Below are 115,343 nucleotides of genomic sequence, written 5' to 3'. Positions count from 1 at the left end.
GTGTCCTTGTCATCGAACAGGGCAACGAACAAATCACCTATCGGAACAAAGTGACGGGCGAACCAACGATCGCTTGCCGACAGTGCGCTTGGCAGCCAGTGCCCGGAGTAATACACGCTGTGAATCCGGTACTCATCGATCAGCACCGGCACACCGAAATCACTGGCCTGATTCAATGCATCCAGGGATCTGGCGAGTACCGTCTCGGTCGCTACATACTCGTTGCGCTCGTTGTGTTTGAGGATAAATCCGAGACCCGCCGCGACGGCCCGGTAGTCGGAACATGCCCTGGCATGTGCATCCAGAACGGCTAGCTCGGGCGTGGCAAACAGCGCGCCGAGCCTTGGCTGAAAAGTGTCGATGGCCGGTTTTTTTACCGGCAATTCATTACTGAAGAGACTGTCACGCACACCCCACGTGTCGTTACCGATCAGTACGCGCAACTCCCCTGTACCAGCGAACTCTGTGACCACATCATCGGGTTGCCGGGTATTGCTGGCCAGTTCCTGTGCAATGACGCTGGGGCTATTACCCTGTAATGCCACCCGCTCCTGCAATTGCCGGCGAGCCGTGGCTTTTCCTGCATCAGGCCGATAAGCCAGCAAGCTGTCCGCCGAGCCTGAGAGATACGCCACTGAAAGATGTGCCTGCTGGCTCAGAATCCACCGAATGTCTTCATCGGTGAACATTTGCGCGGCGGTAAGTTGTTCGGCTTCATCACGCCCCACCGTTCGGGCATCAGAAGTCCAGCGCGATGCGTAGACCCCGTACAGTGAATAACCTTCGGCCAGAATGATCGGTGTTCCGTTTGCCTCATATGGGCAAAACCAGCCCAAGGCGAACCTGGAGTTCGGCACCGGAGCGGGCCAGGTCGCGACATAGCGCTTATCGCGGTTTTGCAGGATCAACCCGGCGTAGGCCTGATCGCGCCGGCTGCCAATTTGCTCATGGGCAAACCGCGCTGCATCGTCGGCCAGCACAAATGTGGCGCTCAGGTGCCGCGACCTCGCATACGGCTGCCAATTGGCATCGGCACGACCGGTGACATCCCACAACCCACTGCTCTTCAGCACCGACAGCCCTCCGACGCCGGCCACACGCCGGACATAATCTGTGGGTGTGAGCGTACCGGCCCTCAAGTGCGCTTCGACATCGCTACCGTTCCTCAAAGGCTCTTCACTGACATGATGCTGAGGCTGGTATTGCAACACCGCACCTTCGTTGAGTAAGGCATAAACCTTTAGAAAGTCGGCGTATTCCTGCCGATACACATCCCCGGTAGAGAATTCGATGCCGGTGGCCAGGTCGGCCGGCGTGAAAAAACGCTCATACAGCCAGGGCTCGACAGTGCCCGTACCGTCGGCCGCACAGACGAAATACAAACCTTCGAGCCTGTAATCGAGGACCTCGATCAGCTTGCCCTTTCCATCAGTGGGGAAGGTTTCACGCAATGCGGTTTGCGGGTGACGCGCACTGACCCGGTAGGTGGCAACCCAGTCGTCGCTTGAAGCCGACTTGAGAACGAACCCGAGGAATCGGTCACCCTTTTGCAGAGCGACACCCCTGCCCGCCGCCAGAATCGCGTCGCTTGCCTGATCAGACACCGGACCGAAAAACGGCGGGGCCCGAAGCACTTCGGGTTTATGCACCGGCATCCCAAGCATCCAGTTCGCCGGCACGACACCCCTGACACCGCCCCACTGGTCATTGGCAACCAACACACTCAGGGTACCGATCTGCGCCAAGGTCTGGATCATCGTAAAAGTGACGCCGAACGTGCTCCCTCGTGTGATCCCGACTTCAATGAGTTTCCTTTCCCTGCCCGGTTGTATCGACTCGTATTTGATCAACGAACCATCCGGCCCCGACAAATAGTGTCTCTGTGCGTAAGACCCCTTTTCCTGCATGTGCAGCGCCATGTGTGCTTCGGAGTAGAAACCGAGATACAGCTTGATCTGCTCAGCCGACCAATTCGGGTATTGCTCCTGGAGCAAGGCATGATCCGCCGCATTGGAAAGGTAGTAGCCAGCGCCGGTAAAACCGTCAGGTTCAAATCGTTTCCGGGAAGGCCTTCCCATCCAGAGAAACTCATCAAAATCAAAATTCGTCCTACGGCCCTGAATCGGCAAGGTAGGCACAAACATGCCATCGCTGCGCTGAAGAATCACACCGCCATAGGACACGTCACGTTGCGTACCGATCTGCCGATGAACCCAGTACGCCGCGTCATCTGCACTGATGAAGGTTGGCCCCAGGGCAGGAAACGCATTTTTTGGTGTCACTGATGAAGGTGTTTCGGTTGGCGTCATGTCCATGATTCGTTCACTCGATTGAGAAAACCCGATGATCAGGACTTTGCGCGCACGACCTGCGGTACATAGTTATCGTCGGCATTGAGCACCAATGCCGCGCACGACCCCGCACCACGCCCCTCCCGCAGCCCTAACCTGGTGCGTCACCGAAACGTATCAACCGCTCTAATACGACATTTCCCTGCCTTTTCCCGACCGGGCACAGCCCTTGCTAAAGACCCTTCAGTAGTCCGCATCTGCCCACCAAGAAAATTCATAAGTTCATGGAGATCGCACAATGAAGCGTCGTAGCTTGATCAAAGCTTTCACACTCTCGGCAAGTATTGCCGCGATGGGCATGACCTGGACCGTCCAGGCCGCCGAGACCATTAAGGTCGGCATTCTGCATTCGTTGTCCGGCACCATGGCGATCTCCGAAACATCGCTCAAAGACATGGCGCTGATGACCATCGACGAGATCAACGCCAAGGGCGGTGTCAACGGCAAGATGCTGGAACCGGTGGTGGTCGACCCGGCATCCAACTGGCCGTTGTTTGCGGAAAAGGGCCGTCAATTGCTGACCCAGGACAAGGTCGCCGTGGTGTTCGGCTGCTGGACTTCGGTGTCGCGTAAATCGGTGCTTCCGGTGTTCGAAGAACTCAACGGCCTGCTGTTCTACCCGGTGCAATACGAAGGCGAAGAGATGTCGCCGAATGTGTTCTACACCGGCGCCGCGCCGAACCAGCAAGCGATCCCCGCTGTTGAATACCTGATGAGCGAAGAAGGCGGCAGCGCCAAGCGTTACTTCCTGCTCGGCACCGACTACGTCTACCCGCGCACCACCAACAAAATCCTGCGTTCGTTCCTGCACTCCAAAGGCGTGGCCGACAAAGACATCGAAGAGGTCTACACCCCGTTCGGCCATAGCGACTATCAAACCATCGTGGCCAACATCAAGAAGTTCTCGGCCGGAGGCAAGACGGCGGTCATCTCCACCGTCAACGGCGACTCCAACGTGCCGTTCTATAAAGAGCTGGCCAACCAGGGCCTGAAGGCCACCGACGTTCCGGTTGTGGCGTTCTCGGTGGGTGAAGAAGAACTGCGCGGTATCGACACCAAACCGCTGGTTGGCAACCTCGCGGCGTGGAACTACTTCGAGTCGGTGGATAACCCGGCGAACAAGAAATTCGTCGCCGACTGGAAAGCCTACGCCAAGAAACACAACCTGCCGGGCGCGGATAAAGCCGTGACCAACGACCCGATGGAAGCCACTTACGTCGGCATCCACATGTGGGCGCAGGCCGCTGAAAAAGCCAAGTCCACCGACGTCGACAAAGTCCGCGAAGCCCTCGCCGGCCAGACCTTTGCCGCACCGTCCGGCTACACCCTGACCATGGACAAGACCAACCATCACCTGCACAAGCCAGTGATGATCGGCGAGATCCAGGCCGACGGTCAGTTCAACGTTGTATGGCAAACCGAAGGGCCGATCCGCGCCCAACCGTGGAGCCCGTTCATTCAGGGTAACGACAAGAAGCCTGACTACGCGATGAAGAGCAACTAAGCCACCTGACTGCATTCACCCAAACCCTGTAGGAGCGAGGCTTGCCCGCGAAGCTTTTGGTGGCCTCACGGTCCTCTTCGCGGGCAAGCCTCGCTCCTACAGGGTCCATCGTCGCCTTTCAGGACGCTGCTATGTCCCTTTACCGACTGTTTCTTGCCATTGCATTTGTGTTGATGCCGATGGCCACCCACGCCGGCGACGCCGAAGACTTCGTCGCGGCCAACCCCGTGCAACAAGCAAAACTGCTGGAAACCTGGGCCGCGCAGCCCGATCCGGCCCGCATCGAGTTGATCAACGCCCTGCAACAAGGCGAGTTGACCGTCGACGGCCAGCCGAAAACCTTGCGCCTGAACAATCGCCTGCGGGGCCTGATCGACACCGCACTGGCCAGCCACCAATTGCTCGCCGCCGACGCCAAAATCCGCCTCGCCGCCGCGCAGCTATTGCAGAAAAGCGCCAAACCGGCGCAGCTGAAATTCCTCGACCAGCAACTGGCTGGCGAACAAGACCAGACTGTCCACGCCGCTTTGAGTCTGGCGCTGGCCAATCTGCAACTGGTCGATACCGACCCGGCCGTGCGCCTCGCCGCTGTGCGGTTGCTGGGCGAAACCGGTGATCCGCTGGCCCGCACCCGCCTCGAAGGGTTGCTCGAACCGGGCGTCGAAGCCGACGCCAGCGTACGCACCGCCGCTGAAACCAGCCTGGCGCAAGTGAAACGCAAACTGCTGGTTGGCGAGATCCTCGGCGAGGCTTTCAGCGGCATGTCGCTGGGGTCGATTCTGCTGCTGGCGGCGTTGGGTCTGGCGATCACCTTCGGTCTGCTCGGCGTGATCAACATGGCCCACGGCGAAATGTTGATGCTCGGTGCCTACTCGACTTACGTGGTGCAGTTGATGTTCCAGCGCTACGCGCCACAGGCCATCGAGTTCTATCCGCTGATCGCGTTGCCGGTGGCATTTTTCGTTACCGCCGCCATCGGTATGGCGCTGGAGCGCACGGTGATTCGTCACCTCTATGGCCGCCCACTGGAAACCCTGCTCGCTACCTGGGGCATCAGCCTGATGCTGATCCAGTTGGTGCGCCTGGTGTTCGGTGCGCAGAACGTCGAAGTGGCCAACCCGGCGTGGCTGTCGGGCGGGATTCAAGTGCTGCCCAATCTGGTGCTGCCTTACAACCGCATCGTCATCATCGCCTTCGCGTTGTTTGTGGTGGTGCTGACCTGGCTGCTGCTGAACAAAACGCGACTGGGCCTGAACGTGCGCGCCGTCACGCAGAACCGCAACATGGCCGCTTGCTGCGGCGTACCCACCGGGCGCGTCGACATGCTCGCCTTCGGCCTCGGCTCGGGCATCGCCGGCCTCGGTGGCGTGGCCCTGAGTCAGATCGGCAACGTCGGCCCGGACCTTGGCCAGAGCTACATCATCGATTCCTTCCTGGTGGTGGTGCTTGGCGGCGTAGGTCAGCTGGCCGGTAGCGTGCTCGCCGCGTTCGGCCTCGGCATTGCGAATAAGATTCTCGAGCCGCAAATCGGTGCTGTGCTCGGCAAGATCCTCATCCTCGCGCTGATCATTCTGTTCATCCAGAAACGTCCGCAAGGCCTCTTCGCACTGAAAGGACGGGTGATCGACTAATGAACCAGCCCCTGCTCGTTACCGCCACCCAAAAGGCTGGCCCCAAGCTCACGATGGCCGTTGGTGCAGTGATCCTCGCTTTACTGCTGGCGTTGCCGCTGCTGTCACTGTTGTCGCCGGACAACGCGTTTCACGTCTCGGCCTATACCCTGACGTTGGTGGGCAAAATCCTCTGCTACGCCATCGTCGCCCTGGCGCTGGATCTGGTCTGGGGTTACGCCGGTTTACTGTCCCTCGGCCACGGCCTGTTCTTCGCCCTCGGCGGTTATGCGATGGGCATGTACCTGATGCGCCAGGCCTCGGGCGATGGTTTGCCGGCGTTCATGACCTTCCTGTCGTGGACCGAACTGCCCTGGTTCTGGACCGGCACCAGCAGCTTTATCTGGACTCTGTGCCTGGTCGTTCTGGCACCTGGGTTGCTGGCGCTGGTGTTCGGTTTCTTCGCCTTCCGTTCGCGGATCAAGGGCGTGTATTTCTCGATCATGACCCAGGCCCTGACCTTCGCCGGGATGCTGCTGTTTTTCCGCAATGAAACCGGGTTCGGCGGCAACAACGGCTTCACCAATTTCCGCACTATTCTCGGTTTCGGTATCACCGAGCCAGGCACTCGCGCTGTGTTGTTTTTCGCCACGGTGGTGTTGCTGGTGGCGAGTCTGTTCATCGGTTGGCGTCTGGCGCAGAGCAAGTTCGGCCGCGTGCTGACGGCGCTGCGTGATGCGGAAAACCGCCTGATGTTCTGCGGCTACGACCCGCGTGGTTTCAAGCTGTTTGTCTGGGTGCTGAGCGCGGTGTTGTGCGGTCTGGCGGGCGCGTTGTATGTGCCGCAAGTGGGCATCATCAACCCGAGTGAAATGTCGCCGACCAACTCGATTGAAGCCGCGGTTTGGGTTGCCCTCGGTGGTCGCGGCACGCTGATCGGCCCGTTGCTCGGCGCCGGCGTGGTCAATGGCATGAAGAGCTGGTTCACCGTGGCGTTCCCCGAGTATTGGCTGTTTTTCCTCGGTGCATTGTTCATCGTCGTGACCCTGTACCTGCCTAAAGGCGTGATCGGTCTGCTGAAAAAGAGAGGTGAACAATGAGAGTCACTGCGACCGCCGAGTTCATGCTCGAACCGGCCTTTTTCCCGGTGGACCCGAACAAGGACGCCGGCACCAGCCGCGATTCGATCGGCCTTGGCCAACGCGCCGGCCCGGGCCTGAACACCCGCCACGGCACCATCCTGACCCTGGAAGACATCAGCGTCAGCTTCGATGGTTTCAAGGCGCTGAACGACCTGAACCTGTACATCGGCGTCGGCGAGTTGCGCTGCATCATCGGCCCCAACGGTGCGGGCAAAACCACGCTGATGGACGTGATCACCGGCAAGACCCGCCCCAGCCACGGCAAAGCCTGGTTCGGCGAAACCCTGGACCTGACGCAGATGAGCGAAGTGCAGATCGCCCAGGCCGGCATCGGCCGCAAGTTTCAGAAGCCGACGGTGTTCGAAGCCTTGAGCGTGTTCGAGAACCTCGAACTGGCGCAGAAAACCGACAAGTCGGTCTGGGCCAGCCTGCGGGCGCGGCTCAATGGCGAACAAAAAGATCGCATCGCCGAAGTGCTCGACACCATTCGCCTGACCACTTCGGTCAATCGCCCCGCCGGTTTGCTGTCTCACGGTCAGAAGCAGTTTCTGGAAATCGGCATGTTACTGATGCAAGACCCGCAACTGCTGTTGCTCGACGAACCGGTGGCAGGCATGACCGACGCCGAAACCGAATTCACCGCCGAGCTGTTCAAAAGCCTGGCCGGCAAACACTCACTGATGGTGGTGGAACACGACATGGGCTTCGTCGGCTCCATCGCCGACCACGTCACCGTGTTGCACCAGGGCAGCGTGCTGGCTGAAGGGTCGCTGGAACAAGTGCAGGACAACGAGCGGGTGATCGAGGTTTACCTCGGCCGATGACCGTTGCCCCTGTAGGAGCTGTCGAGTGCAACGAGGCTGCGATCTTTTGATCTTCAGCGATGCCGGCAAAGATCAAGATCAAAAGATCGCAGCCTCGTTGCACTCGACAGCTCCTGCATAAAGCCGTTCGGGTAGAACAGAAGGAATTTGAAGATGCTGCAAGTCGACAAGCTGCACCAATACTACGGCGGTAGCCACATCCTGCGCGGCCTGACGTTTGACGTGAAGGTCGGTGAAGTCACCTGCCTGCTCGGGCGTAACGGCGTGGGCAAGACCACCCTGCTCAAGTGCCTGATGGGCCTGCTGCCGGCCAAAGAAGGCGCGGTGAATTGGGAAGGCAAGCCGATCACCACGTTCAAGCCGCACCAACGGGTGCACGCCGGCATCGCCTATGTGCCACAGGGCCGGGAAATTTTCGGCCGCCTGACCGTGGAGGAAAACCTGCTCATGGGACTCTCGCGTTTTCCCGGTAGCGAAGCCAAGGAAGTCCCGGCGTTCATCTACGAGCTGTTTCCGGTGCTGCTGCAAATGAAGCAACGACGCGGCGGCGACCTGTCCGGCGGGCAACAACAGCAGCTCGCCATCGGCAGAGCGCTGGCCAGTCGTCCCCGCCTGCTGATCCTCGACGAACCCACCGAAGGCATCCAGCCGTCAGTGATCAAGGAAATCGGCGCGGTGATCAAGAAGCTCGCGGCGCGTGGTGACATGGCGATTTTGCTGGTGGAGCAGTTCTATGATTTTGCCGCTGAACTGGCGGATCAATACCTGGTGATGTCCCGGGGCGAGATCGTGCAGCAGGGTCGCGGAGAAAATATGGAAGCCGAAGGTGTGCGCGGTCTGGTAACGATCTAATCTGTAGCGTCCTAACGATAACTAAAACATATGAATTTACCTGCCTCCCTTTTGTTCACACCCAGCTGGCACGCCGAGCTCGAGTTGGGCTATGCCCGTTTCGGTGACAGCACGCGCCCGGTTCAGCGCCGCCACCTCGGCCCGCTGCGGGTGCAAAAGCATCTGTATGCCGAAGGGCCTGAAGTCTGCCAGCACATCATCGTCCACCCACCGGGCGGGATTGCCGGTGGCGACCGTCTGGACATCTCGGCCAGTGTCGGCCGCGATGCGTGGGCGCAGATCACCAGCCCCGGCGCGGCCAAGTGGTATCGCGCGGCCGGCCCCGCCTATCAGCAGCTGAAGTTGAAGGTGGCAGCCGGTGGGACACTGGAATGGTTGCCGCAGGAGACGATCGTCTTCAGCGCGGCCCAGGCGGAGCTCAGCACTGCCATCGACCTTGAAGGCGATGCGCGGCTGTTCTATTGGGACGTCGTGGCGCTTGGTCGACCGGCCAGTGGCGAGCGTTTTGATCTTGGGCATTACCAGTCGCAACTGGATATCCGTCGCGACGGCCAGTTGCTCTGGCATGAACGCCAGCGCATTGTCGGGGCTGACGGTTTGCTCGATTCACCGATTGGCCTGGATGGGCAACCGGTGTTTGCCACCCTGCTGGTGACCGGCGAAATCGATAGCGATTTGCTGGAGCGTTGCCGCTCGCTGCCCAATGACGTGCGCGGGGATTTGACGCAATTGCCGGGGTTGCTGGTTGCGCGCTGCCTGGCAAGTGAGGCCCTGTTGGCGCGTGGCTGGCTAATCGATTTGTGGAAGTTGCTACGCCCGGCCCTGCTCGGCCGAGAAGCCGTCCCGCCCAGAATATGGAACACCTGAACACACATTCCCTTGTAGGAGCTGTCGAGTGCAACGAGGCTGCGATCTTTTGATTTTTTTCACGACCGCCAAAAATCAGAGTCGAAATCAAGATCAAAAGATCGCAGCCTTCGGCAGCTCCTACATAATTATCTAACTGCCGAAACTGGATTTCTACGATGGACCTGACCCCACGCGAAAAAGACAAGCTGCTGATCTTCACCGCCGGCCTCGTGGCCGAACGGCGTTTGGCGCGCGGCGTGAAACTCAATTACCCGGAAGCCATGGCCTACATCTCGGCGGCATTGCTCGAAGGCGCCCGCGATGGCCAGACCGTCGCCGAGTTGATGCACTTCGGCACCACCCTGTTGACCCGCGAACACGTGATGGAAGGCATCCCGGAAATGATCCCGGAGATCCAGGTCGAAGCGACGTTTCCCGACGGCACCAAACTGGTCACCGTCCATCAACCGATCGCCTGAGGCCACGCCATGACTTATCAAATACGCGATGCGGTGCATGCCGACCTGCCGGCGATCCGCGACATCTACAACGACGCCGTGCTCAACACCACGGCGATCTGGAACGAACAGGCTGTGGACCTGGGCAACCGGCAAGCGTGGTTCAGTGCGAGGCAATCCCAGGCTTACCCGATCCTGGTGATCGTCAACGCTGACAACCACGTGCTGGGCTACGCTTCATTTGGTGACTGGCGGCCATTCGACGGCTTCCGCCACACCGTCGAGCACTCGGTTTACGTGCGCAGCGACCAGCGCGGCAATGGCCTCGGTCCGCGCTTGATGGACGTGCTGATCGAGCGTGCCAGGGGCTGCGGCAAACACGTGATGGTGGCCGCCATCGAAAGCGGTAACGCCGCCTCGATTCGCCTGCACGAGCGCATCGGTTTCGTGACCACCGGGCAGATGCCTCAGGTGGGCACCAAGTTCGGTCGCTGGCTCGACCTGACCTTTATGCAATTGACCCTCAATCCTGGCGCCCAACCGCCGAGCGCCAACCAGGAGTGATACCGGATGAACCCCGCCCAACTGCGACGCGTCAATGTTGAAAGCTTTGCGCACTATCGTCAGGGTTTGATTGATCTGTTGCTCGATGCCGTGGGTTATGGCGCCAGTGTCGGCTTCATGGCCAACCTCGATGCAACGCAGGCCCGTGCCTATTTCGACGAGGTTCAAGAGAACCTGAACAAAGGCAACGTGCTGCTGTGGGTGGTGGTCAAGGACGAACAAGTACAGGCCAGCGTGCAACTGACGCTGTGCCAGAAAGCCAACGGCCTGAACCGCGCCGAGGTGCAGAAACTGCTGGTGCGTGAACAGGCGCGGCGTCGCGGTTTGGGTCAACAGTTGATGACCGCACTGGAACAGGCCGCCCTGCAGCACAAGCGCGGCATGCTGTTCCTCGACACCGAAGCAGGCTCACCGGCTGAAGATTTCTACAAGGCGCTGGGGTACACCCGTGCCGGTGAAATTCCCGATTACGCTTGCGACCCGAGCGGTCGCTACAAGCCCACCGCCCTCTACTACAAAGTTCTCCAAGGAGCCCATTGATGATTCCCGGTGAATACCAGATCCAGCCCGGCGACATCGAATTCAACGTTGGCCGCCGCATCCTCAGCCTGAAAGTGGCCAACAGCGGCGACCGGCCAATCCAGGTCGGCTCGCACTACCACTTTTTTGAAACCAACGACGCCCTCACCTTCGACCGCGCCGCCAGTCGCGGCATGCGCCTGAACATCCCCGCCGGCACCGCCGTGCGCTTCGAGCCGGGGCAAAGCCGCGAGGTCGAGTTGGTGGACCTGGCCGGGCATCGCCGGGTGTTCGGATTTGCCGGGCGGATCATGGGTGACCTGTAAGTGATTCAGCGCCGGTGACGGCCCCTTCGCGGGCAAGCCTCGCTCCTACGGGCTTTGTGTCGTACGCAATTTTCGCGATCGACACAAAACCTGTAGGAGCGAGGCTTGCCCGCGAATGCGATCCCACATTCAATTAATTCCCAAGGCAAGCACATGAAAATTTCCCGTCAGGCCTACGCCGATATGTTCGGCCCCACCGTCGGTGACAAAGTCCGCCTGGCCGACACCGAGCTGTGGATCGAAGTGGAAAAAGACTTCACCACCTACGGCGAAGAAGTGAAGTTCGGTGGCGGCAAAGTCATCCGCGACGGTCAGGGCCAAAGCCAATTGCTGGCCGCCGAAGTGGTCGATACCGTCATCACCAACGCCCTGATCATTGATCACTGGGGCATCGTCAAAGCCGACGTCGGCCTCAAGGACGGGCGCATCGCCGGCATCGGCAAGGCCGGCAATCCAGACGTGCAACCCAACGTGAGCATCGCCATCGGCGCCAGCACCGAAGTCATCGCCGGTGAAGGCATGATCCTCACCGCCGGCGGCATCGACACCCACATTCACTTCATCTGCCCGCAGCAGATCGAAGAAGCGCTGATGAGCGGCGTCACCACCATGATCGGCGGCGGCACCGGCCCCGCCACCGGCACCAACGCCACCACCTGCACCTCCGGGCCGTGGCATCTGGCGCGCATGCTCCAGGCTGCCGACGCCTTCCCGATGAACATCGGCCTCACCGGCAAGGGCAATGCGAGCTTGCCGGAGCCGTTGATCGAACAGGTCAAGGCCGGCGCCATCGGCCTCAAGCTGCACGAAGACTGGGGCACCACCCCGTCGAGCATCGACAACTGCCTGAGCGTCGCCGATCAGTTCGACGTGCAGGTGGCGATCCACACCGACACCCTCAACGAATCCGGCTTCGTCGAAACCACCCTCGCCGCCTTCAAGGGCCGCACCATTCACACCTATCACACCGAGGGTGCGGGCGGCGGTCATGCGCCGGACATCATCAAGGCCTGCGGTTTTGCCAACGTGCTGCCGAGCTCCACCAACCCGACCCGACCGTTCACCCGCAACACCATCGACGAACACCTCGACATGCTCATGGTCTGCCACCACCTGGACCCGAGCATTGCCGAAGACGTGGCCTTCGCCGAAAGCCGCATCCGCCGCGAAACGATTGCCGCCGAAGACATCCTACATGACCTCGGCGCGTTCTCGATGATCAGCTCCGACAGCCAGGCCATGGGCCGTGTTGGCGAAGTCATCACCCGCACCTGGCAAACCGCCGACAAGATGAAAAAGCAGCGCGGCCCGCTGCCGCTGGACGGCGAAGGCAACGACAACTTCCGCGCCAAACGCTACATCGCCAAGTACACCATCAACCCGGCGATCACCCATGGCATCAGCCATGAAGTGGGTTCGGTGGAAGTGGGCAAATGGGCCGACCTGGTGCTCTGGCGCCCGGCGTTTTTCGGGGTCAAACCGACGTTGATTTTGAAAGGCGGGGCCATTGCCGCCAGTCTGATGGGCGACGCCAACGCCTCGATCCCGACGCCGCAACCGGTGCACTACCGGCCGATGTTCGCCAGCTATGGCGGCTCGCTGCACGCCACCAGCCTGACCTTCATCAGCCAGGCGGCGCTGGAGGCTGGCCTGCCTGAAGCGCTTGGGCTGAAGAAGAAAATCGCCGTGGTCAAAGGCTGCCGTGAGGTGCAGAAAACCGACCTGATCCACAACGACTATCTGCCGAGCATCGACGTCGATCCGCAGACTTATCAGGTCAAGGCCGACGGTGTATTGCTGTGGTGTGAGCCGGCGGACGTGTTGCCGATGGCGCAGCGGTATTTTCTGTTCTGAGTGTGGGTGGCATTTTTCAGATCAAAAGATCGCAGCCTGCGGCAGCTCCTACATGGGATCGCGTACACCCTGTAGGAGCTGCCGAAGGCTGCGATCTTTTGATCTTCTGTTTTGCGATTAGCTCATTCGGCTTTGTTGCCTGGCAACTATCGCCGCCATTTCCGGTTCATCCAGATGATCCAGCGCTTTATCCACCAACAAATGCACGCCGTCGGCCATGCGGCTCAATGCCAGGGCAACGGAGCGGCTTGAGCCTTGCACATGATCGGCGAGGTCGGCGGCGATGGCGCTGATGGACAGCAGGTCTTCCGAGGCGTTGGCCAGCAATGATTCAGTGTTGACGTCTGGGCAGACGCTGAAGAGTTGGCCGTTGCGTTTCGGTGGTTTCTTGTCGGCTGGCGGAAAGTGATGGTCGAGGGCGCGTTCGGCGGCCTCGTTGAGCTTGTTGGAGTCGGTGGATTCGTAGGGAGATGCGGGATCGGTGTCTGGCGGATTGGGTGTGACTTTGAACATAGTGAAACTCCGATGCGACTTAAAAGGAGCCATCACTCTCTCGCTACCAAACGGAGGGTGGTGACCATACGAAGGTTGGTAGACCGGGCATCGGAACCGGCGCCCCGAAGGGACCCTGCGCATGGCCACCATAAAACGGAACCCTGAAAAAGGGCCGTACAAGGTGACGCTATGCGTCGATGCATCAGGTCTACCAAACCCGATCACTGTTTTTTTCAGCGACCGGGAAACGATAAAGCCCAGGCACAAAGGCGCACAAGCCGGCGGATTCTGGCGTACCTGTAGGCAACGGCACAAGGTTTTGTAGCTTTCATCAAGTAACCCTGACAGCGCTTAAACAATCACTGTCGGGCAATGTTTAAAACCACAAATCCGCGATTACGTCCGGACAGCCGACCACCCTCTCGCCGTTGCATACCATCCCTGTAGGAGCTGCCGCAGGCTGCGATCTTTTGATTTTGCATTTGAAGATCAAAAGATCGCAGCCTTCGGCAGCTCCTACAGGGTTTTGTGGTGTTCGAAGTTTTAACCGGACTGCAAACGTCAGATATTTCAGAGTCTGTCGTAGGCGTGATCCGAATCGGTTCCGGGCCCCTCAGACAGTTCTGGATGACTGCTATACCCCTGTGAATACTTCGTTTTTGACGGGGGTAATTGGCAGGAGCATCAAGTGACGGCAGCTCAGGAGCGGGCTAATTCCGCTCTCAAAAAAGACTCAGGATCGCGTCTCGCGAAAGGGCAATCTTTTCGCTTACTGGCGCTAATCACACTGGCGCTTGTCTCTGGCGGCTGTGTTTTTGCACCGGCACAGAGCTTTACCTTGCAGGCCGATGTGCCGGCGGATTTCCGGGTAAAAGCCGACGCTTTTTATGTGCCGGCCACCGGCGAAACCTGTCAGGCCCCGCCGCGCAAACGCGGAGAGGTGGCACCCAATCGCAAGTTCTTCACCAGTGAATACCAGAACGTTGCGCGCACGGCCGAGTTTGAGGTGCCGCTGACGACGCGTGCCGGTGGTTGTCCGTTGGTGTTGAGCAGTTTGAAGCTGAACCTCGACGCGAAGTGGGGAACGCGTTGGTCTGACATCGGCGGTGACTTTGCCAGCCTGTCCTTTCGCGACGTTCTTGATACCGATTTTCCGGCGTTTCCCGTCTCTGGTGTTCAGGCGTTTCAGGGACAGTGCCAATGGTTGTTTCGCACGGTGGGACCCAAACGAGCGATCGTAAAAATCCTGCACTGTCGAGCTGTCGACTCAGATGGCCACATGGTGAAACGCATGGCCGGTGGGGTGTTGCAGCGCGATCAGTTGCCAGGCCAGACGGTGAGGATGGTGTTCAGGATGGCGGCCGAGGAACGGCCTTTTGGACGAGACACCTGGATCCGTTTTCCACAGGGTTGGAAACGTTGCCTGGGCGAAAGCCTTGAGGATCAAGACGCTTTTTGTCGCGGCAACACCACTGATTTCAAGTCTTTCAAAATGCCTGACGGTCGCGAATGCACCGTCTACCCCAACTGTACTGAATAAGGAAAATCAGACATGGAACTTAAGGCGTGTGACTACCCTTTCTTTAGCGATAGGATGCTGGCCTGCCCATTGCGAGGGCATTGGACGAGTTTCCGATTAGTGGACGAGCAAGGGGATGGCAAGCCCTATGGTGGTTTGCAGTACACCGTAACGGACAGCGTCGGTCAGGAATACACCGGGTGGTTGGATGATGAGGGATTTGCCAAAGTGGAGAACCACTACCGTGGGCCTGTCGCGCTCACGATGGACAAGCAGTACGAAGGACTCGAAGAACCATATGAACGCTTGATCAAACGAGAGTACTACCCTCTCCCAATCACCGATCTCCAGCACCGCGCCGAACAAACCCGCTTCTTCCACGCCGACGGATTTCGCCGCGAACACAACCCCGCCATGAAAGACGCCGGTTCCTTCATCCAGGTCGAGGTACGGGACCTGGTCAGTCAGGGCGCGCATTTGCCGCCAGTGGTCAAACGCTTCTACGAGCCGCATAACGCCCTGCTGCGGGCCATCTCCGAAGTGAGTTTCGGCCCCGAGATTTCATTTGGCGTCGCCCTGCTCCCCAACCGACTTCATGTGCTGGAAGTGCGACCCATGCGCGCGTTGCGGCCCATGCTGTCCACCGATGACCAATTCTGTGCGCTGAACCTCTATCAATTGGCCCTGATGGCGACGTTGAGTTACACCGACTTCGCTCAGGACCCGCGTGAAACGCCGCGGGATAACGTGCGCTTTCCCAAGGCGCCGAGCATTGGCAATCTGTTTGGCGAGGCGCTGGCCAATTATCGAGAAAACTGGCAAGTCGATAGCCAGCAGCGTCATCGGTTCTTTCCGTTGTACGAAGACGTGCCGTATTCAAAACGCCTGGAAATCCTGCCGTTCGACCCGACGCTGTATGAGCAGAACCACCCGGATAAAGGCAAAGACCAGGAGCACCCGGCCAACCAGCATTTTTTCGATGACCAGGAAGACGGCGGCGATACCCAGGCGTTCATTTGTCATCACGACGAAGTCATTCTGATTTCGGTGCGTGGTACGGCCAGCCTGAAAGATGCGTTACGAGATGTGGACGCGCTTCAAGTGACGTTCGAAGAGGGTGTCGGCAGAGTTCATCAAGGGTTTTACAGCGCGTTTCAGGCAATGAAAGCGTTCGTCTTGCGTTATCTGGATAAATTTCACGCGGGTCAAAAAATCATCATCTGCGGCCACAGCCTCGGCGGTGCCATCGCTTTGTTGCTGGCAGAAGCACTTCGTCGGCGTGCGAGTGTCACCTACAACATCCTCCTCTACACCTACGGCGCCCCACGCGCCGGCGACTCAACCTTCGTCGAAGGTGCTGCCGACCTCGTCCATCACCGCATGGTCAACCGGAACGACCCGGTGCCCGGCGTGCCGGCGCCCTGGATGGACGCCAACTGGAAGGTCTGGGTACCGGGTTTCGCAACAACGTTCTTATCCGGCCCCTATGGCCTGCTGCTGTTCGGTGCCGGCCTGATGCGGCTCAAGGGTGATCCCTATCACCATCACGGGCAACAGCAGCATTTCATGCTGGTGCGCTTCAATGACGATGAATGGTCGTCGGTATTGTGGGACCCGGATTGCGAGTCCATCGAAAACGCCGCGTGCACCGCCATGCTGGAGAAAAAAACAAAAAGCGATATGCCGGCCCGCGATGGTTTGCTGACGCAACTGGTCCAATACACCGATCACATGATGCTCGCCAGCTACATCCCTTACGCCTGGTCAACATTGCGCCGTTGGCAGCAAACGCTGGAAACCGGCTCAACCGTGATCAGCGAGCGCGAGTACCGCGTTGTCGATGACGCCATACAAGCGCTTGATCAGCGTCTTACCGTCTATTACCGCGCGGTGAGGTATGAGGAATTGCCGCGTGGTCTACCCGCCAATCAAGAGGCCGCCATGAGAGCCATGAGCCGAGAGAAGAGCCGTCTGCATACAACCCGCCAGCGCTTGGAAGCCTTGCGTTATCGAAGCCTCACGGAGGCTGATGTGTATGGCAGCGCTGCGCAGTCACCCGAGTTCGCCAGTGGCCTGGAGCGTTGGGCAAAACACGCTGAAAATCAGAGTGTGTTCCGCATGGCCATGGCACCAAGGCAACTGGATGATGGAGTCATGCTGGCCAGCCAGCGTCGGTACATCGAATAACTGAATGTCGCCCGCATGGAATGCCGACGGCACTCGATCTGTTTGCTCGCCTGAACTCCCTCAATCATCCGCATCGCTGTTTTTTGCTGTTTGCCGGGATCGCATGACACCCCTGAAAAAGGGTTTGAATAATCACCTGTTGAATGACCTGAATGCCACCACGCCGGTGCTCGCTAATGCCCACGCGCCGGCGATCGTGTATTTCTCGCCAAAGGGGCTACTATTCGAATCGCTGTCCTTCGATTCATGCCCAGGTAGCCGCCATGCGTCTTTCGGAATTCATCGTGCAACAGGTTGATCGCATCGTCGATGAGTGGGAGCAATTCGCCAAAACCATCACGCCGGCCGCCGAAGCCATGGACCGCAGCGCCCTGCGCGATCATGCGCGCGCGATTCTGCTGGCGGCCGCTCGGGATATGTCCAAGCCACAAACTCCCGGTGAGCAGGCCGCTAAGGCCAAGGGCGAAGGCCCGGAAAAAACCCCGAGCCTGGACCAGGCCGGTGCCAGCCACGGCGAATTGCGCCATACCGTGGGTTTCGATCTGGTGCAAATGACCAGCGAATTCCGCCATTTGCGCGCCTGCGTCATTCGCCTGTGGGTGGACAGCCTCGAATCCCCCGACATGGCCTATTTCCAGGACATGATCCGCTTCAATGAAGCCATCGACGAAGCGTTGGCCGAATCCACTGCAGCCTATGCCGAACAGGTGAATCGCTCGCGGGACATCTTTCTGGCAATCCTCGGCCACGACCTGCGCGTGCCCCTGCAAGCGGTGAGCATGTCCACCGAAATGCTCCTGCGCAAAACCAGGCTGGAAGGGGACGCCCTGAAATGCGCGACCCACATCAAGCGCGGGACGCGACATATGGCGGTGATGGTCAACGATTTGCTGGAACTGGTGCGCAGCCGCCTGGGTAAAAGCCTGCCGATCGAGCTGGCGCCCATGGACCTGGCAGAGGCCGCGCATGCAGCCATCGCCGATGCTTGCGCCGGTAACCCGGAGTGTGATCCGGCGCTGAAAATACTGGGCGACGTCAGCGGCAATTGGGATCCGGGGCGAATCGCTCAACTGCTGCAAAATCTGATCGGCAACGCCTTGCAGCATGGCTCGAACAAGCGCGACGTGACGGTGACCCTCAGAGGTGAGCAGGATGCGGTTCAACTCACGGTGCACAACTTCGGCATACCGATCCCAGCGGACGCCATCGCCACCATTTTCGACCCGTTGGTGCGCAGTGCCGATGAAGAATTGGGACAGCCCTCGACCAGCCTTGGCCTGGGCCTGTTTATCGTCAAGGAAGTGGTCGATGCGCATCAGGGGACGATTGAAGTCAGTTCCAGCGAAGCGGATGGCACATTGTTTACCGTGGTATTGCCACGCAGCGCCCCGTAGGAGCTGCCGAAGGCTGCGATCTTTTGATCTTGATCTTGATCTTGATCTTGATCTTGATCTTGATCTTGATCTTGATCTTGATCGTCATGGGGCTGTTGGGTGCCAGAGATCAAAGGCCAGATCAAAAGATCGCAGCCTCGTTTTACTCGACAGCTCCTACACAGCTCCTACACAGCTCCTACACAGCTCCTACAAACCTCCTGTAGGGGATTACTCGACTACCAAGCGTGCGAGGCGTTGCTTGAGCATCCGATTCTCTGCCCTCAGTTGCTGCACTTCTTCGAGCAGGTCCAGCGCCAGGGCGACGCCTTCCCATTCCAGCTCCAGATCGTGGCGCAGCTTGGCGGCACGTTTGGCCAGGGCCAGTTCGTAATCGGTGAAGCGCCAGTCCTTGGGCGCACTCCCCTGAGGTTCGAGGATGCCGTGTTCGACGATTTCGATCACGTAGACGTCCGACAGGTCGGTCGCCTCACAGAATTCTGCCATGTCCAGTTGAACGATCAGGGGGTTGCTCATGTTGGGCTACTCCGTGTCTGGGATCAGAAGTTTTCTCTTGGGTCGAAGGCAGCTTTTTTCGCCAGTTCCTGCCACAACGCTTTCACCTCTTCGCTTGAGGTTTTCGGCATGACTGCCTTGAGCTGCACGAACAGGTAACCTCGCTCACCGGCCTTGTTCAGCAGGCCGTGGCCCTTGGCGCGCATGCGCTGGCCATTCTGGCTGCCGGCCGGGACTTTGAGGTTGATCTTGCCGGTCAGGGTCGGCACAGCCACTTCGGTACCCAGCGCCAGCTCCCACGGTGCCAATGGCAACGTGATGATCAGGTTTTCGCCTTCGACATCGAATTTCGGGTGCGGCGCAAAGCGGATGGTCAGGTACAGGTCGCCATTGGCGCCGCCACCGACACCCGGTGCGCCCTGGCCTTTGAGGCGGATGCGCTCGCCGTCGGTCACGCCGGCGGGGATTTTCACGTTCAGGCTTTTCGGGGTGTTGCTGACGTGCTGGCCGGCAGGGTTGTACTGCGGCACCTGGAAGGTGACCTTCTTCGATTCGTTCGACAGGGTTTCTTCCAGAAACACGCCAAGTTCCATTTCCACGTCTTGCCCTCGACGCCCGCTGCTGCGACGCGACTCTGCACCCCCAAAACCAGGGCCACGGTTACCGAAGATCGAACTGAAGAAGTCCGAAAAGTCGCCAGTGTCCTGACCGCCACCACCGAAACCGCCACGGCTCTGCCAGCCCGGTGGCCCCTGGAACGGTTGGCCATGCTGGCCATAGCGGCGCAAGTCGTCGTACTCGGCGCGCTTGTCGGCGCTTTTCAGCGCTTCATAGGCTTCAGAGGCATCCTTGAACTTGGCCTCGGCGTCCTTTTCCTTGCTGACGTCGGGGTGGTATTTGCGCGCCAGCTTGCGATAGGCGGCTTTAATCGCCTTATCGTCTGCTGTCGGCTCCACACCGAGAATCTTGTAATAGTCTTTGAAGTCCATCGCGGGAATCACCATCCGTTATCAAAGTCGCGCCACCGCCACAGCATGCTCTTTTTTGCAGCACGGGGTTTGTCCGATCTCAGGGTTGTGACCGGGCAGCGCATCAGAAGTTTATCGGCAGCAGGCGGGGCTTCTTGCGCTTGCCCCACGGCTGTCCGGTTGATGCAGGGTAGTTTGGGGGTGATGCGGCGTCTTTCAAGACGTTGATCGGCAGAATTAGCAGATAGTCGGCCTTCGATTCTGCGGCGCACTGGCATACACTGCGCGGCCGTTTTTTAACCGGAACTCGAAAGACATGAAAAACGCATCTCCAGCCCGTGCCTGCGGCATCGACTTCGGCACGTCCAACTCCACCGTCGGCTGGCTGCGCCCCGGCATGGAAACGCTGATCGCGCTGGAGGACGACAAGATCACCCTGCCTTCGGTGGTGTTCTTCAACATGGAAGAACGCCGCCCGGTGTACGGCCGGCTGGCGCTGCACGAGTACCTGGAAGGCTACGAAGGTCGCCTGATGCGCTCGCTCAAGAGCCTGCTGGGCTCCAAGCTGATCAAGCACGACACCAGCGTCCTCGGCACGGCGATGCCGTTCAAGGACCTGCTCGGTCTGTTCATTGGTCAGCTGAAGAAGCGTGCCGAAGCCGCCGCCGGTCGGGAATTCGAAGAAGTGGTGCTGGGTCGTCCGGTGTTCTTCGTCGATGACGACGAAATGGCCGACCAGGAAGCGGAAAACACTCTGGTGGACGTGGCCCGCGCCATCGGTTTCAAAGACGTGTCGTTCCAGTACGAACCGATTGCCGCAGCCTTCGACTATGAGTCGACCATCGAGAAAGAAGAGCTGGTGCTGATTGTCGACATCGGCGGTGGTACGTCGGACTTCTCGCTGGTGCGCCTGTCACCGGAGCGCCGCGACCATGACAACCGCCACGACGACATCCTCGCCACCGGCGGCGTGCACATCGGCGGGACCGACTTCGACAAGCAACTGAGCCTGCAAGGCCTGATGCCGCTGTTCGGCTACGGCAGCCGCATGAAGAGCGGCGCCTACATGCCCACCAGCCACCACATGAACCTGGCGACCTGGCACACCATCAACTCGGTGTACTCGCAGAAGTCGACCCTGGCCCTGGGCAGCATGCGTTACGACATTGAAGACACTGGCGGCATCGATCGCCTGTTCAAGTTGATCGAACAGCGTGCCGGGCATTGGTTGGCCATGGAAGTGGAAGAAACCAAGATCCAGCTGACCCACGCCGACAGCCGCCACGTGCCGCTGGACCGCATCGAACCGGGCTTGAGCGTGGAGCTGAGCCGGGCACTGTTCGAATCGGCCATCGACAATTTGCTGGAGCGCGTGCGCAACAGCGTCACCCAGTTGCTGGCAGACGCCGATGTGCGGGTCGATCAGGTGGATACGGTGTTCTTCACCGGTGGTTCGAGCGGGATTCCGGCACTGCGCAATAGTGTTTCGGCGATGCTGCCGAATGCGCGGCATGTGGAAGGGAACATCTTCGGCAGTATCGGCAGTGGTTTGGCGATTGAGGCGGCCAAGCGCTACGGTTCGATGGGCTGATCTAATACCCTGTGGCGAGGGAGCTTGCTCCCTCGCCACAATTAGATCAAAAGCAAATCAAACCATCCCCACCTGCTTCAACTCGCTTTTCAGGTACGCGTAATAAATCGGCCCCGCCACTACCCCAGGCAGGCCGAACGCGGCCTCGAACACCAGCATCGCCAGCAGCAACTCCCACGACTTGGCACTGATCTGCCCGCCGACGATGCGCGCGTTGAGGAAGTATTCGAGCTTGTGGATAAAAATCAGGTAACCCAGCGCCGCCACGGCCACCCAGATCGACAGCGACAGGCCGACGATGGTGATCAAGGTGTTCGACATCAGGTTGCCGATCACCGGCAGCAGGCCGAGCAGGAAGGTCAGTACGATCAGGGTTTTGGTCAGTGGCAGCTTGATGCCGAACATCGGCAGAAGCACCGCCAGGAAAATCCCGGTGAAGAAGGTGTTGAGCAGGGAAATCTTGATCTGCGCGAACACGATATTGCGAAACGCCTGGACCAGCAGGTGCAGGCGATCAAACAGTGCGGCGGCCAGCGGCTTGCGCTTGGTCAGGTCCGGCACGCGCTGCAAGGCAATGATCGCGCCCAGCACCATGCCGATCAGCAGCGTCACGAACATGTGCGCCGCGTCCTTGCCGACCAGTTGCAGGTCGCTGAGGTGTTTGCTCATCCACTCGCCAATCGCCACGCGGAACTCGGCGGCGCTGGCCGGCAGGTAGGCGTCGATGAACGGCGGCAGTTGCCCGCGCGCGCGATCGACCACGTGCATGAATTTGTCGAGGGACGCTCCGGGGTTTTCCGCTTCGTGCAGCAGAAAGCTGATGGCGCCGGCGAAGATCAACGTCAACACACTGACGACTAAAGTCCCCAGCAACGCCACCGCCAGCCAGCGCGCCCGCCGACCTTCGATCAGCCGCTGCAATTGTGGGGTGAGCATGTTGACCAGCTCGAACACCAGCAGCCCGGCCAGCAGGCTGGGCAGCAACCGCAGCGGAATCACCAGCAGCAGTCCACCAAAAATGATGACCCAGCTGATGACCAGCAAAACATGACGCTGAGAAAACGTTGACATACAGCCTCAAAACGAACGGCGTAAAAGGATGGGCAGTCTGCCAGCGATCCGGTGGCGAAGCGAGCAGATGCCCACAAACGGTGTCGCGCCCAAAAAATCGCAGCCTGCGGCAGCGCCTACAGGGACCGCAACCGCATGTAGGAGCTGCCGCAGGCTGCGATCTTTTGATCTTTATTTTTTCTTCAGGCAATCACTCATGAACGCCTTGCGTGCATCGCCCTTCAAGGCTTTGGTAGCGGCATCGGCGTTGCAGGTTTTCATTTTCTCTTGCTGCGGGGTCAAGGCTTTACCGGCGTCGTTCGCTGCCGGGGCCGCCTTCAGGCAGGTACTCATGAATGTCTTGCGCTCATCGCCCTTGAGGCTTTTCGCGGTGGCATCGGCGTTGCAGGTGGTCATCTTGTTCTGCTGGTCAGTGGCGGCGAAGCTTTGGGAACAGAGCAGCAACCCGATCATCAACAAAGGGACACGCAACATCTTCATGGAGTTTTCTCCTTGTTGCCGCACCGAGAGATGCGGCCTCCCCGAGGAGTGTAGTCAAGCCTTGTTACACCTTCCTCCAGCCATAAACGATCATTGTGCCCGTGATGCAATAGCGGACTCTTCGTCCAGCAGGCTTTTGAATGCCTGGCAGTAGCCTTCCCAGGCGGACATCCGTTTTTCGATCACCGAAACGGGCAATCGCTCGAACGACACCCCGACTTCCCCAGGCAAACTGTACTGTGTTCCCAACGCCTTCAAGGACGTGAATTGGGCATAGGCCCCGGACTTGTACAGTTTGTTCATTTTTATCTGCCTGAAGGTGTTGTCCTGCGAAGCCTGCGGCAGCTCCGCCCGGCCCGCCGGCACATCGTTGACAAACATAAAGTCCGCGCTTGCGGGGCCTGGCTCAAGGGTTGCCAGGGGCGGCAGTTCGAACTCGAAATAGCCGTTGTCCGCCGTATGTGCGGCAGGGAACTCCGGCCAGGAATCGGCAACGACCAACTGCTTGAGATTGGTCAGATCATCGCCGATCACCACGTATTGATGATCCAAAGCCCTGGCTTTGACGAGGTGAACCCGGGAGGTTCTTGGTTGGCTGGCCAGAAGCGCGAAAGTAACCTTCGAGTTTTCCGAACAGTTTCCGCCTTTGATTCCGATCGCTTTGCGCGCATGTTCGGCGATTGTCATCCGCGCGGTGAAATCACCCTCCTGCAGATCCAGCCCTCGCAGCCCCTTGATTTTCGCGATCGCCGAACCGCCGTTTTCCCAGATGCTGGGCAACTGGTTGCCCGATAAAGGCAACAGCTCCTTGGCTCGATAGATGGCGCATTGTGCCTGTCGCAAATTGACCATGACCTGGGGTGTCACTTCGGTCGGCTGCGCTGCCGTCGATACGCCCGATACAAGCGCATCTGCATAGCTCTCCAACGCGACCCATCGCTCGCTGGACGGCGTGATGCTTTCACTCACTGCATGTTGCAGCGTCTGATATTCATCCAGACGCCCGGTTTGCTCGAGATTGCGCGCGCAGGCGCCCAGATTGCGCTCGGACTCCGTAAGCGCCACCAAACCATCCTCGGTGAACAGTCGATCAATCAAAGCATCGTACTGGTCGGACGGCATCAGCTTCTTCAGATCAGGCAATACTTCAATGCTTTGCACCGTTCGCAGATTGGCATCGGCACCCTCGCCGTTCGCCTTGGAAAGGCCCTGCCAAAGTGCGTCCCAGCAATCGAGGGACAAGTTTTCGTACATCAGCTTCAGGCCGCGCAGGAAGTTGTATCGCTCAAAATCAGGGACGCTCGGATGGAAAGCGCCGTTGACGAACTCCACGCAGTTTTGCTCGACGATTCGCAGCTGCGCAGCCTCCCCCGTTGAGGCGGGAGCGCCCCCACGCAGGCGCATGATCTGCGGATCGAATGTTGCACTTTTCAACTCCGGCAAATCGGAAAGGATGCTTAACAGCCTGTAGGGCTTCAGGGCATGGTCGCGCAATGCCGCTTTCAGGACCGGGCCCTGGCCGATATGCACCTGCAACGCATCACGCTCGGCATCGGGTAACGCCTGCAAGATCGAGGTAAACAAATCACTGCCTGAATGCAGGGCATTGCCTAGCTCGTCATAAGCCTGGAAAAACCCTCTGGCACTCTCCACAAGCGTACGTCGAATCGAGGCGTCCTCACGGCCGATGCTGTCCAGTTGCCGGCCGTCGAAACTGTAGTGTCGCAGATCGATTCTGACCTCCGCATTCCAGCCAGGCAGGTTTTCCAGCGAATGCAACGCCAGGGCGTCAAAGTCCGGATTGTTGACCGACTCCAGGTAAAAACCCTCGTACGCCCGGCTGATCCGTACGTCTCTGAGCGCCCAGTGCGCCAATTCTTCCAGGCGTGCGGGAAGCCTGCGCAGCTTGAGCGCTTGCAACTCCTCCGGGCGCGCTAGCGCCACCAGTTCTTGTGCGACGATACCGGGCACTCCGGGCACCTCGTCCTGGATGACCCTCGCTTCAGCGCTGATGGCTCGCTCGACGTTGCGGTAGCGCCTGTCGAACAATGAGGTTTTGCGCTGTTCTGCCAATTGCGCGAGTTCAATCCTCAAACGCTTGGCATTCTGCTTGCGACTGCGCAGCGGCGCATGTTGTTCATCACCTAGCAGTTGCCGGGTCTGGGCATCATCGAGATACAGCAGCAAGGTGTCGATCAGGTCGGTACCTGCCAATCCGTCGGCAGGGACAGACACAGGTTCTGCACCGGACCCGATGGTGTACAGCACTTGCCCGTCGGCCCCCTTGAGCTCAATCGCTTTCCCGGGCCACAAACCGTCCAGCAGTTGAAACTGCCAGAGCGGATCGGCCTGCAGATAGTCCTGCGCACGGTCGCTGCCGATGTTTCGGATGAAGGTGCGGATTTCCCGGTCGTAGCTGAACCGGGTGACCGTATCGCTCAGCAAAGGGATCGCCCGTTCGTTATTGGCGTACATGCGCACAAGTGCTCCAAGGTCGGCGCGGCTGACGGTGCGGATATCCGCGAGCATGTCCGTCACCCCCTCCACCGATGGACCGAGTCGCCTGATCAGCTTATCGGCGTCCCAGGTGTGGGGCGTCTCGCCCTCGATCACAAAAGCGCCCGTACCGTTACTCTCCGCCACCGGCTGATAGGCCTCGGGACGGGTCGGATGCTGAACCCGGTGTTTGCCGGTCCGCGAATCGACCTTGAGTTCGAAATGGTCATCGTCCAACGGCAGAATCCGCCTGCCCTTGTATTGATGCAGACCGTCAATGTCCGGTTTGGAGTCCGCCACCAGACGCAGGTTCTGTTGTACGTAGGGTTGCAGATTTTGCCCCCATAGCCGCTGGTTGCCGTTTTCCAGCGTGACTTTACGGGCACCTTCGAGCAATGAGGACAACCTGGGTTTCACCACCTGAGTGGCGATAGTCGCTCCAGCGGCAAAGGTGCCCAACTGAATCAGGTTTTCAGCAAAGCCGACCAGATGCTCCGCTGCCTCCACGTATTCGCCCTCGGCGAGCTCGACGACGCCTTCAACGACCCCGTCCACCAGTTGATAGACGATATATCCCATCATGACTTCGCCAAGTACCGGTACAAATGGGGTCATGACGAGCAAGGCAACGTCCATGATGTCTGAAAGCATTTTTTTCAGGTTTTCGACCCAGGCCCAGCGTGCCGTACTGTCCGCATCGGCGGTGGTGATGGCCAGCGCGCGGCCATCGGCAAGGATCTTGTCTACCTGCCGTTCATAGAGATAAATCCACGGATCGCCGTGATAGCGATTGGCGGTATCGCTTTCAAACGACTCGCTGGCAAACCGCAGATCAGGGCGCTCTACCGGTGTTTCGCGCCAGGCGGGCGTATTGGAGCCAGGTTGCGCGCCGTGATAGGTGAGTTCCCACAATTGAGCGTTGAGCGCGGCGAAGAAATGACCACGCTGACCATGACCCACGAATCGACTGAAAAACGTCTGATAGCTTCGCCGGGATGATGGGGACGCCTGAGCGTTGCCTCGTAGCCGGCGAGTCAGCTCAAGCGCGAAGTCGGCCGTCGAAGGGTACTCTTTCAACGGATGCTCAGGGTCGTGCGGTACATAGGCAATGACGCGCCGGATATCGGCACCGGGTGTGTCAAGATCGGCAGCGATAAGCACAATCCCGGTGAGGCGGGTGTCGAGCATGTTCAAGTGGTAAAAGCGTACGGAAGCGCCATCCAACACCAGGCCCTTTTTGCCCAGGACCATGTTCAATACCGTCAGGTACGCTGTAGGACTGATGTCTTTTTTCATCAACGCCAAATGTGCTGCGGCTTTCATCGCGCTTTTTTGACTGACCACAACGCGTTTCTGCATCACCGCCCGATCCATGACTTCTGCGGGAACCAGATATCTTTCCAAGTACTTTTTATACTGGGAGCCGATATCCAGAGTTCGGCAAAGCGTTTGGAACTGCTCGATCGTTATACCCGGTTTCTTTATTTCAAATCGCCCAATCTCATCGGGCCTGGTCATAAATACAGAGTCAGCGGCAAACACTTCACTGTCGGCAAAATTTTGCAGCGCCGCATTAAGCAAGGAGACAGTTCGGCTTCCGACACCGCCCGTTACATTGAACGTCCAAGGTGATGTTTTAGCCGGAGAATACAAACGCAAAAAGATTTCATGAACATCGACTACGACACCGTATTGTTCGTTGAGCGCCTGCGTCAGTAGTGGCTGGGCGAACGACTCGGCATCTTGCAGCTTTGCAAACATTCGATCGACATGGTTCTGCGCCTGCCAACTGGCCTGCATGGCACCTTTGGCGGCCAAATGCTCGGTATGTGACGCCGTTTTGCTCCAACCCTGAATAACTTTAGGGGTATTACGCAGATCACCCATTCGCTGAAGAGATGAATTGATAAACCAGTCGGGAATGGCGTCTTTGATAAAACTGGAATGAATACTTTCTTCATGTTCAATACCGGGAGAACCCGAAACACTTTCAGACTTCAACAGTAAACCTTTCACAGCAATGACCCACTTAGATAAAGAGCCTCGAAGCCTACAGTGCCTTAATCCTGCTTTCGTGAGGTTTGTTTCGGATAATGCTGTATGAAATATCTTAATAAATTTTAAAACATCTTATTGCGCCGATAGTAGTCGGGCGAACAACCTGCCTGACGCTGGAACATCGCGATAAATGCCGAGGCCGTGCTGTAGCCCATGTCAAAGGCAACGTCCTGAATGCTGCGATTGCTGTCCAGCGCTTCGATCGCAGCCAGAAATCGTAGACGCTGGCGCCACTCGCCAAAATTCATGCCCAACTCGCGGACAAACTGCCGCGCCAGGGTGCGCTCGCTGACATGAATGCGCGCAGCCCAATCCGCCAATGGCCGGTTGTCCCCTGGCTCGGCTTGCAGTGCTTCGAGTATGCCCTGCAGCCCCGGCGTGCTGGCGTAGGGCAAGTAACACTCATGCACCGGCGCCTTCTGCAACTGGTCGACCAAAACGTGTGCCAAACGTCTGTCAGCAGCCTGCTCGGGAATCTTCACGTCCCGGGCGGCAAAGTCCTTGAGAATGGCCTTGAGGATGTCGCTGATGGCCAACGTGCAGGCCTGCTGCGGTAGATCGGCACATACCGTGGGTGCCAGGCATACGGCGCGGTAGTTGATCGGCTGATGACTGTAGAAACTGTGCTCGATCTCGGGCGGCACCCACACTGCATATTGCGGGGGCGACATGAAACGGCTGCCCCCAATATCCATATGCAACACGCCATGGGCGGCGTATTCCAGCGTGCCCCAGGGATGGCGGTGCGGCGCGGCATATTCGTGAGTATCGAAATCGGCATAGCGGAAATACACCGTCGATGGCAACTCGCTGAAATCCAGCAGATCGATGTGTTTACTGGTCATGCTGTCCGTCGTCAGGGGTGAGTTGTCTGGATCGAAGTATAGGCTTGTATCCAGACAGGGGATAATCACCCCTCATTAACGTTCTGGTTTTTCCCGATGCAATACGCTTATCCCTTGCTGGCCATTTTTCTCTGGGCCGGCAACACCGTGATCACCAAAATGTCGGCTGGGGCGATCTTCCCGGCCGAGATCGGTTTTTACCGCTGGCTGCTCGCCGGATTGTTGTTCACGCCTTTCATGCTCAAACCGGTGATCGCCCACTGGCCGGCGATCCGCCCGAACCTGGGCAAGATTTTCGTTCTCGGTGTGCTGGGTATGGCGGTCTACCAAAGCCTGGCGTACTTCGCCGCGAGCCTGACCTCGGCCACCAATATGGGCATCATCCTGTCGCTGATGCCGTTGATGTCGCTGGCCATGGCGATCGTCAGCCTCGGTCAACGCCTGACCCTCGGTGCACTGGCCGGTGCGGTGTTGTCGTTTGCCGGCGTGTTGGTGGTGGTCTCGTCCGGCAGCCTGGGCGTGCTGCTGGATCATGGGGTGAATCTGGGCGACGCGATGATGCTGATCGCCTCCCTGGCTTATGCGATCTACAGCACCCTGCTTAAAAAATGGCAGCTGCGTTTGCCACCGTTGGTGTTGCTGTATTTGCAGGTGCTGGTGGCGGTGGTGGTGTTGTTTCCGTTGTTTCTGGTTTCCGCGAAAACCGGCCTGACCCGGCAAAACATTCCGCTGGTGCTGTACGCCTGCCTGCTGGCCTCGATGATTGCGCCATTGGCCTGGATGCAGGCCGTGGTGCGTTTGGGACCGAGCCGGACCACGCTGTTTTTCAATTTGTTGCCGTTGATCACCGCGCTGATTGCGGCGGTGGTGCTGCATGAGCAGTTGGCGATGTATCACCTGGTGGGCGGGATGTTGACGTTGGGTGGGGTGATTCTTTCCGAGCGCTGGACCACGGTGTTGGGCCGCAAGGTCAGCGTTGCCTGACGCATAGCTAAAAGATCGCAGCCTTCGGCAGCTCCTACATTTGGAACGCATTCCCCTGTAGGAGCTGCCGAAGGCTGCGATCTTTTGATTTTGATCTTATAAACCTGCGACCCTCAACCGAGCCGCATGCTCGACAAACAACCGAATCGGCTCTGCCCCCTTCCCCACCAACCCCAACGACTGATTGACGATGTCGAAGTGATCCAGCGGATACTCATCGCCAATCACCGTCCCCAGATGCGAGCTATAGCGCCCGACCATTCCATCGCAATGCCCGACTTCCCGGACAAAGGTTTTGGCGAACAATCGACAACTGCGGTTGGTGCCATCAAGCAGGTTACGACCACGATCGGTTTTCCCCGGCTGCAAGGTCCCGGACCACGAGTAATAACGCACGCCATTGACCTCTTCCGGCCCATGCCCGCCCCAGATTTCCGGCAGACCCTGTGGATAACGTTGATTGAACAGCGCCACGCCTTCGGTGGTAAGTGAATGATGGGACGCATGGATATCCACCGGCAGCCGCGGCCCGTGATACCCAGTGTCCAGCAGGCACATCAGCGCGCCGACCATGCGCAGCAGAACGCTCAGCAAGCGGCCACTGACACTGTCATGGGGATAGTGCTTGTGCAGGTAGTCCGCCAGTTCCGAACCGTGATTCGGCCCAGCCACCGATGTCACCGAAGCAACAAGATCCGGGCGTTTGGCCGCCGCATACCGGGCGGTCAGCGAGCCTTGGCTATGGCCGATCAGGTTGACCTTCGCGGCACCTGTCTCGCGCAGGATCTCTTCGATCCGCGCCAGCAGTTGCTCACCGCGCACTTCGCTGGAGTTGAGCGGCGAGACCTGCACCGCAAACACCACCGCACCCCCCTGGCGCAGCGCCGAAACGATCCCGTACCAGTACGGATACAGCACCAGACGAATAAACCCGAGCATGCCCGGGACCAACACCAACGGGTAACGCGTGGCCGAACCTTGCGACATGGGCGGACATCCTTGTGGTCGGTGAAGTGACGCAAGGCGAGATGCAAGACATCCGCCAAGTATCGGCTGCGAACGTGACAACTCGACGAGCAGTCTAGGTCATCCGCCCTACTTCAGGCCCACCACGCCGGCCACGATCAGCCCGACCGACAGTAACTTGACCGCAGTCAGGCTTTCACCTAGCAATGCAAAACCGAGAAACACCGTGCCCAGTGAACCGATGGCGGTCCAGATCGGGTAGGCGATGCTCACCGGCAACTCGCGCATCGCCAGGGTCAGGAAGTAAATGCCACCCACCGCCGCCACGACGGTGATCAGCGATGGCCAGGGCCGGGTGAAGCCTTCGGCGTACTTCATGCCCATGGCGAACGTGACCTCGAAACCGGCGGCGATCAGCAAAAACAGCCAGGCCATCTAAAACGCCCTGGCCAGCGCAAGCAGGCGCTGTTCAGCCTCGGCGACGGAGACTTCGAAGGTGCGTGCCTCGGACTCTTCGCCCTCGGCGGCGACTACGGTGACGTCGGTGATGCCAATGAAACCCAACACCGTGCGCAACAATTTATCGGCATGGTTCATGGTCTCCAGTTCACCGCCCGGGCCAAACCCGAAGCCGCCGCGACTGGTGATGATCAGCGCTTTTTTGCCCTGCACCAGCGGTTCGTACTGCGCCACTCCGTTGTCCAGCGTGTGGTTGAACGTCAGCCCGAGCCGCACGATCTGATCGATCCAGGCCTTGAGGCCACTGGGCACACTGAAGTTGTGCATCGGCGTGGAGATCACCAGCAAATCATGGTTCAGCAACTCGCCGACCAGCGCGTCGCTAAAGGCAAGATCGGCTTGCATCGACAACGGCCGTGCTTCTGGCTCGGGATAAAACGCGGCCGCCACGAACGCCTCATTGACCGGCGGAATCAGCGCCCGCCCGACTTCGCGGCGCGTCAGGCGCGATTGTGGATTTCGGGCCTGCAAGGCCGACAGAAATACTTCAGCCAAACGCCGGGAGTGCGAACGCTCACCACGGGGGCTGGCATGAACAGCAAGAATTTTACTCATCTGAATCTCCTGGGGACTAAACTCAAAACGCTTGTGGCTTGCAGCCTGAAGCGAGTAGCTGTCCCTCTTCAACTGAGCAAAAATCAGCTTGAATGAATTCATTTCACCCATGGAGCCTTGAATGTTTGCCTCGTTACCGTTGACCGCCCTGCGTGCGTTTGAATCCGCTTCACGCTTGCTGAGTTTCAAGGCCGCCGCCGCAGAACTCTCGGTAACGCCAACGGCGGTGTCCCATCAGATCCGCTCACTGGAAACCTGGCTCGGCGTGCCATTGTTCGAGCGCCTGCCCCGACAAGTGCGCCTGACCGAGTGTGGCGAACGGCTGTTCCACAGCCTGCACGGTGCGTTTCTGGACGTGGCGCAAAGCGTCGACACCTTGCGCCCGCAACGCAGCGGCGCGAGCCTGACGATCTCTACCACCGCCGCTTTCGCCGCCCTGTGGCTGGTGCCACGCCTTGGACGCTTCTACGCCCGCCACCCGAACATCAGCCTGCGCCTCGATACTCATTGCGAGGTCATCGACTTGCATCAGGATGCCAGCGTCGACCTGGTGGTGCGCTATAGCCTTGATGACTATCCGAACCTCTACGGCTTGTGCCTGTTCGACGAATCCTTCGGTGTTTACGGTTCACCGGACCAAGTGGCTTCGGCGAGCCGTCGCGTACCGACGCTGATCAGCGTGCGCTGGCACAACTCCAAACTCTATGCCCATGGTTGGAAGGCCTGGTGCGAACAGTCCGGCGAAACCTGGCTGACTGGCCAGCCAGCGGTGCGTGAATACGACGAGGAGCATTACGCCCTGCAAGCGGCGATTGCCGGGCAAGGCTTGGTGCTGGCAAGCAATATCCTGGTGTCCGAGAGCGTGGCCAGCGGATTGCTGAAGGCGTATCGCGGTGATGTGCAGGTGGAGGGCGCTGGATACAGCGCGTTGTGCGTGCCGGGTCGCGAGCGGCATCCGCCGGTTCGGGCGTTTTTTTCGTGGTTGCAGGAGGAAGCCGGGTTGTCGGGTCTATTGCCGAGATCGAACACCCGATAAAACTTTTCGCCAGGTGGCTCACTCACACCTTAAGTAGCGATCACGCCCCCCAGAGACGCGACGCCCACCGGATTAGCCTCCAGGAGATTGAGATGAGTGACATGCACTTGACCGATGTAACTACCCTTCGCGAACGCGCCCGACAGAACGTCGAGAACGGCGCGGTGACGGAAAGCTATAGCGCCGACCGCGAAGAAGTCCTGCGCTTGCTCAACGAGTCGTTGGCCACCGAACTGGTCTGCGTATTGCGATACAAGCGCCACTACTTCATGGCCAACGGCCTGAAAGCCCACGTCGCGGCCGACGAATTCCTCGAGCACGCGACCCAGGAAGCCCAACACGCCGATCGGTTGGCCGAACGCATCGTGCAACTCGGCGGAGAACCGGAATTCGACCCTGACTTGCTGTCGAAAAACTCCCACGCTCAGTACGTAGCCGGCAATTCACTCAAAGAAATGGTCTACGAAGATCTGGTCGCCGAGCGTATTGCCATCGACAGCTACCGCGAAATCATTCAATACATCGGTGAAAAAGATCCGACAACCCGACGGATATTTGAAGATATTCTGGCGCAGGAAGAAGAGCACGCGGATGATATGGCGGATATTTTAAAGGACCTGTAATAACAAACAAACTTTATGGCAACCAGGGTTGCCATAAAGTTTTTTATTGCCCGCTTATTAAACCCACCAGCAATTACCAGCACCCAGTTACAAACGCTCGCTAGACTTGCCGCGCAAGTTATTTATATTAAATCCACAGACAAGAAGTCTGACCACAACTTTTAAAGGACTATCACAATGCATATTGAACAACGACTTGAATTTCTCGACTCCCTGCCGGCCCTCCCCATCCAAACCAAGCCAGTCGTCAGAGCTTTCTCCATAGATAAGCCAATTGACCCAAACAAAGAAAGCGCCACGGCCGGCCCGGACATGATTAACATTTTCGAACCTGGCGTAACAGAACAAAACCGTGATGATGTCAACGCCTGCAAATTGCTCATGCAAAACGCCGCATCACAAAAATACGACATGGTCAAAGAACTGCATCAATGGTACGAGTACTACACCAATGGCCTGAGTACTCTCGGGTGGACGCTTCAGAAACTTCACGCGCAGAACAAGGTTATTCAAAGAGCCGGTCTGACAATGGATGCTGTGGCCTTTGACATACTTCAGAGCCTGGTGGGCGCCAACGCGCCCCGCTTGGCCGCGCTCGCCGGGAAAGCTGTGGAAGGCGTCAAAGGTAACGATGGACTGATCCAAATTTATAATCGTAGTGCCCAAAAGGGTTATGAAGCGACATTCGATATTTCTCCGGTCTGGCAAACCAGGGAAGGCTCCCCAATGATGATTCTTAGTTGCGCCACTGTGGATGTCAGGGAAAGTACTCGAGGGATTCTCTGGTGGAAATCAACCACAAAATCGACCGCTGTAAAATCGCAGGCAACGCCGGTTTATCTCAACACTCAAGTCTATGGACGAATTCGAAACAAGGTACTTGAGAAATTAGGGAACGCCGCCGAGGACCTCCTCGATGACATCCCCGGCTTCCAATAAGCCAACACTGTCGAATTAGAATTGTGGCTGCTCTGCAGCCCCAATTCCAAAATTAATTTACTTAATGGGTTCGAGGACTATATGGAATCATTCGCGTCCGACACATACGTAGTAGATGGCAATATCACGATTTTTTTTGGCGCTCACTCCGAATCATTCAAAAAAGACATTTTGCACTCCAGCCTCCTAGGGCAGCTAGTTGCCGACATCTCTCCAAACACTTGGCTGTCATCGTATATAACCACGCTAGGAAAATTTTACTGGGCGCTCAGTAAAGCCAAAGTGTCAAACTATCCCAAGCGGCCCTCCAGCCTCTTGAACATCGCATCCACAGCGTTGCCTGAAATAATACAAAAGGACCGCTTACAGCAACTGAGTAACGCACTCTCAGCGATCACTCAATTACCCAGTGACTCCCCTGCCAGTGAAGCGCTCATGAGCAGGATTCAAAGGCAAAATGCACCCGCCCACGATGAAGCGCCCACGTTCACAGTGAGCACATTGCTGACGCTGGTTTGCGAAGATAAGAAAATCATTTCACTTCAAATATCGTTCGAGACCCATCGCGCCGTAGGTATTTCCGTCCTTAAACATCCGCTCTCCGAAAAGATCATTCTGGGTGACATTGAAACCGTGGTGTGGGCAACCTATTTGTCGGAAGACAAGTACACCAAAATCCGGGACCAGGTTATTGGCAAGCTTGGAAGCAAGCCTCAAACCTGCCTGTTTCACATCCTTTAGACAAACTCGACCTATTCAACAACGGGCTGAAAACACTGCGGTTGCCATCATTCAACGCAAGGAGCCCTACAGCCTCCATTGCTTCGGCAGCCGCAGGCTTTCAGTTTTTCACCGTCTTTGGCGCCTTACCCGCCTTCATTTGCTCCAGCAACGGCGCGCACTGATTCGGCTCGCCGCCGCTGGGTGCCACCAGCGCCAGCAAACCCGCCGCCGGTGCGGCAATCACGCCCAAAGCGACCATCCCGGCCCCGCGCAACATCAGTGGCACAGCCTTCACACCGGCATCAGGTTTGATGAACTTGCCCCGCACGTACAAAGGCGAACGCAATGAAATCAGGCGCCAACCTTTGGACTCGGGGGTGACGGTCAGGTCCAGTTGCTCAGTGGCCATGTTTGCCGTGCCGTCGATATAGATGATGGCGTTCTCGGTATCGAAGACGAACAGGCGCGTGGTGGCGAGACCGGACTTGATGTCGAAGTCGGCGGCGGCGCAGTTGATCTTCACTTCCTTGTCACCAAAGATCCGCCCGACCACATAGTTACCAACGTTCAACCCGGCCAGCTCCATCAACTCGCGGCTGATGGCGCCGTCGTTGATCAGCATTTTCAGATTGCCATTGGCGCTGCCCAGCAATTTAGCCACGGAGTTGCCGCGCCCGCTGATATCGGCATCGCCATTGAGCTCGCCGAAGCTGGTTTTCATCGGCTCGAAGGTCGGGAACAACTGCTTGAGCTTGAAGCCGCGCGCGGTGAGTTTGGCTTTGCCATCCAATGGCTCGGTTTGACCGTTGAGGCGAATCTGCGCATCGAGCTTGCCGCCCGCCACACCGAACCGCAGCGGCTCAAGACTGAGCACGCCATCGGTGAGCACCAAATGCGTGTAGAGATCGCTGAACGGCAGTTTTTCGCTGTGGACGATGCGCTTGCCGGTGAACTCGACATCGGCGTCCATATCGCGCCAGCGCTCAGTCTTGAACTCTTCGACCGGCAGCACTTTATCCGCCGGTTGCTTGCTCTCGCCGCCACGGGCCTTTTGCTTGGCGTTGGAGTCGGCACCGATCAGTGGGGCGAGGTCGGCGAATAGCAGTTGATTGGAAAGCAGCGAGCCGCTGAGTTTGGGGCGAGGTTGGCTGGCGACATAAGCCAGGCTGCCATGGATATCGCTCTCGCCGATCTTGCCGTTGAACGCTTCGTAACGGAACACCGCGCCACCGGGTTCATGCAGCTTGGCGATTAAATGACCGTCGGTGGAATAGGGCGGCGTGTCCGGCAAGGTCACGCCGGTCAGTGGGTACAGATTGCCCAGGCTGGTGCCGGACAGTCTCAGGCGCAGATCCAGGGCACCGAGGTTCATCGGATCGATCAGGGTGCCGGCCAATTCGACGCGGGTGTCGGCGATTTGCACTTGAGCCTGAAGCGGAAACGGCCTGGCCGCATCCTGCGGCGCCAGCAGGCCGCCGATCTTGCCTTGGCCCGCGAGTTTTTGGCCGTGGTACTGGCCTTTGACTTTAAGAGCGAACGCGTAGTCCTGGGGCGCAGTGCCCTGCTCCAATGCGGCTTTCGCTGCTTTGTCACCGACGATCTCGCTGAACGGAATCGGTTTGCCCAACGGGTCAATCAGCAGGTCGAGCTGGGTTTTCAGGCTCTGGTCATCAAGGGTGACGTGGCCCTTGTCGAAGCCGATCGCACCGATATCGATCACCCATGGTGAAGGTTCAGCGTTCGGGTCTTTCGGGTCGAACTTGAAGATCCAGTTGGCGCGACCGTCGGCCAGGCGTTGCAGCTCGGCATTGGGCTCGGTGAGGTCGATGCGCGGGATGACCACACGCTGCGCGAGCAAGGCCAAAGGCGAGATTCGTAACTCGACACGCTTGAGGCTGGCCATCTGCGGCGTCTTCGACCAGTCCGGATTGCCCAGGCTCAAGTCTTCAGCCACCACATGCGGCCATGGCACCCAGGCGCGCCAGCCACCCTCGTCGAGTTCGCGTCGCCAAATCACGGCCAGGTTGCCATTGATCGCGAACGGGCGGTGCAGCTCTTCAGAGACTTTGGCGTTGAGAGGCGGTTTGATCCGGTTCCAGTCGAAGAACACGATGATCAGCACCAGCACGGCCAGCAGGACAACAAGGCAGGTGAAGGTCCAGGCGAGAATTTTACGAGTGCGCGTCATTGCACAGGGCTCCTGATACGACTGAGCGCCCGGACTGCGACGCACATAAGAAATGCGGGGCCAGAATCGGCCCGCTATGGAATCTACGACTGGAAAATGCGCTGCAGGTTTAATCCAAAGACCGATTTTGACGCAATCAACCCGCCGAACGCCGCCCTCTCTTCCCATCGAACGTTACCGGCCCCGCACTTTTGTGTGGCATGAGTGAGTCGAAAATACCCACCTCAGTGCAAAAGCACCCGCCGGAAACGCCCGGTTTAGAGCCTTCGCCGAGAACAATCAATTCCGTTGATTATTAACATTGCGTTTATGAACTTTTATATCGACTTATCGAGAGTAGCATTGCACTCGTACCCACTTTATCGCCCTCCTACGGAGCACCCGATCATGAAACGCCAACTTCTGCTTAGCCTTACCCTCTCTATGCTGGCCAGCACTGCCTTTGCATTGCCGGCCGCTGACCAAGCCACTCCTCAAGTAAAAGACGCTCACTCGGTGTTCAGCCAAACCGTCGCTGCCGATGGTTCCGACCGTACTCCAGGCCAAACCCTGGCCGAAGGTGGTAACGATCGCCTGAAAGAAAAAGGCCTGATCACTGAAGACGGCTATGACCAAACTCCACAAGGTCAAACTGTTGCCGCTGATGGTTCCGATCGCACTCCTGGCCAAACTTTGGCTGCTGATGGTTCTGATCGCACCCCTGGCCAAACCCTGGCTGCTGATGGTTCCGACCGCACTCCTGGTCAAACCCTGGCTGCTGATGGTTCCGATCGCACCCCTGGTCAAACTCTGGCTGCTGATGGTTCCGATCGCACCCCTGGCCAAACCCTTGCCGAAGGCGGTGGTGACCGTGTAATCGAACGCAACAGCGCTATGAGCTAAGCCCATGGCCGCCCTGAAAAAAAGCCCAATCACCGGATTGGGCTTTTGACTTTTTGGCTGTTCACTTAATAGACGTCGCCACTCCCCGCTTGATCTCCTCACACCGTTCGACGCCAACAAAGCCGATTTGCTAGAGTGCGCCGCTGTCCCTTCTCAGAAAACACCCTTGCGATGCTGCCCCGCGCCGAACAGAAGCAACTCACCCGTAACGCCCTGATGGACGCTGCCCGCCATTTGATGGAAGGCGGCCGTGGATTCGGCAGCCTGAGCCTGCGCGAAGTGGCGAAAACCGCCGGGATCGTGCCCACTGGTTTCTACCGGCACTTCGCCGATATGGACGAACTGGGCCTGGTATTGGTGAGCGAGGTCGGCCAGACCTTCCGCGAAACCATCCGGTTGGTGCGGCACAACGAGTTCGTCATGGGCGGCATTATCGATGCGTCAGTGCGGATTTTTCTCGACGTGGTCTCGGCCAATCGCTCGCAATTCCTGTTTCTGGCCCGCGAGCAGTACGGCGGATCGCTGCCGGTGCGCCTGGCCATTGGGCGTTTGCGCGAGAACATCAGCTCGGACCTGGCGGCCGACCTCTCATTGATGCCGAAACTTCAACATCTGGACATCGCCGGCCTCAGTGTCATGGCCGACCTGATCGTTAAAAGCGTGTTCGCCACCCTGCCGGACATCATCGACCCACCGGCCGAGGCGTTGCCTGAGCATTTGACGCCTCAGGCGAAGATTACCCAGCAATTGCGGTTCATCTTTATTGGCCTCAAGCACTGGCAGGGGCTCGGCAGTACCGAGTGACGCTTTTAAAAGATCGCAGCCTTCAGCAGCTCCTACAGGAGCCGCCGAAGGCTGCGATCTTTTTTGTGCGTCACAAATTGGTGCAGCCTACATTCCAGCGCACCAAATTACGGCACCATTTTGAGCCTCGCCCTACGCTTCCGACAGGCATTTCCTACACTTCTCCCGATTGGCAAGCCCCTTGCTCTAGCCTCAGCATTGTCCACTGCTGGAAGCTTTCCGATGCTGGTGATTCATCGCAGAATCGACCCTCAACCCGTCTGGGCCGCCGAGTTGCACCTGACCTTCGAAGCCCGGAGTAAAAGCCGCTTGCGCTGTTTCAGTGCCGAGGGTGAAGACGTCGGGTTGTTTTTGGAGCGCGGTCAATCGCCTCTTCATGACGGCGAATGCCTGCAGGCTGAAGACGGGCGCATCGTCCGCGTCTGCGCCCGTCCCGAACAACTGCTGCACGTCACCTGCGCCAATGCCTTCGAACTGACCCGCGCCGCCTATCACCTGGGCAATCGCCATGTGGCCCTGCAAGTTGGCGACGGCTGGCTGCGCCTGCTTGATGATTACGTGCTCAAGGCGATGCTTGAACAACTCGGCGCTACCACTGAAAACATCGAAGCGCCGTTCCAGCCTGAACACGGGGCTTACGGCGGTGGTCATCACCATTCGCGTCACGGTGACGAAGACTTCAACTACCCACCGAAATTGCACCAGTTCGGCGTACGTCCATGAACCCTGCCTGGGCGCTACTGCGTCTGGCCAGTCCGCAGTTGCCGATAGGTGGCTACAGCTATTCCCAAGGCCTGGAAATGGCGGTGGAGAATGGTCGCGTCCACGATCCTGACAGCGCTCGGCGCTGGATCAGCGATCAGCTGCTACTGAACCTGGCCCGCTTCGAAGCACCGCTGCTGCTCGCCCATTGTGTGGCTGCCGCCGAGGAAAACTGGAGTGAACTACTGCAAGTTTGCGAAGAGCACCGCGCCAGCCGGGAAACCCGCGAATTGCATCAAGAGAGCCGGCAGATGGGCTACTCCCTGCAGCAATTGCTCAATGGCTTGCCGGAACTCGATGCGCCGGCCCGCGCCTTTCTCGAACAACGCCCCGAACCGCATCTGGCACTGGGCTGGGCATTGGCTGCTCGTGCCTGGCAAATCAGCCCACAAGACGCGCTAGCCGCGTGGCTCTGGAGTTGGCTGGAAAACCAATTGGCGGTGCTGATGAAAACCTTGCCGCTGGGCCAACAAGCCGCCCAACGCCTGACCAGCCAATTGCTGCCGCTGTTACAGCAAGCCCAGCAAAACGCCACCCGAATCAATCCCGAACACTATGGCAGCGCTGCTTTCGGCCTGTCCCTGGCGTGTATGGCCCACGAGCGCCAGTACAGCCGTCTGTTCCGTTCCTAGGGCCTGTTATTTTGGAGAATCACATGAACACACAACCTCTGCGCGTCGGCATCGGCGGCCCGGTCGGTTCCGGCAAAACCGCCCTGACCCTGGCCCTGTGCCTGGCCCTGCGCGACCGCTACAACCTGGCGGTGGTGACGAACGACATCTATACCCGCGAAGACGCCGACTTCCTGGTGCGCAATAAAGCCTTGGCACCGGAACGCATCATCGGCGTTGAAACCGGTGGCTGCCCGCACACCGCGATTCGCGAAGACGCCTCGATCAACCTCGAAGCCGTTGACCAATTGAACAGGCGCTTTCCAGGCCTGGACCTGATTCTGGTGGAGTCCGGCGGCGACAACCTGTCGGCGACCTTCAGCCCGGAACTGTCGGACCTGACCATTTACGTGATCGATGTTTCGGCCGGCGACAAGTTGCCGCGCAAGGGCGGGCCGGGGATCTGCAAATCCGATCTGCTGGTAATCAACAAAATCGACCTCGCGCCGCTGGTGGGTGCCTCGCTGACGTTGATGGACAGCGACACCACGCGCATGCGCAACGGCAAGCCATTCGTGTTCAGCAACCAGAAAACCGGCCAGGGCCTGGAAGAAATCATCGCCTTCATCGAACGCCAGGGGCTGCTGACTGCGGCCTGATTCACTTATTCACAAGGAAGACTGTTCATGACACTTAAACGCATTCTCGGCATCGTCGCACTGCTACTGACCCCGGCCATCGCCTTCGCTCATCCGGGGCACGGCGACAACGGTTTGATCGCCGGCATCAGTCACCCAATCGGTGGCCTCGACCATTTGCTGGCGATGCTGGCAGTCGGTCTGTGGGCAGCACAGCAGAAAGGCGCCGCGCGCTGGGCGCTGCCGTGCACATTCGTCGGCACCCTGCTGATCGGCGGGCTGCTGGGTTTTGAAGGGCTGGAATTGCCAGCGCTGGAGAGCGGGATCGCGGCGTCGGTGCTGGCACTGGGCCTGGCGGTAGCGTTGGCGGTGCGCCCGCCGTTGAGCGTGGCGATGGGTGCGACGGCGTTGTTTGCGCTGTTCCATGGTGTCGCTCATGGTCTGGAGCTGCCGGACATGTCGAGCCCTTGGGCATATGCCGCCGGGTTTGTGGCGGCGACGGCGGCGTTGCATGCGGCCGGTTATGCGGTGGTGCGAGTGCTGCCTCAGGCGGCTGCGCCGTTGGTTCGACTGGCGGGTGCTGCTTCCGCGGCGACTGGCGTGTGGTTGTTGGCGGGCTGATTTTTATTGCATGGTCTGGCCTCTTCGCGGGCAAGCCTCGCTCCTACAGGTTATGTGTCGTGCGCATTATTTCTGTCCGACACAAATTCTGTAAGAGCGAGGCTTGCCCGCGAAGGCCGCGTAACTGACACCACATCTCTATGGCCGGCCTCTCTGCTACCATGTCGCGCAATCGCCCCTGCCGTGACGACGCCAGCCAATGCCGCATATTTCCAGCTCCGCCTCCCAGCCTGAACTGACCGCCCTGTTCACCTCGGTGCAACAGCACTTTCAGGACGTGATCGTGCCACTCTGGCAAGGCCCCGGCTGGAATGCCGACATGGCGCTGCCCTATGAGGCGCTGGACGCGGAGCATCAGCCGCTGCCTCCTCAGCGCTACCGAGCCATGGCCTGCGCGCGGCAGCTTTATCTGTTTGCCAGCCTGATTGGTCAGGTGCCGGATGCCGAAGAGCGTGCGGCGGCGCTGTTCCGTTCCCTGCAGCGGCATTTTCACGACGCCGAGCACGGTGGCTGGTTTTACAGCATCGACCCGCACGGGGCGCCATTGGATCAGCGTAAAGACCTCTACACTCACGCCTTCATCCTGTTCGCGTGCGCTCATTACTGGGACAAGGTCCGCGAGCCGCTGGTGGAGTCGGTGCTTAATGCCGCCCTGGAAGTGATCGCACGGCGCTTTTCCACGGGTGATGGTCTCTACGACGCTATCCTCGACCGGGACTGGTCATCGCTCAGTAGCGGGCCGCTGCAAAACCCGCTGATGCACCTGGCCGAAGCCTTCCTCGCCACACAGTCGGTACGTGAAGACCTCGCCGTGCAGCGTGCGCTGGTCGAGTTATGCACAGCCATGCAGAAACGCTTTATCGATCCGCAGCACAGTGTGTTGATGGAGAAACCACTTGGGTCTGTGGATAACTGGTTTGAACCGGGACACCAGTTCGAGTGGTATTTCCTGCTGGAGTCTTCCGGGTTGTTGCGCGACTCGAAACTGCATGCATCGCTGGAACAGGCGTTCTCGTACACCGAGCAACTGGGCGTCGATCAGCACACGGGAGCCGTGCGAGCGATGCTCACTCTGGATGGGCATTCGAAGGATGCCACCCAGCGCATTTGGGCACAGGCCGAGTACTTGCGCGCATTGACGCTGCGCCCGGACAGCGAAAGCTCGGTATTGCGCCAACTGCAAACGTTACAGCAGCGCTCCCTGCATGCACGCGGCTGGTATGAGTGCCGTGATGAGCACGGTGAAGTGAGCCGCCAGGACATGCCATCGACCACGCCTTATCACCTGGCGACCTGTTATCGCGGGTTGGCCGAGTATCTTTGCTGACTGACAAAATGCCTTCGCGGGCAAGCCTCGCTCCTACAGTAGTGCGTCGTTCGCATCATTACGATCGGACAACAATCCTGTAGGAGCGAGGCTTGCCCGCGAATGGCCGTTAGGCGGTATTACGCCTTGCCACCACTGCGATCAATGGCAAACCCGGCCCAGGTCTGGCTCACTGGCATCAGTTCCAGGCTGTTGATGTTGATGTGTGCCGGGGCATTGAGGACCCAGAAAATGGTGTCGGCGATGTCTTGCGGCTGGATCGGCTCGGCACCGGCGTAGGTCGCGTTGTAGCGCTCCTGATCGCCAGCAAAACGCACCAGCGAGAACTCGCTCTCACACAGACCCGGCTCGATGTTGCTGACCCGCACGCCTGTACCTTGCAGGTCGCAGCGCAGGTTCAGGGAGAACTGTTTGACGAACGCCTTGCTCGCGCCATACACGTGGCTGCCCGGGTACGGATAACTGCCGGCAATGGAACCCAGGTTGACGATCCCGGCACCACGGCCGTGGGCGATCAGGCGCGGCAACAGCAATCGAGTGCTGTACATCAGGCCTTTGATGTTGGTGTCGACCATGGTGTCCCAATCGTCCAGATCGCACTTGGGCGCAGGGTCAACGCCCAGGGCCAGGCCCGCGTTGTTGATCAGCCCGCGCAGTTTGGCGAAGGACGGTGGAAGGTTGGCAATGGCTTCTTCCATGGCCTTGCGGTCACGCACATCGAGTACCAGGCCATGCACTTCGGTCTGCTTCGACAGCTCGGCACACAGCGCATCGAGGCGATCTTCACGACGGCCGGTCAGCACCAGTTTCCAGCCGGCCTCGGCAAAACGACGGGCACAGGCTTCACCAAAACCGGAGGTCGCGCCGGTAATAAACAGGGTGTTGGACATCGTGTTCTCCTTGCTTCGGCTGATCGGCAGCCATTGGAATAGTAGATCAGCAGGCAGCATGCCCGGCCCGGCCTCCATGGGCAACCATGTTCCCTGTGTAGAAGCTGTCGAGTGCATGGGGATTTTGTGCAAAAAATGATCATGCCTGTGGAAGCCACATTGGCCGTGGCTTGCAGCCATGTGCGCGCACGTTATCCACAGGCCGATCCACAGTCTTTGGGGGCAAGTGGAAAAGCTGAAAGCCGCTATCCACAAGGCTTTGCGAGGGTTTTTAAAACTTTTTCGCTTGACCCTCACAGGTCGGCTGTGTAGCAGAGGGCAAATTACTCGACCTGGCGATCAAACCAACGATGGCGCCAAGCCAGTAACTACGGCCTTCACCCGAGTCTTTCCAGAGTTTAACCACAGACTTATCCACAGGCTTGCCCAGCCCGTTTCGATCCGATTTCGTCGCCAATAAAAAGGTTGACAATGCCGCGTCCAGGCTACGCAAAAACGCATGATCAAAAAATAACCACAGGGCTGCAGGCCGCGTATTCAAAGGCCTTCAGCCAGCTACTCCCACGTTATTCACAGCCAGCTCCACAGCAAACGGGGACAAGTCAAAACCGTGACAAAACAACTATTTGCAGCGGCTTTATGTCGCGCTTTGCGAGGTTGCGAATATTGTTTTCCACAATTTTTCTTTGTCGCAAATCCAACCCCTATGTAGGAGCTGTCGAGTGAAACGAGGCTGCGATCTTTTGATCTTGATCTTGATCTTGATCTTGATCTTGATCTTGATCTTGATCTTTAAATTCAAAGTCAAAAGATCGCAGCCTCGTTTCACTCGACAGCTCCTACCAGCTCCTACCAGCTCCTACCAGCTCCTACCAGCTCCGAGCCCACGAGACNGCGTCTCGTGGGCTCGGAGATGTGTATAAGAGACAGTCTTGATCTTGATCTTGATCTTGATCTTTAAATTCAAAGTCAAAAGATCGCAGCCTCGTTTCACTCGACAGCTCCTACCAGCTCCTACCAGCTCCTACCAGCTCCTACCAGCTCCTACCAGCTCCTACAGGATTGTGGGCGCAAAAAAAACGCCCTGATTTTGTCAGGGCGTTTTTATTTGACGCTAAGGTTTAGTGCCCGCCGAGATAGGCGTTACGCACATCCTCGTTGACCAGCAACTCCTTGCCAGTACCCGTCATGCGTATTTCACCGTTGACCATTACATACGCCCGATCCGACAGCCTGAGCGCATGGTTGGCGTTCTGCTCGACCAGGAAGATGGTCATGCCGGTTTTGGCCAGTTCACGCAAGGTGGCGAAGATCTGCTTCACCACGATTGGTGCCAAACCAAGGCTCGGCTCGTCGAGCAACAGCAGTTTCGGCCGGCTCATCAGCGCACGGGCGATGGCGAGCATTTGCTGTTCGCCGCCGGACATGGTCATGGCCCGCTGGGTACGCCGCTCTTCGAGCCGCGGGAACAGCTCGAACATGCGCTGCATGTCTTCCTTGGCATACTTGTCACCGATCGGGATGGTGCCCATCAGCAGGTTTTCCTCGACGGTCATGTCGGGGAATACCCGCCGGCCTTCCGGCGACTGTGCGATGCCGTTGGAGGCGATGTAGTGCGACGACTTGTGGGTGATGTCCACACCTTGATAGATGATCTGCCCGTCCGCCGCCCTTGGCTGACCGAAGATCGACATCAACAGGGTCGACTTGCCGGCGCCGTTGGAACCGATGAGGCTGACGGTTTCACCTTCGTTGATGTGCAGCGAGACTTTCTTCAGGGCCTGGATCGGCCCGTAGAACACGTCCAGTTCCTTGAGTTCGAGGATGGGTTGGCTCATAGCGCAACTTCCTCTTCATCGGCGCCCAGGTAGGCGGCAATCACTTTCGGGTCGTTACGGATCGCGTCGGGGCCACCCTCGGCGATGACGACGCCGTGGTCCAGCACCACGATGTGGTCGGAAATACTCATTACCATGCCCATGTCGTGTTCGATCAGCACCACGGTCAGATCGTGCTCGTCGCGCAGCAGCCGGATCATCGCGCTCAGCGCTTCGGTTTCCTGAGGGTTGAGGCCGGCGGCCGGTTCGTCGAGGCAGATGATCTGCGGCCGGGTGCACATGGCCCGGGCGATTTCCAGACGACGTTGCTGGCCGTAGGACAGTTCACCGGCCAGACGGTTGGCGCAGTCCACCAGGTCCACCACTTCCAGCCAGTAGAACGCATGGTCCAGCGCATCGCTTTCAGCCTTGCGATAACCCTTGGTGTTGAGGATGCCGGCCAGCATGTTGCGGTTGACCCACATGTGTTGGGCCACCAGCAGGTTTTCCAGCACCGACATTTCCTTGAACAGGCGAATGTTCTGGAAGGTCCGCGCCAGCCCGGCACGGTTCACCAGGTGAGTGCCGCCGAACGCCTTGTAGAACAGCCGACTGGCGAACGACTTGGGCGAGACGAAATCGGTCGGTTTGAACGATTCGCCCAGCAGCTTGATGACGTTGGTTTTCTCGCCACGCACATTGAGTTCGATCTTGCCGCCGGAGGCTTTGTAGAAACCGGTCAGGCAGTTGAACACCGTGGTTTTGCCGGCACCGTTAGGGCCGATCAGGGCGAAGATCGAGTTGCGTTTGACCTGCAGGCTGACATCGTTCAACGCCTTGATGCCGCCGAAGTGCATCATCAGCTTCTCGACCGAGAGTACGACTTCGCTCATGGCGCTACTCCTTTACGCGGGGTCACACCGGTACGGCTGATCCGAATCAGGCCGCGCGGTCGCCAAATCATCATCAACACCATCAGGATGCCGAACAGCAGAACGCGGTATTCGGCAAAGCCACGCAGTAGCTCCGGGGCCACGGTCAATACGAACGCCGCAATCACCACGCCGATGGTCGAGCCCATGCCGCCGAGCACCACGATGGCGAGGATGAGGGCCGATTCGAAGAAGGTGAACGAGGTCGGGTTCACGAAGCCTTGATACGTGGCGAAGAACACACCGGCCAGACCGGCAGTCGAAGCACCGATGGTGAATGCCGAGAGCTTGACCAGTACATGGTTCAGACCCATGGAGCGGCAGGCGATCTCGTCTTCACGCAGCGCTTCCCACGCACGGCCGACAGGCATGCGGGTCAGGCGGTGCTTGATGTACAGCACAGCCAGAACCACCATGAACAACACTGCGTAGATGAAGTAATACTTCACGTCCGGGTTGTAGGCGATGCCGAAAAACTCATGGAACGGCACTCCGCCGTCCTTCGCCCTCTTGCCGAACTCCAGACCGAAGAAGGTCGGCAACGGTGCCGGCATGCCGTTCGGGCCGCCGGTCAGGGACAACCAGTTATTGAGGATCAGGCGGATGATTTCACCGAAGCCCAGGGTCACGATCGCCAGGTAGTCACCGTGCAGACGCAGCACCGGGAAACCGAGGATGCAACCGGCCAACCCGGCCGTGATCGCCGCCAGCGGCAGCACCGTCCAGAAACCCAATCCCAGGTATTGATAACCGAGTGCCAGCCCGTAAGCGCCGATGGCGTAGAACGCCACGTAACCCAGGTCGAGCAGACCGGCCAGGCCGACCACGATGTTCAGCCCGAGGCCCAGCAGCACGTAGATCAGCCCGAGGATGACCACGCCCAGCAGGTAGGAGTTGGAGAAAAACGGGAACACCACGGCAATGACGATCATCAGCGGGATGATCCAGCGCAGCCGCGATTTGTAATCGGGCGGCAGCACATGAACACCGGAACCGGTGGTTTCAAAACCTTCGAGGATTCTCAGGCCCTTGGGGGTTTGCAGGAACAGGCTCAAGGCAAAGCGACCGGCCATGACAATGGCGACAATCCAGGCCACCCGGGTGGTTTCCAGGTTGAAGCCGTAGCCATCGAGAACGATGCCGACAATCGGCCCGAACACAATCAGGGCAATAAGGCCGGCAAGAATCGCGTCAACCAGACTTTTTTTGATATCAATGGTTTTTTTGGTGGTTGAAGACATCGCTTACACCTTCGACACAAGAGGACGGCCGAGCAGGCCTTGAGGCCGAAAGACCAGAACGAGAACCAGCAGCGAGAAGCTGAAAACGTCTTTGTAGTCCGAGTTGACCAGACCAGAGAACAGCGACTCGGAAATCCCGAGAATGATCCCGCCGAGCATGGCGCCAGGCAGTGAGCCGATCCCGCCAAGTACCGCTGCGGTGAACGCCTTGATGCCGATGACGAAGCCGGCATAAAAGTCGAACGTGCCGTAGTTCATGGTGATCAGTACGCCGGCCAAAGCCGCCATCGCTGCACCAATGATGAACACGTAGGAAATCACGCGATCAGTGTTGATCCCGAGGATCGAGGCCATCTTGCGGTCTTGCTGGGTAGCGCGGCACATGCGGCCGAGCTTGGTGTACTTGATGACGTAGGTCAGCAGGGCCATCCCGGCAAACGCTGCAACCAGGATGAAAATCTTGGTGTAGGTCAGTTGCACAAACCCTGTGCCGACCTCGACGCGCCAGGCGCCGGTAAGCAATGTAGGAACGCCTTGTTGCTTCGCGCCCTGAGCGATCTGTGCATAGTTTTGCAAGATCAGCGAAATGCCGATGGCGCTGATCAGCGGTGCCAGTCGTGTGGAGTTGCGTAGCGGTTTGTAGGCGACACGCTCGATGACCCAGCCATACACCGCCGTAACGACGATGGTGAAGACCAGGGTGCCAAGCATCAGCAGAGGGAAGGATTCAATACCGAAGTATGCCAGCAGAGCCAGACTGATTGCCGCGAGGTAAGCGGAAATCATGTAAACCTCGCCGTGGGCGAAGTTGATCATGCCGATGATGCCATAGACCATTGTGTAGCCGATGGCGATCAGGCCATAGACCGACCCGAGGGTCAGGCCGTTGACCAGTTGCTGCAGGAAAATACCATCCATAACGCAATCTCACGCATTTGAGAGACTGCACAGAAGCCGGGAGCGACAGACCGGGGTTCAGCCGCCGACGCAACACGGTTGTGTGCAGCTCTACGAGAAAAGACAGACGTGCCTTCTGGCAGGTGCCAGTCAGCTAACTAACGGTGAACACAATCTTTGTGGCGAGGGAGCTTGCTCCCGCTGGACTGCGTAGCAGTCCTGTTTTTGGGGACGCTTCGCGACCCAGCGCGAGCAAGCTCCCTCGCCACAGATCAGTCACACGCTCATATCACTTCTGTTTTTCCAGCTGGTGGTATTTGCCGTCCTTGTCCCACTGGTAAACCACGTAGTCGGAGACTTTCAGGTCGCCCTTGGCATCCCAGGTCTTCTCGCCCATCACGGTTTTGACCGGGTGTGCTTTCAGCCATTTGGCAGCGTCTTCGCCCTTGTTGGACTTGGCACCGTTGAAAGCTGCAGCCAGCGTCTGGACCGAAGCGTAGGCGTACAGGGTGTAGCCTTCAGGCTCGGTGCCGGCCTTGCGGAAAGCATCTACTACGGTCTTGCTATCTGGCAGCAGGCGTGGGTCGGCGCCGAAGGTCATCAGCACGCCGTCGACGTATTGCGGGCCACCGGCAGTGGTCACCAGTTCGTCGGTCACGATGCCGTCGTCGGACATGAATTTCACGTCTTTCAGGCCTTCGGTACGCAGTTGTTTAACCAGTGGACCTGCTTCCGGGTGCAGACCGCCGAAGTACACGACGTCGGCGCCAGCGGCGCGGATCTTGGTGACCAGGGCGCTGAAGTCTTTTTCACCACGGGTCAGACCTTCGTAGATCACCGGGGTCACGCCGCGTTTGATCAACTGAGCCTTGGTGGCATCTGCCAGGCCTTGGCCGTAGGTGTCTTTGTCGTGGATGACCGCGACTTTCTTGCCCTTGAGCACGTCGACGATGTAGTCGCCGGCGACGATGCCTTGCTGGTCGTCACGACCGCACATACGGAACATGGCGCTCAGGCCGCGTTCGGTAACCTGTGGGTTGGTGGAGCCTGGAGTGATTGCGATGATGCCCGCTTCGTCGTAGATCTCGGAAGCCGGGATAGTCGACGAGGAGCAGAAGTGACCGACCACGCCGGCTACTTTCTGGTTGGTCAGGTCCTTGGCGACCGTCACAGCCTGTTTCGGTTCGCAGGCGTCATCGCCCTTGACCAGTACGATTTTTTCCCCGTTGACGCCGCCCGCTGCGTTGACCGCATCGGCTGCTGCCTGTGCACCCTTCATGTACTGCTCGCCAAATGCTGCGTTGGCGCCCGTCATTGGACCCGCTACACCGATTTTCACATCAGCTTGAGCAAACGCAGAAACACCCAACGCAGTTGCCACTGCGAGGGCCAGAAAGCCTTTCTTGTAAAACGTCTGGGACATGAGGTGGTGCTCCAAGGTTTTTTTTTAATTGGCACTGCGACTTCACTGAATGCTCAGAGCAAGTGTTGTGCCATCGGTTTTTTATTCTGAAAAAAGTCGCTGCTTTATTGTTATTTCGACTGTTTCGGGCCCATTTTCATTGAGCGTGCAACCGTCTAAACCGCGGAAGGTGAAACCATTTATTTTTTGAGGCGCAACCCTCCTGCGCCATCATTGCAACCGTGGTACCAAACGGCGTGCAACCAGCCTGTAACAACGTGCGTCACCGAACTGCACACTGCTGGTGCGGGACTGCTACAACCCGCACCATTACAGGCTAGTCGCTGCGCCGAAAAGCGCCGCTTCCAGCAACAAATTTCAACAATCAGATCACGATCCGCAGGCACTGGCCCGCGTGATACAGCGAAAACCCCGCCTCGTACAGACAACTGCGCAACCCCACCCCGGCCAATGGCTGCATCGGGGCGAAGGGAATCGGTAGCGCTTGAGGATTTCCGTTACACAGGTAATCGGCGAAAGCCTTGCCGACTACTGTGCCCGTGGTCACGCCCCGACCGTTGTAACCGGTGACTGCCACTAAACCGGGCGCCGGTTCGAACAGGCGCATCAAATGATCGGGGGTAAACGCGATGCAACCGGTCCACGTGCACTCCCATTCCACCGGTTTGAGGTAGGGGAAGTAATGCTGCTGAACGCGGTCGGCCCAGGCTTTGAGGAACCAGGCCGGTTTTTGATTGCCATTCCCCAGGCTGCCAAGCAACAAACGTCCGTCTTTATCGCGGCGAATACTGCTGAGCACCTGACGGGTGTCCCAAGAGCCCTGGCCACCGGGCAGAATTTGCTGCGCGGCGTCTTCAGTCAGCGGCACAGAGGCCACTTGGTAGTAGTAACCGGGGAAGAAATTACGCCGCAGTTCAGTCCAGTCGCCTTCGGTGTAAGCGTTGGACGCAATAACCACTTGCTCGGCCAATACCGAACCCTGGGCGGTTTGTACCGACCAGCGCTGGCCCTGACGTTCGAGTCGGGTGACGGGGGAATGATCGAATAATTGACCGCCAAGGCCGATGGCCGCTTTGCCCAGCCCCGTGGTGTAGGCCATCGGGTTGAGGGTGCCAGCACGTCGATCAAGCAACGCGGCGGCGATTTTTTTTGTGCCCGTGGCTTGTTCGCAAGCCTGCCCGGTCAGCAGTTCCACCGGTGCACCGCGGCGTTTCCATTGCTCTTCTCGACTGCGCAGATCCGCTTCACCACGGGCGTTATGCGCCATGTGCAGCGTGCCTTCGCGGCGTAACTGGCAATCGATGTTGTACTTGTCCACAAGGCTGAACACCAGGGACGGCGCCGCACCGAGCATGCGGTTGAGCTGACTGCCCACTTCTTCGCCAAACCCGGCTTCGATTTCGTCCGGTGGAATCCACATCCCGGCATTCACCAGCCCGACGTTGCGTCCCGAGCCACCATGCCCGGCGCGATGGGCTTCCAGCACACAAACCGTTTTACCTTGTTCCAGCAAATGCACGGCCGCCGACAGACCCGTAAACCCGGCGCCGATGACGCAAACATCGACTTTCACTTCACCTTTGAGCGCCGAGTTGTCGGGCCTTTGCGGCGTCAGTTTTTCCCACAGACACTCTTCGCGTAACGGCATTGCCAGACTCCAACAGAAACCTAACCAACACACAGATCAATGTAGGAGCGAGCCTGCTCGCGAAAAACGTCAGGGCAACGGGTTTAAGCAGCAAACACGCGTTATAGTTGACGACCATCGCGAGCAAGCTCGCTCCTACAGGGAATCACCGATCAGTCGAACGTAATACCCTGCGCCAACGGCAACTCCAGCGAATAGTTCACGGTGTTGGTCTGACGGCGCATGTACCCGCGCCATGCATCGGAGCCGGATTCACGACCACCGCCGGTCTCTTTCTCGCCGCCGAACGCACCGCCGATTTCCGCACCGCTCGGGCCAATGTTGACGTTGGCGATGCCGCAATCGCTGCCCACCGCCGACATGAACTGTTCGGCTTCACGTACGTCGGTGGTGAAGATGCACGAGGACAAGCCTTGCGGTACAGCGTTATTCAAACGCAGGGCTTCCTGGAAATCGCTGTAACCGACGACGTACAGGATCGGCGCGAAAGTTTCGTGGCAGACCACTTCGCTCTGCTCCGGCATTTCGACGATGGCTGGCGCAACGTAGTAAGCGTTCGGGAATTTATCTTCCAGCTGACGCTTGCCACCGAACACCTTGCCGCCTTCGCTCAATGCCTGTTCCAGCGCATCTTGCATGTTCTCGAAGCTTTGCTTGTCGATCAGCGGGCCGATCAGGTTGCCTTCCAGCGGGTGACCGATGCGCACTTTGGAATAAGCGGCTTTGAGGCGGGTGACGATTTCTTCCTTCACCGAATCGTGAGCAATCAAGCGGCGCAACGTGGTGCAACGCTGGCCGGCGGTGCCGACGGCGCTGAACAGGATGGCGCGAACGGCCATGTCCAGGTCGGCGCTTGGGCCGAGGATCATGGCGTTGTTGCCGCCCAGCTCCAGAATACTGCGGGCGAAACGTGCGGCGATTTTCGGCGCCACTTCACGGCCCATGCGGGTGCTGCCGGTGGCGCTGATCAGCGCAACACGCGGATCGTCGACCAGTGCTTCGCCGGCATCGCGGCCGCCGATGACGACCTGACTCAGGTGCGGCGGCGCATCGCTGAAATTCTTCAGGACGCGGTCGAACAGTGCCTGGCAGGCCAGTGCGGTCAGCGGGGTTTTTTCCGACGGCTTCCAGATCACCGGGTTGCCGCAGACCAGCGCCAACGTGGTGTTCCAGGCCCATACCGCGACAGGGAAGTTGAAAGCACTGATGACACCGACGACGCCCAGCGGGTGCCAGGTTTCACGCATGTGGTGGCCCGGACGCTCGGAAGCGATGGTCAAGCCGTACAGCTGACGGGACAGACCGACCGCGAAGTCGCAGATGTCGATCATTTCCTGCACTTCACCCAGGCCTTCCTGAGTGATCTTGCCGGCTTCCCAGGAAACCAGTTCACCGAGATCGGCCTTGTATTCACGCAGGATGTCGCCCAATTGACGCACCAGCTCGCCACGACGTGGCGCCGGTACCTTGCGCCACAGTTCGAACGCATGATCTGCGCGACTGATGTGCTGCTCGACTTCAGCGGCACCTTCCCAGTTCACAGCGGCGATCTGGCTGCCGTCGATTGGCGAATGCACCGGCACTTTGCCGTTCTGGTACAGGGCCGGGTTCACACCAAGACGATCAAGCAATGCGGCAACCATGGGGTTACTCCTCAAGCAAAAAACGGAACGGGCGCAGCCGGAAAATCACGGCTGATCAGACCTGTAGTTTTAGCGCTCTGGAGGTTACTCAACAAACGACCATTAAGAGAGATATCATTCCGTTTATTCATGCTGTGCATTGTTGGCAATAAAGAGACAAGAACAAAGGATCGCCCATGCTGAACAAACGCTATTTGCCATCGATCGCTGCGCTGCAGTGTTTCGAAGCCGTGACCCGGCATCTGAGCTTTACCCGGGCCGCCGAAGAGTTGAACCTGACCCAGAGCGCCGTCAGCAAACAGGTTGCGCAGCTCGAAGAGTTGTTGCAGCACTTGCTGTTTCGCCGGGTACGCCGACGTCTGCAAATGACCCCGGCGGGCGATTTGTACCTGGTCGAAGTCCGAAAAATCCTTACGCAGGTCGAGATGTCGACCCATTACCTGCGTTCCTACGGCGGCGAAACCGAAGTCCTGCGCGTCTCGACGCCACCGACCTTCGGCGCACGCTGGCTGGTGCCACGCTTGAAGGGCTGGCGCCTGCGTCATCCGTCTATTCACCTGGACCTGTGCAGCGAGCAGGAAGCCGATGATCTGCTGCAAGGGCGTAGCGACCTGGCGTTCTATTTCGGTCAGGGCTCACGGCCCGGCACCGAATGCCTGAAACTGTTTGGCGAAGAGCTGGTGCCTGTCTGTGCCCCCGGCAGTTTGCCCGCCGAGCCGTTCACCGACCCAACGCAACTCACTGACCTGGTCCTGCTGCAAAACGCCTCCCGTCCCCAGGCCTGGCATGACTGGTTCGACAGTCAGGGCTACCACACCGAACACAGCTACCACGGCCCGCGCTTCGAAACCTTCTATATGTGCATCCGCGCAGCGCAGGTCGGCTGCGGCGTGGCGCTGTTGCCGCGGTTTCTGGTGGAAGAAGAGCTGGCGGACGGCAAACTGGTCATTCCCTGGCAGCATGCAATGCCCAGCACCGATGCGTATTACCTGGCGTATCCGGAGCATTCGGCGGAGGTGCCGAAGGTCCGCGATTTTGTGAAGTGGATGCTGGAGCAGGTGTAGGAGCTGTCAAGCGAAGCGAGGCTGCGATCTTTTGATGTTGATTTTTAAAAACAAGATCAAAAGATCGCAGCCTCGTTGCACTCGACAGCTCCTACACAGCTCCTACACAGCTCCTGCAGGGTCAATGCAGAAATTGCTGGCAATACCCATCATCGATATGCGCCACTAGCCCGATTCAATGTGGAGAACCCCGTTATGAGCGAGAGTGTATTTGCCGATCGCATCGTGCAGAACCTGCTCGACACCGACTTCTACAAACTGACGATGATGCAGGCGGTGCTGCACAACTACCCGAACGTGGAAGTCGAATGGGAGTTTCGTTGCCGTAACAGTGAAGATTTGCGCCCGTACCTGACGGAGATCCGCTTCCAGATCGAGCGCCTGGCCGAATTGAACCTGAGCGCCGATCAATTGAGCTTTCTGGAGCGCATCAGCTTCATGAAGCCGGATTTCCTGCGTTTTCTCGGGCTGTTTCGCTTCAATTTGCGCTACATCCACACCGGCATTGAAAACGGTGAACTGTTCATCCGCCTGCGTGGCCCGTGGCTGCACGTAATCCTGTTTGAAGTGCCACTGCTGGCGCTCGTCAGCGAGGTGCGCAATCGGTATCGCTACCGTGAAGTCGTCCTGGAGCAGGCACGCGAACAGCTCTATCGCAAGTTCGACTGGCTGACCGCCAACGCCAGCAGCGACGAATTGTCCGAATTGCAGGTAGCCGATTTCGGCACCCGTCGTCGCTTCTCCTACCGCGTACAGGAAGAAGTGGTGAACGTGCTCAAGCACGATTTCCCCGGCCGTTTCGTCGGCACCAGCAACGTGCACCTTTCGCGGGAGCTGGACATGAAACCGCTGGGCACCATGGCCCACGAGTGGATCATGGCCCACCAGCAGCTCGGCCCGCGGCTGATCGACAGCCAGATTGCCGCCCTCGATTGCTGGGTCCGTGAGTACCGTGGCCTGTTGGGGATTGCCCTGACCGACTGCATCACCATGGATGCCTTCCTCGGCGACTTCGATCTGTTTTTCGCCAAGCTTTTTGATGGTTTGCGCCACGATTCCGGTGACCCGGTGATTTGGGCGGAAAAAGCCATCGCGCACTATCACAGACTTGGCATCGACCCGATGAGCAAAACGCTGACGTTCTCCGACAGCCTGAGCCTGCCCAAGGCCCTGGAGATATTCCGGGCGTTGCGCGGTCGGATCAATGTCAGCTTCGGCATCGGCACCAACCTGACTTGCGATATTCCGGGTGTCGAACCGATGAGCATCGTGCTTAAAATGACCGCCTGCAACGGCCAGCCGGTGGCGAAAATCTCCGATGAGCCTGGCAAGACTCACTGCAAAGACCCGAATTTCGTCGCTTACTTGCGACACGTTTTCCAAGTTCCTGCCGCCCTTTCCAGCCCATCAAGCAAGGAGTGAATTCATGCAAGCCGTACAGCGTGAGATTGCTGAACAGCTCAAGGTCCAACCACCGTTCGCCGACGAAGCCGCGTTAGAAGCTGAAGTTGCCCGACGGATTACCTTTATCCAGGACTGCCTGGTGAATTCCGGACTCAAGACCCTGGTGCTCGGCATCAGTGGCGGCGTCGATTCCCTGACCGCCGGCCTGCTGGCCCAGCGTGCCATGCGTGAATTGCGCCAGCGCACCGGTGACGGCAGCTACAAGTTCATCGCCGTGCGCCTGCCGTACGAGACCCAGTTCGATGAGCATGACGCCCAGGCGTCCGTGGATTTCATTACCCCGGATGAGCGCCACACCGTGAATATCGGCCCGGCGGTCAAATCCCTGGCCAATGAAGTCGCGGCGTTCGAAGGCAAGCATGCGGTCTCGGTGGATTTCGTATTGGGCAACACCAAGGCGCGGATGCGCATGGTCGCCCAATACACCATCGCCGGCGCCGCCCACGGGCTGGTAATCGGCACAGACCACGCGGCGGAAGCGGTGATGGGTTTCTTCACCAAATTCGGTGACGGCGCCTGCGACCTGGCACCGCTCAGCGGCCTGGTGAAAAACCAGGTCCGGGCCATCGCCCGCAGTTTCGGTGCGCCGGAATCACTGGTAGAAAAAGTCCCGACCGCCGACCTTGAGGACCTGTCCCCAGGCAAGCCGGACGAAGCCTCACACGGTGTGACTTACGCCGAGATCGACGCTTTCCTGCACGGCAAACCGGTGCGCGAGGAAGCGTTCAAGATCATTTGTGATACGTACAACAAGACTCACCACAAGCGTGTGATGCCGTTTGCGCCGTAACTAGCCCCGTAGGAACCTGCAGGAGCTGTCGAGTGAAACGAGGCTGCGATCTTTTGATCTTGATATTAAAAACAGAATCAAAAGATCGCAGCCTCGTTTCACTCGACAGCTCCTACATGGATTTGTGGTAGGCATAAAAAAACGCCCTTTTTGGGCGTTTTTTTATGAGCGCGATTCGATTACTTCAGGGTAACCGTGCCTTTCATCATCGAAATGTGGCCCGGGAACGAGCAGAAGAAACCGTATTTTTCGGCCGCATCCAGTTTCGACACATCGAAGGTCACCGAGTCGGTTTCCTTGGCACCGATGACCTTGGTGTGAGCGATCACACGGGCATCACCTTCTTTCAGGTAGTTTTTCTCGATGCCGGCGCTCAGGCCATCGGTGGCGATCGGCTGCATGTCAGCCTCTTTACTCAGCACCCAGTTATGGCCCATGACGTTTTTCGGCAAGCTGCCGGAGTGGGTCAGTTCGACGGTGAAGGTCTTGCAGCTCTTGTCGATTTCAATGGCCTTGGTGTTGAAGGACATCTGATCGGTGGAGTCGATCGTGGTTTTGCACTCTGCAGCCATCAATTGGCTGCTGGCCAGTGTCAACAGGGATACCGCAACGAGTTTGGCAAACATGGTGAATCTCCAAGGCAGGGTTATCAGAAATGCGAATGGACAGAAGACTGCCTGAAAACTTCGCAAGTTCCTATGACTTGAATCAAAAATTGTATACAACTTTCCAGCTATGACACCAATCGAAACAATCTACCAGCCAGACGTCTGGCCCGGCCCTATGATCAGCCCATCATCACTGATTGGAGCGTCTGTCATGTCCCTCAATAGCCTTTTGTGCAGTTTACTTGCCGCTTATGCCTGTGGCGCCAGCGGCACTTACGAAACACCCAAACGCGAAGTTTAGCCCTTGGAGCGACGCGCGCCTGCCTTTACTCTGTGGCCCTGATCGACCATGGAGTAAGGCATGCCTTTAGCATCCGTTTGTGTATTTTGTGGTGCCAGTACCGGCACCAACCCGGCTTACCGTGAAGCGGCTATCGCCCTGGGCCGGGCATTGGCCGAACGCAAGCTGACCCTGGTTTATGGCGGTGGCGCCGTGGGATTGATGGGTATCGTTGCCGACGCCGCGCTGGCCGCTGGTGGCGAAGTGATTGGCATCATCCCGAAAAGCCTCATGGACAAGGAAATCGGCCACAAAGGCCTGACCCGCCTGGAAGTGGTCGACGGCATGCATGCGCGCAAGGCGCGGATGGCCGAACTCAGCGATGCTTTCATCGCCCTGCCTGGCGGCCTGGGCACCTTGGAAGAACTGTTCGAAGTCTGGACCTGGGGACAGCTCGGTTACCACGGTAAACCGCTGGGTTTGCTGGAAGTGAATGGTTTTTACAGCAAACTCACCGGTTTTCTTGATCACATCGTCGGCGAAGGCTTCGTTCGCGCAGCACACCGTGACATGCTGCAAGTGAGCGAATCGCCGCAAACGCTGCTTGATGCCCTTGATAACTGGCAACCCACTGTGGCGCCGAAGTGGGTCGAGCAAAAACCCGACTAACGACTCGGCACCGATACAGGGCAGAATACGCGCCGCTCAACCTCACCTTCGACCCCAGAGGATCGCCCATGGCTAAACCCAACTACTCCTTCGCCAAACGTCAGCGTGACCTGGCCAAGGAACAGAAGAAAGAGGAAAAGCTTCAGCGCAAGAAAGCTACCGCTGAAGAAGAAGCAGCAGCACTGAACCCGGATGCCGAAGGCGAAGTGGCTACAGACGAAACTGAAGCACCGAAAGATCAGGCGCCCGACGCCTGAGACCCTCAGGGCCCGATGATCTGATCAGGCCCACCGGATCTGTGTCCAGGACCAGCAGCTTTTGCTGCTGGTCCTCACAGTCCAGTCTGAAATAGCCCTCCCCAGAATTACCACACACTCCCCTCCCTGTAGGAGCTGTCGAGTGAAACGAGGCTGCGATCTTTTGACTTTTCTTTTTAAAGGCAAGATCAAAAGATCGCAGCCTCGTTTCACTCGACAGCTCCGACAGGAGGTGTGGGTTATTCCAGTGGCATCACTGTGACGCGGACGTCCGGGTCGTGATTGCCACCGCCCAGAATCACCCCACGCAATGGCGACACATCGGAAAAGTCCCGCCCCCAGGCCAAGGTGATGTGTTCCAGCGCCGGTTGCACGTTGTTGGTCGGATCGAAATCGACCCAACCCAGCACCGGGCAATACACCGACACCCAGGCATGGGATGCATCGGCACCAATCAGTCGCGGCTGACCCGGTGGCGGCTGCGTCAGCAGATAACCGCTGATGTACCGCGCCGCCAATCCACGGGAACGCACGCAAGCGAGCATTAAATGGGCGAAGTCTTGGCAGACCCCACGCCGACGTTCCAGCACTTCCACCAGTGGCGTCGCTACCTGTGTCGCCTCGGCGTCGAAAGTGAACTCGCTAAAGATTTTCTCCATCAAGGCTTGCACGCCGAGCAGCAAGGGGCGACCCGGTGGAAAGCAGCTTTCGGAGAACTCGACGAAATTGCGCTTCAGGTGCACATAGGGGGATTCGAACCGGTAACGGCAAGCTTCGAGTAGGTCGGCGGACAATGGCTGACCGCTGTAAGTCAGTGCATTACGGGTCTCTTCCCACGCCGGCGACAGAGTGAAATCCAGCGCAGGCCGGGCCAGCACTTCAATCGTGAGGCTGGCATTGACCAGCAATTCTTCGTGAGGCCGCTCGAACGCCAACCGGGTCAACGGATTGCCGAACACATCGAGTTCATCCCGGCGCGATGTCGGCTCCGGACTGATCTGCAATTGCTGCTCGCTGCAACGTTGCCACGTGCAGGCCCGCGGCCACAGGTGCGCCAGCTGCTGTGCCAGGGACACCGGGCTGTCGTAGTGATAATGGGTGTCGTGGAAAATCTGGTAATGGGCGCTCATCAGACGGACACCGTGCGCTGGCTGACATCGTCGACATGGGCGAAATGGCGCAACGCCAGGCGATCCGACACTTGTCCGCTGGCATCGGCGATCTCTTGCAACAGACCGGCCAGCCCCTCGACGGCGGCGCGCATGCTGGCTGCACCGAACAACGGGTTTTCCAGACAGCCCAGATCGAAACGTGCCAGGCGCTCCACCAACTGCGGCAGGCCCGCTTCGCGTGGCGCGCCAAAATCGTCGTTCAGACGCTTGAGGGTGCGGGTCACCAGTTTCAGCTGGAACAGCACCGCATGCGGGTTCTGCTCGTCGAGCAGCAACAAATCGAGCACCGGAATCAATTGCGCCACCGCCAAATAGCGCGAGCGGTAGGTGATGCTGCTGTTGCCCAGTTCCAGCAACCATTCCAGCCCGGCCTGATCGAAGGTACCGTCGCCACGCAGGAACGCCGCCAGACTGCCGCTGAGAAATTGCAGGCGTTCAATCCGTCGGCCAATCATCAGGAAGCGCCAGCCTTCATCACGGGTCATGTCGTCCAGGGCAAAACCGGACAGCGCCGCCAGGGACATCACCAGACGGTTGAGGAAATCCAGCAACTCGCCGAAGTCCGGCTCTTCGGTTTCCAGTTCAATCGCTTCGCGCTGCAGTTCCACCAGCGCCTGCCAGTTTTCCCGCGAGAGCTTGCCGCGCACCTGCGAAGCCGCCCACTGCAAGCGTTGCAGGTTGGAACGCAGGCTAAACGGCCAGTCATCGCCGAGAATCGCGGCCAGCAAGCGCTCCGGCAGCTCGCCGTCATCGGGCAGCAGCATGAGCCGTTCGCCAAGATCGACGGCTGCGTCCAGGGCTTGTGGGTCATCGCCATCGACATAGCGCGCCAGCATGATCCGCAGCAACCGCGCACTGTCATCGCAGCGTTCGCAGTAACGGCCAAACCAGAACAGATTTTCCACCACCCGCGATGGCAAATAAGGGTCACGCCGCACCAGATCATGCACACCGATGGTGCGCTGGGTTCTCCACTGCTCGCCGCTCGGTGGACGGTCGCCCAGTACCCACGTGTCCTTGCTCGCCCCGCCACGCTGCATCGACACCACTTCAGCGTCCGCCTCGGCGGCTACGCGGGTCAAACCGCCGGGCAACACTCGATAACCCTCGCGACTGGCCACCGCATACACGCGCATGCCGATGGCCCGGGGTTGCAGTTGACCGTCTTCAGCCTGCCAGATCGGTGCCTGGGATAACTGCGCCAGTTCTTGCGCGACATACGCGTACGGCCGCGCCTGCATGCGCTCGGCAAGAGTCTCGCGCTGCTTTTCACTCAAGTCGCGGCCAAACACCGGCGCAAAGCTTTGCGACGGAAATGCCGGCTTGATCAACAATTCCGGGAGCTTTTCCAGCGCTTGCGCCAACACGGGCGCTTCACCGCACCACCAGGTGGCGATGGACGGCAGGATCAGTTCTTCTCCGAACAGGAATTGATTGATCCGGGGCAGAAAACCCAACAGTCCCGGTGACTCCAGCACGCCGCTGCCAAGGGCGTTGGCCACCAGCACCCGGCCTTGACGCACGGCTTCAAGCAGGCCCGGCACACCAAGCGCTGAATCGGTGCGCAGTTCCAGCGGGTCACAGAAGTCATCGTCGAGCCGGCGCATGATCGCGTGAACTCGGCGCAGGCCGCTCAGGGTTTTCAGGTAGACCGTGGCATCGCGCACCGTCAGGTCGCCGCCCTCCACCAACGGATAACCGAGCTGACGCGCCAGGTACAAGTGTTCGAAATAGCTTTCGTTGAAGCGCCCAGGCGTCAACAACACCACCAGCGGCGCTTCATTGTCGCTCGGCGCCTGGCGGGCCAGGGTTTCCTGAAGCGTGCGGAAGAACCCGGCCAGATGCTGCACTTTCAAGTCACGGTACAACTCGGGAAAGGCACGGGAAACGATGGTGCGGTTTTCCAGTGCGTAACCGGCACCGGACGGCGCTTGGGTGCGGTCCGCCGTTACCCACCAGCGACCATCCGGGGTACGCGCCAAGTCCACGGCATATAGATGCAGAAAAGCCCCGTCAGGCGGGCTAATGCCCTGACAGGGCCAGAGGAAGTTGTTGTGACCGAACACCAGCTCAGCTGGCAGCAGGCCTTCGGCTATCAGGCGTTGCGGGCCGTACAGGTCGGCCAGCACGGCATTGAGCAACCGCGCCCGTTGGGCTATGCCGGCAGACAGCTGTTGCCACTCATCAGCCGCAATCACATGGGGCAACAAGTCCAGCTCCCACGGACGATCGGCGCCCTTGGGGTCGGCGTAAACGTTATAGGTGACGCCGTTTTCCTGAATCTGCCGGGTCAGCAGTGCCTGACGCTGCACCAGTTGCGCTGGCGTGCTGCGCTGCAATTGGTCGAACAGCCGACGCCAGTGCGGCCGAACGGCGCCGCTGTCGTCGAGCAGTTCGTGATAAGTGCCCGCCGTCAGCGGGTAGCGGTCTAGCAGGTCAGGCATGGAAAACTCGGCAGACAGCAATGAACGGTCAGACTAACGCAGGCTCATGACGCCCGGATATACGAAAAATCCGAGCGTCGTGTACGGTTTAGAAACGTCGTAAATCGAGAGTCATCGGCAGCTCGTCGTTCACTTCCAGAATTGGTATAGGAAGTTTCCCCGGCGTGTGTCCGATTCGGAAGAAACGCGCCATTCGCCGACTCTCGGCCTCATTGGCGTTCACCGGCAAGCTGTCATAGTTGCGCCCGCCCGGATGGGCCACGTGGTACTGGCAGCCACCCAGCGAACGCCCCATCCAGGTGTCGAGCAGGTCGAACACCAACGGCGCATGCACCGGGATGGTCGGTTGCAGGCAGTTGGCCGGTTGCCACGCACGGAACCGTACCCCAGCGACAAACTCGCCGACCCGCCCGGTGGGTTGCAACGGCACGGGGACGCCGTTGCAGGTCAGCAAATAACGCTGAGGTGGCAAGCCGCTGAGTTTGACCTGCAATCGCTCCAGGGACGAATCCACGTAACGCACCGTGCCACCGACCGCACCCTCTTCGCCCAATACATGCCAAGGTTCGAGTGCCTGGCGCAATTCCAGCGCTATGCCACTGACGGCGTAATCGCCGACCTTGGGGAAACGGAACTCCAGATGCGCCGCAAACCACTCGGCCCGCACCGGGTAACCGGCAGCGTTGAGGTCGACGATGACGTCGGCGAAATCCTGCTCGATAAAGTGCGGTAACAGGAACCGGTCATGCAGCTCCGTGCCCCAGCGCGCCAGTTTCGGCGGCGCGTAGGGCTCACGCCAGAACCTTGCGACCAGCGCCCGCAACAACAACTGTTGGGCCAGGCTCATGCGCGCATGGGGCGGCATTTCAAAGGCGCGCAACTCCAGTAAACCAAGCCGCCCTGTCGCACCGTCCGGCGAGTAAAGCTTGTCGATGCAGAACTCGGCGCGGTGGGTATTACCGGTGACATCGATCAGCAAGTTGCGCAGCAAGCGGTCGACCAGCCACGGCGCGCACTCCTCGCCCGGTTCAGGTATCTGCGCAAAGGCGATTTCCAGTTCATACAAGGCATCGTTACGCGCTTCATCAACCCGTGGCGCCTGCGATGTCGGACCGATGAATAATCCGGAAAACAGGTACGACAAGGACGGATGGTTATGCCAGTAACTGATCAGGCTGCGCAGCAGATCGGGACGACGCAGAAACGGTGAGTCAGCCGGTGTCGCGCCACCCAGTACGAAATGGTTACCGCCGCCGGTACCTGTGTGCCGGCCATCGATCAGAAATTTCTCGGTGGTGAGTCGGGTCTGGCGCGCTTCTTCGTAAAGAAACTCCGTGCGCTCGACCAATTCATCCCACGTCGCTGAAGGCTGCACGTTGACTTCAATAACACCCGGATCAGGGGTGATGCGGAAATTGCTCAAGCGCGGATCGCTCGGCGGCTCGTAACCTTCCAGCAATACCGGGCAATGTAGCTCTTCAGCGGTGGCTTCGATGGCGGCGACCAGTTCGAGGTAATCCTCAACCCGCTCCAGCGGCGGCATGAACAGGTACAACCGGCCTTCCCGCGCCTCGGCACAAAACGCGGTGCGGGTTAGCCAATCGGCGGACTCGTCGATTTTCGGTGCGCGCTCTTCAATAACGGCAGCCGCGCCCTGGCTCTGGAGCTGCGCCGTGTCCGGCAATGCAGGGAATTCCTGGTTCGGGTCCTGCGGATGAATGAACGGGTATTCCGCTGCTTTCACCCAGGGCTGCGATCCGAGGGGCAAGCGATAACCCAGCGGCGAATCCCCAGGCACCAAGCGGCAGTGCTCGTCGCGCAAATACCAGCGCCCGCTCTGCCACTGATCGCCCTTGGCGGTGCGCGCCAGAGGCAGCACCTGGCCGACCACTTTGTTCAGTCCCTGACTGAAAACTTTGCGCAACCGCGCTCGCTCCAGTGGTTCCTCGAGACGTGAGTCTTCGGCGCTGACGTTCTGCGGCAATGTGCCTTCGCGCCAGAGGTAATAGAAGTTGTCTTCGTAAGCCGGAAACACAAACCGTGTCGGAATTTTCAGGCGTTCGGCGACACTCGCCAAAAAGCGCCCGGCCAGCTCGCCAGTAGCGCCATAGTCTTCCTGCTCGTCGGCGATCAGCGCGGCGTTTTGCCAGATCGGCACACCGTCACGACGCCAATAGCAATTGAGCGACCAGCGCGGCAGTTGCTCGCCTGGGTACCATTTGCCCTGACCGAAGTGCACCAGGCCATTGGGCGCGTAGTGGTTGCGCATGCGCTGGAACAGCTCGGCGGACAGGCGACGTTTGTCTGGCCCCAGTGCGGCGGTGTTCCATTCGGCACCGTCCGGGTCATCGATAGACACGAATGTCGGCTCACCGCCCATGGTCAGGCGGACATCGCCTTCCAGCAGGTCAGCATCAATTTGCCGACCCAGTGTCTGAATCGCCAGCCACTGATCTTCGGTGTAGGGCTTTGTAACCCGAGGTGCTTCCCAAATCCGTTCTACGGACATTTCGTGGCTGAATTCGCACTCGCACGGTTCCACCAAGCCACTGATCGGCGCCGCAGAGGACGGATCGGGACTACACGCCAACGGAATGTGTCCTTCACCAGCGAACAGCCCTGAGGTCGCATCCAGGCCGATCCAGCCAGCACCGGGCAAATACACCTCGCACCAAGCGTGCAGGTCGGTGAAATCGACGTCGGTGCCCGAGGGGCCGTCGAGGCTTTTCACATCAGCGGTTAACTGGATCAGGTAGCCGGAGACAAAACGTGCGGCCAGTCCGAGGTTGCGCAGCAGTTGCACCAGCAGCCAGGCGGAATCGCGGCAGGAACCGGACGCATGCTCAAGGGTGTGTTCGGGCGTTTGCACACCTGGCTCCATGCGGATCAGGTAAGCAATGTCTTCGCTCAGGCGCTGATTGAGCGCGACCAGGAAATCCACAGCGGGTAGCGGTGTGCGGTCGATGCCGTCCAGGTACGCCTTAAACGCCGGCGTCAGCGGCAAGGTTTCCAGGTACGGCGCCAACTCCTTGCGCTCGTCGGCGGCATAGGTGAAAGGGATTTTTTCCGCGTACGGCTCAAGGAAGAAGTCGAAGGGATTGAAGACCGCCATTTCTGCCAGCAGATCGACTTCGATCCGCAGTTCATCGGTTTTTTCCGGGAACACCAACCGCGCCAGGTAGTTGCCCTGCGGGTCCTGTTGCCAGTTGATGAAATGCTGCTCGGGCGAGACCTTCAGCGCATAGGACAGAATCCGTGTGCGACTGTGGGCGGCCGGGCGCAGGCGAACGATCTGCGGACCGAGCTCGATGGCGCGGTCATAGCGGTAATGCGTGACATGGTGCAATGCGACATGAATCGACACGGCGTGCCTCCTGCGAGCCCTAAGCGTATTCGAAAGCGCGCAAGACTTATGCCACTCAGCCGTGCAGGCGCTTTCTCCGGTTACTTGAGGCAGTACAGCACCAAAATCGGGCGATGCGGGAAATTGGTTTGTCGCCGTTGCACGTAGATGTAGCGAAGATCAAAAGATCGCAGCCTTCGGCAGCTCCTACATTGGGTTGGCGTACACCTGCCTCAAACACTCCTACACCCATCCATGTAGGAGCTGCCGAAGGCTGCGATCTTTTGATCTTAAAACGCAAAACGCCAACCCGAAGGTTGGCGTTTTGTTCAGAGCAAACGTCGCTTAACGCGGCACTACAGGCTTGCGCGCTGGCTTAGGCCCCTTGCCTTTCGCCGCATCCTTGCGTTCCTTGGCCGCCTGCTGGTTACGGGCGAATGCCGCAGCCTTGGCCTGTTCACGCTTGTCCCACGAGTTGCCGCCATCGCTGGCGCGCGGTGGCAGGCCAGTGTGCTGGGTCAGGATCTTGGTGGTCTTTTCCCCCGCAACCTTGTGGCTGCCGGCCGGCGTCGAGTTCTTGCGACGGGCACTCTGGTAGCTGTCGGTGGACGGCTGGTGCAACGGGATCAGCTGGTTCTTGCCCGGCCCGATCAAGTCGGCACGGCCCATGCGGGTCAACGCTTCACGCAGCATCGGCCAACCTTTCGGGTCGTGATAACGCAAGAACGCCTTATGCAGGCGACGCTGCTCTTCGCTCTTGACGATGGTCACGGCATCGCTCTTGTAAGTCACCTTACGCAGCGGGTTCTTGCCCGAGTGGTACATCGCGGTGGCAGTGGCCATCGGCGACGGGTAGAACGCCTGCACCTGATCGGCACGGAAACCGTTGCCCTTGAGCCACAGGGCCAGGTTCATCATGTCTTCGTCGGTGGTGCCAGGGTGGGCGGCGATGAAGTAAGGAATCAGGTACTGCTCTTTCCCGGCTTCCTTGGAATACTTCTCGAACATGCGCTTGAACTTGTCATAGCTGCCAATGCCCGGTTTCATCATCTGGTTGAGCGGACCTTCCTCGGTGTGTTCCGGGGCGATCTTCAGGTAACCACCCACGTGGTGGGTCACCAGCTCTTTAACGTATTCCGGCGACTCGACCGCGAGGTCGTAGCGCAGGCCGGACGCGATCAGGATCTTCTTCACACCCGGCAAGGCACGAGCGCTGCGATACAGCTGAATCAATGACGAGTGGTCGGTGTTCAGGTTCGGGCAGATGCCTGGGAACACGCACGATGGCTTACGGCACGCGGACTCGATTTCCGGCGTTTTGCAGGCGATGCGGTACATGTTCGCGGTCGGGCCGCCGAGGTCGGAAATCACGCCGGTAAAACCCGGGACCTTGTCGCGAATCTCTTCGATTTCGCGAATGATCGACTCTTCGGAACGGTTCTGGATGATCCGTCCTTCGTGCTCGGTGATCGAGCAGAAGGTGCAGCCGCCGAAGCAGCCACGCATGATGTTCACCGAGAAACGGATCATGTCGTAGGCCGGGATTTTCTCCTTGCCGTACGCCGGGTGCGGAATGCGCGCATAGGGCATGCCGAACACGTAGTCCATTTCTTCGGTGGTCATCGGAATCGGCGGCGGGTTGAACCAGACATCGACTTCGCCGTGTTTCTGGACCAGAGCGCGGGCGTTGCCCGGGTTGGTTTCCAGGTGCAACACGCGGTTGGCGTGGGCATACAGGACCGCGTCGCCACGAACTTTCTCAACAGACGGCAGACGAATTACCGTTTTGTCGCGGGTCATCTTCGGGCTGGCCAGGATCTGCACGACCTTGGCTTCCTGCGGATCTTCAACCGGCCCCTTTTCCTGCTCGATGGCGCAGGCCTGGGTGTCCTGGGTGTTCACGTACGGGTTGATGATTTTGTCGATCTTGCCCGGACGATCGATGCGCGTGGAGTCGACTTCGTACCAGTCTTTCGGCGTGTCGCGACGGATGAATGCGGTGCCGCGCACATCGGTGATGTCTTCGATTTTGTGGCCGTAGGACAGACGCTGGGCGACTTCGACAATTGCACGCTCGGCGTTGCCGTAGAGCAGGATGTCGGCGCAGGCGTCGATCAGAATCGAGTTACGCACCCGGTCCTGCCAGTAATCGTAGTGAGCGATACGGCGCAGGGAAGCTTCGATGCCGCCGAGCACGATCGGCACGTTTTTGTAGGCTTCCTTGCAGCGCTGGCTGTAGACCAGGCTCGCACGGTCCGGACGTTTACCCGCCAGGCCACCCGGGGTGTAGGCGTCGTCGGAACGGATTTTCTTGTCCGCGGTGTAGCGGTTGATCATCGAGTCCATGTTGCCGGCCGCGACACCGAAGAACAGGTTCGGCTCGCCGAGCTTCATGAAGTCGTCTTTGGACTGCCAGTTTGGCTGGGCAATGATCCCGACGCGGAAGCCCTGGGACTCCAGCAGCCGGCCGATAATTGCCATGCCGAACGACGGATGATCGACGTAAGCATCACCGGTGACGATGATGATGTCGCAGGAATCCCAGCCAAGCTGATCCATCTCCTCCCTGCTCATTGGCAGGAATGGCGCTGGCCCGAAACATTCGGCCCAGTACTTGGGATAGTCAAATAACGGCTTGGCTGCTTGCATCATGTCGATAACCGGTGTTGGCTTTCATTGAATTTCGCGGGCGCGGAATATAGCACAAATTTTGACCAATTCCGACGGCTGTGGTCGGAAATTAGCGGAGCCCCATTCGCGGGCAAGCCTCGCTCCTACGGATTACCTAGACCTGTAGGAGCGAGGCTTGCCCGTGAAGGGGCCGGGTCAGGCGATGAAAATCTTACTCATCATCATCGAAGTTGTAGCTACCCGGCGCCAGGTTCTCGAACCGCGTGTACTTACCGATGAATGCCAGGCGGACAAAGCCGATCGGGCCGTTCCGCTGCTTGCCGATGATGATCTCGGCAATGCCTTTGTGCTCTGTTTCCGGGTGATACACCTCGTCGCGATAGACGAACATGATCACGTCGGCATCCTGCTCGATCGCTCCGGATTCCCGCAAGTCGGAGTTGATCGGGCGCTTGTTCGGCCGCTGCTCCAGGGAACGGTTGAGCTGGGACAACGCCACCACCGGGCAGTTGAATTCCTTGGCCAGAGCCTTCAACGATCGGGAAATTTCGGAAATCTCGTTTGTCCGGTTGTCGCCGCCGGAGCCAGGAATCTGCATCAATTGCAGGTAGTCGATCATGATCAGGCCGACCTCACCATGCTCCCGTACCAGGCGCCGCGTCCGGGCACGCATTTCCGACGGACTGATGCCGGCGGTATCGTCGATGAACAGCTTGCGGTCATTGAGCAGGTTGACCGCCGAGGTCAGGCGCGGCCAATCGTCGTCTTCCAGCTGTCCGGAACGGACCTTGGTCTGATCGATGCGCCCCAGGGACGACAACATACGCATGATCAGCGATTCGCCTGGCATCTCCAGCGAGTAAACCAGAACGGCTTTCTCGCTGCGCAACACGGCGTTTTCCACCAGGTTCATCGCGAAGGTGGTTTTACCCATGGATGGACGGCCGGCGACGATGATCAGGTCGGACGGCTGCAGGCCGCTGGTCTTCTCGTCGAGGTCGGTGTAGCCGGTGGACAGGCCGGTGATGGCGTTGTCGGTATTGAACAGGGTGTCGATGCGATCGATGGCCTTGGTCAACAGATCGTTGACGCTCACCGGGCCGCCGGTTTTTGGCCGGGCCTCGGCGATCTGGAAGATCTGCCGTTCAGCTTCGTCGAGGATTTCCTCGGCGGTGCGACCTTCGGGATTGAACGCGCTGTCGGCAATCTCGCTGGCAATGCCGATCAGCTGGCGCAGCGTCGCCCGTGCGCGAACGATCTGCGCATAGGCCTTGATGTTGGCGACGGATGGCGTGTTTTTCGCCAGCTCGCCGAGGTAACCGAGGCCGCCAACCTGCGAAGTCTGACCTTCCTTGTCCAGTTGCTCGGACAGGGTCACGACGTCGATCGGCATGTTCTGATCGGCCAGTTTGGCGATCGCACGGAAAATCAGACGGTGGTCATGTCGATAGAAATCGCCGTCGGAGACTTGATCGAGCACGCGCTCCCAGGCGTTGTTGTCCAGCATCAGACCACCGAGTACAGCCTGTTCGGCTTCGATGGAATGCGGCGGCACCTTCAGCGCGGCGGTTTGCAGATCGTATTGCTCAGGAGCGGAAATTTCGTTCATGGCCACTTGGAATGAGATGTTTCAGAAAGACAAAGGGCACGACCTGTAAACAGGATCGTGCCCGATGTTACCGGCAAGCACCCGAGGGTGCCAGCCGACAAGTGTTGCTTAAGCTGCTACCACAACAACGCGTACGGTGGCTTCAACTTCGGCGTGCAGGTGCACGGCTACGTCGAATTCACCTACGTTGCGGATGGTGCCGTTCGGCAGACGAACTTCGCTCTTCTGCACTTCAACGCCGGAGGCGGTCAGTGCATCAGCGATGTCGTGAGTACCGATCGAACCGAACAGCTTGCCTTCGTCACCAGCGGTGGCAGTGATAGTCACTTCCAGCTCAGCCAGTTGGGCGGCACGGCTTTCAGCCGATGTTTTACGGTCTGCTGCAGCTTTTTCCAGCTCAGCGCGACGCTCTTCGAACGCAGCCAGGTTGGCTGGGGTCGCAGCGGTAGCTTTGCCGTAAGGCAGCAGGTAGTTACGACCGTAACCAGCCTTAACGTTCACTTTGTCACCCAGGTTGCCCAGGTTGGTGACTTTTTCCAGAAGGATCAGTTGCATGTGAAAATCCTCTTAACTTTTAACCTTCACCGTTCGCGTTATCGGCGTCTTTCGACGCCAGACGACCGCGAAAATCAATCAGGCTGTCGACGATGGCCAGGACCACCAGCAACGGATAGATCAGCTGCATGAACAGCAACAGCGTGACGTACAACCCCACTAGCCAAAATTTGGCCAGTCGCTTTCTCGCCACCAACCCATGAATCAGGGCCAGCCCGGCGAAAACCAGCGGTACGCTGCACAACGGCACAAGCATGGACATCTGGGCACCGAAATTCGGTGTCACAACCATGCCGGCCAGCAGCAACATCGCGGGCCCCAGCGGGATTCGGACGGCGCGAAACTCGCGACCGAAACCACCGGGGTTGTACAACAACGCCTGCCAGTAGCGCCCGACAAGCAGGCTCAGCACACTGACGATTTGCAACAACGCCGCAATCAGGCCGGTCAGGATAGGGGCAATCAGGGACGCGAAACGCGCTTGCTCATCTACCGACATCTTCTGGTAGACCTCACCGAGTAGCGACGGCATGACTTTTATCAAAGCCTGCGCCAGCATCTCGATCTGAGGACCAAAAGCCGTCCCCAGCACCACTGAAAACACCACTCCCATCGCTATGCTGACCAGCAGCACGCGGTTCCAGGACTCGCTTGCGCGCAAAACCAACGCAAGGCTCGCAGACCCCAGCAGCACCAGAAGTGCCCGTGGGTCGTCGGAGTAAAGCCACCAGATCAACGCCGGCAGCAGTCCCAGAGCAAGAACGCCAAGGGCGTCCTTCAATCCGCGCCGCAGGAGCACAAGGCATCCGGCGGCAGCACCCAACCAATACAACAACGGCAATGCCGCGCATCCAGCCACTACGAGAGTGGCCTGCATACGGCCCCGCATGATGAACTCAGCTAAGGCACGCATACATTCAATCCTTTGCTACGTGTCGACTGCCCGGTCTCAGCGGCCGTGGCTGTCGGTGTAGGCCAGCAGGGCCAGGAAGCGGGCGCGCTTGATAGCGGTGGCCAGCTGACGCTGATAACGAGCTTTGGTACCGGTGATGCGGCTTGGAACAATTTTGCCGGTCTCGGATACGTAGGCTTTCAGAGTGTTGAGATCTTTGTAATCGATCTCTTTCACGTCTTCAGCGGTGAAGCGGCAGAATTTACGACGACGGAAGAAACGTGCCATTTGATAGGCTCCTTAAAAGGTCCGTGGATTACTCGTCAGCGTTATCGCTGTTGTCGCTGTCATCACTATCAGCGCTTTCAGCGCCTTCGTGCTCAGGACGGTCGCGACGCTCACGGCGCTCACTGCGGTTTTCTTCAGCCTTGAGCATCTCGGATTGGCCGGTAACGGCTTCTTCGCGACGGATGACCAGGTTACGGATCACTGCATCGTTGTAGCGGAAGTTGTCTTCCAGCTCGGCCAGGGCCTTGCCAGTGCACTCAACGTTCAGCATCACGTAGTGAGCCTTGTGAACATTGTTGATTGCGTAGGCCAGTTGACGACGGCCCCAATCTTCCAGACGGTGGATTTTGCCGCCGTCTTCTTCGATCAGCTTGGTGTAACGCTCAACCATGCCGCCGACTTGCTCGCTTTGATCCGGGTGGACCAAAAAGATGATTTCGTAATGACGCATGAATGCTCCTTACGGGTTGTAGCCTGCCGCTCAAAAGCGGTCAGACAAGGAGTGAATGACACTAATGGACTTGCGTGGGTAAGGCACATGCGTGCCTGCCGTCACAGCAAGGGGCGCAATTGTAGAGAAGGGACAGAAGAGGCGCAAGGCAATTGGTGATTATTTGAACAATCACCGATTTCAAATCTGAATGCCCGCCGGACTGCTCGACTGTAGGAGCTGTCGAGTGAAACGAGGCTGCGATCTTTTGACTTTAAAAACAAGATCAAAAGATCGCAGCCTTCGGCAGCTCCTACAGGTTATGTATTCGTCAGGACTTTTTGGCGGCAGCTTTGACGCTACGCTGACGCTGCGCCTCGAACAGGCAAACGCCCGTTGCAACGGAAACGTTGAGGCTGCTGACGCTACCGGTCATTGGCAGATGCACCAGGTAATCGCAAAGATCGCGAGTCAGGCGACGCATGCCGCTGCCTTCGGCGCCCATGATCAGGATGGTCGGGCCGGTCATGTCTTGCTGATACAAGCTCTGCTCGGCTTCGCCTGCTGTGCCGACAACCCACAACCCGCGCTGCTTGAGCTTCTCCAGCGTGCGCGCCAGGTTGGTCACGGCAACCAACGGAATCACTTCCGCCGCGCCGCAAGCCACTTTACGGACCGTCGGCGTCAGCGTGGCTGACTTGTCCTTTGGAACGATCACCGCCAGCGCGCCGGCAGCATCGGCCGAACGCAGGCAAGCACCGAGGTTGTGCGGATCGGTCACGCCGTCGAGCACCAGCAATAACGGCGCGCCGTCTGTGCGGTCGAGCAACTCGTCGAGCATCGCCTCACCCCAGACCTGACTCGGACTGACGTCCGCGACCACGCCCTGGTGCACGCCTTCAACCCACGCATCCAGCTCGCGACGCTCGGCATTACCGACCGGCACGCGATTTTCGTTGGCCAGCCCGATCAGCGTCTGCACCCGCGGATCACTGCGACCTTCGGCCAGCCAAATCTGCTTGACGCGTTTCGGGTGATGACGCAGCAACGCTTCGACAGCATGCACGCCGTAGATTTTTTCCAACTGACTCATGGCTTGGCCTTAGGTTTACGCGCCCCACCGCTTTTGGCGGCTGGAGCAGAACCCGCTTTTGGCGGGCCTTTACGATGTTTGCTCGGTTTGGCTGGTTTGCCGCCGGGAGCCTTTTCAGGCGCCGACCGTCCGGTCTTTCCCGCAGACGCCGCTTTACCGCCGCTTTTCGCACCGGCAAGTAACGCCTGCTTCATTTCACGGCTCTTTCGCACTTCGGCATTTTTTGCCGCCGCATCGCTCGGACGATAGGCCTCGACAGCTTTTTCCTTGGCAGGACGACGACCGGTTTTCGCCGGCGCAGGCTCTGCTTCAGTTTTTGCGGCAGGCGCTTTGGCGTCAGTGCCACGCTTCTTGCGACCGATCGGTGCGCTGATGGTTTTTTCAGCCATCTCGAAGTCGATTTTGCGCTCGTCGAGGTCGACGCGCATGACCCGCACTTCAACGGTGTCGCCAAGGCGGAAGCTGCGACCAGTACGTTCACCGGCCAGGCGGTGATGCACAGGATCGAAGTGGTAGTAATCGCCCGGCAGCGCGGTGACATGCACCAGGCCTTCGACATAGATGTCAGTCAGTTCAACAAACAGACCAAAACCGGTTACCGCAGTGATCACACCCGGGAACGACTCGCCCACGCGATCCTTCATGAACTCGCACTTGAGCCAGTTCACTACGTCGCGGGTCGCTTCGTCGGCACGGCGCTCACTCATCGAGCACTGCTCGCCGAGTTGCTCCAGGGCCGCCTCGTCGTACGGATAGATGCGTGCTTTCGGAATGGTCATCGCACCCGCACGACGAACGTGCGGGGTGTCCTGTTTCGAATGGATGACGCTGCGAATCGCCCGGTGAGTGAGCAAGTCCGGGTAACGACGAATCGGCGAGGTGAAGTGGGTGTACGCCTCGTAATTCAGACCGAAGTGGCCCTGGTTATCGGCGCTGTACACCGCCTGACTCAACGAACGCAGCATCACGGTCTGGATCAGGTGGAAATCCGGACGATCCTTGATACTGGCCAGCAGTGCCTGGTAATCCTTCGGCGACGGGCCATCCTTGCCTTTGTGCAGGGACAGGCCGAGCTCACCGAGGAAGGCGCGCAGTTTTTCCAGACGCTCCGGCGGCGGACCATCGTGGACGCGATACAACGCAGGAATTTCGTGCTTTTTCAGGAATTCGGCAGTGGCCACGTTGGCCGCCAGCATGCATTCCTCGATCAGCTTGTGGGCATCGTTGCGCACGGTCGGCCGAATTTCGGCGATCTTGCGCTCGGAGCCGAAGATGATCCGGGTTTCCTGGGTTTCGAAATCGATTGCGCCACGCACGTGACGGGCGGCCAGCAAAACCTTGTACAGCGAGTACAGCTGCTTGAGGTGCGGCACGACGTCGGTGTATTCACCACGCAGCTTGCGAGCCTCGGTGGCTTTCGGCGTTTCCAGCATGGCGCTGACTTTGTTGTAGGTCAGACGGGCATGGGAGTGGATCACCGCTTCATAGAAGCAGTAGTCGGTCATTTCGCCGGACTTGGAGATGGTCATCTCGCAAACCATGGCCAAACGATCGACTTGCGGGTTCAGCGAGCACAAGCCGTTGGACAGCTGCTCAGGCAGCATCGGGATTACACGCTCGGGGAAGTACACCGAGTTGCCGCGAACCTGGGCTTCGGTATCCAGTGCCGAACCGAGTTTCACATAGCTGGAAACGTCGGCAATCGCCACGTACAACTTCCAGCCGCCGGAGAACAAGCGCAGCTTGCCCGGACGGGCTTCGCAGTAGACCGCGTCATCGAAGTCGCGTGCATCTTCGCCGTCGATGGTGACGAACGGCAGATGGCGCAGGTCGATGCGCTTCTCTTTGTCTTTCTCTTCGACTTCCGGCTTGAGCTTGGCGGCTTCTTTCAATACCGCTTCAGGCCAGACATGAGGAATATCGTAGGTGCGCAGGGCGACATCGATTTCCATGCCCGGCGCCATGTAGTTACCCACGACTTCAACCACATCGCCTTGCGGCTGAAAACGTGGCGTCGGCCAGTGAGTGATCTTCACTTCGACGAACTGACCGATCTGCGCATTGGCGTTACGGCCCGGGGTCACCAGCACTTCCTGCTGGATCTTCGGATTATCGGCGACAACGAAACCGATACCGCCTTCTTCGAAGTAACGGCCGACGATGGTTTCGTGAGCACGCGACACCACTTCGACGATCATGCCTTCGCGGCGACCGCGACGGTCCAGACCGGAAACGCGGGCCAAGGCACGGTCACCATCGAACACCAGGCGCATTTGTGCCGGGCTCATGAACAGATCGTCACTTCCGTCGTCCGGCACCAGGAAGCCGAAGCCGTCACGGTGCCCGCTGATGCGACCCAGGATCAGGTCGAGCTTGTCCACCGGCGCATACGTGCCGCGACGGGTATAGATGAGTTGAGCATCGCGCTCCATGGCGCGCAGGCGGCGGCGCAGGGCTTCGATCTGGTCTTCTGTGGTCAGACCAAACTCTTCGACCAGTTGCTCGCGGTTAGCAGGCGAACCTCGATCAGCAAGGTGCTGAAGGATCAGTTCACGGCTAGGAATAGGGTTTTCATATTTTTCCGCTTCACGAGCGGCCTCGGGATCGAGGGACTGCCAATCGGCCATTAGAGAGTTTTCACCTTGTCTATATGCGGGTTAGTTTGGCATAGGCGTAATGAAACGGGAAATTTCAGGCTATCAAGGCCCTTCTAAAGCCCTTTATCGACACCGGAACGCTGGTTTTAAGACCGCTGGTGAAATTTCCCAGGTTTTTTCGATGACGGGGGTTTACAGTTAAAAAGACGCTCCGTATAGTGCGCGCCATCGACGACGGACAACGTTGCCGATACTGCCCAGATGGTGAAATTGGTAGACACGCCAGCTTCAGGTGCTGGTGACCGCAAGGTCGTGGAAGTTCGAGTCTTCTTCTGGGCACCAATTTCGAGCTTGAGATTAGTTCAATTTCAAGGCTCACACAAAAACCCGCGAAAGCGGGTTTTTGCGTTCTAAGCCGCTGATTTATTAAATTTAAATCAGGGGTTTACAGATCAAAATGCTCTGGTATAGTGCGCCACATCAACAGCGGCAACGCTGAAGATGAATGCCCAGATGGTGAAATTGGTAGACACGCCAGCTTCAGGTGCTGGTGACCGCAAGGTCGTGGAAGTTCGAGTCTTCTTCTGGGCACCAATTCAAATTCAAGGTCTCGACCTTGGATTTCACAGAAACCCGCGAAAGCGGGTTTTTGCGTTTCTGGCTCCCGAAAAATTCACGATCAAACTGTAGGAGCTGCCGAAGGCTGCGATCTTTTGATCTTGATTTTGGCGGAGCTGAAAGCGCTGAAGATCAAATGATCGCAGCCTTCGACAGCTCCTACATGAAGTCGTGCGCGCACCGCAAGGCGCATTTGAGAAACAATATCGTTTATCATTGTTGCACGTTTTTGCAATGCGACAGTGAGGAACCCTGCGAATGATGTTTCGAAATACCCTGCGCCGCGGCCTGACCATCACCCTGCTCGGCCTGGCACTTGCCACACCCGTGACCCGGGCCGCCGATGCGGTTTCCCTGACACTCTATAACGGTCAACACAAGGAAGTCGGCGACGCCATCGCCAAAGCGTTCGAAGCCAAGACCGGCATTCACGTCAATGTGCGCAAAGGCAGCAGCAACCAGCTCGCCAGCCAGGTCGTAGAAGAAGGCGATCGCTCCCCCGCCGACGTGATCTACACCGAAGAATCCCCCCCCTTGAACAAACTCGGCGAACAAGGACTGCTGGCCCAGACCGACGCCGCGACCCTCGCCGTATTACCCAAAGATTACGTCGCCGGCAATGGCACCTGGATCGGCATTACCGCTCGGGTTCGCGTCGTTGCGTTTAACCCGAAACTGGTCGATGAAAAAGACCTGCCCAAGTCAGTGATGGAGTTTTCTGATCCGAAATGGCAAGGCAAGGTCGGCTTCGTGCCCACCAGCGGTGCTTTCCAGGAACAAGCCGTCGCGATCATCAAGGTGCACGGCATGGAGGCTGCCGAAGAATGGCTGACCGGCCTGCGCGCATTCGGCAAGATTTACAGCAACAACATGGTCGCACTCAAAGCAGTAGAAAACGGCGAAGTGGCGACCGTGCTGGTGAACAACTACTACTGGTTTGCCCTGCAGCGCGAAAAAGGCCAGCTCGATTCGAAACTGCATTATTTCACCGGTGGCGACGTCGGCGGCCTGATCACCGTTTCCAGCGCAGCCGTACTGAAATCCAGCAAGCATCCGAAAGAAGCCCAGCAATTCCTCGCCTATATGGCCAGCGAAGAAGGGCAGCGCGTGATCACCCAGACCACTGCCGAATACCCGCTGCACAAAGGCATGGAATCGGATCGCGGTCTTAAGCCGTTCAGCGAACTGGAAGCGCCGAAGGTCACGCCAGCCGACCTCGGCAACGCCGAAGAAGCCCTGGACCTGGAACGTGACGTTGGCTTGAACTGATGAGCGCACCGCTTTCCGCCCCTACCGCGCGCAACGGCTACGTACCACGGCGCAAGCGGCCATCGATCTGGCTGTTGCTGCCGGTTTTACTGCTGGTGGTGCTCAGTCTGTTGCCGCTGGCGTACGTCGGACTAAAGGCTTGGCAGGCAGGCTGGGCAGAGGCGCTGCACTTGCTCTGGCGGCCGTATGTGTTCGGCCTGCTGCGAAACACGCTGGCGCTGATGGTCGGCGTTACGCTGGCCTGCGGCGTGATCGGCCTGTCGCTGGCGTGGCTGCTGGAGCGCAGCAATCTGCCCGGACGGCGTTTGTGGGGCGTGATTCTGTGCCTGCCATTCGCTGTTCCGGCGTTTGTCAGCAGCTTCACCTGGGTGTCGCTGAGCGCACATTTCGAAGGCTTGGGCGGGGCAATCCTGGTGATGACCCTGTCTAAATACCCGCTGATTTTTCTGCCGGTAGCGGCAACTCTGCGCAACCTCGATCCCTCGCTGGAAGAATCCGCAAGAACGCTTGGGCAGAACCGCTGGGGCGTGTTCGTCAAGATCACCCTTCCCCTGCTCTGGCCATCGCTGCTCGCCGGCTCTTTGTTGATCGCTTTGCACATGCTGGTGGAGTTCGGCGCTCTGTCGATCATCGGCTTGCAAACCTTCACCACGGCGATCTATCAACAGTTCGAACTGGAGTTCAGTAACGCCAACGCAGCAATGCTCTCGGCAGTATTGCTGGCGCTGTGCCTGATATTGCTGTGGCTGGAACTGCGGGTTCGCGGCAAGGGCCGACACGTACGTACCGGTCAGGGTGCGGCGCGGCAGGCGGAACAGGTTCGACTGGGGCCTTGGGCGGTCGCCGGGCAACTTTATTGCCTGCTGCTGGCGATTATCGGCAGCGGCGTTCCCCTGGGCATGCTGGCGTATTGGTTGGCCGTGGGCTCGTCGGCGGCATTTCCAGTAGCCGCGATCAGCGAAGCATTGCTTTCTTCCCTGGCGCTGTCTTTAGGTGGCGCAGCGCTGTGCCTGGTGCTGGCCGTGCCAGTGGGTTTGCTGGTGGTGCGCTATAAAGGCCAACTGGCGATCTGGGCGGAACGGCTGCCCTATCTGCTGCACGCACTGCCAGGCCTGGTGATTGCGCTGACGCTGGTGTACTTCGCCCTGCACTATGTGCCGGCGCTGTATCAGACTTCCGCGTTGCTGTTGATCGCTTATGCGCTACTGTTTCTGCCGCTGGCCCAGGCGCCGATTCGCACGGCGCTGAACAAGGCGGCACCGCAACTGGAAGAAGCTGCGCGCACGCTGGGTGCGTCATCGCTCACTGCGTTTTGCAGAATCACCCTGCCGATTATTTTCCCGGCATTGGGAGCCGCATTTGCACTGGTGTTTCTGGATGCGATGAAGGAGCTGACGGCGACCTTGCTGCTGAGCCCCACGGGACTCAACACGCTGGCAACAGAAGTGTGGGCGCATACCGCGAACGTGGAGTTTGCGGCGGCGGCGCCTTATGCCGCGCTGTTGATTCTGGTGTCGGGGCTGCCCGTTTACCTGTTAACAACACGGATGTATTTGAGCCGCTGAAAATGCAAAGGTTCGCAGCCTACGGTAGCTCCTACAGAGAAATATGCGCTTCCCTGAAGGTGCTGCCGCAGGCTGCGATCTTTTGATCTTTAGAACATCAGGCCCTGAACTGTCCCAGGCTCGCCTTCAACTGCGCCGCCAGACCGTCCAGCACCTTGCCGCTGGCCGTGGTTTCCACCACCGCCTGAGCCGCCCTCTCAGCCTGCGCATGAATGGTCTCGACTCGACCACGCACCGCCTGCGCACCTTGCGCCTGATGCGCAGCCGCCTGGGTCGCCAGACCGATCGCCGCATGCACCTGCTCTACCGAGGCCTGCACCGACTGTTGCAACCGCGCACTGTCACGCAACACCAGCAACCCTTCGTTAGCCTGGCGCCCGGCCTGACCGATCGCCGCCACCGCCTCACGAGCGCCCTGCTGCAACGCCACAATGTGCGCCTGAATATCGCCAGTGGAGCTTTGCGTTTTGCTCGCCAACGCTCGCACTTCGTCCGCCACCACCGCAAACCCACGCCCGGTTTCCCCGGCACGCGCCGCTTCGATGGCAGCGTTCAGCGCCAGCAGGTTGGTTTGCTCGGCAATCCCATGAATCACCGTCAGCACCACTTCAATCTGTTCACTCTGCTGCGCCAGCCGCTCGATCACTTGCGAACCGGTATCAACCTGCCCGGCCAACGCCTCGATCAAACTGCCGACTTTCGCCGAGGTCCGGGTGTTTTCGTCGGTCGCCTGACGGATATCCACAACCTGCTTCAACGCCGCCTGCATGGCATGGCTTTCCGACTGCGCTTCATCAGCCATCTGCGACAACGCGCGCAGGCTCTCGGCCACCTCATCGCGCTGCATGCCTGCCGCTGCATCAGCCCCGGCATTGCGCAGAGTCATGGCACCGATCTCCACACCGGTGCGCTGGGCCACATCGCCAGCCTCGCGGACAATCGGCTGCAACTTATCCACAAAGCGATTGACCGCCGAGGCCATGTCGCCGATTTCGTCCTTGCTGTTGATCTGCACACGCTTGGTCAGATCACCCTCACCTGCGGCCAGGTCATCCATAGCGGCAATCAGCATTTTCAAGCGATTGACCACACGACGACCGAGCACCACAGCAAGCAGCAACAGAACGCCAGCGCCCACCACCGCCAGGCCCATGCCGATGCGCCAGCGCAAGGTGGCTGCCGCTTCCTGCACCGTACTGGTGGTGTTGGCTTTCATTTCAGAGGCCGTGGACTGCGCGGATGCGAGACGAGCACGCATCGCGGTGGCACTGTCAGCCGCCGCACCTTTAAGACTGTCACCCACAAGTTGATCACTGCTGGCGATCAGCGCCGAGAAGCGCTTGTCGAGGGCTGCAAGATCGGTTTCTACCGAGGCGGTCGAAACCCCCATCAGTACTTTGCCGATCTCAACACCATTAGGGTTGATCGACGCTTCAAGGTAGTAGACCGACGGATCGTTCTTCGCCGCATCCAGCACTTTATCCAGCGCCCGCTCGCCCTGGCCCTTTTCCAACAGGGCCTTGTTGATTGGGTTCTCGCGGTTGAGATAACGCGTCAAATGCTGGCCCGTCGCATCGTCGTAGACCACGAACAACACGTTGGGATTGCGCTGCGCCCGGCGCGCAAATTCGGAGAGGGTTGGAACGTCGCTGTCCCACATGGCGCGGGGCGCGACCGAGGCCAGAAGCTGCGCCATATCATTGGCGGAGTCCTTCAGGTCTTTTTCCAGAGTCGCGCGCAGTTGCGCCTGCTCTTCCTCCAATCGCGAGGACAAACCGGCCGTGAGGCGCTGTCGCGTGCTGGTGGAGAGACTGTCAAGGCTCGACGTGACCTCACGCCCCGCCTGCTCAAGCTCGCCGGAAAGTTTTTGACTGTCGGCACCCAGGCGCACGCCCAGATCGGCCTCCAATGCAGTCACCGTGCTCCGGGTAAGAGCAACAGCTACCAGCACCTGCACCAAAAGGGCGATACCAAGGGTAACGAACACGGGCCGTAAAAGACGGCTTTGTAACAGTGAGAGAACGGCCGACACTTAGAATCCCTCTGCATTGACGCCATTAATTTGATGGCACGCCAGAAGCCATGCTTTTAATGATGTTCGTAGCAAAGGTCATGCCGCACAACCGACATAAACGACAAAGGCCCCGATTAAGGGGCCTTTGTGTTTTACATCAACGACTTATTAAGCAAACGGGTGACGCAGCACGATGGTTTCGTTGCGGTCCGGGCCTGTCGAAATAATGTCGATCGGCGCGCCGACCAACTCTTCGACACGTTTGATGTAGTTGCGTGCAGCTTGTGGCAGCTCTTCCAGAGTCTTGGCACCGACGGTGGATTCGGTCCAGCCCGGCATCTCTTCGTACACTGGCTCAAGGCCGATGTAGCTGTCGGCGTCGGTCGGTGCGTCGATCACTGCACCATCCGCGTTCTTGTAGCCAACGCAGATGTTGATGGTTTCCAGGCCGTCCAGAACGTCCAGCTTGGTCAGGCACAGGCCCGAGATGCTGTTGACGTCGATGGCGCGGCGCAGGATGACGGCATCGAACCAGCCGCAACGACGGGCACGGCCAGTGGTAGCACCGAACTCGTGGCCACGCTTGGCCAGGAAAGCGCCAACGTCGTCGAACAGCTCAGTCGGGAACGGACCCGAACCAACGCGAGTGGTGTAGGCCTTGGTGATACCCAGGATGTAATCCAGGTACATCGGACCGAAACCCGAACCCGTGGCGATGCCGCCGGCGGTGGTGTTGGAGCTGGTGACGTACGGGTAGGTCCCGTGGTCGATGTCCAGCAGGGAGCCTTGGGCGCCTTCGAACATGATGTCTTTGCCAGCGCGACGCAGGTCGTGCAGCTCAGCGGTGACGTCGAGCATCATCGGCTTGAGCAGTTCAGCGTATTCCATGCACTCGTCCAGGGTTTTCTGGAAGTCGATTGCAGGCTCTTTGTAGTAATTGACCAGTACGAAGTTGTGGTAATCCAGCAACTCGCCCAGCTTGGCGGCGAAACGCTCACGGTGGAACAAGTCACCGATGCGCAGACCACGACGTGCAACCTTGTCTTCGTACGCCGGGCCGATGCCGCGACCGGTAGTACCGATCTTCAGCTCGCCACGGGCCTTTTCACGGGCCTGGTCCAGCGCTACGTGGTAGGACAGGATCAGCGGGCAGGACGGGCTGATACGCAGGCGCTCGCGCACCGGTACACCTTTCTCTTCCAGCTTGATGATTTCCCGCAGCAGGGCATCAGGTGCAACCACCACGCCGTTGCCGATCAGGCACTGCACGCCTTCGCGCAGAACGCCCGACGGGATCAGGTGCAAGACGGTTTTCTCGCCGTCGATCACCAGAGTGTGGCCAGCGTTGTGGCCGCCCTGATAGCGCACTACGGCGGCAGCATGTTCGGTCAGCAGATCAACGATCTTGCCTTTGCCCTCATCACCCCACTGGGTGCCCAGGACTACGACATTCTTACCCATAACACTTGTCCTCATTCGCGCAAACTTGGTGCCGGCGGCAGCCGGCAGGAAAACTCAAGAAGCCAGTGGCGATACTTGCCAAAGCCCGTTCTGCTGGATCAATTGCCGGTCGCAGTCCGCTTCACGGGCGGCGGCCAATGGTTGCCCAGGCAATGCCTGAACAACACGCTGACCCTCACTGCGCAACTGGCAAACCTGCTGCCAGAGTGCCGCATCCGTACTGTCAGGCATCCAGATACCGCCAGACGGTAGCTCGATCTCAGCACGCCCCAGGGTCACCAGGGTTTTCAAATCGGTGGAGAAGCCGGTTGCCGGACGGGCGCGACCGAAGTCGGCACCGATGTCGTCATAACGACCGCCCTGGGCGATGGACTGACCAACACCCGGCACGAATACGGCGAACACCACACCGGTGTGGTAGTGGTAACCGCGCAACTCGCCGAGGTCGAAGTACAACGGCAGCTCAGGGAAACGCACGGAGAGGCGCTCGGCAATTGCCAGCAAGTCATCCAGTGCTGCCAGAACTGGCGCCGGCGCTTCGGCCAGACGCTCGCGCGCAGCGGCCAGCACTTCACGACCACCACACAGGTCGACCAACGCTCGCAGCATGCCCGACAGATCGGCAGGCAGGCCTTCGGTCAAGGTAATGACCTCATCGATGGCCTTACGTTGCAAGGCATCGAACAACTGCTGTTCAACTTCACCGGACAAACCGGCGGCGCGGGCCAGGCCGCGATAGATCCCTACATGCCCCAGGTCCATGTGCACATCCGGCACATCGGCCAGTTGCAGCATGGCCAGCATCAGGCTGATGACTTCGACGTCGCTGCTCGGGCTGCCATCGCCATACAACTCGGCGCCCAACTGGATCGGGCTGCGCGAGGAGGACAAGGCGCGTGGCTGAGCATGCAGCACGCTGCCGGCATAGCACAGGCGGCTCGGGCCTTCGCGGCGCAGAGTGTGCGCATCGATGCGCGCTACCTGCGGCGTGATGTCGGCACGGAAACCCATCTGCCGGCCCGACTGCGGGTCGATGACCTTGAAGGTACGCAGATCCAGATCCTGGCCCGCGCCGGTCAACAGGGATTCCAGGTACTCGATATGGGGAGTCACGACGAACTCGTAACCCCAGCTCTGGAACAGATCCAACACCTGACGACGCGCGACTTCAATGCGCGCCGCCTCCGGTGGCAGTACTTCTTCGATGCCATCTGGCAGCAGCCAGCGGTCTACCGTTGCCATTACGCCTTCCCCTATATCCGGGCGGCCAGCCTATGGGCGAGCCTTGAGTGAAGCAGAAAATGGTCGGCCCATGTGCGAAATCCACGCGCATAAACAACGGAGCGAAAAGCCTTTCATCGGCTTCGCTGACCACTTTCCTCTAAAAACCTGTCGAGCCAATCAGCCCGACGTCTGCTAAAACCAGCAATCAAACATGCAGACGCAAAAAAGCCGGGAATTTCCCGGCTGCCGCATCATACACACGTTTTCCCAAAGGATCACCCCGCCAGAAGCTTTAGCCGCCCGGCGGGGTCATTCAGGTCAACGTCGTATCAAGGCTTGGCTTTTTCCAGGTAGTGGAAGAAGTCACTGCTTGGGTCGAGGACCATGACGTCGGATTTGTTCGCGAAGCTTTCACGGTAGGCACGCAGGCTACGGTAGAACGCGTAGAACTCCTGATCCTGACCATAGGCCTTGGAGTAGATCGCAGCGGCCTGGGCATCGCCGTCACCGCGAGTCTCTTCGGACTCACGATAGGCTTCAGCCAGCAGCACGCGACGTTGACGATCAGCGTCGGCACGGATGCCTTCAGCCAGCTCGTTACCCTTGGCGCGGTGCTCGCGAGCTTCACGCTCACGCTCGGTGCTCATACGTTCGAACACACTGCGGTTCACTTCTTTCGGCAGGTCAATGGTCTTGACCCGAACATCGACTACTTCGATGCCCAGTTCTTTCTCCGCCATAGTGTTCAGTGATGCAGTGATGTCAGCCATCAACGCGTCACGCTCACCGGAAACCACCTCGTGCAAGGTACGCTTACCGAATTGGTCACGCAGGCCCGACTCCAGACGACGGGACAGACGCTCGTCAGCGATTTGCTTGAGACCAGAAGTCGCAGTGTAGAAACGCTCCGCGTCTTTCACGCGCCACTTGGCGTAGGCATCGACCATCACGGCTTTCTTTTCCAGCGTCAGGAAGCGCTGTGTCGGTGCATCCAGCGTCATCAGGCGTGCGTCAAATTTACGCACCTGGTTAACGTAAGGCACTTTCACATGCAGGCCGGGCTGAACATCAGCCTGAACCACGCGACCGAACTGAAGCAACACCGCACGCTCGGTCTGAGCCACGATGTAGAAGCAGTTCCAGGCAGCGATCGCCACGACGACGCCGACAATAAGGGCGATCAGCGATTTATTGCTCATCAGCGACTCTCCCTGGTACGTGCTTGCTGTTGCTGCAGATCAGCTGCGGCACGCGCATTCGCTTCATTGCTGCTGGCTGCAGCGCCAGTCACCGGAGTGCTGGTTTTGCCACCGCTTTCGATCATTTTGTCGAGCGGCAAGTACAGCAGATTGCTCTGGCCATTCTTGTTGCCGGTCACGAGAACCTTGCTGGTGTTACTGAAGACTTCCTGCATGGTGTCCAGGTACAGACGCTGGCGGGTGACTTCAGGAGCCTTGCGGTACTCGGCGACCAGTTTGGTGAAGCGATCAGCCTCACCCTTGGCGCGCGAGACGGTTTCGTCACGATAGCCATTGGCATCTTCGAGAATTCGCTGGGCCTGACCACGGGCTTCCGGCACGACGCCGTTGGCGTAGGTTTCAGCCTGGTTGCGCGAACGCTGCTCGTCTTCACGGGCACGGATCACGTCATCGAAGGCTTCCTGCACTTCACGCGGTGCAGCTGCGTTCTGTACGTTGACCTGGGTAACGGTGATACCGGTGCGATACGTATCCATGAAGCGTTGCAGACGCTCCTTGATTTCGCTGGCCATCAATTCACGACCTTCAGTCAACACCTGATCCATCGCGGTGGAGCCCACCACATGGCGCAGGGCGCTGTCGGTTGCGTGCTGCAGACTGATTTCCGGCTGATCGACGCTCAGCACGAAGTCCTGCAGATTGCTGATCTTGTACTGCACGGTCAGCGGCACTTCGACGATGTTTTCGTCTTCAGTCAGCATTTGACCTTGCTTGGTATAGGCACGCTCACGCGTGACGTTTTCCATGTACTTTTTGTCGATCGGCGGAAAATAGATGTTCAGACCCGGGCCGACGGTTTCGTAGTACTTGCCGAAGCGCAGCACCACGGCTTGCTCCTGCTCGTCGACTACATAGACCGCGCTGTACAGCCAAACGGCCGCCAACACGACAAGCCCGATGCCGAGCAGGCCGCCGAAGCCGCCACTCTTGCCCGGACCACCGCCGTCATCACCACGTTTCTTACCACCACCGAACAACCCGTTCAGGCTTTCCTGCAGCTTTCGGAAGGCCTCGTCGAGATCCGGTGGTCCCTTGCGGTCGCCATTATTGCGACGCTTGCCACCCCAAGGATCCTGATTATTCGAGTTGCCACCCGGCTCATTCCAAGCCATAGCGCTCTCCATCTGATAAAGCAAAGACGCACCCACGGCGCGCCGACCAATGCTACAGAATGCCTGTCACCACGGCACAACCGCTTTCTCAGGCTTTTATTGCAAAGTGTGTTGCTCGATGAATTCCACCGGTTGCAATCCTTCGCGGCTCACCAGTCGATTCAACTCGGCTCGTGGCAAACGAACGGCCAGCAAACTGATGCCTTCGTCGTCGTGTTCTTCTTTCTGCACCGCACCGAGTTCGAAAAACTGCGCACGCAGTCGAGCGAATCGTTGCGGCAAGCGCAAGGTACCGACAAACAAATCACCGCCAAGTAACTCGGCAATGGCTTGCTCAAGCAATTCCAGACCAGTGCCATCACGCGCCGATAGCCAGACCCGTTGGGGTTTGCCGTTTTCGTCGCGCTGGATTTGTGGCTCAACGCCTTCAAGCAAATCGAGTTTGTTATAGACCTCAAGGATCGGCAAGTCCTGGGCACCAATCTCGCCCAGCACCACCATCACCTGCTCGATCTGCAACATGCGATCCGGTTCGGCCGCATCGATCACGTGCAACAACAGGTCGGAATTGCTCGACTCTTCGAGGGTAGACCGAAATGCCTCGACCAGCTTGTGGGGCAAGTGGCGAATGAAACCTACAGTGTCCGCCAGGACAATCGGCCCCAAATCGTCTAAATCCAGACGGCGCAGGGTCGGGTCCAGCGTGGCAAACAATTGGTCAGCCGCGTAAACGTCGGATTTCGTCACGTTATTGAAGAGCGTGGATTTACCGGCGTTGGTGTATCCCACCAACGACACGGTAGGGATATCCGCACGCATACGGCCACGTCGCGACTGTTCTCGCTGGCTGCGCACTTTCTCCAGCCGGCCCTTGATCTGTCGCAGGCGGACCCGCAGCAAACGGCGGTCGGTTTCCAGCTGGGTTTCACCCGGACCCCGCATGCCGATACCGCCACCTTGGCGTTCAAGGTGGGTCCAGCCACGAACCAGCCGGGTGCTCATATGGTCAAGCTGGGCCAGTTCTACCTGGAGCTTGCCTTCATGGGTACGGGCGCGTTGGGCGAAAATATCGAGAATCAGACCGGTGCGGTCGATCACGCGACACTCGAAAACACGTTCGAGGTTACGTTCCTGACTGGGCGTGAGGACGTGATTGAAAATCACCAGATCGGCCTCTTCAGCTTTAACCAGGTCGCGCAGTTCCTCGACCTTGCCGCTGCCAATCAGGAATTTGGCGGTTGGCCGATGACGCGGTACGTTAAAAAACGCAACGGTCTCGGCGCCGGCCGAATTAGCCAATTCCTGAAACTCCTGCGGGTCTTCGCGCGCCTCAGGGTCCTGTCCATCCAAGTGAACGAGGATTACCCGCTCACCACCACCGTGGCGCTCAAAGAACAAAGGAGACTCCTATCAGGCGTTACCTGGCTCAGCGTCACCTGCTTCGGATTCGGTTGCGCTAGGCAGACGAATTGGACGAACCGGTACCACTGTAGAGATAGCGTGCTTGTAAACCATTTGGCTAACGGTGTTTTTCAGCAGGATGACGAACTGGTCGAAAGACTCGATCGTGCCTTGCAGTTTGATCCCGTTGACCAGGTAGATGGACACCCCAACTTTCTCTTTACGTAAAGTATTCAAGTAAGGGTCTTGTAGCGAATGCCCTTTTGACATGTGCCGCACTCCTTTAAGGATTCAATAATAAAAAAATAGGTAAACAGATGGCTTCAGCCGTCACACCCCCAAGGATAGACGGCAATTGAAAGGACTCAGCTCAATATGGAGATGGTCCCCAGGTATTTCAAGGCGCGCGGCAGATTGTCGCAATCCAGGCTGTCCAGCCAATGCAAATCAGCCCAACTGCGCAACCAGGTGAACTGGCGCTTTGCCAATTGGCGCGTGGCAATGATTCCACGCTCCTGCATCTCGGCTGACGTCAGCTTGCCGTCCAGGTAATCCCAGACTTGTCGGTAGCCTACCGCACGTATAGACGGCAACCCGGCATGCAGGTCACTTCGCTTACGCAGGGCTACGACCTCGTCGATGAATCCCTGTTCCAACATTAAAGTGAATCTTTGTTTAATTCGCTCGTGAAGTACCTGACGATTTGCCGGAGCAATGGCCAAGTTCGCGACAGTATAGGGCAATTGTTGCCGTCCCGAAGCGGCTGCTTCAGTACTTTGCGCAGATTGTTGCAAGCGTAGCGCAGTCATGCTTTGACCGCTGACCCGATAAACTTCCAGTGCGCGACTGAGTCGCTGCGGATCGTTCGGATGAATCCGTGCCGCTGAAACTGGATCAATTACCGCCAGTTGATCGTGCAGGGCTTGCCAACCAAGGCGTGCAGCCTCCTCTTCGATCTGAGCGCGCACGTCTGGATCGGCCGCTGGCATTTCAGCCAGGCCTTCAAGCAAAGCCTTGTAGTAGAGCATTGTCCCGCCTACCAACAGCGGAATTTTGCCGCGCGCGGTGATGTCGGCCATGGCTTCGAGTGCATCCCGACGAAAATCCGCAGCGGAATAGCTCTCGGCCGGGTCAAGAATGTCGATCAAACGGTGCGGATACTGCGCCAAAAGATCTTTGGACGGCTTGGCGGTGCCGATGTCCATGCCACGGTAAACCAGCGCTGAATCAACACTGATCAGTTCGCAGGGCAAGACTTTGGTGAGTTCGATAGCCAGGTCGGTCTTGCCGGCGGCGGTCGGGCCCATCAGGAAAATCGCAGGTGGGAGCTGGCTCATCAACGACCGCGCAAGAACAGTTTGTCCAGATCGTCCAGACCCAGCTGGGTCCAGGTCGGTCGGCCATGGTTGCATTGACCGCTGCGCTCGGTGTTTTCCATATCGCGCAGCAGACCGTTCATTTCCGGCAGGGCCAGACGCCGGTTCGCCCGGATTGCGCCGTGGCAAGCCATGGTGCCGAGCAGTTCGTTCAGGTGCGCCTGAATCCGGTCGCTGGTGCCGTATTCCATCAGGTCGGCCAACACGTCGCCCACCAGTCGATTGGCCTCGGCCTGCTTGAGCAGGGCCGGAATCTGCCGAATGGCCAGGGTTTCCGGGCCCAGGCGCTGCAATTCAAAGCCCAGTCGCTGGAACCAGGCGACGTGCTCTTCTGCGCAATCGGCCTCACGCTGACTGACCGCCAGCGATTCCGGCACCAGCAATGGCTGCCCGCTCAGGCCTTCGCTGGCCATGGCGACTTTCAGGCGTTCGTACATGATCCGCTCGTGAGCGGCGTGCATGTCCACCAGCACCAGCCCCTGAGCGTTTTCCGACAGGATGTAGATGCCCTTGAGCTGCGCCAGCGCATAGCCCAGCGGCGGAATATCGTCCTGACCGGCCGGCAGCGCGACCGCATTGGCTTCGGGCAGCGGCGCGAAAAACTCACGGTAGGCAGCCTGGGCTTCAGCGACGGGAACACCGGACTGCGGGCGCGGAGTGTATTGGTACTGATAGCCCGCGCCAGAGCCCGACCCGGCCGGCGTATTGAACGATGGCTGTGCCTGAGGCTGCTCCAGCAGCGCATTGGCGGCCAGACGCATTTCGCCTTGCGGGCCAAATTCACCAGCATCCAGCCCGGTAGGCCGGACAATGGCGGTCGCGACCGGCGCAGCCAGATGGTCCTCTGGCCGAACATCGCCTAGCGCGCGATGCAAGGTGCCATAAAGGAAGTCATGGACCATGCGCCCGTCACGGAAGCGCACTTCGTGCTTGGTGGGGTGCACGTTGACGTCAACACCCGCCGGATCGACCTCAAAAAACAGCACGAACGTCGGATGCCGGCCATTGAACAACACGTCGCGATAAGCTTGGCGCACCGCGTGGGCTACCAGTTTGTCGCGAACGGCGCGGCCATTGACGAAGAAATACTGCAAATCCGCCTGGCTACGGTTAAAGGTCGGCAAGCCGACCCAGCCCCACAAATGCAGACCGTTGCGCTCGATCTCGATCGGCAACGCCTGTTCCAGGAAACCCGGACCGCAAATGGCGGCTACGCGCCGGGCACGGGCCGCATCATCGTGGGCCTCATGCAGGCTGAGGATGGTCTTGCCGTTATGGCGCAGATGGAATGCAACGTCGAAGCGCGCCAAGGCCAATCGTTTGATCACTTCCTGCAGGTGATCGAATTCGGTTTTTTCGGTCTTGAGAAACTTGCGCCGTGCCGGCGTGTTGAAAAACAGGTCACGGACTTCCACCGAGGTGCCCACCGGATGGGCGGCCGGCTGCACGCGGGGTGCCATGTCACGCCCTTCCGTCTCAACCTGCCAGGCCTGATCGGCGTCGCGGGTGCGCGAAGTCAGGGTCAGACGCGCCACGGAGCTGATCGACGCCAGTGCCTCACCGCGAAAGCCCAGGCTCATGACCTGTTCGAGGTCTTCCAGATTGCGGATTTTGCTGGTGGCGTGTCGCGCCAGGGCCAGCGGCAGGTCATCGGCAGAAATGCCGCTGCCATCGTCGCGCACCCGCAGCAGCTTAACGCCGCCCAGTTCCACATCGACATCGATGCGCTTGGCACCGGAGTCGAGGCTGTTTTCCAGCAACTCCTTGATTACCGAGGCCGGACGTTCAACCACCTCACCGGCGGCAATCTGGTTCGCCAGTCGCGGGCTGAGCAGCTCGATACGAGCCGCGTTGGTCAGCACCTGGTTCATTCTTTGGCCGCCAGTTCAGTGCCGGGAATGGTCAGGTGCTGGCCGATTTTCAGCTCGTCATTCGGCAAGTTGTTGGCGCTGCGCAGCGTGGCCGGCGAGACCTGATAGCGCACGGCGATCATCGCCAGCGTCTCACCTGGGCTGACGCGATGGTCACGCGGCCCCTGGGCGATTTTGCCGGAATCTCGCAGCCAGGCAATGTAGGTGCCTGGTGGCGGATTCTGTTGGAAGAACTGACGGACGCCAGCGCTGATGGAACGCGCGAGCGCCTGCTGATGGCTCGCCCCGGACAACTTGGACGCTTCATTGGCATTGGAGATAAAGCCGGTTTCCACCAGGATCGATGGAATGTCCGGCGACTTCAGCACCATGAACCCGGCCTGTTCCACCCGTTGTTTGTGCAGCGGTGTGACGCGGCTGATGTTGCTCAAGACCTTTTGGCCAACGTCCAGACTGGAGGTCAGGGAAGCGGTCATCGACAGGTCGAGCAACACGCCAGCCAGCATGCGGTCCTTGTCATCGAGGCTGACGCTGCCGGCACCACCGATCAGGTCGGACCGGTTTTCGCTGTCTGCCAGCCAACGGGCAGTCTCCGATGTGGCGCCGCGATCCGACAGGGCGAACACCGATGCACCAAAGGCGGCGGCGGAAGGCGCGGCGTCGGCATGGATCGAGACGAACAGGTCGGCGCCTTTCTTGCGGGCGATTTCAGTACGGCCACGCAGCGGGATGAAGTAGTCGCCGGTACGGGTCAGTTCGGCGCGGAAGCCTTTCATACCGTTGACCTGGCGCTGCAGTTCACGGGCGATGGCCAATACCACGTCTTTTTCATGCTGACCACGGGACCCCGAGGCGCCCGGGTCTTCGCCACCGTGACCGGCATCGATCACCACAACGATGTCGCGCTTGCCGGCCGGCGCTGGCGACAGTTTGATCGCAGGTTCGGATGGCGTGACGGGAACGGCTGGAATGGTGGCCACCGACGGCGTTGGCGCTGGAGGTGGCGCGGCATCGGACGGGTTATCGAACAGATCGACCACCAGTCGGTTGCCATACTGGGCATTGGGAGCCAGGGAGAAGCTTTTCGGGGTGACAGCCTTTTTCAGGTCGATGACCACCCGCAGGTCGGTCGGCGTGCGTTGGGCCGAGCGCATGGCGGTGATCGGCGTGTTCGACGTATTGACGTTCAACGGTGCACCGAGGGTCGCGCCGTTGATGTCGATGACCAGACGGTCCGGAGCGGTCAAGGTAAAGACGCTGTGCTGCACCGGGCCTGTCAGGTCAAACACCAGTCGTGTGTTGTCCGGTGCCCGCCAAAGGCGAACACTGTTGACCTTTGTATCGGCCACAGCGTCGACGGTCACCGCCAAAAACAACACCCCAACGGCAGCAACCAACGCGCGAAAGCGCATACCTAACCCCATCATTTATTTAATTTCCAATGCCAAAGCGGCACACCAGGACTCGCCACGCGAGCCTTGGGGCAAAATTTTCAGCGAACGCCCGCTGTCATGCGGGCTAATGGTAATGGTCAGGTCGGGCTTTGGCAAAAAGCCTGCACCTTTGTCGGGCCATTCGATCAGGCATAGCGCGTCGTCTTCGAAGTAGTCGCGGATGCCCAGGTACTCAAGCTCTTCAGGATCGACCAGACGGTACAGGTCGAAATGGAAGGCGCGAATGTCGCCGATCTCGTAGGGTTCGACCAGAGTGAAGGTCGGACTTTTCACCGCCCCGACATGCCCAAGGCCACGGATAATGCCCCGGGACAGCGTGGTTTTACCCGCCCCCAGATCCCCTTCTAGAAAAATCAGACCGTGCCCTTTTGTGGTTTGGGCGATGCGTGCACCAAACGCGGTCATCGCCGTTTCATCAGCCAGGTACAGGGTTACTTCAGACACGGTGCTTGCTCCTCCAACAACTGACGAATGGCCGGGATAAGATCACTGGCCGCCAGCCCACGGCCGAATTTACCTTGTTGCTCACCGGCATTGGCATGCAACCAGACCGCCAGGCACGCGGCATCGAACGCCTGCATGCCCTGGGCCAGCAATGCGCCGACCAAACCGGCCAGCACATCACCCAAACCGGCCGTGGCCATCGCCGGATGCCCTTGATGACACACCGACAACCGCCCGTCGGGGCTGCTGATCAGGCTCCCGGAGCCTTTGAGCACCACGACCGCTGTATATTTTTTGCTCAACGCGCGAGCCGCCGCCGGGCGATCCGCCTGGACTTCAGCAGTGCTCATGCCCAGCAAACGTGCCGCTTCGCCCGGATGCGGAGTGATCACACAATCCTTGGGCAAGCTCACGCGCTCTTCGGCCAGCATGTTCAGCGCATCGGCGTCCCAGACTTGCGGCAACGGCGCGTTGGCAGCGGCCGACAACAGACTGCGCCCCCAGCCGGCCTGCCCCAGACCGGGGCCAACCACCAATACGGAAACTTTTTGAAGCAATCCCATCAGCTGATTGGCTGATGAAGTGCCCAATACCATCGCCTCGGGGATTCGGGCCAGCGCGGCAGGCACATGTTCACTGCGCGTCGCCACCGACACCATGCCGGCACCGCTGCGTAGCGCACTTTGCGCGCTCAGCAGGATCGCGCCACCCAAACCACGATCGCCACCGATCAGCAGCACATGGCCGAATTGGCCTTTATGAGCAGCAGGTGCGCGGCAAGCCAGACGTGGCAGGTTGCCGGTCGTCAATCGATGGGCAGAGATCGGCGCAACTTCAAGCAGTTGCGGATCCGCGTGCAGGTCATTGAACACCAACTCGCCCACTACATCCGCCGCATCGCCGGTGAACAACCCAAGTTTCAAGCCAATGAACGTGACCGTCAGATCAGCCCGCACCGCATCGCCGAGTCGACGCCCGGTATCGGCGCATAAGCCGGAGGGGATATCCACCGCTGCCACCGGTAACTCGCTGGCGTTGATCGCTGCGATGGCGCTGGCATACGGCTCGCGCACGTCGCCGCTCAGACCGGTGCCGAGCAAGGCGTCCAGCACAACACCGCGTAATTCCGAGTGCGTGCTCCAGGCTTCGATGACGACTTTCCCGGACACGGCGTCGGCATGGGCCAGCGCCGCATCGCCCTGCAAACGCTGGGGATCGCCCACCGCCAGCACGCGAACCGACCACCCGGCCCGCTGCGCTAGCACCGCCACCAGATAACCGTCCCCGGCATTGTTGCCGTGCCCGGCCAGCACGCTCAATTCGTTCGCGGTCGGCCACTGCCGAACCAGTGCCCGCCAGGTCGCCCGGGCCGCACGTTGCATCAGTTCGAAGCCCGGTGTGCCGGCGGCGATCAGGCTCGCATCGAGTCCTCGGACCTGCGCGGCGCTATACAGCGCGTCGGGTAAATCATCTTTAGTGTGCGGCATGCGTCTACGGGCTCCGATGTCTGGCAGAATTATACGCACCTCAGCTCCGGTTTCTCTCGCCTCATGCCCGCTATTACCACAGACCTGCCCGCCCTCGCCCAATCCATCAAGGACTGGGGCCGCGAGCTGGGCTTTCAGCAAGTCGGCATCAGCGGCCTGGATCTGGCCGAGCATGAGCAGCACCTGGAACGCTGGCTCGAAGCCGGCTACCACGGCGAAATGGATTACATGGGCGCTCACGGCAGCAAACGCTCGCACCCGGAAGAGCTGGTGCCCGGCACTTTGCGCGTGGTTTCCCTGCGCATGGACTACCTGGCAGGCGATACGCACATGGCGCAATTGTTGGCCCAACCGGAAAAAGCCTACGTCTCGCGTTACGCCCTGGGCCGCGATTACCACAAGCTGATCCGCAAACGCGTGCAACAACTGGCGGAAAAAATTCAGGCGGTGATCGGTCCGTTCGGCTATCGCGCGTTCGTCGACAGTGCCCCGGTACTGGAAAAGGCTATCGCGGAAAAGGCCGGCCTGGGATGGATCGGCAAAAATACCCTGGTCTTGAATCGCAAGGCCGGCAGTTATTTCTTCCTCGCCGAATTGTTCGTCGACCTGCCGCTGCCGGTGGACCCGCCTCACGCCACCGAACACTGTGGCCGCTGCACCGCATGCCTCGACATCTGCCCGACCAACGCCTTCGTCGGCCCTTATGTGCTGGACGCCCGACGCTGCATTTCCTACCTGACCATCGAACTTAAAGGCGCCATCCCCGAAGAGCTGCGACCGCTGATCGGTAACCGGGTATTCGGTTGCGATGACTGCCAGATCGTCTGCCCCTGGAACCGCTTCGCCCGCCCGTCCGGCGAAAGCGATTTCAAGCCGCGACACAATCTGGACAACGCTGAACTGGCCGAGCTGTTCATGTGGGACGAGGATAAATTCCTCAGCAGCACTGAAGGTTCGCCACTGCGCCGGGCGGGCTATCAGAGCTGGCTGCGTAATCTGGCGGTGGGGTTGGGCAATGCACCTTCAACGATTCCGGTATTGGAAGCGCTGAAGGCGCGGCGGGACTCTCCATCGGAGCTGGTCAGGGAACACGTGGAGTGGGCGTTGCGTCAGCATGGCCAAGAGGATGTCTGACCCCTTTCAACTCACGAAGCGAAATCCGCAACAATCAACCGCCTCTAACCGTATGACCGAACTTAAACATCGTTGCCGTCCGTGTGTCGTTGTTCGCGTAAAAAAACAGGCGTGTCGCCTGGTTAAGCCTGATCTCGGTGTAGCCGGTGTCATTGAAATAACCCGGTTCACGAAGCTGCCTGGGATTGGCAGACTTGAACGGCACCATTTCGTTGTAATAGGTTTTTCCTCCGAGCTGCTCAGCCGCCTGACTCGGCGTCATGCCCTCATCCTTGACGGCATCCTTGAAGCGAAAAAATTTTGCTCGGCTTGCATCATCCAGTGACTCAAAACCCGGAATGTTGCGTTGCGAGTTGTAAGTCTTGTAAGCCCACCTTACAGACGTCGCCTCTGCAAGCCCGGTAGATGACCCGGCTCTTGCTGTTCTGCCGCTCATCCCGCTTGCCATCGCTCTGGCCGCTTCTCGGGAATCACTGCTCAGCCCCGATTTGAAAGCCCCCGCCACCTTGCTGGCCCCTCTCGTCACCGCCCCTAATCCGGAAGCAAAAGACGCCAAACCAAGCCCCAGGCTGACATAGCCCAAGATGTCACCCACCTCCGATTGCGGTGCGACTTCATGCGCAATTGAGCTCGCGATGCCTGCGACTCCAGACGCCGCCGCCAAGGTAAAACTCGCGATCGCCAGCGGCGTGGCGGCACCAAAAGTGAGGATGCTCGCGGCGATGCTGAACACCGACAAAGCAACCCCAAGACCTGACTGCCAGGAAACATGCCCGCTCGGATCAACCCGATTGATAGGGTCGCCCAGGCAGTAAGCGTAAGAATTCAACCCACCTGCTGCGAACGGACTAAGGCTGTCCGGACTGAGAAAGCGCATCAACGTCGGGCTGTAGGCCCGATAACCATTGCCCAACAAGTACAAACCGGTCAGCGGATCGAGCTGCTCTCCGTTGAAACCTGTCAGGTGGAATAATCCACCTTCGGCAGGACGGTAGCCGTAGGGGCTGTAGGCGACAGCGTCGCGCTGATTATCCGAGAAGAGCGTCAATACACTTTGTTGTTGATCTGTGCCGAACAGCTTCACTCCAGCACCCGGCTGATGTTCACCCAACAAGATGCCGGACTGGCGCAAGCAAGTGCGCCGGTCATCACCGACCACCTCATTGATGACACGACCGTTTTGGTAGAAGCGCTGCGCAAGCGGTCCGGTCGGTTGCGACAGCTCAACCAGGCGATCCTGTGCGTCGTAGTGATAGCCGCGTATCACGGCGCCTGTTGCTGTGGCAATTTGCGTCAACCGCCCTAGCGAATCGTAGCTGAGGGAACGCTCCAGGTCGTCCTTGATCATCTGCCCGTTACTGTCGTAATGCAGGCGGACGGGTAACGGATAGTCCGCGTGGCTGTGCCGGACCTCGATGAGTTGGGCGGGATCGACGGGGCTGTAAGTAAACGCTGTCGTGTTACTGCCACCGGGAAACTCGGTTTCCAGGCTGACAATATTGTCCAGAACGTCGAATGCATAGGTCTGCTGAATGATCTCTTTGCCAAAGGGATCGCGTGGCTTTTGGGGACCATCGCAGGTGTAACGACTGAGCCGCCCTCGGCTATCGTATTGAAAGCGCTCGTCGCGTAACAACTCATCACCGCCGGCGAACACCCTCTGCGCGAGTTTGCCGTCCAGGGAGTAACGTGAGGTCAGGGTTTGAGCTGCGGCACCCTCAGCCACAAAACTGCGCGATATTTCCCGGCCCAGATCGTCGTAGGCCCAACGAGTCACCATCGAAAGCCCGGCCTGCGTATCGCGGGATTCGACGCGCTCCAGCAAGCTCAATGGGTTGTAGACGAAGTCTGCTTTCAGCGTATTTTGCTCGAAGGATTTAACTCGCCCCCATTCGTCGTAACTGGTTTTGTGTGCGTCCCCAAGCACGTCAACACAACTCAACGGCCGACCGCTGAACGAGTACGAATACGTTGCTGTCCGCTGTTGGGTGCCGTGAACGGTGACTTCATGCTTTAGGCGGCCGGAAGGGTAATACTCGAAACGGCTTTCTCGCCCTTGCTCGACGCAACTTTGCGGCTGCCCATGCACAGGGCTGTACGTGAAATTGGCGAGTAATCCGGTGGCCTTGCGTTGTAGCAATCGCCCGCCGAAGTCGAGAGCGTAATCAAACTCGATGAGTTCACCGCTGGCGCTTTTCTGCCAGGCCGGCTGCCCGAACCCGGCCTCGTAACCAGCACTGACGGCGCGCCCACCCACGGTACTTTCGGTCATGCGGCCCAACCCATCGAACGTCTGCCGACCAAGGCTTTGGCCGGCCACTTTTACCTCGGATGGCAGCGATTCATGGCTATGGGGTGCGTAGGCGGTCTCTACCACGCAGCCGTCAGGCAAAACGCTGCGGCACAACCGATTGAACACGTCGTACACATAGGTCGTTTTGTTGCCCACCGCGTCGGTCTGGCTGAGCGCCCGGCCAACCCCGTCATATTCATAGACGATCTTGCCCAGACTTTCGCCCGCGAGATTAAACGCCTCAACCCAGTCAGGTTTGCCGAAATCATTGAGGCCGGTGACTGACTCGCCCATGCCTTCCAGCCAACTCGTCTCGGCTCGAGATATGGGGTCGAGCTCACAATGTTCTTTGCGCCCATCGGCATGGAGCGTGGTCTTGACCTGACCCCAGTCATCGTAGACAAAACCGGTTCTGACTGGCCGGGCAATGCCGTCCCACCAGTCAATGTCCGTTTGCTCGACCAGCCGCCCAAGCGCATCGTGACGCGCCGTATGGATAACCCGCATTTGCGTCCTGGCTGCCGCATCCGGGCTGTCACAATCCTGCTCTTCGATCTTGAAGACTCGTCCAAGCCCGTCATAAACGACTCTTTGTCGAACACCCATTAGATCCGTCGTGAGTATCGATGCAGGTTCATGACTGCTGGCCGCTTGATAAACCTTGCGACTGGTCACTGAATGAGGCGTATCGGGCGAGATGGTTTTGCTCAGGAGCCGACCGATGGCATCGTACTCAAAGGCAAAAGCGCCTTCATCTTCGTTCTGCTCGAACAACGTCAACCCGCTGAATGCCGATAGCGTCCTGGAGGACGTTTTGAATGTACCGTCGTGGCCATAGACAGTGGTCTGCAATTCCAGCTGGTTGCCCTTGAGCGCGTAAGAAAACTCGGAACGGGTAGAGAACCCGTTCTGGGTGACCGTTTGGGTTTGCAACAAACCATGGAGCAACGCGTCATCGGGCCGATTGAAATAGACCAGGCCGGTTTTCGAACACAGGGTTTCACCACTGGCTGTCCGTTCGAAAAAATCTTCCTCGACTGGAAGCACAGCATGCAGCGCCCCTTGTAGAGCCGGCTGCAAGGCATGTCGATAACGTGTGACCGTTGCAGTCGTAATGCCCGCACCCGATGCGGGGATGACCGTCCTCTGCTTCTCAAACCGAACGAAGCCCAGTGGGTCAGGTGGGCATCCATCGGCTCCGTCAGCCGGGTAAAACTCGGAAATTGTGGTGACACCCTCCGGCCCGACATGCTTGAGCAAGTTGCCCATGGCGTCGTATTCGGTGCGGGTTGTTTCTGTACGCGATGTCTTGGTCTTGCGGTTTTCGTAGCGCACTGTCCGGACTTTCGGCTGACGAAGTTGGGCAGGTTGCTCCTGAAAGCTTTTGCCCGAGTCGATGTGATATTCCGTGGATTCAGAAGTGATCGCCTGGCCGGAGGCGGTCACCTGCGATGTCAGCAAATGGTATTTGTTATAGGTGCGTACCGTTGAACAACTAATTCTGGCACCCGACATCAGCGTTTCGGTCGAGGTGTACTGATAGTCCGACGAACTTTGATAGAGCGTGTCACCGTCCGGCGACCATCGAATGTCATCATTGTCGTCATCGAAGCCCAGAAAGTTCTTCTGTGAATACTCATAATTCTTTGTAATCGCGGGCTGACTCTGACGCGGAAATACAGTGTGAGAGATCACATAGGGCATGGAGCGGATCGGCGAACCCGGTGGGAGACGATGCCCGGCCTCCTGATATTGGATGAGTTCGCGCGCACCCAAGGGCGAATCGACTTGCGTCAGGCAATCGATCTTGCCAAAAGGCTCGTAGAGCAGTTTCCATGAACCGCCCTCCGGCAAGTGAATGGCTGTCACTGCATCGTTTGTCAGCGAGAGAACAAACTTCGCCTCATGATCGGTTCCGGGATATTGCGTCAGCGTAACTCGCCCCTGAGTACGCGAAACCGTCAGCAATGTACGCTGGGCGTCCCTTACGGTCTTTAGTACCGGCTGCTCATTGATGGAGGTGTAATCGAGCATGATGGCCATCCCGTTGGCAGCCACGATCCTTATCGGCACCGCTATCTCACTGGCGCCGTACACCTTCAGTTCTTCACGCAGACCACTTTTATGAATAACGTCAAAATGCCCGGGCTTCGGCTGAGTGACCTTGAGCGTTTCAAGTTTCAACTCCTCAAAAAACAGGGTACCCGCCAGCTGTTTTGCTTTGTAACTTCCACCGCCTGCCAACGTAAGCACTTCACTGGCTAGATGATATTGGGTCAGTGCCATTGTCCAACCTGTTCCCAGTCCGGCGTCGCCCCCCTTTAATGGGTTGAACGATAGGCTGATCGGCAAAGAAGGACCGTTCAAAGCCCCGGATTTTATTTCCGCAAGCGTTAGTGCACAGCTGTAGATACCCGTGCGGGGATCAACCCCGCCCGAGAGAAACCCATCAAAATTAAATGCATTGGAATAAACACTGACCGCTTCGTTGCTCGTCATCCTGACAACCTCACATCCTGTTAATACTGTTTTTTCGCCAGCCGCCGTTTTGCGGCAGAGAACACTTAACCTCTTTGCAGCACAAAATTGGTGTCAGGAATATCGACAATCAGTGACAAACGATGCTCAGTGCCATACTCATCGCAAACGGCAAACAAAAACGGAGCCACCCTTACGTCCCCGGTATGAACATACACAGACGGGATGCCTTTAACGACCGTCAACTCCCCGGAACGTTGATTCACCGCAATGGGACGATGGCGAGATACATAGACATCCATCATCTTGTATGACACGGGTGCCAAGACGCCCACAAAGGAGCGCGGGCCCGTTGAGCCCAATATCAATCCAGTATCACAAAACTTGACCGGGTAACCGTCAGCACCATACTGGGTGCTGGTCCAATCGAGCAATGCCACTTGCATTCCTCCTGGATAGAATCCCAAGTGATATCGAAACAGTCGATCACCATCAAAATTCCCTTCTAACTCCTCTTTCTGCCAATTGAACTGCTCAATGCTATAAACAGGATTGCGCTCGGCATGAACGATGACACTTTTATTGATTTTGTTACCGTCGGGGTTTGTGGTGTGATTGCTTCTGTATACCTTGCCCTGCAACGTCACCTCGGCGGCTATTTGCATCTGCCCCTCCACCGACGACGTCACCCAGAACTGGAGGGGTTCACCCGTCACACCGCCGGAAGGCCCGGAAGAATGGACGCTTCCGGGAATTTCATGGCGATACTTGTTTTCAAACCGGTCCGAGTTCCATCCTGCCAATGGCTTGCCCTGATACGCCTCCTGTTCCAGCGGAACAGCATCGTGATAGCGAATCAGGCGTGTGGTGATTAAATCGGGGAAGTAGCTGAGGGGTACGTTCTCACCATTCTCATCGACTGCTTCAACAAACACCCAGACCCGGACTTGCATCCTGCCATTGGCATACACTCTTTTAGCGTCAATACCAGGCACTTCAAATCTGACTTCCAGCCTGGATAATCTTGCAATTACTGGCGCACTTCGATCTTCTGCATAGAGCACACTCTGAACTTCACTCACACTAAATTCCTTACTATTTGATTGAACACGGTGGCTCGCACTCAGCACAGGCCACCTTTCCGAACGGACAGAGCACACTACGCTCTAATCAGATTGTTCAACCATCAATAACAAGGAACTTCAAAGCTCGCAACAAGGAAACCGATAATGACCAGACCAGTAAATCGCCTCTAAAAAAAACAAAATTTTCAGGCTATTACCAACTTTACTAATTTAGATTTAATATTATTTCCGCACACCACCTCCAGCAAACTCCGCAACCTGCATCAATCCTCACCACTTCCTATCCCACTCTCATCAGAGAACACTTCATCCCCTTCATCACTCTCAAAATCGATATCTGGCTCCTCGTCTATTTGAATCAAAATTTTGCTATCCGAGCCTGAATTGTCGATATATCCCGCAACACGTAAACGACTCACCTCACTCAGAGGATTATTTCGGAAGTTGTAATTCACATCACGGGCATCTGAAACCTCAAACAATTCATCCGGCAAAAGGCTTATCTGGTTGAATGTCATATCTGCAAAAGCGAGACTTTCGAGCGTAAACAACCCTGAAGGCGCTGCAGTTAAACCCGCATCTTTCAAATAGAGGCTGTCCAGTTTCTTCATGTAACCAACATCAGGCGTCCGTTCTAAAGGATTGTTGCTCAGATCCAGCAGCGTCAGATTTTCCAGATGCGCCAAGCCTTCTACAGCGGCTTCGCTGAGCCGAATACCACAGTCTTCCAGGGTCAACGTAACGAGCTCTCGCATTTGGTAGATCTCGACGGGAAAAGTCTCCAGAGCGAAGCCAGACAATGTCAGGTACCGGACCCCCGGGAATCTGGCGAAAAAGGCATGGCCTCCCAGATGGGGAGATCCGCTGCTCAGCGACAATTCGAGTACATGACTGAAATCGGCCGACAGTTCGGGTAGCACCCCCAGAATGTCCAGGTTGAACTCGAGCGTCGTCGTTGTGAAAGCGTTAGCCGTGGTGAGCCTACGACTCCAGTTGGCTTGCAGCTCCTGCGCGAAAAGCCTTCGCCTCTGTCGTTGAGCCGCCAGATATTCATCCGTAAGCAGCGAGTTGGTGGCCGGGTGATGGGATGGCACATCAACGCACCACGCGTCCAGATCGTTGACCAACGTGAGGTATTCATTTTCCAGACGGCTGACCGCCAGCAATGGATCACCGCTGAACCGTTCGTTGCTCAAGGTCGCCCTCTGCTCTTCAGAAAGCGTTGGATAAAGCGTTCGAAGCCGTTGCTCAACGGATTGCAGCTGCACCGGTTTGATGTCACCACCGCCCAGCAAATAACCCGCGCGCCCCACGGCAAGACCCATGGGCGACCGAGTGCCTGGCTCCAGCGGTGGTTGTCCAAATAGCGCCCGAAGAACAGGGCGAGTCGGCAACGGCTGGAGCCTGACTGCGTGCTTCAACCCGATGCCCTGCGTTATATGTGGCAACCCCAATCCCAGGCGCTGCCTGTCCGGAAGCGCATGCATGACAGCACCGTACAGCGTCTGCAGTCCGCTCAATTGTTCACCGGAACTGTCATAGGCCCAGTATTGCCCATGCTGCCTGACCAGGATTTTGCGAATGGCCGCCTCGGGACGCCCGATGCTGTCGAGCAATACCCCGTCAAAATCAACCTCGCGCACTTCGATACGGACATCCGACGACCATCCATTCAGCGTATCGAGCATGTGCAGCGCCAACCTGTCGCTATCCGGGCTGATGACTGAGTCGAGGTAAATCCCTTCGCAAGCCCGGCTGAGGCGGACCTCTCGCAAATAGAACAACGCCTCCTGCGCTAAATGCTGCGTTATCCCAAGCTTGCCTTGAATACGCAGGTGTTCGGCAGCCCCGGCATTGCGCGACAACTCCAGGGCGATGGTTTTCGGCAATTCCGGAAATACCCTCCTCAGCTGTAGCGTCAGTGCCTCATCGCTTTGTTCGAAGGCGGCTTCGCGAACCTGGAACAAGTCGACGCGGTGCTCTTGCGCCCAGATGGCCATTCTTGCGCGAAGCCGGGCGATGCGCACGGTGGTCCCAGGTAACGGGTCGCCAAACGAGGGGCTTTCGCCGAGGATTTTTTTGAGCGTCTGATCGTCAGTTGTTTTAACAATGCTTCGCACCACATCGCCGGAGTTTGACCAGTCCTGCGGTACGCTGATGCCTCGCGCATTCAGCAACTGAACCTGCATGTGTGGATCAGCCCGGCTATATACGGCCGGATCAGGGCTTTGTAGCTGCGTGATAAATGCCTGAATCTGCTGATCACTTTTGAAACGGCGGATCGTGTCGTCCAGCAACGCCGGCGGGCGCTGAGCGTGAACGTGCATGTGCCGCAACGCCGCCTCGTCGACACCGCTGACCGCGAGGATGCGTCGGGCCGTCTCGTCGGAAAACTCCGCAACCGAGTACCCGAGACGCCGGAACAGTTGCGCCCCCTGCCACTCCATCGGCCGCTCGACCTCATTCGCCCAGGCGCCTGCACCGTTGTGAGTGAGTCGTGGCCGGTAAGCGCTGGACCTTTGCGGATGAAGAACCTGATAGCCGTTGCTGCCAGGCTCAATGGCCACTTCGTACGTGCGGCCCTCAAGCGTCAGTAGAGTCTTGCCGTCCTGTTGGTGCAGGCCAAGTTCGTCTGTCACCGAACCTACGGTCAGCGAGCTATCTTGCTCATAAGGTTGGATATCCGGATTCCACAGGCGCGAGCGCCCATCCCCCAGCACCACCGGTTTGAGCCCTTCGACAAACGCTGACGGCTTGATGGCAAGCAACCTTCCAGCCACTGCGCCCCCGATGCCAATCGCCCCCAGTTGCGCCAGGTTTTCCGCGATTGCCAGCAAATGATCAGTCGCCTCGACCACCTGTCCTTCGGCCCAATCAAGAACGCCGGTAAAGGTCTCGTCGAGCAGTTGCCAGGCGGTGTAGGCCAGCATCAACTCACCCAGAAAGGGAATAAAAGGGAGGGCGACCAGGGTTACGACCTGCAAGACAATGGACCCGACCTTTTCCACGCTATCCCACAGCGCCCAGCGCGACTGGCGGTCTTCATCAGCGGTCGGTACAGCGATGACCCGGGCGTCATTGAGGACCTTGTTCAGTTTGTCCTGATACAACCACTGCCAAGGATCACCCTGAATGCTGCGCATGCCGAATCGCAGCCTGGGGTTTTCGACGGGCGTGCGGAGCCATGAGGGCTGCGGATCACCAGGCGGATGAGGGTGCCATGTCACAACATTCAGATGATTGTCGAGGGCGGCAAAAAAATGCCCGCGCTGTTCATGAGCGATGAACCGGGCAAAAAAGCTTTGGTAAGTCGTCGAACGCAATTGCTCGGTCAACTTCGCCATGAACGCCCGTGTCGATGGATACTCTTTGATCGGGTGCTGTGGATCATCGGGTATGTACACAACCAGCGGCTGAACCGTGGAGGCACGCTCCAGATCTGCGCCCAACAACATGATGCCGGTCAAAGGCGCGTCCATGATCTGCAACTGGTAGCACTGCAAAATCGGCCCGGTGACGCCATCGAGCCGTTGCATCAACAGGGTGTGCGAGCCAGGACCAATGTCCCCTTTCATCCGCGCAAGCAGCAGCGCCGCCTTGAACGCATCTTTTTGGCAGGTCTTCACCCGCAGCGCCAGCACCGCTTTGGCCACCGCATCCCCGGGTAACAACAACGCTTCCAGTTGCTGCGAATACTGCCCGCCGATATCCAGTTCGCGGCACAGCGAAACAAATGCACTGATACTTATCCGACTATTGACCGCCAGCACCCTAAAGTGGCCAACATTATCCGGCTCGCTGATCAAGCAGGACGCTGGATCAAAGTAATTGACGGCTGCTTCTTTATTTTCGAAGTTGTGCAGGGCTGCGTCGAGCAACGACAGGGTTCTAACCTGGTAACCCACGACAGTGCCTGTAGGCATATACAGTCGCAGCCAGGTTCGGTTGACGTCCAGCTCAATGCCAAAGCGCTCTTTTAGCGCCTGTCGAAGCAAGGGTTCGGAAAACCGACGGGCATCGCCCAGCCGCTTAAATATCCGGTCCACCTTGGTTTGCGACAACCAACTGGCCTTGATGGCTTGCGCCAGCGTCGAATGAGCAGCCTCTGAAGCGGTTCTATACCAGTCAGGAATTACGACGGGAGTACGCCTCAACGCTTCGCGTCTGAGGGGTGACGCCTGCGTCAGCCACGCCGGAATTTTTTCTTCTATGAAGTTTTTATGTGGGTTGTCAGAACATTGCTTCTCACATACTTCAGACATACAAGCAGCCTATAAACCGAAATGAATAATCAGCTTACGAAAATGGCCACTTGCAAAAGACTAAATAGTTAACGCACTCAATCCTGAAAACAGTGATAAGCGATAGTTACTGTTCGTCGTTGTAATTGAATTTCGGCATTTCCCAATGAAAACGGATAGCCAGCAAGCGCAGCAGGAAACCGCCGAACAACGTGATCAGAATCGCCTGCTCCCCCGGCAAATTCAGATAAAGGCAGAGCATGTAGCACCACGCTGCGGCAAACGAGACGCTGGCATAGAGCTCACGACGGAAGATCAGCGGAATGTCATTGCAGAAGATGTCCCGCAAGATGCCGCCGAAGACGCCGGTGATCACGCCGCTGACCGACGCGACCAACATGCCGTGCCCCATTTCCAGTGCAGTCATGCAGCCAATCAGCGTGAACGCCACCAGACCGACGGCGTCGAGCACCAGAAACAGCGAGCGCAGGTGGCGCATCCAGCGTGCCGTAAACACCGTCACCATGGCCGCGATGGAGGTCAGCACCAGGTATTCCGGGTGTTTGACCCATGTCAGCGGGTAGTGGCCGAGCAGCACATCGCGCACCGACCCACCGCCCAGCGCCGTGATGCACGCAATCAGCACCACGCCAAACCAGTCCATCCCGCGACGGCCGGCAGACAAGGCACCGGTCATGGCTTCGGCGGTGATGGCGATCAGGTAAAGCATCAGCAACATGGTGGCGGTCCTTGCAGAAAGGCGCGCAGTCTACTCACTTTCCCAATCGCAACACATCCCATGTAGGAGCTGCCGCAGGCTGCGATCTTTTGATTTTGCTTTTAAAAACAATCAAAAGATCGCAGCCTGCGCCAGCTCCTACAGGGGCGTTATCAGAACTTGATGAAATGCTTGCGGTAGTGCTGCAACTCGGCGATCGATTCGCGGATGTCGTCCAGCGCCAGGTGCGTGCTGCCCTTCTTGAAGCTGTCACGCACATCCGGCGCCCAGCGTGCGGCCAGCTCTTTGAGCGTCGACACATCGAGGTTGCGGTAGTGGAAGTAGCTTTCCAGGGATTTCATGTGGGTATAAAGGAAGCGACGGTCCTGGCAGATGCTGTTGCCGCAAATCGGCGACTTGCCCTTTGGCACCCACTTCTCCAGGAAAGCGATGGTCTCGGCTTCGGCTTCGGCCATGCTGATGCGGCTGTCGCGAACGCGCTGGGTCAGGCCCGAGCCGCCGTGCTGGCGGGTGTTCCACTCGTCCATGCCGGCGAGGATTTCGTCGCTGTGGTGGATCGCGATCACCGGGCCTTCGGCCAAAGTGTTCAGGTCACTGTCGGTGACGATAGTGGCCATCTCGATGATGACGTCGGTATCGGGGCTCAGACCGGTCATTTCCAGGTCGATCCAAATCAGATTCTGCGGGTTTTGCATGTGTCGGCTCCTAGGCAATGCTGCGCAGTTTAGCCTAGGCCGGTGGCCGGGCGTGCTAAACTCGCGGCCGTTTTACCTAATCGCTGCATTCTTGATACGGAACACCCATGGCCAAACGCCAACTCAATCGTCGTCAAAACTGGCGCATCGAAAAGATTCAGGGCGAACGCGCAGCCCGCGCCGCCAAACGCGAGTCCTCGGCTGTCGAGGCACTTGAGGGCGGCGACCTGGGTCCGGAACAGACCGGCCTGGTGATCGCGCACTTCGGTGTGCAGGTCGAAGTCGAAGCGCTTGATGGTGAGCTGGCCGGCCAGGTGTTCCGCTGTCACTTGCGCGCCAACCTGCCAGCGCTGGTGACCGGCGATCAGGTGGTCTGGCGTGCCGGCAATCAGGGAATCGGTGTGATCGTGGCGCAATTGCCGCGCAATACCGAACTCTGCCGCCCGGACAGCCGAGGCCAGCTCAAACCTGTTGCGGCCAACGTCGACATGATCGTCATTGTCTTCGCCCCGCTGCCCGAGCCCCATGCCAACCTGATCGACCGCTACCTCGTAGCCGCCGAACATGCGGGCATCAAACCGTTGCTGTTGCTGAACAAATTCGACCTGATCGACGAGCAAAACGCCCCGGCGCTGAATGCCTTGCTCGCGGTTTACCGCACCCTGGGTTACCCGGTGCTGGAAGTGTCGGCCCACCACGGCAACGGCATGGAACAATTGCAGAAGCAATTGGACGGGCGCATTAGCGTGTTTGTCGGCCAGTCCGGTGTCGGCAAGTCTTCGCTGGTCAACAGCCTGCTGCCTGAGGTTGAAACCCGTGTCGGCCCGCTGTCCGAGCTGTCCGGCCAGGGCACTCATACCACCACCACCGCGCGGTTGTTCCACTTCCCCGGTGGCGGCGAGCTGATCGACTCCCCGGGCATTCGTGAGTTCGGCCTCGGTCACGTCAGCCGTGCCGACGTCGAAGCCGGTTTCATCGAGTTCAACGACTTGCTCGGCACTTGCCGCTTCCGCGACTGCAAGCACGACCGCGAACCCGGTTGCGCCCTGCTCAAAGCCCTGGAAGATGGCCGCGTGCAACAGCAGCGGATGAACAGCTACCGCTCGATCATCGCCAGTCTGCCGGAAAACGGCTACTAAACAGACGCGCCGTCCGCCCCGTACTCACGGGCCGGGCGGCCGCCCGTTACGCCCTACAAAAACTCCCTTGCATTAAACGTCAGATGTTTCTGTAAGGCCTGCGCACGCTCGGTTGTAGGGTATTTCTGATTCTCCGTACAAGCCTTGTTAGCGCCCTTCAATTGCATACATTCAAGCCCTCTTCGCATTCAAGCGATACCGAGGGACACCCATGCAAACCTATCACTTGTTCATCAGCCATTCGTGGAACTACTCCGACGCCCACGACAAACTGGTGAAACTGCTTACCGCGCACCCCACCTTCACCTTCAAGAATTTTTCGGTGCCGACGCATAACCCGATTGTCGGCGCGCAAACCGACAGCCAGCTCATCGAAGCCATCGAAAACAAGATCCGTCCCTGCTCTGCCGTGCTGATCATGGCCGGCATGTATTCGACTTACAGCAAGTGGATCAACAAAGAAATCGAGATCGCCAAACAAATGGGCAAGGTCATCATTGCGATCAAGCCGTTTGGCGCCGAGCGTATTTCCACGGTGGTGCGTGATGCGGCGCACGTCGAATGTGCGTGGAACACCAAAAGCATCGTCAATGCGATTCGCGAGCAAACGGCGGTGTAATCATGCGCAAGGGACTGTTTATCGGCATCAACAACTACAGCCATGTTTCGCAGTTGAGTGGCTGCAACAACGACGCCATGGCGATGGCCTCGGTGCTGAAGACCGACGCCAACGGCGACCCGAACTTCAAGAACATCGTGCTCACTTCCGCCGAAGACTACTTGAGCCGGGAAAGACTCGAAGACCAGATCCGCGATCTGTTCTCCGGCGACTGCAACGTTGCGCTGCTGTATTTCGCCGGTCACGGCATCTTCGACGTCGATACCGATGAGGGCATGCTGATCCCCCAGGACTATAAGAGCACCAAGGACGGCATCCGGATCAGCGATATCCTGAACTGGGCCACCAAAGCGACGAAGATCAAAAACAAAGTGATCATTCTCGACTGCTGCCAGGGTGGTTCGGCGGGTGAAATACGCGCGTTGCGCAGCGAGAGCAGCGTGGTTGGCGAAGGCATGACCATTCTCACCGCGTGCAAAAAGGAGGAGCCGGCAATGGAGGGCGCCCAGCACGGCGTCTTCACCGGCTTACTGCTGCAGGCGCTGCACGGCGGTGCCGCGAACATCCTCGGCAAAATTACCCCCGGCAGTCTCTACTCATTCGTCGACAACGCACTGGATGCCTGGGAACAGCGGCCGGTGTTCAAGACCAACGTTTCGCAGTTCATCTCATTGCGCGAAGTCTCACCGCTGATTCCCAAGGAAATACTGCGCAAATTGCCCGACTGGTTCGCCGAGGCGGAATCCGTGTTCCCGCTGGACCCAAGCTACGAACCCACCGAGGCCACGTTCAATCCAGAGCATGGCGACATCTTCGCCCAACTGCAGAAGTGCAATCGCCACAGCCTGATCGAACCGGTGGATGCCGAGCACATGTACTACGCGGCCGTGAACGCCACCGGCTGCCGCCTAACTGCGCTCGGCGCCTACTACCGTGAACTCGCGATCAAGGGACATTTCTGATGCCTGTGTTTATCAGCTACCGCCACATGGATCGCGCCCATGCGATCAACATCAATACCCGCCTGATGCAGGCGAATATCAAGACGTACCTCGACGTGCTCGACCCAGAGTCCCAGACCACCGATGACATCACCGGCGTGATCACTCGCAATATCACTGAATGCACGCACCTGTTGGCAGTGGTATCCGAGCGAACTGCAAATTCCTGGTGGGTGCCGTTCGAAATCGGCGAGGCGACGATCAGCAATCGGCGCATCTGCTCATTCAAGACCGGCCCGGCCGAGTTGCCGCTGTACCTCGACAAATGGCCGAAGCTCAGGAGTGACAAAGACATCGAGCTTTTTATTGATGCTTATCGCAGTGAAGTGACGCTCAAGCGTTCGATGTCGCTGGAGTCGATTACCGGTAACGATTCCTTGCGCAGCGCCAACAGAACGAATGCCGAGCGCTTTCATACGGATCTCAAATCCAGAATCAATCGGGGGTTTTGAAGCGGCGGCAGAACGCCGCGAACATCACTCGACTTCTTACAATCAAGCAACCGGCAAGGATCAAGATCAAAAGATCGCAGCCTTCGGCAGCTCCTACAGAGATTGCGCACACCCGCGAAATGACATCGACAGGCCAGCAAGCGCCTACAGGGACCGTGCCCATGCTGGAAATGAAGTGGTTTCCAAACCCGCAAAAAAAGCCGACATCTCTGTCGGCTTCTTTATGGGTCACTGCTTGGGTGGTTCAGCCGGTTTGGCGGGCTCACCCGGTTTCGGTACCGGGTCGTCAAACAGGTTCAGACGTTCGCGAAGTTCGTGAGCCGGCAGCGGCTCCTTGTCCGCCGGCAACGCGTTCGGATCGGCTGGCGTGGCCGGTGCTTCTCCCGGTGCACCCGTACCTTGCGGGGCATCGGGTGCAGGCTCCGCACCTTGCGAACCTTCGATGGCACGCTGGGCTTTCTTGGTCAGCACGATAATGTCGATACGACGGTTGACCGGGTTGAACGGATGCTCACGGTCGAACAAAGCCGACGAGGCATAACCGACCACGCGCGCAACCTGATGATCCGGATAGCTGCCCGCGATCAGCGCACGGCGCGCGGCGTTGGCTCGGTTGGCCGAGAGTTCCCAGTTACCGAAATCGCCGCTGCCGGTGTACGGCTTGGCATCGGTGTGACCGCTGATGCTGATCTTGTTCGGCACCGCTTTAATGGTGTCGGCCATGGCCAGCAAAATGTCTTCGAAATAGGGCTTCAGACGTGCGCTACCAGAATCGAACATCGGGCGGTTCTCCGCGTCCACGATCTGGATGCGCAAGCCGTCCGGGGTGATCTCGAACATGATCTGGTCTTTGAATTTTTGCAGCTCCGGATTTTCGTTGACCTTGTTCTGCAACTCTTGCAGCAACAGTTCGAGGCGCTCCTTCTCCACCTGTTCGGCCATGCCTTCGACCTGATCGGTGTCGACGGTCACCTTATCCGGTTGCGGCTGGGACTTCACTTCAGGGTTGAGGGTGTTTTCCGGCGCCAGGGTCGGTGTACCGCCCAGATCGATGATGTAGGGCGTGCCGCTTTCGGAGAAGCCAATCGGGTCCTTGAAGTAACCGGCGATGGCGATCTTCTGTTCCGGTGTTGCCGTGGACAACAGCCACAACACCAGAAAGAACGCCATCATCGCCGTGGCGAAGTCGGCGAAGGCGATTTTCCAGGCGCCCCCGTGATGCCCGCCGGCGATGCGCTTGACGCGCTTGATGATTATTGGCTGATTATTTTCCATGGCTTAACGACCGCGAACCGCTTGTTCCAGCTCCGCGAAGCTTGGACGGTGCGCCGGGTAAAGAACCTTGCGCCCGAACTCCACGGCCAGCGATGGCGGCATGCCGGAAGCCGAAGCGACCAGCGAGGCCTTGATGGCTTCGTAGACGTTGAGTTCTTCCTTGGCATCGTGGGCCAGGGAATGCGCCAACGGGCCGAAGAAGCCGTACGCCGCGAGAATACCGAAGAAGGTACCCACCAGTGCCGCACCTACGTGCAAGCCGATGGATTTCTGATCGCCCTCCCCCAGGGAAGCCATGGTCACCACGATACCCAGTACCGCCGCGACGATACCGAAACCAGGCATGGCGTCGGCGATGCCGTTCACGGCGTGGGACGGGTGCTCCAGGTCTTCCTTGAGGCTATACAGTTCCATGTCGAACAAGCCTTCCAGTTCATGGGGAGCCATGTTGCCGGAGGACATGATGCGCAAGTAGTCACAAATGAACGCGGTCATGCGCTCATCCTTGAGAACCGTCGGGTACTTGGCAAAGATCGGGCTCGCGGCGGCATCTTCGATGTCACCTTCGATGGCCATCATGCCTTCGCGGCGGCTCTTGTTGAGGATCTCGTAGATCAGACCCAGGACTTCAAGATAGAAACCGTGGCTGAAACGCGAACTGAACATGCTCAAGGACTTCTTGAGCACGTGCATCGTCATGTAACCGGGGTTGGCCTGCAGGAATGCACCGAGGGCCGCACCACCGATAATCATCACCTCGAAGGGCTGAATCAGGGCGGCAATCTTGCCGTGGGAGAGCACGTATCCGCCGAGCACGCTCGCGAATACGACGATGATGCCGATAATTTTAGCCATAGGTAGGAGAGTACTTACTGAGTCGGGTTCAAGGTCATATTCGGAAGTTAAAAAATCTCTTCTTCTACTTATCGGCAAAACTGCGCCAGACTATAGCCAGTTCAGGCGAAAAGCCAATTTGACCCATTCCGGGCATAGGTAATGCTGACGATGATCGCCTCCCACCATGGTTAACGAAACGAACGTTCCGACTCCAAAACCGACCACTCTCGAAGGCTGGGTCAAGCTTCTTGATGGCGTGCACCTGCCGGTTCCGCAGGCCAGTCACGACCGTGTCTGCCGCGCACTTCGTGATAGCCGCAGCTCGCTGCGCGACATTGCCGAATTGATGCAAGACAGCCCGGCCCTGGCCTTGAGCGTGATACGCGAGGCCAACCGGCACACCCATGGCAACATGACCGAGCCAGCGGAAAACCTCGAAATTGCGATCAACCGTCTTGGCTTGAAGCGCACTGAGGAGCTGCTTGAGCGGTTACCCGCCATGCCTCAGGCAGACATCCCAAAGACGCTGCGCCAACTGCAAATGATCAGCCAGCACGCCAGCCAACAGGCCAATGGTTTTTTTGCCAGCCGCCTGGCGCGCCTGTGGCAGGACATCCATTGGGGCAGCTTGCTGTTTCTTTCGCCGCTTTGGCCATTGGCGCTGACGCATCCGCAATTGCTCGAAGACTGGGAACTGCGCGTCATTCATAAAGGCGAGTCGGCGCGCACAGTCGAAAAGCAATTGTTCGGCGTGCGCTTGCTGAAAATCGGCCTGGCCCTGGTGGATATATGGCGCCTTCCGATCTGGGTGCAACAGGGCTATAAGCTACTGCTCACCGAGCAACGGGAGCTGGTGAAAGTCCTGCGCATCGCCCGCGACAGCGAAAATCCCTTGCGTCAGCAGAACCGTCTCGATAGTGATCCGGAATTGCGCCGCTGGCTCAATCAGCCGGCGAACACGGTGTTGCTGGCCAATGGTCTGGCACTGTCAGCGCAACACTCCTGGGACAGCCCGCACAGTGAGCGCTGGCAGTACCTGACCAGCCTTTACCTGCAAATGCCGATGGCCGAAGTGCAGCAACAATTGCACCAACAATCGGCCAACAGTGCGCGCCATCATGCTATGCCCGACCTCTGGCACCCTGCCGAAGCACTGATCTGGCCGTGGGGCACGAATCGCGTCCACGCCGGTTTGTTGCCGGCGGCGGCCCCCACCGCCGAAGACCTGGCGAAGTGGCGCAAGCAATGTGCCGAACTGCTGGTCGAGCCAAGTCGCTTCACCAATGCCATGCACCTGACCATCTCTGCCCGTGATGCATTGGTCGCCTGCGGCATGCGTCGGGTGATGATCCTGATGGCCGACCGCACCCACGCCAACCTGAGAGTGCACCAGACCGCCGGACTGCCGAAGGAAGCGGCGGGGCTGAATTTTGCGGTCAGCCAGAGCAGCGTGTTGCAACGTCTACTTTCGCAGCAGGCGCAGGTGCGTCTGACCCCGACCAACAACGCGCAATTTTCCGCCCTGCTGCCCAACAGTCTGCGTTCGCAGTTCAGTGGCGAACACTTGCTGTTGCGCTCGCTGGTCAACAATGGCCGGGTGATCATGATTGTCGTGGCGGATCAGGGTGGTGGGCCGTTTTCGGAAATCACTGTGCAAGCCTTTGGCAAAACCGCGCAGTGCATCGAGAAAGCACTGCAAAACTTTAGCCGCCGCGGCCAATAACCCTGCGCTACAATCCTCCCTTTTGTGCTCTGGAGACCTCACATGTCTGACTTCTCTGGCTTGCCGCTGGTGATCGAGCCGAGCGACTTGCTCCCTCGTCTTGACGCCCGCGAACTGATTCTGGTGGACCTGACCAGCAGTGCCCGCTACACCGAAGGGCATATTCCCGGTGCGCGTTTTGTTGACCCAAAACGCACTCAGCTTGGCCAGGCACCCGCACCAGGCTTGCTGCCGACTCAAGTCGCCCTTGAGGCACTGTTCGGGGAGCTGGGGCACAATCCCGACGCGGTCTACGTGGTCTACGACGACGAAGGTGGCGGTTGGGCCGGGCGCTTTATCTGGCTTCTGGATGTCATCGGTCACAGCAACTATCACTACGTGGACGGCGGCTTGAAAGCCTGGTTGGCAGAAGGTTTGCCCATGTCGATCCAGATTCCACCAACGGCCGGTGGCCCGGTTGCTCTGACCCTGCACGACGAGCCGACTGCCACCCGCGAGTACCTGCAAAGCCGTCTCGGTGCCGCCGACCTGGCGATCTGGGACGCACGCGGGCCGTTGGAGTTTTCCGGCGAGAAAGTCCTGGCGGCCAAGGGCGGGCACATTCCCGGCGCGGTCAATTTCGAATGGACCGCCGGTATGGATCAAGCTCGCAACCTGCGTATCCGCACCGATATGCCGCAGATCCTCGAACAACTCGGGATCAGCAAAGACAAAGAAGTGATTACCCACTGCCAGACCCACCATCGCTCTGGCTTCACCTATCTGGTGGCCAAGGCTCTCGGTTATCCGCGAGTCAAAGGCTACGCCGGCTCCTGGGGCGAATGGGGCAATCATCCCGACACCCCTGTAGAGAATTAAGGTTTTTAAGGACAGTTAATGAATAAGCGTCTGTTTATCCTCAGCCAATATCTGCTGCCTCACCACTTGCTTTCGCGACTGGCTGGCTGCATCGCCGAATGCCGCGTGCGCTGGTTCAAGAATGCGTTCACCGCGTGGTTCGCCAAGCGCTATCAGGTGGACATGTCCCAGGCGCTGGTCGAAGACCTGACTGCCTACGAGCACTTCAACGCCTTCTTCACCCGCGCGCTGAAAGACGGCGCACGCCCGCTGGACGAAACACCGGGCGCGATCCTCAGTCCGGCCGACGGTGCGGTCAGCCAACTCGGCCCGATCGAACACGGTCGTGTGTTCCAGGCCAAAGGCCACAGCTTCAGTGTTCTGGAGTTGCTGGGCGGCGACGCGGCAAATGCCGCGCCGTTCATGGGCGGTGATTTCGCGACTATTTACCTGTCGCCGAAGGACTACCACCGCGTGCACATGCCGCTGGCCGGCACCCTGCGTGAGATGGTCTACATCCCGGGCCGCATCTTCTCGGTCAACCAGACCACCGCCGAAAACGTTCCGGAGCTGTTCGCTCGCAATGAACGTGTAGCGTGCATTTTCGACACCGAGCGCGGGCCGATGGCCGTGGTGTTGGTGGGCGCAATGATCGTGGCTTCGATTGAAACCGTATGGGCCGGGATGGTCACGCCGCCGAAACGCGAGCTGAAAACCTTCCGCTACGACGAAGCCGCACGCGCGCCGATCCATCTGGAAAAAGGTGCGGAGTTGGGTCGCTTCAAATTGGGTTCGACCGCTGTCGTGCTGTTCGGGCCGGATCAAGTGAAATGGGCTGAAGAACTGGCAGCCGGTTCGCCGGTGCAGATGGGCCAGGGTATGGGCGCACCAAAAGCCTGAGCGATACGCTGATCTAAATAATGTAGGAGCTGC

General features: G+C 58.7%; 94 protein-coding genes and 2 tRNA genes (1 of these 96 running past the window's edge). 45 read left to right on the top strand and 51 right to left on the bottom strand.

Translation table 11 applies throughout. From position 1 onward, the window contains the following. Positions 1-2,309 carry the 5' portion of a hypothetical protein gene (locus tag KUF73_RS24685; RefSeq protein WP_256345687.1) on the bottom strand. 2,224 nt of this gene lie to the left of the window's left edge, so only the first 2,309 of its 4,533 coding nucleotides appear in the window; its start codon is at positions 2,307-2,309; the stop codon falls past the left edge of the window. Positions 2,310-2,589: 280 nt separating this feature from the next. Here KUF73_RS24685 and urtA point away from each other — a divergent pair, with 280 nt between their 5' ends. From urtA to ureC, 11 genes are all read left to right on the top strand, one after another. Next, positions 2,590-3,855 carry an urea ABC transporter substrate-binding protein gene (gene urtA / locus KUF73_RS24680; protein WP_218440613.1) on the top strand — a complete coding sequence of 422 codons (1,266 nt, stop codon included), beginning with the start codon at positions 2,590-2,592 and terminating at the stop codon, positions 3,853-3,855. A gap of 131 nt (positions 3,856-3,986) precedes the next feature. Further along, a complete protein-coding gene (gene urtB / locus KUF73_RS24675) occupies positions 3,987-5,486 on the top strand; it encodes an urea ABC transporter permease subunit UrtB (protein WP_218440612.1) in 1,500 nt (499 codons plus the stop codon). Next, on the top strand, positions 5,486-6,565 hold the full coding sequence (gene urtC / locus KUF73_RS24670) for an urea ABC transporter permease subunit UrtC (RefSeq protein ID WP_218440611.1): 1,080 nt from the start codon (positions 5,486-5,488) through the stop codon (positions 6,563-6,565). The genes urtB and urtC overlap by 1 nt, the downstream gene beginning before the upstream one ends. Continuing rightward, positions 6,562-7,431, top strand: coding sequence for an urea ABC transporter ATP-binding protein UrtD (urtD, locus tag KUF73_RS24665; RefSeq protein ID WP_218440610.1), 870 nt, complete (start codon positions 6,562-6,564; stop codon positions 7,429-7,431). Before urtC ends, urtD begins: the two co-directional genes overlap by 4 nt. 153 nt (positions 7,432-7,584) lie before the next feature. Further along, positions 7,585-8,283, top strand: coding sequence for an urea ABC transporter ATP-binding subunit UrtE (gene urtE / locus KUF73_RS24660; RefSeq protein ID WP_008031204.1), 699 nt, complete (start codon positions 7,585-7,587; stop codon positions 8,281-8,283). Positions 8,284-8,313: 30 nt separating this feature from the next. After that, complete coding sequence (locus tag KUF73_RS24655) at positions 8,314-9,150, top strand: urease accessory protein UreD (protein ID WP_218440609.1); 837 nt, start codon at positions 8,314-8,316, stop codon at positions 9,148-9,150. A 158-nt stretch (positions 9,151-9,308) separates the two neighbouring features. Beyond that, entirely contained in the window at positions 9,309-9,611 is a 303-nt protein-coding gene (ureA, locus tag KUF73_RS24650) for an urease subunit gamma (protein WP_218440608.1), read from the top strand. Between the two features lie 9 nt (positions 9,612-9,620). Next, entirely contained in the window at positions 9,621-10,154 is a 534-nt protein-coding gene (locus tag KUF73_RS24645; protein WP_218440607.1) for a GNAT family N-acetyltransferase, read from the top strand. Between the two features lie 6 nt (positions 10,155-10,160). After that, entirely contained in the window at positions 10,161-10,694 is a 534-nt protein-coding gene (locus tag KUF73_RS24640; protein WP_218440606.1) for a GNAT family N-acetyltransferase, read from the top strand. Beyond that, positions 10,694-10,999 (top strand): urease subunit beta, encoded by a 306-nt coding sequence (locus KUF73_RS24635; protein WP_218440605.1) that lies wholly within the window; start codon positions 10,694-10,696, stop codon positions 10,997-10,999. The genes KUF73_RS24640 and KUF73_RS24635 overlap by 1 nt, the downstream gene beginning before the upstream one ends. A gap of 153 nt (positions 11,000-11,152) precedes the next feature. After that, positions 11,153-12,853, top strand: coding sequence for an urease subunit alpha (gene ureC, locus KUF73_RS24630; protein ID WP_218440604.1), 1,701 nt, complete (start codon positions 11,153-11,155; stop codon positions 12,851-12,853). A gap of 117 nt (positions 12,854-12,970) precedes the next feature. Here ureC and KUF73_RS24625 read toward each other — a convergent pair whose 3' ends face one another. After that, positions 12,971-13,366 (bottom strand): DUF6124 family protein, encoded by a 396-nt coding sequence (locus tag KUF73_RS24625; RefSeq protein WP_218440603.1) that lies wholly within the window; start codon positions 13,364-13,366, stop codon positions 12,971-12,973. A 670-nt stretch (positions 13,367-14,036) separates the two neighbouring features. Between KUF73_RS24625 and KUF73_RS24620 the strand changes: the two genes are divergently transcribed. The 4 genes from KUF73_RS24620 to KUF73_RS24605 are packed head-to-tail and all read left to right on the top strand — an operon-like array spanning position 14,037 to position 18,448. Beyond that, positions 14,037-14,888, top strand: coding sequence for a hypothetical protein (locus KUF73_RS24620; protein ID WP_256345686.1), 852 nt, complete (start codon positions 14,037-14,039; stop codon positions 14,886-14,888). 12 nt (positions 14,889-14,900) lie between these two features. Beyond that, a complete protein-coding gene (locus KUF73_RS24615) occupies positions 14,901-17,054 on the top strand; it encodes a lipase family protein (RefSeq protein ID WP_218440602.1) in 2,154 nt (717 codons plus the stop codon). Positions 17,055-17,058: 4 nt separating this feature from the next. Then, complete coding sequence (locus KUF73_RS24610; protein ID WP_218440601.1) at positions 17,059-17,352, top strand: hypothetical protein; 294 nt, start codon at positions 17,059-17,061, stop codon at positions 17,350-17,352. Further along, entirely contained in the window at positions 17,318-18,448 is a 1,131-nt protein-coding gene (locus tag KUF73_RS24605; RefSeq protein ID WP_218440600.1) for a sensor histidine kinase KdpD, read from the top strand. Before KUF73_RS24610 ends, KUF73_RS24605 begins: the two co-directional genes overlap by 35 nt. 210 nt (positions 18,449-18,658) lie before the next feature. Here the strand turns inward: KUF73_RS24605 and KUF73_RS24600 are convergent, their stop codons facing one another. Next, complete coding sequence (locus tag KUF73_RS24600; protein ID WP_218440599.1) at positions 18,659-18,964, bottom strand: chaperone modulator CbpM; 306 nt, start codon at positions 18,962-18,964, stop codon at positions 18,659-18,661. 23 nt (positions 18,965-18,987) lie between these two features. After that, the gene (locus KUF73_RS24595; protein WP_218440598.1) at positions 18,988-19,932 is read right to left on the bottom strand and encodes a DnaJ C-terminal domain-containing protein; all 945 of its coding nucleotides are present in this window, start codon (positions 19,930-19,932) and stop codon (positions 18,988-18,990) included. A 295-nt stretch (positions 19,933-20,227) separates the two neighbouring features. Between KUF73_RS24595 and KUF73_RS24590 the strand changes: the two genes are divergently transcribed. Next, a complete protein-coding gene (locus tag KUF73_RS24590) occupies positions 20,228-21,502 on the top strand; it encodes an Hsp70 family protein (RefSeq protein WP_218440597.1) in 1,275 nt (424 codons plus the stop codon). A 57-nt stretch (positions 21,503-21,559) separates the two neighbouring features. Here the strand turns inward: KUF73_RS24590 and KUF73_RS24585 are convergent, their stop codons facing one another. From KUF73_RS24585 to KUF73_RS24570, 4 genes are all read right to left on the bottom strand, one after another. Continuing rightward, the gene (locus KUF73_RS24585) at positions 21,560-22,573 is read right to left on the bottom strand and encodes an AI-2E family transporter (RefSeq protein ID WP_218440596.1); all 1,014 of its coding nucleotides are present in this window, start codon (positions 22,571-22,573) and stop codon (positions 21,560-21,562) included. 171 nt (positions 22,574-22,744) lie between these two features. Next, positions 22,745-23,053 carry a PsiF family protein gene (locus tag KUF73_RS24580; protein WP_218440595.1) on the bottom strand — a complete coding sequence of 103 codons (309 nt, stop codon included), beginning with the start codon at positions 23,051-23,053 and terminating at the stop codon, positions 22,745-22,747. Positions 23,054-23,143: 90 nt separating this feature from the next. Then, positions 23,144-27,550: a dermonecrotic toxin domain-containing protein gene (locus tag KUF73_RS24575; protein ID WP_256345684.1), complete on the bottom strand. Its 4,407-nt coding sequence runs from the start codon at positions 27,548-27,550 to the stop codon at positions 23,144-23,146. Positions 27,551-27,669: 119 nt separating this feature from the next. Then, the gene (locus KUF73_RS24570) at positions 27,670-28,452 is read right to left on the bottom strand and encodes a helix-turn-helix transcriptional regulator (protein ID WP_218440594.1); all 783 of its coding nucleotides are present in this window, start codon (positions 28,450-28,452) and stop codon (positions 27,670-27,672) included. 96 nt (positions 28,453-28,548) lie between these two features. Between KUF73_RS24570 and KUF73_RS24565 the strand changes: the two genes are divergently transcribed. Next, on the top strand, positions 28,549-29,436 hold the full coding sequence (locus KUF73_RS24565) for a DMT family transporter (RefSeq protein ID WP_218440593.1): 888 nt from the start codon (positions 28,549-28,551) through the stop codon (positions 29,434-29,436). A 96-nt stretch (positions 29,437-29,532) separates the two neighbouring features. Here the strand turns inward: KUF73_RS24565 and KUF73_RS24560 are convergent, their stop codons facing one another. The 3 genes from KUF73_RS24560 to KUF73_RS24550 all read right to left on the bottom strand — a co-directional run bounded on the left by KUF73_RS24560 (position 29,533) and on the right by KUF73_RS24550 (position 31,476). Then, positions 29,533-30,423 carry a triacylglycerol lipase gene (locus KUF73_RS24560; protein WP_218440592.1) on the bottom strand — a complete coding sequence of 297 codons (891 nt, stop codon included), beginning with the start codon at positions 30,421-30,423 and terminating at the stop codon, positions 29,533-29,535. 108 nt (positions 30,424-30,531) lie between these two features. Beyond that, on the bottom strand, positions 30,532-30,837 hold the full coding sequence (locus KUF73_RS24555) for a multidrug efflux SMR transporter (protein ID WP_218440591.1): 306 nt from the start codon (positions 30,835-30,837) through the stop codon (positions 30,532-30,534). Next, complete coding sequence (locus KUF73_RS24550) at positions 30,838-31,476, bottom strand: FMN-dependent NADH-azoreductase (protein WP_218440590.1); 639 nt, start codon at positions 31,474-31,476, stop codon at positions 30,838-30,840. 121 nt (positions 31,477-31,597) lie between these two features. Between KUF73_RS24550 and KUF73_RS24545 the strand changes: the two genes are divergently transcribed. From KUF73_RS24545 to KUF73_RS24530, 4 genes are all read left to right on the top strand, one after another. Continuing rightward, on the top strand, positions 31,598-32,512 hold the full coding sequence (locus KUF73_RS24545; protein WP_218440589.1) for a LysR substrate-binding domain-containing protein: 915 nt from the start codon (positions 31,598-31,600) through the stop codon (positions 32,510-32,512). Between the two features lie 92 nt (positions 32,513-32,604). After that, the gene (locus KUF73_RS24540; protein ID WP_218440588.1) at positions 32,605-33,135 is read left to right on the top strand and encodes a bacterioferritin; all 531 of its coding nucleotides are present in this window, start codon (positions 32,605-32,607) and stop codon (positions 33,133-33,135) included. Positions 33,136-33,312: 177 nt separating this feature from the next. Further along, positions 33,313-34,074 carry a hypothetical protein gene (locus KUF73_RS24535; RefSeq protein ID WP_218440587.1) on the top strand — a complete coding sequence of 254 codons (762 nt, stop codon included), beginning with the start codon at positions 33,313-33,315 and terminating at the stop codon, positions 34,072-34,074. A gap of 81 nt (positions 34,075-34,155) precedes the next feature. Beyond that, positions 34,156-34,815: a hypothetical protein gene (locus KUF73_RS24530; protein WP_218440586.1), complete on the top strand. Its 660-nt coding sequence runs from the start codon at positions 34,156-34,158 to the stop codon at positions 34,813-34,815. A gap of 100 nt (positions 34,816-34,915) precedes the next feature. On the opposite strand, the gene KUF73_RS24525 is transcribed toward KUF73_RS24530, so the two are convergent. Then, entirely contained in the window at positions 34,916-36,985 is a 2,070-nt protein-coding gene (locus KUF73_RS24525) for an AsmA family protein (RefSeq protein ID WP_218440585.1), read from the bottom strand. A gap of 387 nt (positions 36,986-37,372) precedes the next feature. Here KUF73_RS24525 and KUF73_RS24520 point away from each other — a divergent pair, with 387 nt between their 5' ends. The 7 genes from KUF73_RS24520 to KUF73_RS24490 all read left to right on the top strand — a co-directional run bounded on the left by KUF73_RS24520 (position 37,373) and on the right by KUF73_RS24490 (position 42,630). Further along, positions 37,373-37,867 (top strand): hypothetical protein, encoded by a 495-nt coding sequence (locus KUF73_RS24520; RefSeq protein WP_218440584.1) that lies wholly within the window; start codon positions 37,373-37,375, stop codon positions 37,865-37,867. Between the two features lie 171 nt (positions 37,868-38,038). Further along, positions 38,039-38,671 (top strand): TetR family transcriptional regulator, encoded by a 633-nt coding sequence (locus tag KUF73_RS24515; RefSeq protein ID WP_218440583.1) that lies wholly within the window; start codon positions 38,039-38,041, stop codon positions 38,669-38,671. Between the two features lie 222 nt (positions 38,672-38,893). Next, entirely contained in the window at positions 38,894-39,394 is a 501-nt protein-coding gene (gene ureE, locus KUF73_RS24510) for an urease accessory protein UreE (RefSeq protein WP_218440582.1), read from the top strand. Then, the gene (locus KUF73_RS24505) at positions 39,391-40,065 is read left to right on the top strand and encodes an urease accessory protein UreF (protein ID WP_218440581.1); all 675 of its coding nucleotides are present in this window, start codon (positions 39,391-39,393) and stop codon (positions 40,063-40,065) included. The genes ureE and KUF73_RS24505 overlap by 4 nt, the downstream gene beginning before the upstream one ends. A gap of 23 nt (positions 40,066-40,088) precedes the next feature. Next, the gene (gene ureG / locus KUF73_RS24500; RefSeq protein WP_218440580.1) at positions 40,089-40,703 is read left to right on the top strand and encodes an urease accessory protein UreG; all 615 of its coding nucleotides are present in this window, start codon (positions 40,089-40,091) and stop codon (positions 40,701-40,703) included. 27 nt (positions 40,704-40,730) lie between these two features. Beyond that, on the top strand, positions 40,731-41,303 hold the full coding sequence (locus tag KUF73_RS24495) for a HupE/UreJ family protein (RefSeq protein ID WP_218440579.1): 573 nt from the start codon (positions 40,731-40,733) through the stop codon (positions 41,301-41,303). Positions 41,304-41,502: 199 nt separating this feature from the next. Beyond that, the gene (locus KUF73_RS24490) at positions 41,503-42,630 is read left to right on the top strand and encodes an AGE family epimerase/isomerase (protein ID WP_218440578.1); all 1,128 of its coding nucleotides are present in this window, start codon (positions 41,503-41,505) and stop codon (positions 42,628-42,630) included. A 119-nt stretch (positions 42,631-42,749) separates the two neighbouring features. Here KUF73_RS24490 and KUF73_RS24485 read toward each other — a convergent pair whose 3' ends face one another. The 8 genes from KUF73_RS24485 to KUF73_RS24450 all read right to left on the bottom strand — a co-directional run bounded on the left by KUF73_RS24485 (position 42,750) and on the right by KUF73_RS24450 (position 53,121). After that, positions 42,750-43,520 (bottom strand): SDR family oxidoreductase, encoded by a 771-nt coding sequence (locus KUF73_RS24485; RefSeq protein WP_218440577.1) that lies wholly within the window; start codon positions 43,518-43,520, stop codon positions 42,750-42,752. 1,121 nt (positions 43,521-44,641) lie between these two features. After that, positions 44,642-45,358 (bottom strand): ABC transporter ATP-binding protein, encoded by a 717-nt coding sequence (locus KUF73_RS24480; protein WP_218440576.1) that lies wholly within the window; start codon positions 45,356-45,358, stop codon positions 44,642-44,644. Next, a complete protein-coding gene (locus KUF73_RS24475; RefSeq protein ID WP_218440575.1) occupies positions 45,355-46,230 on the bottom strand; it encodes an ABC transporter ATP-binding protein in 876 nt (291 codons plus the stop codon). The genes KUF73_RS24480 and KUF73_RS24475 overlap by 4 nt, the downstream gene beginning before the upstream one ends. Further along, positions 46,227-47,510, bottom strand: a complete 1,284-nt coding sequence (gene livM, locus KUF73_RS24470; protein ID WP_218440574.1) for a high-affinity branched-chain amino acid ABC transporter permease LivM — start codon at positions 47,508-47,510, stop codon at positions 46,227-46,229. Before livM ends, KUF73_RS24475 begins: the two co-directional genes overlap by 4 nt. 3 nt (positions 47,511-47,513) lie before the next feature. Continuing rightward, positions 47,514-48,428 (bottom strand): branched-chain amino acid ABC transporter permease LivH, encoded by a 915-nt coding sequence (locus KUF73_RS24465; RefSeq protein ID WP_218440573.1) that lies wholly within the window; start codon positions 48,426-48,428, stop codon positions 47,514-47,516. 268 nt (positions 48,429-48,696) lie between these two features. After that, entirely contained in the window at positions 48,697-49,830 is a 1,134-nt protein-coding gene (locus KUF73_RS24460) for an ABC transporter substrate-binding protein (protein ID WP_218440572.1), read from the bottom strand. 364 nt (positions 49,831-50,194) lie between these two features. Continuing rightward, on the bottom strand, positions 50,195-51,478 hold the full coding sequence (locus KUF73_RS24455; RefSeq protein WP_218440571.1) for an FAD-binding oxidoreductase: 1,284 nt from the start codon (positions 51,476-51,478) through the stop codon (positions 50,195-50,197). 152 nt (positions 51,479-51,630) lie between these two features. After that, the gene (locus KUF73_RS24450; protein WP_218440570.1) at positions 51,631-53,121 is read right to left on the bottom strand and encodes an aldehyde dehydrogenase family protein; all 1,491 of its coding nucleotides are present in this window, start codon (positions 53,119-53,121) and stop codon (positions 51,631-51,633) included. 176 nt (positions 53,122-53,297) lie between these two features. On the opposite strand from KUF73_RS24450, the gene KUF73_RS24445 reads away from it, so the two are divergent. From KUF73_RS24445 to nadE, 3 genes are all read left to right on the top strand, one after another. Continuing rightward, a complete protein-coding gene (locus tag KUF73_RS24445) occupies positions 53,298-54,185 on the top strand; it encodes a LysR family transcriptional regulator (RefSeq protein WP_218440569.1) in 888 nt (295 codons plus the stop codon). 195 nt (positions 54,186-54,380) lie between these two features. Further along, a complete protein-coding gene (gene pncB, locus KUF73_RS24440; RefSeq protein ID WP_218440568.1) occupies positions 54,381-55,607 on the top strand; it encodes a nicotinate phosphoribosyltransferase in 1,227 nt (408 codons plus the stop codon). 4 nt (positions 55,608-55,611) lie between these two features. Beyond that, on the top strand, positions 55,612-56,439 hold the full coding sequence (nadE, locus tag KUF73_RS24435) for an ammonia-dependent NAD(+) synthetase (protein WP_218440567.1): 828 nt from the start codon (positions 55,612-55,614) through the stop codon (positions 56,437-56,439). Between the two features lie 179 nt (positions 56,440-56,618). Here nadE and azu read toward each other — a convergent pair whose 3' ends face one another. After that, positions 56,619-57,065, bottom strand: a complete 447-nt coding sequence (gene azu / locus KUF73_RS24430) for an azurin (RefSeq protein ID WP_218440566.1) — start codon at positions 57,063-57,065, stop codon at positions 56,619-56,621. 343 nt (positions 57,066-57,408) lie between these two features. On the opposite strand from azu, the gene KUF73_RS24425 reads away from it, so the two are divergent. After that, entirely contained in the window at positions 57,409-57,996 is a 588-nt protein-coding gene (locus KUF73_RS24425; protein WP_218440565.1) for a TIGR00730 family Rossman fold protein, read from the top strand. A gap of 68 nt (positions 57,997-58,064) precedes the next feature. After that, on the top strand, positions 58,065-58,253 hold the full coding sequence (locus KUF73_RS24420) for a hypothetical protein (RefSeq protein ID WP_007947526.1): 189 nt from the start codon (positions 58,065-58,067) through the stop codon (positions 58,251-58,253). Positions 58,254-58,492: 239 nt separating this feature from the next. On the opposite strand, the gene KUF73_RS24415 is transcribed toward KUF73_RS24420, so the two are convergent. The 11 genes from KUF73_RS24415 to rnr form a co-directional block, all read right to left on the bottom strand. Beyond that, positions 58,493-59,383: a transglutaminase family protein gene (locus KUF73_RS24415; protein WP_218440564.1), complete on the bottom strand. Its 891-nt coding sequence runs from the start codon at positions 59,381-59,383 to the stop codon at positions 58,493-58,495. Further along, the gene (locus KUF73_RS24410; protein WP_218440563.1) at positions 59,383-61,869 is read right to left on the bottom strand and encodes a circularly permuted type 2 ATP-grasp protein; all 2,487 of its coding nucleotides are present in this window, start codon (positions 61,867-61,869) and stop codon (positions 59,383-59,385) included. Before KUF73_RS24410 ends, KUF73_RS24415 begins: the two co-directional genes overlap by 1 nt. Positions 61,870-61,957: 88 nt before the next feature. Then, positions 61,958-65,233: a DUF2126 domain-containing protein gene (locus tag KUF73_RS24405; protein ID WP_218440562.1), complete on the bottom strand. Its 3,276-nt coding sequence runs from the start codon at positions 65,231-65,233 to the stop codon at positions 61,958-61,960. Positions 65,234-65,557: 324 nt separating this feature from the next. After that, positions 65,558-67,861: a YgiQ family radical SAM protein gene (locus KUF73_RS24400; RefSeq protein WP_218440683.1), complete on the bottom strand. Its 2,304-nt coding sequence runs from the start codon at positions 67,859-67,861 to the stop codon at positions 65,558-65,560. A gap of 193 nt (positions 67,862-68,054) precedes the next feature. After that, complete coding sequence (dnaB, locus tag KUF73_RS24395) at positions 68,055-69,452, bottom strand: replicative DNA helicase (protein ID WP_218440561.1); 1,398 nt, start codon at positions 69,450-69,452, stop codon at positions 68,055-68,057. Positions 69,453-69,560: 108 nt separating this feature from the next. Beyond that, positions 69,561-70,007: a 50S ribosomal protein L9 gene (gene rplI / locus KUF73_RS24390; protein WP_046039839.1), complete on the bottom strand. Its 447-nt coding sequence runs from the start codon at positions 70,005-70,007 to the stop codon at positions 69,561-69,563. A gap of 19 nt (positions 70,008-70,026) precedes the next feature. Continuing rightward, a complete protein-coding gene (locus tag KUF73_RS24385) occupies positions 70,027-70,920 on the bottom strand; it encodes a hypothetical protein (RefSeq protein WP_218440560.1) in 894 nt (297 codons plus the stop codon). 36 nt (positions 70,921-70,956) lie between these two features. Continuing rightward, positions 70,957-71,187, bottom strand: coding sequence for a 30S ribosomal protein S18 (gene rpsR / locus KUF73_RS24380; protein WP_002551829.1), 231 nt, complete (start codon positions 71,185-71,187; stop codon positions 70,957-70,959). 28 nt (positions 71,188-71,215) lie between these two features. Beyond that, the gene (gene rpsF / locus KUF73_RS24375; RefSeq protein WP_003217491.1) at positions 71,216-71,638 is read right to left on the bottom strand and encodes a 30S ribosomal protein S6; all 423 of its coding nucleotides are present in this window, start codon (positions 71,636-71,638) and stop codon (positions 71,216-71,218) included. Between the two features lie 310 nt (positions 71,639-71,948). Next, on the bottom strand, positions 71,949-72,710 hold the full coding sequence (gene rlmB / locus KUF73_RS24370; protein WP_218440559.1) for a 23S rRNA (guanosine(2251)-2'-O)-methyltransferase RlmB: 762 nt from the start codon (positions 72,708-72,710) through the stop codon (positions 71,949-71,951). Beyond that, positions 72,707-75,337 carry a ribonuclease R gene (gene rnr / locus KUF73_RS24365; protein WP_218440558.1) on the bottom strand — a complete coding sequence of 877 codons (2,631 nt, stop codon included), beginning with the start codon at positions 75,335-75,337 and terminating at the stop codon, positions 72,707-72,709. Before rnr ends, rlmB begins: the two co-directional genes overlap by 4 nt. A gap of 225 nt (positions 75,338-75,562) precedes the next feature. On the opposite strand from rnr, the gene KUF73_RS24360 reads away from it, so the two are divergent. From KUF73_RS24360 to KUF73_RS24345, 4 genes are all read left to right on the top strand, one after another. Next, positions 75,563-75,649, top strand: a tRNA-Leu gene (locus KUF73_RS24360). Positions 75,650-75,814: 165 nt separating this feature from the next. After that, a tRNA-Leu gene (locus tag KUF73_RS24355) sits at positions 75,815-75,901 on the top strand. 282 nt (positions 75,902-76,183) lie between these two features. Further along, on the top strand, positions 76,184-77,194 hold the full coding sequence (locus KUF73_RS24350) for an iron ABC transporter substrate-binding protein (RefSeq protein ID WP_218440557.1): 1,011 nt from the start codon (positions 76,184-76,186) through the stop codon (positions 77,192-77,194). Continuing rightward, positions 77,194-78,759: an iron ABC transporter permease gene (locus KUF73_RS24345; RefSeq protein WP_218440556.1), complete on the top strand. Its 1,566-nt coding sequence runs from the start codon at positions 77,194-77,196 to the stop codon at positions 78,757-78,759. The genes KUF73_RS24350 and KUF73_RS24345 overlap by 1 nt, the downstream gene beginning before the upstream one ends. 97 nt (positions 78,760-78,856) lie before the next feature. Here KUF73_RS24345 and KUF73_RS24340 read toward each other — a convergent pair whose 3' ends face one another. From KUF73_RS24340 to KUF73_RS24285, 12 genes are all read right to left on the bottom strand, one after another. Next, a complete protein-coding gene (locus tag KUF73_RS24340; protein ID WP_218440555.1) occupies positions 78,857-80,791 on the bottom strand; it encodes a methyl-accepting chemotaxis protein in 1,935 nt (644 codons plus the stop codon). A 150-nt stretch (positions 80,792-80,941) separates the two neighbouring features. Then, positions 80,942-82,234 carry an adenylosuccinate synthase gene (locus KUF73_RS24335; protein ID WP_218440554.1) on the bottom strand — a complete coding sequence of 431 codons (1,293 nt, stop codon included), beginning with the start codon at positions 82,232-82,234 and terminating at the stop codon, positions 80,942-80,944. Positions 82,235-82,288: 54 nt separating this feature from the next. Then, positions 82,289-83,476, bottom strand: coding sequence for an ATP phosphoribosyltransferase regulatory subunit (locus KUF73_RS24330; protein ID WP_218440553.1), 1,188 nt, complete (start codon positions 83,474-83,476; stop codon positions 82,289-82,291). Positions 83,477-83,787: 311 nt separating this feature from the next. After that, positions 83,788-84,657, bottom strand: coding sequence for a protease modulator HflC (hflC, locus tag KUF73_RS24325; protein ID WP_218440552.1), 870 nt, complete (start codon positions 84,655-84,657; stop codon positions 83,788-83,790). After that, on the bottom strand, positions 84,657-85,829 hold the full coding sequence (gene hflK / locus KUF73_RS24320) for an FtsH protease activity modulator HflK (RefSeq protein WP_218440551.1): 1,173 nt from the start codon (positions 85,827-85,829) through the stop codon (positions 84,657-84,659). The genes hflC and hflK overlap by 1 nt, the downstream gene beginning before the upstream one ends. Positions 85,830-85,925: 96 nt before the next feature. After that, entirely contained in the window at positions 85,926-87,227 is a 1,302-nt protein-coding gene (gene hflX, locus KUF73_RS24315; RefSeq protein ID WP_218440550.1) for a ribosome rescue GTPase HflX, read from the bottom strand. 12 nt (positions 87,228-87,239) lie between these two features. Further along, positions 87,240-87,500, bottom strand: coding sequence for an RNA chaperone Hfq (hfq, locus tag KUF73_RS24310; protein WP_007902656.1), 261 nt, complete (start codon positions 87,498-87,500; stop codon positions 87,240-87,242). Positions 87,501-87,595: 95 nt separating this feature from the next. Further along, positions 87,596-88,567: a tRNA (adenosine(37)-N6)-dimethylallyltransferase MiaA gene (gene miaA, locus KUF73_RS24305; RefSeq protein ID WP_218440549.1), complete on the bottom strand. Its 972-nt coding sequence runs from the start codon at positions 88,565-88,567 to the stop codon at positions 87,596-87,598. Further along, positions 88,567-90,465, bottom strand: coding sequence for a DNA mismatch repair endonuclease MutL (gene mutL, locus KUF73_RS24300; RefSeq protein ID WP_218440682.1), 1,899 nt, complete (start codon positions 90,463-90,465; stop codon positions 88,567-88,569). Before mutL ends, miaA begins: the two co-directional genes overlap by 1 nt. Positions 90,466-90,473: 8 nt before the next feature. Then, entirely contained in the window at positions 90,474-91,904 is a 1,431-nt protein-coding gene (locus KUF73_RS24295) for an N-acetylmuramoyl-L-alanine amidase (RefSeq protein WP_305516116.1), read from the bottom strand. Then, positions 91,905-92,375: a tRNA (adenosine(37)-N6)-threonylcarbamoyltransferase complex ATPase subunit type 1 TsaE gene (gene tsaE / locus KUF73_RS24290; RefSeq protein ID WP_218440548.1), complete on the bottom strand. Its 471-nt coding sequence runs from the start codon at positions 92,373-92,375 to the stop codon at positions 91,905-91,907. It lies immediately after the preceding gene. Further along, positions 92,363-93,862, bottom strand: coding sequence for an NAD(P)H-hydrate dehydratase (locus KUF73_RS24285; RefSeq protein WP_218440547.1), 1,500 nt, complete (start codon positions 93,860-93,862; stop codon positions 92,363-92,365). The genes tsaE and KUF73_RS24285 overlap by 13 nt, the downstream gene beginning before the upstream one ends. 63 nt (positions 93,863-93,925) lie before the next feature. On the opposite strand from KUF73_RS24285, the gene queG reads away from it, so the two are divergent. Then, complete coding sequence (queG, locus tag KUF73_RS24280; protein ID WP_218440546.1) at positions 93,926-94,996, top strand: tRNA epoxyqueuosine(34) reductase QueG; 1,071 nt, start codon at positions 93,926-93,928, stop codon at positions 94,994-94,996. A gap of 34 nt (positions 94,997-95,030) precedes the next feature. Here queG and KUF73_RS24275 read toward each other — a convergent pair whose 3' ends face one another. The 5 genes from KUF73_RS24275 to orn all read right to left on the bottom strand — a co-directional run bounded on the left by KUF73_RS24275 (position 95,031) and on the right by orn (position 106,527). Then, positions 95,031-99,788, bottom strand: a complete 4,758-nt coding sequence (locus tag KUF73_RS24275; protein ID WP_218440545.1) for an RHS repeat domain-containing protein — start codon at positions 99,786-99,788, stop codon at positions 95,031-95,033. Positions 99,789-99,853: 65 nt separating this feature from the next. Continuing rightward, on the bottom strand, positions 99,854-100,849 hold the full coding sequence (locus tag KUF73_RS24270) for a hypothetical protein (RefSeq protein WP_218440544.1): 996 nt from the start codon (positions 100,847-100,849) through the stop codon (positions 99,854-99,856). A 266-nt stretch (positions 100,850-101,115) separates the two neighbouring features. Then, entirely contained in the window at positions 101,116-105,114 is a 3,999-nt protein-coding gene (locus KUF73_RS24265; protein ID WP_218440543.1) for a dermonecrotic toxin domain-containing protein, read from the bottom strand. Between the two features lie 106 nt (positions 105,115-105,220). Next, positions 105,221-105,832 (bottom strand): trimeric intracellular cation channel family protein, encoded by a 612-nt coding sequence (locus KUF73_RS24260; protein ID WP_218440542.1) that lies wholly within the window; start codon positions 105,830-105,832, stop codon positions 105,221-105,223. A 152-nt stretch (positions 105,833-105,984) separates the two neighbouring features. Continuing rightward, a complete protein-coding gene (gene orn / locus KUF73_RS24255) occupies positions 105,985-106,527 on the bottom strand; it encodes an oligoribonuclease (RefSeq protein WP_218440541.1) in 543 nt (180 codons plus the stop codon). A gap of 107 nt (positions 106,528-106,634) precedes the next feature. On the opposite strand from orn, the gene rsgA reads away from it, so the two are divergent. The 4 genes from rsgA to KUF73_RS24235 all read left to right on the top strand — a co-directional run bounded on the left by rsgA (position 106,635) and on the right by KUF73_RS24235 (position 109,738). Then, on the top strand, positions 106,635-107,666 hold the full coding sequence (gene rsgA / locus KUF73_RS24250; RefSeq protein ID WP_218440540.1) for a small ribosomal subunit biogenesis GTPase RsgA: 1,032 nt from the start codon (positions 106,635-106,637) through the stop codon (positions 107,664-107,666). Between the two features lie 211 nt (positions 107,667-107,877). Continuing rightward, positions 107,878-108,285 carry a TIR domain-containing protein gene (locus KUF73_RS24245; protein WP_218440539.1) on the top strand — a complete coding sequence of 136 codons (408 nt, stop codon included), beginning with the start codon at positions 107,878-107,880 and terminating at the stop codon, positions 108,283-108,285. A gap of 2 nt (positions 108,286-108,287) precedes the next feature. Then, positions 108,288-109,247, top strand: a complete 960-nt coding sequence (locus tag KUF73_RS24240; protein WP_218440538.1) for a caspase family protein — start codon at positions 108,288-108,290, stop codon at positions 109,245-109,247. Then, complete coding sequence (locus tag KUF73_RS24235; RefSeq protein WP_218440537.1) at positions 109,247-109,738, top strand: toll/interleukin-1 receptor domain-containing protein; 492 nt, start codon at positions 109,247-109,249, stop codon at positions 109,736-109,738. Before KUF73_RS24240 ends, KUF73_RS24235 begins: the two co-directional genes overlap by 1 nt. Positions 109,739-109,966: 228 nt before the next feature. Here the strand turns inward: KUF73_RS24235 and motB are convergent, their stop codons facing one another. After that, on the bottom strand, positions 109,967-111,013 hold the full coding sequence (motB, locus tag KUF73_RS24230; protein WP_218440536.1) for a flagellar motor protein MotB: 1,047 nt from the start codon (positions 111,011-111,013) through the stop codon (positions 109,967-109,969). Between the two features lie 3 nt (positions 111,014-111,016). Beyond that, positions 111,017-111,868 (bottom strand): flagellar motor stator protein MotA, encoded by an 852-nt coding sequence (gene motA / locus KUF73_RS24225; protein ID WP_218440535.1) that lies wholly within the window; start codon positions 111,866-111,868, stop codon positions 111,017-111,019. A gap of 166 nt (positions 111,869-112,034) precedes the next feature. Here motA and KUF73_RS24220 point away from each other — a divergent pair, with 166 nt between their 5' ends. The 3 genes from KUF73_RS24220 to asd are packed head-to-tail and all read left to right on the top strand — an operon-like array spanning position 112,035 to position 115,310. After that, on the top strand, positions 112,035-113,573 hold the full coding sequence (locus KUF73_RS24220; protein WP_218440534.1) for an HDOD domain-containing protein: 1,539 nt from the start codon (positions 112,035-112,037) through the stop codon (positions 113,571-113,573). Between the two features lie 42 nt (positions 113,574-113,615). After that, a complete protein-coding gene (locus KUF73_RS24215) occupies positions 113,616-114,431 on the top strand; it encodes a rhodanese-like domain-containing protein (protein ID WP_218440533.1) in 816 nt (271 codons plus the stop codon). Between the two features lie 18 nt (positions 114,432-114,449). Further along, a complete protein-coding gene (gene asd, locus KUF73_RS24210; protein ID WP_218440532.1) occupies positions 114,450-115,310 on the top strand; it encodes an archaetidylserine decarboxylase in 861 nt (286 codons plus the stop codon). Positions 115,311-115,343 lie beyond the last annotated feature (33 nt).

The organism is Pseudomonas sp. PD9R (genome assembly GCF_019200975.1).
Taxonomy (GTDB): Bacteria; Pseudomonadota; Gammaproteobacteria; order Pseudomonadales; family Pseudomonadaceae; genus Aquipseudomonas.
The sequence above is the reverse complement of the archived record's forward strand: the minus strand, read 5'-3'. Positions and strand labels throughout refer to the sequence as shown.

What these genes read in the sequence shown, in the direction of transcription:
- urtA (WP_218440613.1), top strand. Translation starts at nt 2,590, where the DNA reads ATGAAGCGTCGTAGCTTGATCAAAGCTTTCACACTCTCGGCAAGTATT.
- urtB (WP_218440612.1), top strand. Translation starts at nt 3,987, where the DNA reads ATGTCCCTTTACCGACTGTTTCTTGCCATTGCATTTGTGTTGATGCCG.
- urtC (WP_218440611.1), top strand. Translation starts at nt 5,486, where the DNA reads ATGAACCAGCCCCTGCTCGTTACCGCCACCCAAAAGGCTGGCCCCAAG.
- urtD (WP_218440610.1), top strand. Translation starts at nt 6,562, where the DNA reads ATGAGAGTCACTGCGACCGCCGAGTTCATGCTCGAACCGGCCTTTTTC.
- urtE (WP_008031204.1), top strand. Translation starts at nt 7,585, where the DNA reads ATGCTGCAAGTCGACAAGCTGCACCAATACTACGGCGGTAGCCACATC.
- KUF73_RS24655 (WP_218440609.1), top strand. Translation starts at nt 8,314, where the DNA reads ATGAATTTACCTGCCTCCCTTTTGTTCACACCCAGCTGGCACGCCGAG.
- ureA (WP_218440608.1), top strand. Translation starts at nt 9,309, where the DNA reads ATGGACCTGACCCCACGCGAAAAAGACAAGCTGCTGATCTTCACCGCC.
- KUF73_RS24645 (WP_218440607.1), top strand. Translation starts at nt 9,621, where the DNA reads ATGACTTATCAAATACGCGATGCGGTGCATGCCGACCTGCCGGCGATC.
- KUF73_RS24640 (WP_218440606.1), top strand. Translation starts at nt 10,161, where the DNA reads ATGAACCCCGCCCAACTGCGACGCGTCAATGTTGAAAGCTTTGCGCAC.
- KUF73_RS24635 (WP_218440605.1), top strand. Translation starts at nt 10,694, where the DNA reads ATGATTCCCGGTGAATACCAGATCCAGCCCGGCGACATCGAATTCAAC.
- ureC (WP_218440604.1), top strand. Translation starts at nt 11,153, where the DNA reads ATGAAAATTTCCCGTCAGGCCTACGCCGATATGTTCGGCCCCACCGTC.
- KUF73_RS24625 (WP_218440603.1), bottom strand. Translation starts at nt 13,366, where the DNA reads ATGTTCAAAGTCACACCCAATCCGCCAGACACCGATCCCGCATCTCCC.
- KUF73_RS24615 (WP_218440602.1), top strand. Translation starts at nt 14,901, where the DNA reads ATGGAACTTAAGGCGTGTGACTACCCTTTCTTTAGCGATAGGATGCTG.
- KUF73_RS24610 (WP_218440601.1), top strand. Translation starts at nt 17,059, where the DNA reads ATGTCGCCCGCATGGAATGCCGACGGCACTCGATCTGTTTGCTCGCCT.
- KUF73_RS24605 (WP_218440600.1), top strand. Translation starts at nt 17,318, where the DNA reads ATGCGTCTTTCGGAATTCATCGTGCAACAGGTTGATCGCATCGTCGAT.
- KUF73_RS24600 (WP_218440599.1), bottom strand. Translation starts at nt 18,964, where the DNA reads ATGAGCAACCCCCTGATCGTTCAACTGGACATGGCAGAATTCTGTGAG.
- KUF73_RS24595 (WP_218440598.1), bottom strand. Translation starts at nt 19,932, where the DNA reads ATGGACTTCAAAGACTATTACAAGATTCTCGGTGTGGAGCCGACAGCA.
- KUF73_RS24590 (WP_218440597.1), top strand. Translation starts at nt 20,228, where the DNA reads ATGAAAAACGCATCTCCAGCCCGTGCCTGCGGCATCGACTTCGGCACG.
- KUF73_RS24585 (WP_218440596.1), bottom strand. Translation starts at nt 22,573, where the DNA reads ATGTCAACGTTTTCTCAGCGTCATGTTTTGCTGGTCATCAGCTGGGTC.
- KUF73_RS24580 (WP_218440595.1), bottom strand. Translation starts at nt 23,053, where the DNA reads ATGAAGATGTTGCGTGTCCCTTTGTTGATGATCGGGTTGCTGCTCTGT.
- KUF73_RS24570 (WP_218440594.1), bottom strand. Translation starts at nt 28,452, where the DNA reads ATGACCAGTAAACACATCGATCTGCTGGATTTCAGCGAGTTGCCATCG.
- KUF73_RS24565 (WP_218440593.1), top strand. Translation starts at nt 28,549, where the DNA reads ATGCAATACGCTTATCCCTTGCTGGCCATTTTTCTCTGGGCCGGCAAC.
- KUF73_RS24560 (WP_218440592.1), bottom strand. Translation starts at nt 30,423, where the DNA reads ATGTCGCAAGGTTCGGCCACGCGTTACCCGTTGGTGTTGGTCCCGGGC.
- KUF73_RS24555 (WP_218440591.1), bottom strand. Translation starts at nt 30,837, where the DNA reads ATGGCCTGGCTGTTTTTGCTGATCGCCGCCGGTTTCGAGGTCACGTTC.
- KUF73_RS24550 (WP_218440590.1), bottom strand. Translation starts at nt 31,476, where the DNA reads ATGAGTAAAATTCTTGCTGTTCATGCCAGCCCCCGTGGTGAGCGTTCG.
- KUF73_RS24545 (WP_218440589.1), top strand. Translation starts at nt 31,598, where the DNA reads ATGTTTGCCTCGTTACCGTTGACCGCCCTGCGTGCGTTTGAATCCGCT.
- KUF73_RS24540 (WP_218440588.1), top strand. Translation starts at nt 32,605, where the DNA reads ATGAGTGACATGCACTTGACCGATGTAACTACCCTTCGCGAACGCGCC.
- KUF73_RS24535 (WP_218440587.1), top strand. Translation starts at nt 33,313, where the DNA reads ATGCATATTGAACAACGACTTGAATTTCTCGACTCCCTGCCGGCCCTC.
- KUF73_RS24530 (WP_218440586.1), top strand. Translation starts at nt 34,156, where the DNA reads ATGGAATCATTCGCGTCCGACACATACGTAGTAGATGGCAATATCACG.
- KUF73_RS24525 (WP_218440585.1), bottom strand. Translation starts at nt 36,985, where the DNA reads ATGACGCGCACTCGTAAAATTCTCGCCTGGACCTTCACCTGCCTTGTT.
- KUF73_RS24520 (WP_218440584.1), top strand. Translation starts at nt 37,373, where the DNA reads ATGAAACGCCAACTTCTGCTTAGCCTTACCCTCTCTATGCTGGCCAGC.
- KUF73_RS24515 (WP_218440583.1), top strand. Translation starts at nt 38,039, where the DNA reads ATGCTGCCCCGCGCCGAACAGAAGCAACTCACCCGTAACGCCCTGATG.
- ureE (WP_218440582.1), top strand. Translation starts at nt 38,894, where the DNA reads ATGCTGGTGATTCATCGCAGAATCGACCCTCAACCCGTCTGGGCCGCC.
- KUF73_RS24505 (WP_218440581.1), top strand. Translation starts at nt 39,391, where the DNA reads ATGAACCCTGCCTGGGCGCTACTGCGTCTGGCCAGTCCGCAGTTGCCG.
- ureG (WP_218440580.1), top strand. Translation starts at nt 40,089, where the DNA reads ATGAACACACAACCTCTGCGCGTCGGCATCGGCGGCCCGGTCGGTTCC.
- KUF73_RS24495 (WP_218440579.1), top strand. Translation starts at nt 40,731, where the DNA reads ATGACACTTAAACGCATTCTCGGCATCGTCGCACTGCTACTGACCCCG.
- KUF73_RS24490 (WP_218440578.1), top strand. Translation starts at nt 41,503, where the DNA reads ATGCCGCATATTTCCAGCTCCGCCTCCCAGCCTGAACTGACCGCCCTG.
- KUF73_RS24485 (WP_218440577.1), bottom strand. Translation starts at nt 43,520, where the DNA reads ATGTCCAACACCCTGTTTATTACCGGCGCGACCTCCGGTTTTGGTGAA.
- KUF73_RS24480 (WP_218440576.1), bottom strand. Translation starts at nt 45,358, where the DNA reads ATGAGCCAACCCATCCTCGAACTCAAGGAACTGGACGTGTTCTACGGG.
- KUF73_RS24475 (WP_218440575.1), bottom strand. Translation starts at nt 46,230, where the DNA reads ATGAGCGAAGTCGTACTCTCGGTCGAGAAGCTGATGATGCACTTCGGC.
- livM (WP_218440574.1), bottom strand. Translation starts at nt 47,510, where the DNA reads ATGTCTTCAACCACCAAAAAAACCATTGATATCAAAAAAAGTCTGGTT.
- KUF73_RS24465 (WP_218440573.1), bottom strand. Translation starts at nt 48,428, where the DNA reads ATGGATGGTATTTTCCTGCAGCAACTGGTCAACGGCCTGACCCTCGGG.
- KUF73_RS24460 (WP_218440572.1), bottom strand. Translation starts at nt 49,830, where the DNA reads ATGTCCCAGACGTTTTACAAGAAAGGCTTTCTGGCCCTCGCAGTGGCA.
- KUF73_RS24455 (WP_218440571.1), bottom strand. Translation starts at nt 51,478, where the DNA reads ATGCCGTTACGCGAAGAGTGTCTGTGGGAAAAACTGACGCCGCAAAGG.
- KUF73_RS24450 (WP_218440570.1), bottom strand. Translation starts at nt 53,121, where the DNA reads ATGGTTGCCGCATTGCTTGATCGTCTTGGTGTGAACCCGGCCCTGTAC.
- KUF73_RS24445 (WP_218440569.1), top strand. Translation starts at nt 53,298, where the DNA reads ATGCTGAACAAACGCTATTTGCCATCGATCGCTGCGCTGCAGTGTTTC.
- pncB (WP_218440568.1), top strand. Translation starts at nt 54,381, where the DNA reads ATGAGCGAGAGTGTATTTGCCGATCGCATCGTGCAGAACCTGCTCGAC.
- nadE (WP_218440567.1), top strand. Translation starts at nt 55,612, where the DNA reads ATGCAAGCCGTACAGCGTGAGATTGCTGAACAGCTCAAGGTCCAACCA.
- azu (WP_218440566.1), bottom strand. Translation starts at nt 57,065, where the DNA reads ATGTTTGCCAAACTCGTTGCGGTATCCCTGTTGACACTGGCCAGCAGC.
- KUF73_RS24425 (WP_218440565.1), top strand. Translation starts at nt 57,409, where the DNA reads ATGCCTTTAGCATCCGTTTGTGTATTTTGTGGTGCCAGTACCGGCACC.
- KUF73_RS24420 (WP_007947526.1), top strand. Translation starts at nt 58,065, where the DNA reads ATGGCTAAACCCAACTACTCCTTCGCCAAACGTCAGCGTGACCTGGCC.
- KUF73_RS24415 (WP_218440564.1), bottom strand. Translation starts at nt 59,383, where the DNA reads ATGAGCGCCCATTACCAGATTTTCCACGACACCCATTATCACTACGAC.
- KUF73_RS24410 (WP_218440563.1), bottom strand. Translation starts at nt 61,869, where the DNA reads ATGCCTGACCTGCTAGACCGCTACCCGCTGACGGCGGGCACTTATCAC.
- KUF73_RS24400 (WP_218440683.1), bottom strand. Translation starts at nt 67,861, where the DNA reads ATGCAAGCAGCCAAGCCGTTATTTGACTATCCCAAGTACTGGGCCGAA.
- dnaB (WP_218440561.1), bottom strand. Translation starts at nt 69,452, where the DNA reads ATGAACGAAATTTCCGCTCCTGAGCAATACGATCTGCAAACCGCCGCG.
- rplI (WP_046039839.1), bottom strand. Translation starts at nt 70,007, where the DNA reads ATGCAACTGATCCTTCTGGAAAAAGTCACCAACCTGGGCAACCTGGGT.
- KUF73_RS24385 (WP_218440560.1), bottom strand. Translation starts at nt 70,920, where the DNA reads ATGCGTGCCTTAGCTGAGTTCATCATGCGGGGCCGTATGCAGGCCACT.
- rpsR (WP_002551829.1), bottom strand. Translation starts at nt 71,187, where the DNA reads ATGGCACGTTTCTTCCGTCGTCGTAAATTCTGCCGCTTCACCGCTGAA.
- rpsF (WP_003217491.1), bottom strand. Translation starts at nt 71,638, where the DNA reads ATGCGTCATTACGAAATCATCTTTTTGGTCCACCCGGATCAAAGCGAG.
- rlmB (WP_218440559.1), bottom strand. Translation starts at nt 72,710, where the DNA reads ATGAGTCAGTTGGAAAAAATCTACGGCGTGCATGCTGTCGAAGCGTTG.
- rnr (WP_218440558.1), bottom strand. Translation starts at nt 75,337, where the DNA reads ATGGCCGATTGGCAGTCCCTCGATCCCGAGGCCGCTCGTGAAGCGGAA.
- KUF73_RS24350 (WP_218440557.1), top strand. Translation starts at nt 76,184, where the DNA reads ATGATGTTTCGAAATACCCTGCGCCGCGGCCTGACCATCACCCTGCTC.
- KUF73_RS24345 (WP_218440556.1), top strand. Translation starts at nt 77,194, where the DNA reads ATGAGCGCACCGCTTTCCGCCCCTACCGCGCGCAACGGCTACGTACCA.
- KUF73_RS24335 (WP_218440554.1), bottom strand. Translation starts at nt 82,234, where the DNA reads ATGGGTAAGAATGTCGTAGTCCTGGGCACCCAGTGGGGTGATGAGGGC.
- KUF73_RS24330 (WP_218440553.1), bottom strand. Translation starts at nt 83,476, where the DNA reads ATGGCAACGGTAGACCGCTGGCTGCTGCCAGATGGCATCGAAGAAGTA.
- hflC (WP_218440552.1), bottom strand. Translation starts at nt 84,657, where the DNA reads ATGAGCAATAAATCGCTGATCGCCCTTATTGTCGGCGTCGTCGTGGCG.
- hflK (WP_218440551.1), bottom strand. Translation starts at nt 85,829, where the DNA reads ATGGCTTGGAATGAGCCGGGTGGCAACTCGAATAATCAGGATCCTTGG.
- hfq (WP_007902656.1), bottom strand. Translation starts at nt 87,500, where the DNA reads ATGTCAAAAGGGCATTCGCTACAAGACCCTTACTTGAATACTTTACGT.
- miaA (WP_218440549.1), bottom strand. Translation starts at nt 88,567, where the DNA reads ATGAGCCAGCTCCCACCTGCGATTTTCCTGATGGGCCCGACCGCCGCC.
- KUF73_RS24295 (WP_305516116.1), bottom strand. Translation starts at nt 91,904, where the DNA reads ATGATGGGGTTAGGTATGCGCTTTCGCGCGTTGGTTGCTGCCGTTGGG.
- KUF73_RS24285 (WP_218440547.1), bottom strand. Translation starts at nt 93,862, where the DNA reads ATGCCGCACACTAAAGATGATTTACCCGACGCGCTGTATAGCGCCGCG.
- queG (WP_218440546.1), top strand. Translation starts at nt 93,926, where the DNA reads ATGCCCGCTATTACCACAGACCTGCCCGCCCTCGCCCAATCCATCAAG.
- KUF73_RS24275 (WP_218440545.1), bottom strand. Translation starts at nt 99,788, where the DNA reads ATGACGAGCAACGAAGCGGTCAGTGTTTATTCCAATGCATTTAATTTT.
- KUF73_RS24265 (WP_218440543.1), bottom strand. Translation starts at nt 105,114, where the DNA reads ATGTCTGAAGTATGTGAGAAGCAATGTTCTGACAACCCACATAAAAAC.
- KUF73_RS24260 (WP_218440542.1), bottom strand. Translation starts at nt 105,832, where the DNA reads ATGTTGCTGATGCTTTACCTGATCGCCATCACCGCCGAAGCCATGACC.
- orn (WP_218440541.1), bottom strand. Translation starts at nt 106,527, where the DNA reads ATGCAAAACCCGCAGAATCTGATTTGGATCGACCTGGAAATGACCGGT.
- rsgA (WP_218440540.1), top strand. Translation starts at nt 106,635, where the DNA reads ATGGCCAAACGCCAACTCAATCGTCGTCAAAACTGGCGCATCGAAAAG.
- KUF73_RS24245 (WP_218440539.1), top strand. Translation starts at nt 107,878, where the DNA reads ATGCAAACCTATCACTTGTTCATCAGCCATTCGTGGAACTACTCCGAC.
- KUF73_RS24240 (WP_218440538.1), top strand. Translation starts at nt 108,288, where the DNA reads ATGCGCAAGGGACTGTTTATCGGCATCAACAACTACAGCCATGTTTCG.
- KUF73_RS24235 (WP_218440537.1), top strand. Translation starts at nt 109,247, where the DNA reads ATGCCTGTGTTTATCAGCTACCGCCACATGGATCGCGCCCATGCGATC.
- motB (WP_218440536.1), bottom strand. Translation starts at nt 111,013, where the DNA reads ATGGAAAATAATCAGCCAATAATCATCAAGCGCGTCAAGCGCATCGCC.
- motA (WP_218440535.1), bottom strand. Translation starts at nt 111,868, where the DNA reads ATGGCTAAAATTATCGGCATCATCGTCGTATTCGCGAGCGTGCTCGGC.
- KUF73_RS24220 (WP_218440534.1), top strand. Translation starts at nt 112,035, where the DNA reads ATGGTTAACGAAACGAACGTTCCGACTCCAAAACCGACCACTCTCGAA.
- KUF73_RS24215 (WP_218440533.1), top strand. Translation starts at nt 113,616, where the DNA reads ATGTCTGACTTCTCTGGCTTGCCGCTGGTGATCGAGCCGAGCGACTTG.
- asd (WP_218440532.1), top strand. Translation starts at nt 114,450, where the DNA reads ATGAATAAGCGTCTGTTTATCCTCAGCCAATATCTGCTGCCTCACCAC.